The organism is Mesorhizobium sp. P160927 (assembly GCF_057766385.1).
The window spans coordinates 1983242-2098584 of the sequence record NZ_JBYMDW010000001.1; the positions used below are offsets into that span (position 1 = coordinate 1983242).

Here is a 115343-nt window from a genome sequence, read left to right on the forward strand (position 1 = left end):
TCCGCGATCTGGAGATGGACCTGGAGGAATTGACGACATCATCCGCTACCGACCCGACGCCTGTCGATCACCAGCGACTGATGCTGCTCGGTGCCGATCTGCAAAGGGCATGGACCAGCGCCGGCGTGACATCAGAGGCAAAGAAACGCATCGTGCGCACGCTGATCGACGAGATTGTCGTCCGCATCGAGGACAGCACGCTGGATCTCGTCATTCGCTGGCACGGCGGCGCCCATTCGGCCCTCAAGGTCGGGAAAAACCGCTCCGGCCAGCACCGCTGGAGCGCCGAAGGCGAGACCATCGATTTGGTGCGTGTGCCGGCTCGACAGATGCCGGACAGGGCGATCGCCTCCGTACTCAACCGGGCCGGCAAAACGACGGGACGCGGCAACGGCTGGACGCAATCACGGGTGTGCAGCCTGCGTAATCACAATGAGATTCCAGCCTATCGGGAAGGCGAGCGTCAGGAGCGCGGTGAGGTCACGCTCGACGAGGCTGCGACGGGCTCTGTCTGTCAGCCCATCGACCGTGCGCCGTCTGATCAAAGATGGTCAACTTTCGGCGAACCAGCTCTGTAAGGGAGCACCCTGGATCGTCCGCGCCCTCGATTTGGACCGAAGCGACGTGAAGGGTGCAGCGACTGCTCGTCATCTGAGACGGCCGCCGTCCAGCAATCCTCTGCAAAAAAACCTTGAACTTCAATGACATGGAAAGGTGAGCATTATGAAGCAGGCTCGGTCTGCCCGGTGATGATGAGGTTTTCATGCGCCTTCAGCCAGGCGCCCTGGGCCAGCGACAGCGTATTGCGCCGGTCGAGCCCGCGATGCGCGGCGAAGTCGATGTTCTCGATGCAGGCGTCGACAAAGCGCAGCCTGGCGACGGCGAGACGGTTGGTCAGACGCTTGTCGGCACGCATGGCGGCTTCACGATCGAGCATCAGGCCAAGTCACTCGTCGCGACCGAGATCGTCGGCGTTGCTCTGGTCGGCCAGGTCCGATAGGCGGAGGCCATTCCGCCAAGGCCGAGCCTGCATCTGGTCGAGGGTTGGATGAGTCAGCATGGTTGGTTTCCTTTCCTTCATTGATAATAGGAGCCGCTGCGGATGTTGGTGTGCGATGGCGTGGGCTTGACCGGCTCGGCCGCGGGCGGCACGCGGTCGAGGCCGGATTTGAGGATCGCGTTGACGGAGGAGTAGGTGATCGCATTGATGGTCAGTGCCCGCGCGCAGGCTGCCTTGAGCCGATCCCGCTCGTAGCGACGGGCCAGCGAGAGGATGCCGAAAGCGGAGCGGTATCCTGCTCGGGATGGGGACGGTCGCGCATCTGCGCTCGACCAGGATGGCGGTGTTGGCGCCGATCCTGGCTGCCTGCCGGATCAGGTTCGCCGGCGTGTTGGCATAGCGCTGGTGCGCCTTGGGCATGTGCTCGTTGACGGTGACATGGCCGCAGCGCTGCGAGCGGCGGACATGGCTGGCGACGCGCTTGTGATCATGGAAGAGCTCGACCACCCGGTGGGTGAGCCGCACATCCACGCGCCGCCCGATCAGCGCGTGCGGCACCGAGTAGAAGGTCCTGTCGATCTCGACATGGTAGTCGGGATGCACCTTCGCCGATTTCCACTCCGCATATTCGAACGGCGCCGGCGGCAATGGCGACAGGGCCGTTCGTTCGATCTCCTCGAACAGCTCCCGGCGGCTTTTGCCGACATGGCGCATGGGGCGATTGTTCAGATCCTTCAGCAACGCCACGATTGCGGCGTTGAGATCGCCGAGACTGAAGAAGCGCCGGTTGCGCAGCCGGGCCAGGACCCAGCGCTCGACGATCAGCAGTTGCGACGACCGCTTGAATCCACCGCTTGGGCCCATTGCATCCGGTTCGCAATGCTCAGAATCGGGGTTTGCCCTCAACAAGCAAAACCGTGGCACTTCGAAACCTACTAAGATTAATAGTTGAGAATCTGAGCGTATAGTTTACCACATTCACAATGCCTTGTCGTTGGAGAGGCTTCGCGCGGCATATGCATGTGAATGCCCGCGCACCTTCGCTTCTCTCGCGATAGTAGTTACCGTTTGTCATGTTCGTCTTGGAAAGGATATCAAAATGGTTGGAAATATGTTAGTGCCAACACGGACTTTCGATGATCGTCCTCTGTCCGCGCTGAAGGATTCAGGCTGGTCATTTGTTCAAGACGTAACTGAGTTGTCTGATAATAAGTTTGCTGATAGTTACCGAGATGCTATGCGGCCTGTAATATTACGTGGAGGCTGCTCCGCTTGGAAAGCCTGTAAGCTATGGTCTCCACACTATTTCGAAAAGGTAGCCGGATCGGTTACTGTGCCAGTCAAAACTCTTAAGAACAGCGAGATCAACGTTTCATCTTGGGAGCTGGCAGAATACGCACGTTTCGTCAAGGACTCACAGCCGTGCGAGGGTGGAGACTCCACAGCTACTCCGTATTGCCACGACATTCCCCTGCTAGGCCTAATCGAGGGTTTGGCGGAGGATTGCCAACCTTTTCCGGCCGACTTTCTTAGCCCATCATATCGTCGGCATTGGTGGCACTACTCGCAGTTTTTCATGGGCCCTGCGGGAGCCGTTACCCCACTCCACTTCGATACATTACTTAGTCATAACCTCTTCTTCCAGATTTTCGGCGCGAAGCAGTTCACCATCCTCCCGCCTAGCCAAACCATCCATTGTGGACGCCGCGGTTGGCGGTGGTTCGATGTGGATCCCGAGCAACCGGACTATGTACGTTTTCCAGAGTACAAGAGAACGACACCCACCGTAATCACCGTAAATGCTGGTGACATCCTGTACATGCCGCCCGGAACGCTTCACCACGTTCGTAGCTTATCGACCTCAATTTCCTTCGCTATCGATTTTCATACGAAACAGAGCGTACTGGACGCACTGGAGCAGTCAAACGAGGGCATGCCCAATGAAGTGATCTACTATAATGCGATTGCGGCATTGTCGGTAATCAGCGGAATATCTGAAAGCATCACTTTTCCGTTATACCGTCCATACTTGAGCTATGTCAGCTGATGGTGAGCAACTAATGATCATCTCCGATGCGAACTCGAGCTGACGTTTATGACGAACCATCGGTGATTATAAAGTAACGGTAGCGAAGTCGGCATTCTTTTTGGCCAAGCATTCATCGCACGTGGTTGAGCTGGAGCTGGGCGTTGGTGGACTGGCGTACATATCTGCTCAAACAGCATGCAGCCACTGCCGCTCGAGCGCATTCCGGCCTCAACAAGAAACGCATCTCGCCTCACGTGCTCAGGCACACATGCGCGATGATCATCCTGCAAGCAACGCAGGACATCCGCAAGGTGTCGCTGTGGTTGGGGCACGCCACGCTGACGATCACTGAAATCTACACGCGCGGGGATCCGACAGAGAAGCAGCTGGACGCCATGGAATCGATCATTCCACCGCATCTGCGGCGCGGCGCGTTCAAGCCGGCGTCGTAATGGTGAGCCGGGTTGGCGGCGGTGGACACAGGAGCGCGATCAAATCGCCGCCAGCTCCCCATTACTGGATCTGCCCAGAAGGCAGGAATTATAGGAGATGCGGGTCCTGCCGCAATCGTCGCAGGCATTGACGTGACCGCCGAGCCTGGGTGTCCGGCAAGCTTCGATCGCGCCCATGACGCGTCGCTCGCCGCGGCCCAGATGGCCGGCGTTCTCACGCCTGTAGGAGCTCCCATGTCGTCGAAAGATGTCGGCGACTTCGAAGGTGGGGCGCAACCGATTACGATTCCGGCGGCGTCACCTCCAGTCGTAATCGATCGAGCGGACTGGCCGTCGACCGGATCGTGTCAGTGGAGACCTGCGTATAGCGCACTGTTGTCGAGAGGTGGGCGTGGCCGAGCAAGTGCGGGTTTCACAAAGTACGGGACAAGGATTTCAGTAAGTCGCGGACACCGATTTCATAAAGTCCGGGACAGCGATTTCAGTAAGTCGCGAACAGACGTTGCGGCGGATTTAGAGGTAACCTTCGTGATGGTCGATGAGCAAGACCTCCCAGTCGGCGCGATCGCGCCTGATCCCACGCAAAATCCGTTTGCGTCCGGCCTCTATGGTGATTTTGCTGCAGGTTCGCCCGAACGCATAGGCGCCGGCGTAGATCGGGTTGGTGAGAATGTGGTGCACCGTATTGTAGACGGGCAGCTTCCAGACGATCGCCCTGTCCGCCGCGCGCGTGTAATTTACGGCAGGGAGCATAATGCCGTCGCGGCGCAAGCACAGATGCACCTGCCGGATGCTCTGCAGTTCGTCGAAACGCCGGAATACAAGATCGATCGCCTCGCGGATCCGCAGGTCCGGGTCTTTCTCGACCCGGTTCCGGCCCGACTTGACGTAACCGATCGCCACCGTCAGGAAAGTTCGCCCCGTCGTGCCTTCTGCTTCGGGGCTTCCATCGAGCGGGCCCGCAGGATCGAAAGCTCCAGTTCGCTCATCGTGCCCTTCATGCCGAGCAGCAGCCTGTCGTTGGGATGACGCGGTTCGTAGATGCCGTCCTCATCGATGATGAGCGTTCCGACAAGGCCGCAAAACTCGATGAGCGTATGCCAGTCCCGGCCATTGCGGGCCAGCCGGGAGGCTTCAATGGCGAGGACCGCACCAACCCGACCTTCGCAGATCGCCGCCAGAAGCTTCTCAAAGCCCGGACGGCTGATGCCAGACCCTGAACGACCGAGATCTTCATCGATGACGATGGCGTCTTTCCAGCCAAGGGACCGCGCTCGCTCGGCAAGGCCATATTGGCGTCCCCGGCTCTCGGGATTGTTGACGAGTTGATCGGCCGTCGACTGCCGGACATAGACATAGGCACCGCGCGCGAGATGTTCAGCGGTGATCTTCATGATCTGCCTCCCGTCCCGTCTGGCTCACAGGCGGGAGGGTGCGTTCCCGGACTTCGCCTGGAAGACTCGATGGCGGAGCCTTCTTGGAAAACAGGTCTGGCTGGTCGGTTCGGCATTGCCTGCGCTGCATGGTCGTCTCCTGGCTGGCGTGAGTCGCTCTGCAGAAAACGTAGACATGCATCGACCTCGCGGCGCAGGTCGCGCTGGCATGAAAGGGGAAAACGGGGCGCCTCGCGAACCGCCATCGTCAGGGCGATCTCTTCCGTCATCCAGATCGGAATCAGCGCCAGGCTGCCATCCGGTTGTCGCCCGACATAGGCCGGCTCACCGCAATAACGCTGACGGCCTGTGACGAAAATCTCCCCGCCCGAACGTGGATGAAAGGCGTAACGGACAATCTTCTTTGCCTCGCCATCCTGATAACGGGCATTGGACTAACCCGCTCCGCGAATGCGGAGCGGCAAGGAGGGTGAGTGCCGACAGCGTGATCTGATCGCGTCGTCTGTCGCGCTGGTCATGTGTCCACAACAAGCTCCGACTACGTCAGCATGGAGTGGCTGCTTGCAGCCTATTCCATCGGACAAAGGAGCTTGTCATGACCCAACTTCGCCAGCGCATGAGCGAGGACATGGAGGTGCGCAACCTCGCGCTCAACACCCAACTCTCCTATCTTCAGCAGGTGTCGCTGTTTGCGCGTCACTTCGGCAAGTCGCCGGACTTGCTCGGGCGCGAGGATATTCGGACCTATCAGGTCTATCTGACCAACGAGAAGAAGCTGTCGCCCGGCTCAATCCACATCGCCATTGCGGCGCTGCGCTTTCTCTACAGTGTGACGCTCGAAAGGGATTGGGCGCCTGAAGAGGTCCTGCCGCTTCCCAAGAAGCCGCAGAAGCTGCCGATCATCCTCAGTGCCGAGGAAGTTCAGCGGTTCCTCGGCTGCGTCCTCGACGTCAAACACCACGCCATCCTGACCACTTGCTATGCCGCCGGCTTGCGCATCTCGGAAGCGGTGCAGCTGAAGCCCACGGGCATCGACAGCCAGAGAATGGTCATCCGCGTGGAGCAGGGCAAAGGCCAGAAGGACCGCTATGTGATGCTGTCGCCCAAGCTCTTGGAGATCCTGCGCAGCTACTGGAAGGTGCGGCGGCCAAAGGAGTGGCTCTCCCCCGGCGATCGTGCCGGCCAGCCGATCACCAGGGATGCGGTGGGACACGCCTGCGCGAAAGCGCGCGACCGCTCCGGATTGTCCAAGCCGGTCACGCCCCATTCGCTTCGCCACGCCTTCGCCGTCCATCTGCTGGAGGCCGGCGCCGACGTGCGCACCATTCAACTGCTGCTCGGTCACCGCAGCCTCGCGACCACCGCCCATTACCTGCGGATCGCCACCAACAAGGTCTGCGCCACGTCGAGCCCCTTCGAGCTCTTGCCGAGGCCGGCGCCCACCCCGCCGCCGCCCGCCAAGCCGCAGTACTTCTGAGCTCGCGCCGATGGCCCGCTCGGGGCCGGGAGTGGCGGTCATCTTCCGCCGCTACGGCGAAGCCTATCGTGCGCAGCATGACGCGCAGCTGTCGATCGCCCAGCGCCGCGTCATGACCGCGATCGAACTGTGCCGGACCGCCGCGCTCGGCGGGCATGTCGAGCAGTGCGATCACTGCGGCCACCGGCGCATCGCCTTCAACAGCTGCCGCGACAGGCATTGCCCCCGCTGCCAATCGCTGGCCCGTGCGCAATGGCTGGAGGATCGTCGCGCCGAGCTCCTCGACACGCAATACTTTCACGTCGTCTTCACGCTGCCCGGCGACATTGCCGTCATCGCTTATCAGAACAAGGCGCTCGTCTACGGCCTGCTCTTCCGCGCCGCCGCCGAGACCCTGCGCACCATCGCCGCCGATCCCAAGCACCTGGGCGCCGAGATCGGCTTCTTCGCCGTGCTGCACAGCTGGGGCCAGAACCTGCTTCATCATCCGCATCTGCACTGCGTCGTTGCCGGCGGCGGCCTGTCTGCCGACGGTCGTCGGTGGATCGCCTGCAAGCCCGGCTTCTTCTTGCCGGTCCGGGTGCTCTCACGCCTGTTGCCTTCGACGCCGGCCAGTTGAAGTTCTTCTCTGGCCTGCAGCACCTGAGCGAGCGCGACGCCTTCCGGCGCTATTTGGCGCCGCTACGAAAGGCTGAGTGGGTCGTCTTTGCCAAACCGCCCTTCGCCGGACCTGCCCAGGTGCTCGACTATGTCGGGCGCTATACGCACCGCGTCGCCATCTCCAACAACCGCCTCATCGACATCGAGGACAACGCCGTTCGTTTCCGCTGGAAGGACTACCGGCACGGCAATCGGCAGAAGGTCATGACCGTCGCGTCCGACGAGTTCATTCGCCGCTTCTTGTTGCACGTCCTGCCCGAGGGCTTCCATCGCATCCGCTACTACGGCTTTCTCGGCAATCGCTACCGCGCGCAAAAGCTCGCCCACTGCCGCGACCTGCTCGGCATGCCGGTTCCCGAGCCGTCGCATGGCTCATCCGAAAGGGATTACCGCGACCGCTATGAGGATCTCACCGGTCATTCCCTCAGGCAATGCCCCGCCTGTCGTCAAGGCCAGATGATCATCGTCGAAATCTTCGACGGCGCGACTGGACCCCCGCCATACTGGGATACGTCATGAAAGAACCGCTCCGCTTTCGCCGTCACCGCATCGCACGACCCGTTCGGCCGGAAAACCGAGTCGGTCCCGCGAAGCTGCGCGCCGTCACCCCCGGCTGCCTTTGCCGGGCAAGGCCGACGCCGGTCCTCACTTTGCCGAACCTATATCCGTGCCGCTTTCGGCGCACGCGACCCCTGCAATCGCTGCGTCCACGACCGCATCCGCGCCCACGCCATGCCTGTTCATGGCACGGCGTTGAACGCCCATAGCGGCCACCCGTGCCGGCGGCTTAGTCCAACACGTTTTTAGCTCACCGTCGCGATCCACCTCAGCGCGCTCTCGCCACCCGCCTTTCTCCGCGACGCCAAGCTAAAAACGCTCTGCATTATGAGCCCAGTCCCGCCGGGCACCGGAAAGAGCCTGCGCCTTCGCACGACAGGCGGCCCGCCTCGACTACTCTGTCCTCTACGTTCGTATGCCGCGGCTGTTCGAGGACCTGCACTCGCCAGGCTTGATGGACGCTTTCCGCGCCTCGTCGACAAGCTTGCACGCGTTCAGTTGCTGGTGCTGGATGACTGGGGAACCCATACGCTGAACGACAGGCAGCGCCTCGATCTCCTGGAAATCTTCGAGGAACGATATCGGCGGAAATCGACACTGATCACGGCTCAGCTTCCCGTGGCCGCCTGGCACGAAATGATCGGAATTGTCCACAACGCACACCGCATAACGCTCGAAGGCGACAGCATGCGGAAACGAAAAATACCGACGCTCTTGACGGGCGGCGAAATAACCGAAATCAATCACCCGTAACAGCAACAAGGCAACCGGAACTCGATCGCATCCGTTGTCCACGACTTAGCGAAATGCTTGTCCGCGACTTGCTGAAACCGCTGTCCCAATTTAGTGAAATCCGCAAGCAGGACCTGGATGATGCGGATATCGGTCCCGTTCTCGAGCAGGTGAGTGGCAAAGGAATGCCGCAGCGTATGGACGGTGACGTGCTTGGAAAGACCCGCCGCCGTAACCGCCGAACGGCAGGCGGAATGCAGCACCCACGGCTCGATCGGCTTGTCAGGATCGCGCCCAGGAAACAGAATGTCCTTGGGCCGCGCCAAGCGCCAATAGCTGCGCAGGATACCGAGCAGTTCCGGCGACAGCATGACGTAGCGGGCTTTGCCGCCTTTGCTACGCGTGATGTGGATCACCATCCTTGAGCTGTCGATATCGTTGGCGCGAAGACCACAGACCTCCGAGACCCTGAGACCGGCGGCATAAGCTGTTGTCAGAGCCACCCGCGCCTTCAAGCTGGAGACAGCTTGAAGAAATTCGACGACCTCGTCGCTGGAAAGAACAACCGGCAACTGGCGAGGCTCGCGCGCATACGGAATATGCTCCGGGATTGTATCCTGGCCGAGCGTTACGCCATAGAGGAACCGGAGTGCGCAGACGATCTGGTTCAATCCCGACCAGGAGATGCCCGTCGACACGAGGTGAACCTGGAAGGCATGGAGTCGCAAAGGCCCAGCCGATCCGGCGATCGGCCAAAATAGCGGCTAAACTTTGCGACTGCATAAAGGTAGGATTGCCGCGTGGCCGGAGATAGATTGCGGACTGTCATGTCCTCCATCATCCGGCGACGCAGAGGGCTCATCTCGGCCATCTGGATCTCCTGTCTGAAGGATGGGTTTGCAACACCCAAATCCTCTCAGACAGGAGGCGTCTCTCAAAGCGGGCACCAATTGCCGCGACTAGAGCAGAATCTGATCACTCAGGCTCGTATCCTGCGGCGCAGAAGTAGTTTGAGCACTCCTCGGCGGTGAAGCGTGGCAAGGGGTCGCGGATTGCGTCCCAAAGCTCGGGGATGTTGCGTGCGGCGGCTTTCCTGAGGATCGACTTCAGCTTGGAGAAGGCATTCTCGATTGATGGTGTGGATGGCTCCTGCTCCCGGCGTCGCATTGCGCCATAGTTGGGATGTTGTCGTCCCGAGCAAAGGAGCCATCCATGTCAGAACTTGCCACAGTTGGCATCGACCTCGCAAAGAGTGTCTTCCAGATCCATGGTGTCGATGGGAACGGTCGGGTTCTCGTACGCCGTCAGCTTCGCCGCAGCCAGTTGCTGGTGTTTTTCCAGAAGCGTCCACGATGCCTGATCGGCATGGAGGCTTGCGCAGGTTCTCACGATTGGGGGCGCAGGCTTCTGAAGATGGGGCACGACGTCCGGCTGATGCCGCCCTCCTATGTGAAGCCTTACGTGAAGCGCGGGAAGACGGATGCTGCGGATGCGGCCGCCATCTGTGAAGCCGTGACACGCCCCTCCATGCGGTTTGTCGCCATCAAGAGCGAAGCCTGCTCGTCGGTTCTGGTTCTTCACCGCACGCGAGACTTTCTGGTTCGCCAGCGCACGCAGATCGGCAACGCGATCCGGGCCCACATGACGGAGTTCGGCGTCATCGCGGCGAAGGGCGCGCAGAACGTCAATCGACTGAAGGATCAACTGGATCAACTGCCGGAAGTAGCTCGAATGCCTGTGAGTTTGCTCTTCGATCAGTTGGCCGAGACGGACAAGCGGATCGAGCGGCTGACCGACGAGCTCGAAGAGACCTACGCGCAAAGCGAGACAAGCCAGCGTCTAGCCACAATCCCAGGTGTGGGGATGCTGTCGGCGACGATCATCGCGGCGACGACGCCGGATGTCGACAATTTCGGCAGCGCAAGGGACTATGCCGCCTGGCTCGGCCTCACTCCCAAGCCGCACTCCACCGGAGGCAAGCAGAGGGTGGGCCGGATCTCGAAGATGGGCAATCGTTATATCCGACGCTTGCTGTATCTGGGCGCCATGGCGCAGATCATGCTCAGATGCAGACTCAAGCGCGAGCCGAGCTCGGACTGGCTATCGGGCATGCTGATGCGAAAGAAGACGAAGATCGTCGCCGTCGCTTTGGCGCATCGCATGGCACGAACAATATTCGCCGTCCTGAGGGACGGATCGCGTTACGAGCCGCAGTCAGCCTGACAGGCTCTCGGAATGGTCAGGGCAAAGTGAGGTGATGGCGAACAAACGGAGACGAAGAACCAGGACACCCCGATTAATCCGAAGCGCCTCGAGCGCGCTCGATTGAGTGGGACCTGTTCTCCAAGCGGATATTCATCAGGGCGCGCAGCGATCCCGTTGCACATTCAGACGCCGTATACATGGCCGCAACCGACCTGTTCACCAAACCCGATCCGATACCCTTGACCCGCAGGAGCCATCCATACGGGTTAAAGTCGGGGCTGTAAGGCGGTAGGAAGAGCATTCGCGCGCCGGCCGCTTCGATCGCTTGGCGGGCGGCGGCGACTTTGTGAGCGGGCAGGTTGTCGAGGATGACGATGTCACCAACTCGAAGCGTAGGCGCCAATACATGCTCGGCATAAGCGGCGAACCATTCACCCGTCATCGGTCCGTCGAGGACCATCGGCGCAGTCATGCCCGTCAGGCGCAATGCGCCTGTAAAAGTAGTCGTTTTCCAGTGCCCGTGCGGGATCGGAGATCGGCACCGCATGCCCCGCTTTGCCCGTCCACGCAGGCGAGCCATCTTCGTCGATGCGCCGGTCTCGTCGATAAAGACCAACCGTTCGGGATCGAGATCAGGCTGGGCCTTGAACCAGGCGCGTCGCCGCGCGAGCACGTCGGGCCGATCCTGCTCGCTGGCGTGCGCTGTTTTTTTTGAAGGTCATCGAGTGACGGTCGAGAAAGCGCCAGATCGTGCTCGGCGCGAACACGACCGCATGCTCCGCCCTGAGAAATTCAGCCAACTCGACCAGTGTGATGTCGTCCTGACCTTCGATCACCGCCAGGATCGTATCCCGGTAGGCTTCGATCCGCTGGGAGCGCTTGTCTCCGCCTTGGGGCTTTGCCCGCGTCGCGCCGCTCTCTCGCCATTCGCGGACCCAGCGGACCGCGCTTGCCGCGGCAACACCGAAACGATCCGCCGCAGCCCGCCGCGACAGGCCACTCTCAACCGCTGCGATCACTCGCGAACGCAAATCCTCCGATATGGCTCTAACCATGCCTGCTGGCCTCCATACCCAGCCGACATGATGAATCAGATATTCTCCCCGATGGGAATCCCTCGCGATTCCATCAGGTCAGATTATGCTCTAGCGGCTTAGTTCAATCCGCAGTCATGATGTCCATCTGCTTGTCGCTCAGCCCAATTAGATCGAATACATATTGTGTCGCCCGTGGCCACGCATCTGTGGCGGCGCGAAGCGTGTGATGCGTGTCTTAAACCTGACAGCGGCAGAAAACATGTCAGGTTCAATACAAGCGGCCATCATGGGCTTGGAGGTTTTTCAAAGGGTAATCATGCGTTTACCGCGCCCTGAGTGCGCTGGCATGGCTTTTGCGACACGGCCTTGGCGAATTGAGATGCGGCAACACGGAGTGAAGGCTGCTGCACGCAGACGCGCGAGACGAACGATGCGTTCCTTGAATCCGTGTGTCCCGCTCTAGCGGGGAAACAAGCTCGCGCACAAAGTCGCGCAGCCTTTGGCAATAGCTTTGGAGAGCAACATGGTATTGCAGATCGAGTCGCCGGCACCTTCGATCAAAGTGGAGACTTGGCTGCGTGGCGATCCCCTGACGACCTTCCGGCCCGGCAAAGTCTACATCGTCGAATTTTGGGCAACCTGGTGCGGACCATGTGTGGCGGCGATGCCGCATCTGGTGGAGCTGCAGGAGAAATACAAGAATAGCGGACTTCAGGTCGTTGGGGTCGCGGCGAGTGAACGCGCTCCAACGGCCGTTGAGGCCCGAACCAAGTTGGACGCGTGGTTGACCGAAAAGTGCTCGAATCTGAACTATCGGATCGCGTTCGACCACACAGGCGAAATGAACAAGCTTTGGATGGAACCCAGTCTGTCGGTCGGGATTCCGACCTCCTTCGTGGTCGACCGAGACGGCCACATCGCCTTTATCAGTGATCCGATGAAACTCGATGAGGTGTTGCCGAAAGTGTTTAACGGCAGCTGGCGCACTAGCGATGAAGCGAAAGCGGCGGATATGGAGCGGATCGCCAGGAACGAACCCATAGCGCGCGAACAAGCGTTGAAGAAGCCGATCAATGACAGGTTCTTGGCGGCGGTGAAGTTAGAAGATTGGAACACGGCGCTCTGTGCGATCGAAGAGGGCATCGCTTTGCTGCCGGACGACATCATTTTCCGCTTGGCTCATGTGCATCTGGTGCTTCACAAAATGCAAGACATGTGGACCGGCTTGCCCCTCATGCGGCAATGGGTTCGCGACGCGATCGACAGAAACTCCGAGGATTGGATGATTATGGCGTTAGACCAACTCTTCCATCCGGCGAATGACCATTTGGACTTCCCCCCTGCTGAGCGCTTCGCGATGGGCAAAGAGCTGTCCGAACACATCCTGGCACTGAATCCCCCGCATGGCGACGGACCTAAGTTCCGGTCTTATCCGGCGGTCGCCCGTTACTATCATGAGAACGGCAACAAAAATTGCGCGATCGAGTTGGTCGAGCTGGCACTGAAGTCGCTGGACGGTCCGGAGCCTATCCCGGCCGAACTGAAAGAGTACCTTCTGCCGGATTTGCTGCAGACCTTGGCCAACTACAAGGGGAAGAAGGTTTGTCACGGCGCCCTCTGTGCGGCTCCGCAAGACAATTTCCGGAAGGTGCCAAAGTGTCAAACGGCCCTTTAATTGCGGGTAGTTGTCAATCCGGATCTCGCACTGCCATCGCCGGGGTCATGGTCCTTTCCGAGGTCGAGTGCCTCATGATGATGTTCGGGTCGGGCGCCTCAACGTTTCCAACGAGATGCAGATGAACTGCTGTCAGCCGTTTGACCGAGGTCGCCGCAACCACCGTCCCGGCGGGGACATCACTGGTTCCGGAAACCGGCCCGCGAATTAGAGCAGAATCTGATCACTCAGGCTCGTATCCTGCGGCGCAGAAGTAGTTTGAGCACTCCTCGGCGGTGAAGCGTGGCAAGGCGTCGCGGATTGCGTCCCAAAGCTCGGGATGTTGCGTGCGGCGGCTTTCCTGAGGATCGCGCGAACACGACCGCATGCTCCGCCCTGAGAAATTCAGCCAACTCGACCAGTGTGATGTCGTCCTGACCTTCGATCACCGCTAGGATCGTATCCCGGTAGGCTTCGATCCGCTGGGAGCGCTTGTCTCCGCCTTGGGGCTTTGCCCGCGTCGCGCCGCTCTCTCGCCATTCGCGGACCCAGCGGACCGCGCTTGCCGCGGCAACACCGAAACGATCCGCCGCAGCCCGCCGCGACAGGCCACTCTCAACCGCTGCGATCACTCGCGAACGCAAATCCTCCGATATGGCTCTAACCATGCCTGCTGGCCTCCATACCCAGCCGACATGATGAATCAGATATTCTCCCCGATGGGAATCCCTCGCGATTCCATCAGGTCAGATTATGCTCTAGGTCGAGTTCGGATCTGCTATCCCATCTTTTTGCTACCCCACTCAAAGCTTGTGCCGTCGACCCAGAGGCAATGAAGCAGAACCGCGATCTTCCGTGCGACCGCCACCTTTGCCTTCTTCAAGCCGATCCGCCTCGACAGACTCATCCCCCAGGCTTTCAGCGTGGACCATTTCTTCGTCCGGTGCAGGAGGACGCTGGCCGCCTCGTAGAGATAGGTTCGCAACAGTCGATCGCCCCAGCGTGAGACGCGGCCATGCACTGGCGACCCTCAACGAGGTCATCGCTGGCGGCAAGATCAGTTGGGTGCTGGAGGCGGATTTGAAGAATTTCTTCGGGAGTCTCTCACATGAGTGGGTGCTCCGGTTCGTTGAACATCGAGTCGGGGATCCGCGCCTGATCAGTCTGGTCAGGCGCTGGTTGAAGGCGGGCGTTCTGGAGGACGGTGTGGTCCAATCGAGCGAAGAGGGGACTCCGCAAGGGGGTTCGATCAGTGTGTTGCTCAGCAATGTGTATCTGCATTATGTGCTCGACCTGTGGTTCGAGCGCATCGTGAAAGACCGATTGCGGGGCGAAGCCAAACTGGTGCGCTACATCGATGACTTTGTGATCTGTTTCCAATATCGCGAAGATGCCCTCCGCGTTCAGGAAGCCTCCCGCATAGGGAACTGCAGGCACTCGCGGTGCTGTGAACCAACTGCCGAAGAGCGTGGTGCGGTAGCTCCGCACGCCACGTTCTGTGGGAACCGGGGGCGGGTGACCGCCTCCGGTGACCCGGTGCGATGCGAGACCTGCCGCCGCAATGCGGTATGGCGCGCATCGCCTACTCATCCCACATACCTGAAGGTGCGCCGCGGCGAGCACTTCTTCTCGGTCGCCGTTATCATCGCCGAGGTGCCGGCATATGGAGATCGACACCTCGGAGGCCGAGGTGACCTGGACGGAGTTTTTGCCCAAGCCGGACCCGCCACGGCCTCAAGGGCGTCAAGCTCGTCGTCTCTGACGCACCCGAGGCCTTATAGCTCTCGTCACCAAGGTGCTGTGCGCGACATGGCAGCGCTGCCGGGTTCATTTCACGAGGAACGTGCTGGAGCATGCCGGCTCTAGCGTCTCCTGAGCGAAGCCGATGATATTTGCCTATATCGGAAGCTACTCTAGAGGCACGAGTCAGCAATCAGTGACGTCATCAGTATAACATCTCGTGTGGGAGTGAATACTCCACCGCCTAAAGGCGGTGGCTTCAAGTTACGGCTTAAAGCCGGATCGGTCCGCCGTCCGGCGGACAGGGCGCGAACTCACGTCACGTTGAAGTTGTCGTCGGGCTCGGGCGGCTCCTGGTTCATGATGTATTCGGCCCACATCTCGTCGGTCACATTCCCGCTGCTCACCACCCAATAGCCTCTCGCCCACAGGTGCTGGCCCCAGTAGCGCTTGCGCAGTATTGCGAACTCGCTCAGCAGCTTGTGCGAGCTGCGCCCCTTCAGGTGCTGCACCGCGCGCGACACCGACAGCCGCGGCGGGATCGACACCAGCATATGCACATGGTCGCGGTTGATCGAGCCGGCATGCACAATCATCTCGTGCCCGCGCGCCGTCTCGCGCAGCTACTCCCGGCACCGGTTTCCAACGTCGCCGCCAAGCACCGCGTAACGGTACTTCGTCACCCAAACCAGGTGATACTTGCAGTCCCAAACCGTGTGGCTGCCACGCTTGTACGCTTCCATCCAGCCAGTCTACACGCCAGGCGCCGCGATCCCAGCCGCCTAAAGGCGTCGGGTTTCCTGATCCCCTATCGGGGACTCTAAAGGCACCTACGTCTATTGGTAGGTGCCACGAGCCTCAGGACCGGCTATATTCACTATCGAAACTCAATGTTTAAGGTCTGAATGAAGAGGTGAATTCTGTTCTGTAGAATAGGCGCCATACCGATCCCTGCAAGATGTTGACCCTTGCTGAAGGATCCTCCGCAGTCAGGTAAGGGGTGAGCGCATACCAGCGACGGTAATATTTGGAATGGCCAAAGCTCTCAACGGCAGTTCCGCAAAGGAGAAGGTTTGCGGCGAGAACGGCGAGCCTCGCAGGTGAGTGTGGATCGCCCCCCCGTCGACTTCTTTGAAGTCAGCATATTGGTGAAGCACGGTCGCGAATTCATAGCGACCTCTCCAATAGTGCATACAATTTAGGAAACGCTCCATGCTCAGCCCAAAGAAAACGCATACGAAGGTCGACAAAGTCTTTAACCGCATCAGCGCCGTATATGTCAAAAATGTTCCTAAAAAGGGACGCGGCGTATTTGCCAATGTACGATTCAAGGCAGGAGATACAATTGCGCGTTCTCCAACATGGGGGTTTGATGATGTAGCAAAAAGCATTTTAGATCGCACAGGTTTATTTGAGTACTATTTTGTACGTCATGATCAAGAACTAAACGATTTTGCAGCGGGCTACGTTGTTTTCGGCATAATCTCATTAGTGAATCATTCCTTTAACCCAAACGCGCAAATATTTTGGACTGATGAAGACTCCGGCGCATGGGCTCGCATTGTGGCGATAAAGGACATAAACGTGGACGAGGAAATAACACACCGATATACGAATATATCGGCTTATCCAGACACTATTATTTTCGTTGAATAAGTTTCAAACGGTGTGCGGCGATATAGAGCATTTTTGACTGCCTAGACTGAACGTCTCGTCCTATTGCGACAGTTTTCCGGTACTTAAAGCTCCTGCAGGTGTGGCGCAGTCTGAACGACGCAAGCGTCTGGAGTCCGTCCTATGCCGGCACTCACTGATCAGAACCATGGCCCCAGTTCCGATGCCGATGGTGAGAACTACCCACTTTTCGAGAACACCTACGTGAGGCCGCGCCGGCCAGTGCTGATCTCGGGCTTCCTCCGACAGATGGTGGAGCGGGTTTCTTAGGAAGCGCACCTAGTCTAGAGCAGAATCTGATCACTCAGGCTCGTATCCTGCGGCGCAGAAGTAGTTTGAGCACTCCTCGGCGGTGAAGCGTGGCAAGGGGTCGCGGATTGCGTCCCAAAGCTCGGGGATGTTGCGTGCGGCGGCTTTCCTGAGGATCGACTTCAGCTTGGAGAAGGCATTCTCGATTGATGGTGTGGATGGCTCCTGCTCCCGGCGTCGCATTGCGCCATAGTTGGGATGTTGTCGTCCCGAGCAAAGGAGCCATCCATGTCAGAACTTGCCACAGTTGGCATCGACCTCGCAAAGAGTGTCTTCCAGATCCATGGTGTCGATGGGAACGGTCGGGTTCTCGTACGCCGTCAGCTTCGCCGCAGCCAGTTGCTGGTGTTTTTCCAGAAGCGTCCACGATGCCTGATCGGCATGGAGGCTTGCGCAGGTTCTCACGATTGGGGGCGCAGGCTTCTGAAGATGGGGCACGACGTCCGGCTGATGCCGCCCTCCTATGTGAAGCCTTACGTGAAGCGCGGGAAGACGGATGCTGCGGATGCGGCCGCCATCTGTGAAGCCGTGACACGCCCCTCCATGCGGTTTGTCGCCATCAAGAGCGAAGCCTGCTCGTCGGTTCTGGTTCTTCACCGCACGCGAGACTTTCTGGTTCGCCAGCGCACGCAGATCGGCAACGCGATCCGGGCCCACATGACGGAGTTCGGCGTCATCGCGGCGAAGGGCGCGCAGAACGTCAATCGACTGAAGGATCAACTGGATCAACTGCCGGAAGTAGCTCGAATGCCTGTGAGTTTGCTCTTCGATCAGTTGGCCGAGACGGACAAGCGGATCGAGCGGCTGACCGACGAGCTCGAAGAGACCTACGCGCAAAGCGAGACAAGCCAGCGTCTAGCCACAATCCCAGGTGTGGGGATGCTGTCGGCGACGATCATCGCGGCGACGACGCCGGATGTCGACAATTTCGGCAGCGCAAGGGACTATGCCGCCTGGCTCGGCCTCACTCCCAAGCCGCACTCCACCGGAGGCAAGCAGAGGGTGGGCCGGATCTCGAAGATGGGCAATCGTTATATCCGACGCTTGCTGTATCTGGGCGCCATGGCGCAGATCATGCTCAGATGCAGACTCAAGCGCGAGCCGAGCTCGGACTGGCTATCGGGCATGCTGATGCGAAAGAAGACGAAGATCGTCGCCGTCGCTTTGGCGCATCGCATGGCACGAACAATATTCGCCGTCCTGAGGGACGGATCGCGTTACGAGCCGCAGTCAGCCTGACAGGCTCTCGGAATGGTCAGGGCAAAGTGAGGTGATGGCGAACAAACGGAGACGAAGAACCAGGACACCCCGATTAATCCGAAGCGCCTCGAGCGCGCTCGATTGAGTGGGACCTGTTCTCCAAGCGGATATTCATCAGGGCGCGCAGCGATCCCGTTGCACATTCAGACGCCGTATACATGGCCGCAACTGACCTGCTACTGAACTGTCATCCAGCTGCGATTAGAGCCTCGACCGTTTTTGTTACGCCTTGTGGCGCGGGTTGAGCAACCGGCGGAGGCGCGGAGCCTTCCATCAGCACAGCGTCGGAGCCGGTTGCGGTGATGACCTGGGCATAGGCTGCCGGGGTCTGGTAGCCGAGCGAGGAATGTGGCCTCGCGGTGTTGAAGTCCTCCCTCCATTCGGCGATGGCGCTTCGGGCGTGGTCGAGACCGAAGAACAGGCTCTCGTTCAACAGCTCATCGCGCATCCGGCCGTTGAAACTCTCGACATAGCCGTTCTGCATCGGCTTGCCCGGCGCGATGTAGTGCCATTCGATCCTGTAATCCTTCGACCAGGCGAGGATGGCGTTCGAGGTGAACTCGGTGCCGTGATCGGAGACGATCATGCGTGGCTTGCCGCGCTGGGTGATCAGTTCCGTCAGTTCACGGGCAACCCGACGGCCGGAGATCGAGGTGTCCGGGATCGCCGCCAGGCATTCGCGCGTCACGTCGTCGACGACGTTGAGCACGCGAAACCTGCGGCCGCAGGCGAACTGGTCATGCACGAAATCCAGCGACCAGCGCGCGTTCGGCTTTGCCTCGACCAGGATCGGCGCCCGCGTGCCGACCGCTCGCCGCCTTGCCCGGCGCTTGCGCACCGTCAGGCCCTCCTCGCGGTACAGACGATAGATGCGGTTGACCCCAGATGCCTCGCCCTCGCGCCTGAGCAGGATGAACAGCCGCCTGTAGCCAAAGCGTCGGCGCTCATTGGCGAGGTCGCGCAACCTGCCACGCAGCTCCGTCTCGGGCGGACGCCTTGACCGGTAGCGGATCATCTTGCGATCGGCGCCCACAAAGGAACAGGCCCGACGCTCCGACAGACCCATGACGGCCTGCAGATGCGCGACGGCTTCGCGCTTGGCGGCGGGCCCTACCATTTTTTTGACAGAAGCTCACGCAGCGCCGAGGCTTCCAGCATCTGATCGGCGAGCAGCTTCTTCAGCTTGGCGTTCTCGTCTTCCAGCGCCTTCAGCCGCTTGGCGTCGGACACGTCCATCCCGCCATACTTCGCCTTCCAATTATACAGCGTCGCCTCCGAGACCCCGTGCTTGCGGGCCAGATCGCCCGCCTTTACACCCGCCTCATGCTCGCGCAGAACCGCAATGATCTGCTCTTCTGTGAACCGCTTTCTCTTCATCAGTCCGTCCTTCGATCAAGGGCCGGACTCTAATCTCAGATGGAGGAAATTCTTAGGGGCAGGTCACAACCGACCTGTTCACCAAACCCGATCCGATACCCTTGACCCGCAGGAGCCATCCATACACGGGTTAAAGTCGGGGCTGTAAGGCGGTAGGAAGAGCATTCGCGCGCCGGCCGCTTCGATCGCTTGGCGGGCGGCGGCGACTTTGTGAGCGGGCAGGTTGTCGAGGATGACGATGTCACCAACTCGAAGCGTAGGCGCCAATACATGCTCGGCATAAGCGGCGAACCATTCACCCGTCATCGGTCCGTCGAGGACCATCGGCGCAGTCATGCCCGTCAGGCGCAATGCGCCTGTAAAAGTAGTCGTTTTCCAGTGCCCGTGCGGGATCGGAGATCGGCACCGCATGCCCCGCTTTGCCCGTCCACGCAGGCGAGCCATCTTCGTCGATGCGCCGGTCTCGTCGATAAAGACCAACCGTTCGGGATCGAGATCAGGCTGGGCCTTGAACCAGGCGCGTCGCCGCGCGAGCACGTCGGGCCGATCCTGCTCGCTGGCGTGCGCTGTTTTTTGAAGGTCATCGAGTGACGGTCGAGAAAGCGCCAGATCGTGCTCGGCGCGAACACGACCGCATGCTCCGCCCTGAGAAATTCAGCCAACTCGACCAGTGTGATGTCGTCCTGACATTCGATCACCGCTAGGATCGTATCCCGGTAGGCTTCGATCCGATGGGAGCGCTTGTCTCCGCCTTGGGGCTTTGCCCGCGTCGCGCCGCTCTCTCGCCATTCGCGGACCCAGCGGACCGCGCTTGCCGCGGCAACACCGAAACGATCCGCCGCAGCCCGCCGCGACAGGCCACTCTCAACCGCTGCGATCACTCGCGAACGCAAATCCTCCGATATGGCTCTAACCATGCCTGCTGGCCTCCATACCCAGCCGACATGATGAATCAGATATTCTCCCCGATGGGAATCCCTCGCGATTCCATCAGGTCAGGTTATGCTCTAGCGCATTGGTTCCAACACTTGGTGTCCACGTCTGACGGCTGCGATGATGTTGTCAGGGTCTGCCTTCCAAATGAACGGCCTTGGCTCTTCGTTGTGCTCTTTGATAAAGCGGTTGATGGCTGCCTGAAGATCAACGACGGAATGAAAGACACCATTTTTCAGTCGTCGCCGTGTGAGCTTTGCGAAGAAACCCTCGACGGCGTTCAACCAGGAACACGATGTCGGAACGAAGTGGAATGTCCAGCGTGGGTGCCGCGCCAACCAGGCCCGGACCTTCGGCTGTTTGTGCGTCGCATAGTTATCCAGGATGACGTGAACCGCCTTATCCTTCGGCAATTGAGCCTCGATTGCGTTGAGGAAGCGGATGAACTCCTGATGCCGGTGACGCTGCATGTTGCGGCCAATGACGGAGCCGTCGAGAACATTCAGGACAGCGAAGAGTGTCGTGGTGCCATGGCGCTTGTAATCATGGGCCATCGTGCCGCCGCGGCCCTTCTTCAAAGGAAGTCCTGGCTGCGTCCGATCGAGCGCCTGGATCTGGCTCACATGGGGATTTGCGGGTCAAGTTTCGTGCGCGACGGATCCGCTCCGCCGGGGCGTCGGCGCCAATCCGGCATAAGCGGCAACCTGCCGTCGGTTGGAAAAGGTTCGGAACAATCCCTCCGACCATAGGACACCAGCGAATTCCGGGCCAATCCCCTTCAAATTCTTTAGCATTGCTCCCGGCGCTGGCGTGCCTTCGTCCGACGGGCTGAGCATACGCCAGCAACGCGCGCACCAGAGCTTCCCCGTCGATCTTGTCAGTCTTCGCCCGTCGAAGCCGGCGCGACGTCGCGATTGAAGCGGGGTCAACGACGTGGCTTTCGATCCGTTCGTCCCGCAGCAGCAAGCGGTGGATCCAAAAGCCGTCGAGGCCCGCCTCTTGAATCACGATGATTGGAACGACCTGCCCCGTGCGGGCGGGAGTGCCTGGCCACCGTCGTCGACAACTCGATCTCGGGTGAGCGTGTAGCCCGGGAACTCGACATCATCGCCGAGCATCGCGGCTACCCCTGCATGATCGTGTCGGACAATGGCACCGAGATGACCTCGAATGCCATCCTGGCGTGGCAGGAGGATCGGCAGGTCGAATGGCACTACATCGCGCCGGGCAAGCCGATGCAGAATGGCTTCGTGGAAAGCTTCAACGGGAGGCTACGCGATGAGTGCCTCAACGAACGCCTCTTCACCTCTTCACCAGCTACCGGCATCCCCGCAACAGCATTGAAGAATGGAGGATCGACTACAATGTGAATCGCCCACACACGAGCCTCAATGGGCTCACCCCGCTTGAATATGCAACCCGATCCGTCAAGGATCACAACGTGAACAGGGCTAACTTATAGACGCGGACAAGACGGGGAGCACGTCACCTTTCTTGGGCTCGTTCCGTCAGAGAGCTCGACAGGTGAACATGTCAAACGTGGTGGGATCACTAAGGCCGGGAACTCTCGGGCCCGTCGCATGCTGATCGAAGGCGCATGGGCTTACCGCTTCCCTGCGCGGGTAAGTCGAACCAAGCAAGCGCAGTTGGAAGGCCTACCGAGAACCATTCGCGAAATAGCATGGAAAGGTCAGCTCCGCCTCTGCTCTCGCTATCGAAAAATGATCCTCGCGGGGAAGCACAAGGCCATCGCGATCACCGCGATCGCTAGAGAAATAGGGGCCTTCCTGTGGGCTATCGGTCAGGAAGTGCAACCAGCTCACCACGCTTAGCCAAGCACCGCATATCGCGCGCATTAGAAAGAGGAGACAAGATCGATCATCTGCTGATGCTCATTGGAGGCAGGGCCCCGGTCGTCTTCGATGGAACTGAGTGGCCGACTACGTCGATGCCCGTGCTAAGATAGAAGCAGCCCCAGGCGTACACACGGAAATGCGGTATCCAACCCGTGTATAAGAGTTTGCAAACCGGCGTCTTGAGGTCCTGTCTCCTATATTGCGTTTCCAGTGTCAGAGCGACCACCCGGTCGACAAGGTCAACCTCAAGCGGCGCAGTGCCGGGCGGCCGGCTCTTGTCGCGCAAAAGACCGTCTACACCTTCCGCCATGAAGCGTTCCTGCCAACGCCAGACGCAGGTCTTCGACTTGGCCGTCGCCTCCATGATCGCGACGGTTCCCAGACCCTCGTCGCTCATCAAGATGATCTTCGCCCGCCACACATGCTTTTGAGGCGAACTGCCCGCCGAAACGATTGCATTGAGACGAACTCGGTCAGCCGCGGAAACCTCAAATGTAATACCTTTGCGCATGCACCATAGTCGCATACTCCCGAAAAAATTAGAATCCAAAATCGGACTCTTTTGTCTCGATCAATCCACTAGCAAGTTGCGAGGGCTTCCGGGATCACCTCGCCGATCGCGGCGACCATGCCTACGTGGTTGTCCGACACGTCAGTTCGACGCCCGAGGCGCGCCGGTCATGAGCAAGCGCAGTTCCTGCAGTCTGTCGACTCCGTGCTCGCCGCTGGTCGCTATGGCGGACGACATCTATAGCTATGCGCGGGCGCATGAGATCGAACACCTCGTCGATTTATCTTCTTTCAGAGGAATTCTCGGCGATGACAAAAGGATCCGCCGAGGCGACGCGGTTTTCTCGCGGTCAGTCTGCGGCCGACTCCGCACTCATGACAACTCGTTTTGAGGCGGCCGCCACCGAGGGGTACCCCTGCTCCGCTCAGGCCTGCAAAATCGATGCGTGTCCTTCGAATGCAGCGGCGGGCCCAGGTCTGAATTGCGGAGAGTTACGGAGAGTTACTAGTGTTAGTAGGTTCATTCTGTCCCGTTGCCAGGTAGGTTGGTAAAGCCGTTCTGGGAAGCACAAGTCGCAACAGAAGGTCCACTGAGCTGCGGGGCACGTTCCGGTTGTTGCCATGTCTGGCAATTGTAACAAGCACGCTTGTTCCGTGAACTATTTACTTGCGAAGGAGACGATCATGGGTGGATCGATTAGCGGGTCGCGCAATATGCAGGCTTTCGAAGCCTTGGAATCAAACGTCCGGTTATACTCACGCTCCTTTCCGACTTTGTTCAGTCGAGCGCGCGGCTCTATTATGCTAACGGAGGACGGTCGAAAGATCATTGATTTCCTCTCTGGTGCTGGAGCGCTGAATTACGGTCACAACAATCATGAGATCAAAGGGGCCCTGACGGAGTACCTGGCGTCAGATGCTGTAGTCCACGGGCTTGACATGGCCACTCCTGCAAAACTCGACTTTATGGAGACATTCAACTCCGTCATACTTCGGGAAAGGGGGCTGAAATACCGGTTCCAATTCACGGGGCCGACAGGTGCCAATGCCATTGAGGCAGCCTTAAAGCTCTCACGCAAGGTTACGGGACGTCAAAATATAATCTCGTTCACGAACGGATATCATGGTCTGAGTTTGGGAGCAGTTGCTGTGACAGGCAACCGATTCCTTCGCGAGGCCAGCGGAGTTCCTCTGTCTAGCGCGACTTTTATGCCCTATGATGGCTACCTTGGCTCAACCATCGATACGGCTGACTACATGCGAAAGGTATTGCTGGACAAGAGCAGTGGTATTGATTCTCCGGCGGCCATTCTCGTCGAATCCGTGCAGGGCGAAGGGGGTATAAACGTAGCTCGCAAGGAATGGTTGCAATCAATTCAAGCCACGGCAAAAGATACTGGTGCACTTCTCATAGTAGATGATGTCCAAATGGGCTGTGGTCGCACGGGTGACTTCTTCAGCTTCGAATTCGCAGGGTTGTCGCCAGATATCGTCGTATTATCGAAATCGCTAAGTGGGTATGGTTTGCCGTTATCCGTGTTGTTGATCAAAGAAAATATCGACTCATGGCAGCCAGGAGAACACACGGGCACGTTCCGAGGAAATAACCTCGCTCTTGTATCTGCAACCGCAGCTATAAATATCTATTGGCGGGATCAGACTTTTTCACAGGGTGTTCAGCACCTTGGAGAACTTGTGCGACGCCGACTTGAGGCCATCTCACTCAAGCACGGAAACAGTTTTGCTGTTCGAGGGCGGGGCATGGCGCTGGGATTTGATTGTCAAATGGCCGAAGTCGCAGAGGCTACAACACGGAGGGCATTTGAGAGGGGATTGATCGTCGAACGATGCGGACCAGTTGATCAGGTCATAAAATTCTTACCTGCGCTTTCGATCGACTCTGAGACGCTAAGTCAAGGCCTTGACATATTCGAGGAGTCTCTGGCCGAAACCTTGAAGCAGACTCGCCCACTTTAAGGAGATCTTTATGCTAGCTTTCTTGACTAGAGCCGTGAGCCCCAGTGCCGCAATACCAATGGCCATAATGCGCGAGGACTGATCGATGAGTTCGCGTCATGCCTGTCGAAGGTATGATTTTTGTCGTCCTTGTTACGGCAACTCGAAATGGTCCCAATCTTCCCAAAGCTCAGGCTGAATCCTTTTTTCCATCGGGGGAGCGCTTGCCCCGATGCTCGACCCGCGCTTCAGTTACCGAGCCGAGGATGTGGTCAGGATGCTGGAACAGGTCTGCCCCAAGATCGGGTATCCAAAGACGATCCGGGTCGATCAAGGCTCGGAGTTCGTCTCCCGCGAGCTCGACCTGTGGGCCTACACCAGGGGCGTCACGCTCGACTTCTCGCGACCGGGAAAGCCAACGGACAACGCTTACATCGAAGCCTTCAACGGCCGCTTCAGGGCGGAATGTTTGAACGCCCACTGGTTCCTGACGCTTGCCGACGCGGCCGAAAAGTTGGAGGATTGGCGCAGATACTACAACGAGGTGCGCCCACATGGCGCAATCGGGCACAAGGTTCCGATCTCGTTGATCAATCCCGATGGCGCCGTCAGCCCGCCATCGTGAAACAGCCGGAAAACTCCACCTTCCGGCGGTCCAAAGAATGGTATCGGATCAATGAAACTCCGGACTCTCCATTGAATTGGAGGGAACAAGGGTCTCAGGTCAGCGAAAAGCGACACTGGCCGGACGATACCATGCTTGGCGTCGTGCGAGCGCAGGTTCTGCCGGCCCTTGAGCGTCAAGGGCCGATCCGCGCCTGGATCGTCGACGACACCGGCTTTCCCAAGAAGGGGAAGCATTCGGTGGGGGTTGCGCGGCAGTATTGCGACCAAATCGGCAAACAGGACAACTGCCAGGTCGCAGTCAGTCTGTCGGTTGCCACCGAACAGTGACGTTGCCCCCCGTTTCTAGAGCAGAATCTGATCATTCAGGCTCGTATCCTGCGGCGCAGAAGTAGTTTGAGCACTCCTCGGCGGTGAAGCGTGGCAAGGCGTCGCGGATTGCGTCCCAAAGCTCGGGGATGTTGCGTGCGGCGGCTTTCCTGAGGATCGACTTCAGCTTGGAGAAGGCATTCTCGATTGATGGTGTGGATGGCTCCTGCTCCCGGCGTCGCATTGCGCCATAGTTGGGATGTTGTCGTCCCGAGCAAAGGAGCCATCCATGTCAGAACTTGCCACAGTTGGCATCGACCTCGCAAAGAGTGTCTTCCAGATCCATGGTGTCGATGGGAACGGTCGGGTTCTCGTACGCCGTCAGCTTCGCCGCAGCCAGTTGCTGGTGTTTTTCCAGAAGCGTCCACGATGCCTGATCGGCATGGAGGCTTGCGCAGGTTCTCACGATTGGGGGCGCAGGCTTCTGGAGATGGGGCACGACGTCCGGCTGATGCCGCCCTCCTATGTGAAGCCTTACGTGAAGCGCGGGAAGACGGATGCTGCGGATGCGGCCGCCATCTGTGAAGCCGTGACACGCCCCTCCATGCGGTTTGTCGCCATCAAGAGCGAAGCCTGCTCGTCGGTTCTGGTTCTTCACCGCACGCGAGACTTTCTGGTTCGCCAGCGCACGCAGATCGGCAACGCGATCCGGGCCCACATGACGGAGTTCGGCGTCATCGCGGCGAAGGGCGCGCAGAACGTCAATCGACTGAAGGATCAACTGGATCAACTGCCGGAAGTAGCTCGAATGCCTGTGAGTTTGCTCTTCGATCAGTTGGCCGAGACGGACAAGCGGATCGAGCGGCTGACCGACGAGCTCGAAGAGACCTACGCGCAAAGCGAGACAAGCCAGCGTCTAGCCACAATCCCAGGTGTGGGGATGCTGTCGGCGACGATCATCGCGGCGACGACGCCGGATGTCGACAATTTCGGCAGCGCAAGGGACTATGCCGCCTGGCTCGGCCTCACTCCCAAGCCGAACTCCACCGGAGGCAAGCAGAGGGTGGGCCGGATCTCGAAGATGGGCAATCGTTATATCCGACGCTTGCTGTATCTGGGCGCCATGGCGCAGATCATGCTCAGATGCAGACTCAAGCGCGAGCCGAGCTCGGACTGGCTATCGGGCATGCTGATGCGAAAGAAGACGAAGATCGTCGCCGTCGCTTTGGCGCATCGCATGGCACGAACAATATTCGCCGTCCTGAGGGACGGATCGCGTTACGAGCCGCAGTCAGCCTGACAGGCTCTCGGAATGGTCAGGGCAAAGTGAGGTGATGGCGAACAAACGGAGACGAAGAACCAGGACACCCCGATTAATCCGAAGCGCCTCGAGCGCGCTCGATTGAGTGGGACCTGTTCTCCAAGCGGATATTCATCAGGGCGCGCAGCGATCCCGTTGCACATTCAGACGCCGTATACATGGCCGCAACCGACCTGTTCACCAAACCCGATCCGATACCCTTGACCCGCAGGAGCCATCCATACACGGGTTAAAGTCGGGGCTGTAAGGCGGTAGGAAGAGCATTCGCGCGCCGGCCGCTTCGATCGCTTGGCGGGCGGCGGCGACTTTGTGAGCGGGCAGGTTGTCGAGGATGACGATGTCACCAACTCGAAGCGTAGGCGCCAATACATGCTCGGCATAAGCGGCGAACCATTCACCCGTCATCGGTCCGTCGAGGACCATCGGCGCAGTCATGCCCGTCAGGCGCAATGCGCCTGTAAAAGTAGTCGTTTTCCAGTGCCCGTGCGGGATCGGAGATCGGCACCGCATGCCCCGCTTTGCCCGTCCACGCAGGCGAGCCATCTTCGTCGATGCGCCGGTCTCGTCGATAAAGACCAACCGTTCGGGATCGAGATCAGGCTGGGCCTTGAACCAGGCGCGTCGCCGCGCGAGCACGTCGGGCCGATCCTGCTCGCTGGCGTGCGCTGTTTTTTTTGAAGGTCATCGAGTGACGGTCGAGAAAGCGCCAGATCGTGCTCGGCGCGAACACGACCGCATGCTCCGCCCTGAGAAATTCAGCCAACTCGACCAGTGTGATGTCGTCCTGACCTTCGATCACCGCCAGGATCGTATCCCGGTAGGCTTCGATCCGCTGGGAGCGCTTGTCTCCGCCTTGGGGCTTTGCCCGCGTCGCGCCGCTCTCTCGCCATTCGCGGACCCAGCGGACCGCGCTTGCCGCGGCAACACCGAAACGATCCGCCGCAGCCCGCCGCGACAGGCCACTCTCAACCGCTGCGATCACTCGCGAACGCAAATCCTCCGATATGGCTCTAACCATGCCTGCTGGCCTCCATACCCAGCCGACATGATGAATCAGATATTCTCCCCGATGGGAATCCCTCGCGATTCCATCAGGTCAGATTATGCTCTAGCCAGTTTTGAGTTCGTTTCCGGCGTTGAATTTGTCCTTGTGGGCGGTGGGAGGACGGGCGCTACTGGTGCGGAGCCTTTCGCATTGCGCAGCGCGAGCGACCGTCGCGGATTGAAGGTCTGTGTAAACTCGTCCAACGCCTGCCACCGATCTGCGAATTAGGCCGCTGGCTGTTGTAGTTGGCGCGGGACGGAGTCAGGAGGGGCGGATCTGAGCGAGGTGAACAGCGTCTCATTCAACAGTTCGTCGCGCTGGCGCCAGCGAATTGGGTTTTTCACCTTCGGCTGCGCCAGCACCGCGCCCAAAGAACTTCGCCGCGATGTCACCTTCCGGCACCGGTAGCGGTTCTTGGAGAACACCGAATCGTCTCAGGCCGCGTCATCGACGCCGGATACCGAGAAGCAGTGGAACAGAAGGGCGTGTTCCAGCCGCTCCATCAAATGCCGCTCTGAGCGGATCGAGTAGAACGCCTGCAGCAGCTTCGCTCGCAGCAGCTTTTCCGGCGGGATCGAACGCCGCCCCATCGGCGGGTACAGCGTCGCCAAGTCCCGCTCCAACGTCGCCAACCCCCGTTCATAATCGCTCGAATGCGGCGCAACGGATGATCGCGCTGCATGGCGCCTCGAGATCAACATAACTGAACAGCCAGACCGTTCGTCGACGCTCGTCGCTTCCGATGCGATGGCGCGAGGGTTGAGGAGTTCGTGCTGTCGTCCATCAGCATTCTCATGGTTGAATGCAATGTGAAACCTCCCAAGGTTCGGCCCAGTGCTGATGAACCTCCATGCGGTATTGTCATGTCAACAGTGACATCCGACACGTGCAGGAAATAGCCGGCCATGTATTCTGTGATCAGACATCTCTTGTAGCCGCGCGAGGTGACGAAATCGTTGATGCCATAGCGCGAGTAAATTTTTAGGATGTGCCACAGATCAGCTTGCCGCCGATTTCGATCATGGGCTTGCGCCGAAGGTGGGTTCCTCGGAGATGCGCGTTTCAAGGCCACCCGCGAGGATTACAAGCTATCACTATTGGCTCCATTTCTGGCTCTCCGGCCCTTGTCGCCTGGTTTCACGGCAGGATTGCTCCGCCAGCGCGGCGGAGCGTACGGGCTTGAACAGAAACTGCCGATCAATCCGATAATCCCCGTCAACGACGAAGGGGTCGAGCGTAGCGGCGGTTGCGTAGTCCGCCTGCCTAGCTCCAAAGGAGGCCATGACACTGGCTTGATCAGGATGATACCGGCCCTCTGGCTCGATCAGTACCCACGCCTTGGCCAGATCGGCGCAGTTCTCAAGTCCGAGCGTTTCCACCGCCACCGCGCTACTGCCGGGAAACCATCCCATCAGCCATGGAAGACCGAGCGCTCGCGCCTCAAGCACATACAGCAGGCCCGGCGAGTCGCCAGTGAGATCGACCACCGGGGTACCAACTTCAAGGCCGGCCGCGCGAGCCTGGGCCCTGGCCGTGGCCAGATAACGGTGGAGGGATTCCGAGAGCACCAATTTTCCACCGCCCGGCATTGGCATGACAGCGGTATAAGAGCGCAGATCTTTCACCTGACGGAAGGGGTTGACGATGCTATCATTAATGACTGATGCGGTGAGCAACTGTGCCAACACCGTCAGGGGCAGTAGGGTGGCGAGGCTGCGTCCCTGTTGCGCAAAAGGGCTCAGGAAAGCAACGACCGCGAGCATCCAGAACAAGGCGTTGTATGCACCGAGGTACCAGTAATTGAGATTGGAGCCCAATGCGAACAAGTGCGGCAGGACCAGAAAGATTAGCGCTAGAGCGATGCTGGTGGCAGTCTGGGTGCGCAGAACCAATCGCTCACGATAGAGCATCGCGCCAAGGCATGTGAAGGCCGGCACCAGGAACAGCGTCGAGGGCTGGATGCTGATCGGATCGGTTCCCAGCAGCGCAATCGTTATTGTTACGATCAACACCGCAGCGAGAGCCAGCGATGGGAGCAACTTGTCCGTAGACCCCATGAGGACGCTGAGCAGAAGAGCTATCGCCAGGAACACAGCGATAGCGAGTTGCGAGCGGCTGGTGGCGAGCCAGTCGATCCGAATGCTGCGAAACACCTCGTGGCCGGCACCCAGCAGGATTTCCATCTCAGCGCTTCTAACCATACGGGTCACCAGCCCGGTGATGCCGCCGTCGATCAAGTAGGCGGTCATCATCAGTAGAGCGAGAGCGAGTAGCGCCGCGCCGAGCATGGGCAGCAGCGACTTTCGGCGCAAAACGACGACATAGAGCATAACGACGAGGGCAATGGCCGCAGCGGTGGTTGGCTTGGCCATGAAGCAACACCAGCCACCAACGCCGACCAGGGTCCACCCCGAGACTCGGCACATGCGCCCTGGCCTGTCGGCTAGTAGCAAGCCGATCATCACGATCAAGAGTGATTGAAAGGCCAGTACGTAGTAGTTGGGGGTGAACAGCCGGAGGCGAAAGACAAGTGATGCCATGCTGGCGATCCCTGCCGATAGCACCGCGGCCTGCACCCAGCCCACTGTCCAGAGGCGCCGGATCACAAAGAAGCTGAGAATCCAGCCCAGCGCCATGGTGAGCGTGACGTTCGCCATGCGAAGCACTGCAACATTGCCACCTACCCACTGATAGGGCCAATGATAGAGGAAGCCGAAAAGGGACGGCGGAGCATTGATCGCGTATGGGAATGGGTTCGCGATGGAGTTGAGGTAGAAACCCTCGTCCTCTAGATTGAGACCGTAACTGCTGTAGTATAGCAGCCAAGCGAAAAGGATTGCTGTGATTACGGCGGACAGAGCCAGCGAAATCCGCTCCAGCAAGACCGACAACGTCATTCCCTTGGCAAAGTCGTTCTCTCTTGGCATAGGCCGTTCCTGCCAGCCTCCTAGATGAGGCCCATTCAAATGGATATCAGCGTCAAGGAGTTTCTAACCGACCTGAGCCCCGCAATCGCCTACTAGAATTGGTAGGGTTGCTCACCTCGTGGTCCGATCCCAACCGCTGGACCGCTCGTGGACGAAGGCCTCAAATTCTCCGATGCCCAAAGGGGCTTATTTCGAAGTAAGGCCATGACGGAGTCGGTTGCGGACATCTGCTGGAAGACCGGGAGCAGTCGGGCGACCTATTTCAACAGAAAGAAGAATTATGGCCTGCTGCCGGTTTTTCGGACACGAGGTTAAGCTAACATAGCTTGTTCCTCGAACTCCACGGGGCTCAGATAGCCCAGCGTCGAGTGCCTCCGCCGGGGGTTATAGAAGCATTCGATGCAATCGAACACATCCGCTCTGGCGTCATCCCTCGTCCTGTAGACCTTGCGGGCTGTCCGCTCGGTCTTGAGCGACGAGAAGAAGCTCTCCATCGCAGCATTGTCCCATACGTTGCCCGACCGGCTCATCGAACACGTAATGCCGTGATCGGCCATCAGGCGCTGGAACTGCTCGCTCGTGTATTGGGCGGATTCAAGCGGTCGTCGCAACACTCTGAAGTTGGAGGTTGCGATGAGCATTCGAAAGCGGCGATCGGCACGGTCTGGACGAGCGCCCATTGCCTTCACCAGGACGGCCGCCTGTGGCGGGGCGCGATGAACAGATTAGATTCTGGCGGGCGATCGCCGCGGGGCTGGGCAGCGAAGATGCTGCGCTCGAAGCCGGAGTGTCGCAGCCTGTAGGAACCAGATGGTTCCGAAAGGCGGGCGGTATGCCACCAGCGATGTTCAGATCCTCGGCGAAGCCGCTCTCTGGGCGGTACCTGTCATTGGTGGAGCGCGAAGAGATCGCACTTCTCAGGGTACAGGGCCATTCCATGCAGGAGATTGGGCGCCGGCTCGGTCGGTCCGCCTCGACAATTTCCCGTGAACTGCGGCGCAACGCGGCCACCCGCAGCGGCGGGTTGGAGTATCGGGCGACGACTGCTCAGTGGCATGCGGATCGATCGGCCCGTCGGCCCAAGCCGACCAAGCTTGCGTTCAACGCAACCTTGCGCACTTATGTGGAGGAGAGACTTGCTGGCGTTGTCGTGGCCCCGAGCGGCGCTCTCGTTCATGGTCCCACCGTTACGTGGAAGGGCCGCCGGCATGGCCCGCGAAAGGATCGGCGATGGGCCAGGGCCTGGAGCCCGGAGCAGATTGCCCGACGCTTGCCGATCGACTTCCCGGACGACAAGACGATGCGCATCAGCCACGAAGCCATCTATCAGGCCCTCTTCGTTCAAGGCCGTGGAGTGCTGCGCCGCGAGCTGACGGCCTGCTTGCGAACAGGACGTGTATTACGGGTCCCCAGGGCGCGCGTACGTAGGCGAGGCAAGGGCTTTGTCTCACCGGAGATCATGATCAGTCAGCGTCCCGCCGAAGCGGCCGATCGAGCGGTGCCGGGACATTGGGAGGGAGACCTCATCCTCGGTCTTGGCAGCTCGGCGATCGGCACGTTGGTCGAGCGCACGACGCGCTTCACGATGCTACTGCATCTTCCCCGGCTCGTGGGGCATGGCGAAGCTCCGCGCACGAAGAACGGACCTGCGCTCGCGGGACATGGAGCTGAGGCCGTGCGTGACGCGATTACGCGCACCATCATCACCTTGCCCGAAGAGCTACGCCGTTCGCTGACCTGGGATCAGGGAGCCGAAATGGCCCAGCACGATCGTCTCACGATCGATGCGGGTGTGCGGGTCTACTTCTGCGATCCGCAAAGCCCATGGCAGCGCGGCACCAACGAGAACACCAATGGGCTGCTGCGTCAGTACTTCCCGAAAGGCACCGACCTGAGCATTCACAGCGCCGACGAGATCGCCGCCGTGGCAGCGGCCCTCAATGCACGGCCGAGAAAGACCCTGGGTTGGAAAACGCCGGCAGAAGCGCTTGACGAGTTGTTGCCATGAGTGAACACAATCGGTGTTGCGACGATCGCTTGAATCCGCCTTGCGATCCCTGGTCGGAATGATGCAGCAGGCTGTCGGGCTTGCCCCGGCGCCAGATCGCCATGATGAGGGCGTCGGTGACGAGCTGTGCTGTCATCTCGGCCTTCATCGCCCAGCCGACGACCCGCCGGGAGAACAGGTCGACCACGGCGGCAACGTAGAGCCATCCTTCGGCGGTCCAGATATAGGTGAAGTCGGCGACCCATTTCTGGTTCGGCGCCGAGGCCTCGAAGGCGCGGTCAAGGAGGTTGTCCGACACAACCGCTCGCTCGCCCATATCCTTCGGCAGTCCGCGGCGCCGAGGCCTGGCACGCAGACCGTTCTCCCGCATAAGCCTCTCGATGCGATGCAGGCCGCAGGACAGCCCCTCAGCCAGCACGTCGTGCCAGACGCGACGGGCGCCATAGGTGCGGTCGCTGCTCTTGAAGCTACGGTCGATCCTGGAAACGAGGATTTCGTCATCCCGGGAGCGAGCGCTGGGGCTGCGGTCGAGCCAGGCATGGAAGCCTGAGCGGGACACATCCAGCGCACTGCAAAGCCATGCCACCGGCCAGATGTTCCGGTGCCTCGCGATGAAAGCGAACTTCACGTCACTTCCCTCGCGAAGTAGGCTGCGGCCTTCCTAAGAAACAGCCGCCTCAGTGTCGCATGGAACAGCTTGCAAAACGAAGCCCAGCGATTTGGCGCGCCGCTTCAGATTGGCGAGGACACGGCTGCGATATTGTTCCTCATAGTGATCGGCGCCGGGATCCCTGTAGGTCATGCCGTGCCTGAGGGTGTTGTAGAACAGGACCGCAATTTTGCGGGCGGTCGCCGTCACGGCCTTCGCCTTGCCCGCACGAGAGGACAGCCGACGATAGAATGCTCCGAGCGCCGTATCGCTCCGCCCGATAGTCGTGGCCGCCAACCGCAACAGCGCTGCTGCCCGGCTGGATGATCTCCGCGTGCGTGAAGAGAGCACCTTGCCGCCGGAGATTTTGTTCCCCGGCGCGAGACACAGCCAGGAGGTAAAGTGCTTGGCGCTCGGCCAAGCTCTCAGATCCGTGCCGCACTCGCCGATAAGCTTCAACGCGAGTGACGGACCCAATCCATGGATCTCGGTCAGATCAACGCCAAGCACGCCGTATAGAGCGGTCCTCACATCGAACGATGGTGTATTGACCTGCTTGGTCTTCACCCGCGGCCTGGAGAGCTTGCCGACCGGCTTGGTCCCTTTGTCAGTCAGCGCCGCTATCAAGGATTCCAGCTTGCGATCGCAGTCGAGCATCTTGGCCTGATAGGTGTCGTAAAGCTCCAGCGACTGGGTCAGGGCGAAGACATGTTCGTCCCGGTCGTTGCCCACCAGGGCAGCGCGGATCGTCTCGATAGAGGAATGGCAGCGCACATCGCGGTAGGTCGCCAATACATCGGGATTGCGCTCGCCCGCTACAATCGCCCGGATGATCCGCATACCGGTCGCGCCGGTGATGTCGGAGACAACGTGGTGAAGTTGCAGATTCATCTCCATCAGGGCCTTCTGCATGTGCTGGATATGGGCGGCTGCGTATTCCACTAGCCGCTCTCGCTGACGCAGATAGGCGCGCAGAGTTGCGATCTCGGCATCAGGACGGAAACTCCCGCGTAACAATCCGTAGGAATGGAGCTGGCGGAGCCACGCGGCATCGCTGACATCTGTTTTGCGCCCAGGCACATTCTTGGCGTAACGCGCATTGACCAGAATGACCTCGAACCCGTGCTGCTCAAGAATCTCATAGGCCGGGATCCAATAGACCCCGGTGGATTCCATCGCGACACTGGTCACGCCGCACGCTTTGAACCAGTCCGCCAGATCATGCAGGTCTTGCGTGAATGTGCCAAACGCTCGCACTGGCGTATCAGTGCAGCCCGGGTCGACCGCTGCCATGTGCATTTTTGATCCGATGTCGATGCCAGCGGCACCAGCATTGACCGGCTTCAATTCCGGGCGGTCACCGGTCTTCCTTTTGGGCATAGCAAATCCTCCATACGATTGTCGGCAGGAGGGTCTGGGCTATGCTAAATCTTCATCTTCCTAATCGGGATCACCGCAGGAACGGCGTCACCACTCTCAAGTTCGCATGCACCCATGGACCACGTTTTTTAACGGGGACTGTGCCTCCAATAAGCTGACGGCCGCTACCCTCCGAGGTCCGAGAATAGCATGGGCTGTTTCTACCGCGCACAGGCGGGCCATGGCCCGTGACAGTTTTTTAGGATGTCGCGCTCCGCCTTCAGCTTCGCCACTTCCTTGCGTAGCCGGTCGATCTCCTGCTGCTCCGGCTTCATTTGCCCATGACCTGGAAACGCATGCTGCGGATCGGTCGACAGCTCGCGCACCCATTTGCGCAGCACATTCTCGTGGAGATCGAGGTCGCGGGCAGCCTGGGCCACCGCAATGCCCCGATCCTTGATCAATCTCACCGCCTCAAGCTTGAACTCGCGGCTGAACTTCCTTCTTTGCATTCCAACTCTCCAGTTCCGTTAAACACCTTATCTCGGTGTCCACGAAACCGGCAGCAGGCCATTACGACGGATTGCTGCCGACGGAGATGCGGCGGTTGAAGCAGAACGAGGAGGAGGGAGGAAAACGGTAAGCTGAAGAAACTGGTGAGTGACCTATCGCTCGACAGACGCGTAGCCAATCTATCATAGAGAGTGACGAGGTGCGGAAATCGCGGAAACCAGGCTGATCCTTGTCCGGTTTCTGACAACGGTACAACGCTGTCCGGTTTCAAAACACGGGCTGCTGTCTGTGGCGTACAAACTTTCAAAACGAATCAGAAGCTTAACGCGCGCGAACGGCCCTGGCACGACCGTTGCTATTGAGATGCAGCAACACCGAGGGACGGCTGAGTGCACGCGCAAAATGAGTGATGCTCTCCTTCCCTTGAAAACGGTGCGCCCCGTTTCGGAGAGAGAAGCGAGCTGGCGCACGAAGTCGTTCAGCGTTTGGTGATAGCTTTGGAGAGCAACATGGCGCTGCGTGTACAAATACGAAAACGGCGTCATCTACGTCCGGGAAGTCATGGACAGGTGAATTCGAGCCGAGACCATAGTGGTGCGAGACCCAAGCCCTTTGAGCTCATCGTGCCATGGGCCAGGCTTGGCCCGCTTCTTCGCTATGTTCTCGTTGGCTGTGTAAACACGTTTGTCGGCCTGTCGGTGATTTTTTTCTGCATAGGCTGGATGGCAATGCCATCCGTTGCCGCGAATGCTTGCGGATATGCAGTAGGCTTATTTGTGAGCTTTCTGCTGAACAGACGCTTCACCTTCCGGAGCAAGATTCCGATCGCATTGGGAGTTGGACGATTTTTGATAATAATGCTGCCCGCATATTGGGTAAATGTTTCTGTACTATTTGCGGCCACTGCCTGGCTCAGATGCGGTGATTATCTTAGCCAGAGTCTAGCCGTGACAAGCTATCTCATCGCGGGTTTCTCGGGGAATAGTCTATTCGTCTTCAACGAAGGCGAGTAGGAAGCGAGATAGTCGTGGATTGACGCTGATGAGTTCGCACAAAATATCTCAGCTGATTTCATTGGTAGTTCCGGTGCTGAACGAGCAGGAAGCGATCGCACCGTTCCTCCGGCGCGTCATCCCCTGCCTTGAAGAGGCTGCCCAGCGGATAGGCGAGTGGGGGGGTTATGAGATCGTCTTCGTCGACGATGGCAGCACGGACGCCACGCTTGCTGCGCTTTCCGCCGAACGGCGAAAGAACTCCGCCGTCAAGGTTGTCGTGCTTTCCCGCAATTTCGGCAAGGACGCGGCGTTGGCGGCGGGGATGAATTATGCCCTGGGCGACGCCGTCATTCCGATCGACGTGGACCTTCAGGACCCGCCGGAGGTAATCCCACTGCTGGTTGACAACTGGCTGCAAGGCGCGAAGATCGTGAACGCGCTCCGCGCCGACCGGAGGGCGGATACGGCATTGAAGCGGCTTACCGCCCGGGCCTTCTATTCCGCCTACAACCGGATGGCGGAACGACCAATACCCGCTGAGGCAGGCGATTTCCGCCTGATCGATCGCGAAGTGATTGACGTACTGAAACTCTTGCCAGAGCGCGCGCGCTTCATGAAGGGCCTGGTCTCCTGGGTCGGGTTCCCGACCCGGGACGTCCGCTATGTGAGGGAAAAGCGCGAAGCCGGCCTGACCAAATGGAACTACTGGAAACTGTGGAATTTCGCGCTCGACGGCGTTACCACCTCGACCACAGTCCCCATGCGGCTCTGGACCTATCTCGGCGCGGCGGTCTCCACATTCGGTTTTGGCTATGCGCTCTTCATCGTCCTGCTGACGTTGATATCCGGCCGCGATGCGCCGGGCTACGCATCTCTCATGGTCGCGATCCTGCTTCTCGGTGGCCTCAATCTTCTGTCGTTGGGCATTCTCGGTGAATATATCGGCCGCATTTATAACGAAGTGAAAGGAAGGCCGCTGTTCATCGTCCGCTCCACTATAGGGATCGATGCAGGGATTCCGACAAGGAAGCTGATACCGGAGGTGAGCGATGGACAGAATCATCTATGAGCGCTTGGCCGCCAACGAAGAAATTCATTGGTGGTTTACTGGCCGCCGTGCCATAATCGAACGTCTCCTTGTCCAGCTTGGTCTGCCGCCGAAGGGCGAGGCACGAATCCTTGAGGCAGGGTGCGGAACAGGCGGCAACCTAGGTCTTTTGCAAAAATTCGGCGCGGTCGACGCCGTCGAATTCGACGCTGCCGCGCGCGAGATCGCAAGCCGCAAGAGCGGCCTCAGGATCGGCTTCGCGGCGCTGCCGGACCAGCTTGAAGCCCAGGATGGCAGTTACGACCTGATCGCGCTGCTAGACGTGGTCGAGCACATCGAGCAGGATGTCGCCTCGCTTACGGCGCTGAAGCCCAAGCTGCGGCACGCAGGCGCGATCTTAATCACGGTGCCCGCGCATCCGTGGATGTGGTCGGCACATGACGAAGTGCATCACCACAAGCGGCGGTATACCCGCACCGCCCTGAGATCGGCGATCGAACACGCCGGCCTGGTGACGGCGGATATTGGCTACTTCAGCACGTTTCTGTTTCCGCTTGGCTTGCTGCGGCGGCTAACAAGCAAGCTGACCGGCGGACAAACCCATGACGACATGCCGCCGCCAGCCCCTCTAAACCAACTCTTTGCCGGGATGTTCGCCTTCGAGCGTCACCTAGTGGGGCGGGTTCATTTGCCGATAGGGCTATCCTTGTTCGCAGTGGCCCGGCGGCCTGAGGACAGTTTTCCGGCTTGATCACCACCCTATTTGCACTCGCGCGGAACCCTCACGAGACCCCTGGTGGACCAGCCCCACATTGTTATTGACGCACTTACTAGGCCGTAGATCTGTAATTTGCAGAGCTTGGCGGTGTATCCCTTGAGGGTTTCAAGGATCTGTCCGCACTGGCCGAGCCGGAGCTGGTCGTGCTGTATCGGGTCTCACAAGGCCGGACGTTGCATTGACTCGCAGCGGGCTCTCAGGCCCATCTGACTACCTTCGCATATCGTCCGTCCCTGCGTTCCCTCGCGGGACACCGCCCTCGGATCAGCGCTGGCGCTTCACCGCTGGAAAACTGTTTCTACCTCATCTCAAGCCTCGAACAAAGTGCCGTCGCGCAGCATGGCATGCATGATGACAGCGAGACGCCGCGCGAGTGCCACTCGGGCTTTCTTCAGACCGCGGCGCTTCGAGATTTTCAGCGCCCAAGTCTTGAGCGCGAAGCTCCCCCGGCTCCGAGTCAGGATTGAGTTGGCTGCTTCGTAGAGAAGCTTGCGGACCATGCTGTCACCTTGCTTGGTGATCCGGCCTGTCCAGTCGAGTTCACCGGATTGATGACGCCTGGGCACCAGCCCAAAGTAGGCACCCGCGTTTCGCGATTGTCGGAACCGGCCGGCCTCGTCGATGGCGGCGGAGAAGGCGGCTGAAGTCTGGATGCCAACACCAGGTATACTCATGAGGATCTGGCAGGCCTGCGACTGAGCGGCGAGCATACGCAGCTTGAGATCCAGTTCCTTGATCTGCTCGACCAGTTGCACGCGCACCGTCAGCAACGAAGTAATCGCTTCGCCAAGACCAGGGATGTGGGATGCTTCCATGATGCGTTCGATGAAGGCCTTTCCCTGCCCGACGCCCGGCCTATAGCCGAAGGTGGCGCACAACTCACGGATCATGTTGTCGAGCCGGACACGGGCCTCCACCAGATGACCGCGAGCGGTGATCATGCTGCGTACACCGTGCGCGGCCGGCGATTTGACATGAACTTCCTTGTAGAAGCCCGTTCTTGCCAGTTGCGCGAGCCCTGCAGCATCATGGGGATCGGTTTTGTTCGCCTTCATCGCCTTGAGGCTCTGGTGCGCCTGGCGGGCATCGATACACACCACGTTGACGCCCAGCTCCCGCAGGCCAAGGCAGATCGCGGGTGACATACGTCCGGTTTCGATCACCGCCCGCTCGATCGGGCCGTGTCGGCGTAATGCGTCGGCGATCGCATCCGGCGTGCTCTCAGCCTTCTCGGAACTCAGCTTGCGTCCATTTTCATCAATAATGCAGACCTGCGTGCTTTCCATCGACAGGTCCAGTCCGGCATAATGCTTCATGGCTGTTTCCTTCCTTCAGGATTCGACAACCAGAAGTGTGCGCCTCACCCGAGGCCTGAGGGAAGCAGCCACAAATTACACGATGACTCATAAGCGCGGAGCCAGATGCGCACTGAGGCGAGCTCGATGGCAGCGAGGAAGTTGGCGGCGAGCTTGTCGTAGCGGGTCGCGACGCGGCGGAAGTGCTTCAGCTTGGAGAAGAAGCGCTCAATAAGGTTGCGCTCGCGGTAGAGCCGCTTGCTGAAGCAGGGCTTCCAGCGCCGGTTGCTCTTCGGCGCGACGTTGGGCGTCGCGCCCTGCTCCTGGATCAGTTCGCGGATGCGATCGGCGTCATAGGCTTTGTCGGCCAGCACGATGGTGCGCGGGCCAAGATGATCGAGCAGCCGGTCAACGACCTGCCCATCGTGCGTCTGCCCGGCGGTCAGGCCGAGCCGGATCGGGAGGCCCTGCGCGTCGACGACAACGTGAATCTTGGTCGTGAGCCCTCCGCGTGATCGACCGAGACAGTGATCTGGCCCCCCTTTTTGCCGTCGCTGCCTGCTGGTGGGCGCGAACGGAGGTGCTGTCGATCATCTGGATGGCGCCGTCGTGGGCGGCGGTGATGGCGTCCATCAGCCGGTCCCAAACGCCTGCCTTCCGCCATCGCACGAAGCGGTGTAGCAGGTGGTGCGCGGGCCATAGCGCTCGGGCAGGTCCCGCCATGGTGCGCCCGATCGCAGTACCCAGAAGATGCCGTTCAGCACGCGCCGGTCATCCACGCGCGGTACGCCTCTGGACTTGTTGGGCAGCAGCGGCTCGATCACACGCCATTCGAAGTCGGTCAGGTCATATCGGCTCCTGCCGATGCTGAATCAGCTTCTCTCGGGTCAGGCAAGCCGTTCAATCGACAACGCTCATCGAAACCGGGGAGCCGTCCGGCAGGTCCTTGGTCCGCGCGTAGATCGAGGCCGTGTAGCTGATCCACTCACTCCACGAGCACATCCAGATATTGCCGGTCTCGTACTCTCCACCGAACAGAGGGAGCGTTGTGAAGGCGTAGCACTGGGAGGCGGTTGGGTTCATCCCCGCCGACCGGCACTGATCAACCAGCGGGCGCAACAGCCAACCATCTTCATCATCAATGCACCGCTGACGAAACTCCTCCTTAGAAGCCGCGATCTTTGTGATCGAAGCAGCAGACACTTCCAGCATGTGAATTGCGCCATTGGCATCAGCCAAAAATATGTCGGCGAATAGGTTGGCTCCCACGACATGGCATCGCGCTGGCAAAATGTCCGCCCACCCGCTCAGATCGGCGGCGGTCACCTCATCAGGAAGGATATCCGAGCGGGCATGGTCCATGGCGCAACCATGAGCCGTAAGCCGACCGACGACAAGCTGGGACAAGTCTGTATCGTTTATGAGTTTACGACCTAGTCTGCGGCCCAGTTAAGAGCGGCAGCGGAATATGCGAGCAATCCCGCCGCTTGATCGCTCGCGCGGTGCTCGAGGATCGCCTCTCTTCAATGGCCCAGTTCAGGCACGGCCATCAGCGACTCCGCCAGAAATTCTCAGGCGCACCTTCCGTTGCTCGAGCGCCTTGGCCCCGCTTGGCTTCGACACCTCGATGGGGCCATGTTCTCGCGCCGGGTGTAGACGGCCGTGTCCCTGGACCCCGAATTTTGCGGCACAGATCGGCCGCCCAAAGCCCGGCTTGGTGCCCCTTCAAATGCTGAGAATCTGTCAAAAAAGGGGGAATCGCTTCATTTGTGCTCTTCCTCTCAAAGAGCAGCAACAGCGAGAACAATACAGGGGAGCACATGGGCCGATCTGGACGTCTATTTGCGCATGCCATGCGAGGCCGGTGCGAGTTTCGACATCATTTTTGAAGCAGCTTGGTGGCATGCCGGCTGATTGACGTAATATGAAGAAAGCGCGGGGATATGATCCTCGAAGTCCACTGAGGGAATATTGTAGACATTACGCATTTGTTACGATGTTAAATTTTCAGACAATCTTCGCGCTAGCTACACTTAACCTAAAATAACATTATGCATTGGGGTCATGTGATAGAGATTTAATGAGGCCGGCCTGTCGACGACGGCCCGCAAAGCCGCAGGCTTACAGCCGGCAGCTCTGTGCACTTGTGCGCCAGCGACAACATCCAGCGCAAATGGCAGCGGAGAAAAAACCATGGAGCGCCCGCGGATAACTGCGATCTCTCAAATTCGAGGGCTGGCACCGAGCGTGTCCGACCAATTTTCTTTGATCTCGTCGATCCATTTCCCCAAGGCAGCCGAGCAGGCGTTTGCGGTCGAGCTCGGCCGATTTCTCGCCCTTGCTGATGGTGTTGCGCAAACCGAGCAGTTGTTCGACCTGTTAGCTACTTTTGCCATGAATTTTAATTGCCCTTGGATCGCCTATGGCTCTCTTACACCCGACCAAAGATTGTTAAAGTCGGTCCGACGCGATCCGCCGGTTTTGCTGAACTATCCTGATGAATGGCAGAAGCGCTGTTTCAAAATGGGCTACGAGAGGATAGACCCCATCATCAAGACGAGTCGAAAGCGGGCGGGCGCCTTTCGATGGAGTGACGTATACAAGGACGCAAGTACGACTGAAGACGAACGGCGCGTTTTCGATGAGGCTGCGACGTTCGGGTTAAGAACAGGCATTAGCGTTCCGTTGCACGGCCCCTATGGCAGCTTTGCGATTATGAGCTTTGCTCAACCCTGGGACCGCGAACTTCAAAATAGAACCGTCATTTACTTGCAGCTTGCGGCCTTTTATTTTCACCTAAAGGTCGCTAAGTTGGAGAATTCGAGCGGCGTTGGGGAGGTGCCTAGACTTTCGCTAAGAGAGATAGAGTGTATTTCATGGGCGGCGAGAGGTAAAACGTCGTGGGAAATAGGAAAAATTTTGGAAATATCATCTAATACTGTTAATTTCCATATAAAAAACGTCAAGAAAAAATTGAATGCTGCTAGCAGAACAGTCGCTGCGATAAAAGCCGTAGACGTAGGAATTATCGAATTGTAAATAGCGACATCAAAAAGACGTTATGCATGAATAACGAACTGCCTTTCTTGACGAGCAGCAAGCGCGCGCATTGTTACGAGAAATTCAGGCACTTTGACGCCATTAACCCCCGTTGAAGGTCACCCTTGTGCCAATCCTGACGACGAGTCATTCAAGGTCCGCATGCGGTCGCCCCAGCTGGGGCCCGAACACACCGAGCAGCTTAGCCGAGGCCAATAGCTCACCTTGGACTGTCTGGTGCAACGCCTCGACTCCCCGTCGAACTCATCGCCAAAAACGGCTTCGCAAGTCATATATAGCTCCTAGGCTATGTGGTCAAGATCACAAGCTGCCGAACGATAGTCTGCGGCCGAAACAAGGTACGCGCGATCGACGATAATCCGGCCGCCGTTGACACGACTGGCAATTCGCGACCTGTCTGCGCTATCGAGCGGCATCGTCACCGGCGTTCTGACGGGCATGGCCGGCGCGTAGCTGTCGCTAGCCCAGAATGCCGGCTTGTCGTGAAAGGTATGACCGCCAGCAAGGGTTCCATCGCGCCGGCAGCGCTCACCGTCGCCAAATGGAAACCGGTGCCGGCGAGGTTCGCGTGTCTGGCGGCGAAGGTCGCCATGGCCCGGAGGTGAAGCCGGCGAGGTAGCTGCGCTGGTCCATGCGTAATCGTGTGGAGAACCGCGCCGCGCCGTGCATCGCATCTCTCGTCCCGCTGCGCTGCTGAGGCCTTTTCTGTCAGGCGGTCTAGGTTTCGCGGTTCGGGCCGACCAGGAACACTATGAGGGCAGCGACGAACGTGGCAACAGCACTGTAGGCAATGGCGCTTGTAATCCCCGCATTCTCCACCAATAGTCCGCCGAAAATCGCGCCGGCTGCGATTGCCACTTGGAATACTGTGACCAGCAGCACACCGGCGCTTTGGGCCTGCTCGGGAACGGCCCTCCGTACCATCCACGTCTGCAATCCCACTGGCACGGCGCCGAAGGCAAACCCCCACGCGGCAACAGCAATCGCCGAGGCCAAGGCCGATGCTCCCGCCGTCAGCAGCGAAACAGCGGCTATCGCTATGAGCAGCGGTGCAAGGGCCGCGACTGCCTTGAGACTGTACTCGGCCAGAAGCCCGCCGGCCAGATTGCCGAAGAATCCGCTGATGCCAAAAGCCAGCAACACAAGCGAGATCGTCTCGACATCCAGCGCGGGAATCTTCTCGAGGAAGGCGCGGATATAGGTGATTCCGGCGAAGTGGCCGGAAGCGACCAGCAGGACGACCAAAAGCGCAATTTTGACCATCGGAATCTTGGCCACATCCAGCAGGCTTCGGAAGCTAGCCACTCCAATCGGAGGCAGTCTCGGAATGGTTATGAGTTGCACGAGCAGTGTAGCGGCGGCGCCGGCTGCGGCGAGCATAAAGGCGCTTCGCCATCCCCAGATATCGCCGACATAAGCGCCGATTGGAGCTGCGCAGACTGTAGCTACGGAAACGCCGGTAAGGATGATCGACATAGCGCGCGGCAGGAGGTGGCTTGGAACGAGCCGCATCGCCAGTGCTGCCGACATCGACCAGAAGCCTCCGAGCGCTATGCCGAGCACGACGCGTGCAGTCAGGAGAACCGCCAGCGACCACGCGCCGGCCGCCAGAACGTCCGACAGGATCAGCAGCAGCGTCATGGTCCACATGACGGTCCTGCGGTCCAGGCGCTTTGTGATGATCGCCACCGTCGGCGCCGAGATCGCCCCGACGATAGCTGTCGCCGTCATCGCCTGTCCAGCCGCTCCCTCGCTAATACCGAGATCATCCGCGAGGGGCGTGAGCAGGCTGACAGGCAGAAACTCTGCCGTGACCAGCCCGAATGTGCCCAAGGAAAGCGATATGACCGCACCCCATGCGGGACCAGACGGTGGGACGGGCTTTTCTGGGTCGTGCAGAACAGCGTCCATGACGCCTGCTGCGGATTGGGTCATGAACGAAGTCTCCACTTTGATGCATGCAACGTGATGTTGGCTGCCTTGACCCAAATCTAAAAACACAAGCGCATTTCCCGGCGGCGTTGCACGGAGGAGGGGATGTTCATTGCTTCGCGATATTTTGTGACGGTGCGGCGCGCAACATCGATGCCGGTTTCCTTCAGCCGGACAGCGATGTCCTCATCGGAAAGCACGTCGCCGGGAGATTCTGCGGCAATGATCGCTTTGATCCGATGCCGGACAGCTTCGGCGGAGTGCGCATCGCCGCCTTGGCAGGACGCGATCGCGACGGTGAAAAAATACTTCAGTTCAAAGACTCCGCGCGGGGTAAGCATGTACTTGTTCGAGGTCACCCGGCTTACTGTCGACTCGTGCACGCCGATCGCGTCAGCGACGGTTCTAAGATTGAGAGGCCGCAGGTGGGCGACGCCATGTTCCAAAAAGGCATCCTGCTGACGCACGATTTCAGCCGCAACCTTAACAATCGTCTTGGCGCGCTGATCGAGGCTGCGGATTAGCCAGTTCGCGTTTTGCAAGCATTCGTCGAGAAATGCTTGATCTTTCGAATTTTGGGCAGTTTGACGCGTGACTTCGGCATAGTAGGTTTGGTTGATCAGCAGCTTTGGCAGCGTGGCGGGATCAAGTTCGATCTGCCACCCGCCTTGCGGCGAGGGCGTGACCCAGACGTCGGGTATGATTGATTCAGACGCACCGGATTCGAATCTGTTCCCAGGCTTGGGATCGAGCGCCCGAATTTCATGCATCATGTCGAGAAGGTCTTCTTCATCGACGCCGCAATGCTGCTTCAGCGCCTCAAAATCGCGTCGCGCAAGCATTTCAAGATGGGCAACCAAAGCTGCCATTGCCGGGTCGAGCCGATTTCGCTGGCGCAACTGAATCTCGAGGCATTCTCTGAGACTTCGCGCAAAAACTCCCGATGGATCAAATTGCTGCAAGGTTCCGAGAACCCGTTCCACAACAGCCTCATGGACATTCAGGCTCTCGGCCAGCTCCAAAAGGTTTGCCCGAAGATAGCCAGTGTCTTCCAGATCGGCGGCAAGCTGGCCAGCGATCAGCCGCTCCTGTGGTGTGAACGCAGTGAGGGCGATCTGACGAGCGACATGGTCGTGCAATGTTTCGGCGAGGGTGGCAAACTCGTCGAGGGAAGGGCCATTGCCGGGCGGGTTGTTGGTCGTGTTGCGAAGTGATTTCCATTGCCCGAGCCGTTCAGGCGAACTTGCCCCGGTCGGTCCTTCAACGGCGTTTGCGCCAGGGCCGGGTTGATCCGCTCCCGAACTCGAAACATCGTCAAAAGGCCCGCCATCGTTTGATGCAGATTCCAAGAGCGGGTTCTTCTCGATTTCCCGCTCCACGAACTGATGCAGTTCAGTATGCGCCAGTTGCAGCAGGCGAATCGACTCAATGAGTTGAGGCGATGCGACCATGGATTGCTTCTGGCGCTGAAGCAGGCTTGCTGAGGATTGCATGGTGAGCGCGAAATCCTGTCGAGGAGCCTCTTGGGGCCGGCAATGGCACCAGTGAGACGTATTCTAGGTCAAGCGGCGGCTTTCAGCGTTTCGAGAACGTTTTGCGGGGACGAGACGCCATACGGGTCGGCCTCGCAGTTGTCGGACAAACCTTCCTCCTCGAACCAGTGCTCCACCACGCCATTGTTGATCAGGGCGGCGTAGCGCCAGGAGCGCATCCCGAAGCCGAGATTGTCCTTGGCGACCAGCATACCCATTTTGCGTGTGAACTCGCCTGAGCCATCGGGGATGAGCTCGACCTGCTTCAGGCCCAAGGACTTCCCCCACGCATTCATGACGAAGGCGTCGTTGACTGCGAGGCAGTAAATCGCGTCAATTCCCTCCTTCTCAAACTCATCATAGAGCTCTTCGAACTGGGGCAATTGGTAGGTCGAGCAGGTTGGTGTGAAGGCGCCAGGCAGCGAGAACAGGATGACCCGCTTGCCGGCAAAGTAGTCGTCAGATGTCTTTTCTTCCCAGCGATATGGATTTGGCCCCTGGACTGACTTATCGTGAACGCGCGTGAGAAAGGTGACGAAGGGAACTTTCTTTTGAACTGTCATCAAGTTGCTCCTAAAGAAGAAAACTGGCGCTGAATTCTGGCAGAGGCTGGCGCAATACCGAGCAGAGGCTCGTATGCCCGGCACGGGATGAGGACCTCGCGGCTCGCAACCTCCTTTTTCCCTCGCGACGTATGGGAACGTCTTGGCGGCTGGTCTTGGCCACCCGAACGCAATCGATCTGAGCGAGCTGGACACCGTCGAGCCGCTTGCTTTCCACGGCTATGGCGCCGGAAGCGGGATCGGTCACCCGCGATCGTGCCCGGGGAAAAGGGATAGCGGCCGGAAGTAGCCAATATCGCAAGCATGTGGGGGCCTGAAATGTCACTTCACGCAGACTCGGGTCACTGGACTGGTTCAGCGTGTTGTCGATATGTGGCAGTGACCCGCCGGCCTTGGGTTGGGTGACCCTTTGAGGGGGCCCTTGGGCACTCCCATGCTGAACAGAACCGGTAAACGGCATTTGCGCGAGCGGCCCGTGTTGGCGTGCCGGCATCGGACCAGCCATGCGCAAAGCGGCCACCGAGAACGGCCTTCCGGAGGAGACGATGTCCCGATGTTCAGCGGGACCGGGCACCGTCTCCTCAGGCCACTGTCTAGAGCTTCGCGCGTCGGGCATGTGCAAGTCGCTTTCATCGTGATTTGATGGTGCTCTAACCAGGAGCAGCAAGCGGCGTGCCATTTCAAATGGAGGTGCTGTTGGACCGCACCTTCTTCTCGGAGGCCGTGTCTTAGAAGATCGGGCGCGCGCTATGCCGCCTCGTCACACAGGCAACAACGATGCTGTATGGTGCGGATATTCGGCGCTTCAGCCCCGGCTGGGCAAAGAAGAACCGGAAGCCGAGCCGATGCACTACCTGAGGCTGCGGGCACTCCAGTCGTAGCGTGTGCCGCTAGCGTTCATGGGTGCGCAGGCACGGCTATCGCGAACACGCGCCTGTCGCAGCAACATGAGCGCGCGCTTTTGGGCAAGCGCCCTGGCGCCGTGAGGATCGAATTCCCCAATCGTGTCTGTTTGCCGCCCTCTTATGTTCAAAACTGGACCAGAATGTCGCAGGCCCGACCTAAAGGTCGCCCGAGGCGTTCTGTCCGACACTGTACCGTCGCCTTTGTTGCCCGCGACACCGGCTTATTTCGCCTAGCTCTTCTCTGGCCTCAGGCTAAGCCGCTGAGAAGCTGCCACGATTTTTTTCTGCTGCTGCCAAATTGGCACGAGATTTGAAGCACCTTCGTTGCGGCCGGGAGCCGCCGACCGACTTTCATTTCGTGGATGACACGAATGGAACGAAGAAAGAAAAGCAAAATGTCAAATCCGCGTCGGATAGCGTCTATGGGCAGGGGGTCCTCGGCGAAACCGCCCCTACCAAACAGCGCGCTGGCCTTGTCGACCCTTGCGCAGGAAATCTTGGCCGGCGGCGAGTCAAAGGCCCACCACACCGACTTTATCCTGACCTCGAAGGTACAGGATAACGTTCTGCATCTCGCCGCGCGTTTGCCTAGACAGTTAAGCGTTAGCCGATCCTGATAATCGGTCTGCCTTCCGACGACGTCGTCTACATGCCGTCTTAGGTCTTCTCTACCGCAGCGCCCGCCGGTCACCTTCCGCCCTTCCATCGCTATAGAGTGAAGTGCCACCCATGTCCGAACAACCTTTGCCGACGCTACCGATGTGGCGCGTCGATCACATTGAGCCCTCGCCTGACATGTTGGCGCTACGGGCCAACGGTCCGATCCACCGCGTGCGCTTCCCGTCCGGGCACGAAGGCTGGTGGGTGACAGGCTATGACGAGGCCAAGGCGGTGTTGTCCGACGCGGCGTTCCGGCCCGCGGGAATGCCGCCTGCGGCATTCACCCCAGATTCGGTGATTCTCGGTTCGCCAGGATGGCTGGTCTCGCACGAGGGGGGCGAGCATACGCGGTTACGCACGATCGTGGCGCCGGCCTTCAGCAACGGCAGGGTGAAGCTGCTGGCGCAGCAGGTCGAGTCGATCGCCGCGCAGTTGTTCGAGACGCTGGCGGCCCAGCCCCAGCCCGCCGATCTGCGGCGCCACCTCTCCTTTCCGCTTCCCGCCATGGTCATTGGCGCGCTGATGGGCGTGCTCTACGAGGATCACGCCTTTTTCGTCGGGCTGTCCGACGAGGTGATGACGCACCAGCATGAAAGCGGCCCGCGAAGCGCGTCGCGCTTGGCCTGGGAAGAACTCCGCGCCTACATTCGCGGCAAGATGCGGGACAAGCGCCAGGATCCGGGCGACAACGTGCTGACGGATCTGCTCGCGGCGGTCGACCAGGGCAAGGCGACCGAGGAAGAGGCGATCGGCCTGGCGGCGGGCATGCTGGTGGCGGGGCACGAGAGCACCGTGGCGCAGATCGAATTCGGCCTGCTGGCCATGTTCCGCCATCCGCAACAGCGCGAACGCCTGATCGGCGATCCATCCCTGGTGGACAAGGCGGTGGAGGAAATCCTGCGCATGTACCCGCCGGGCGCCGGCTGGGACGGCATCATGCGATATCCGAGGACCGACGTGACCATCGCGGGCGTGCATGTTCCCGCGGAGAGCAAGGTGCTCGTCGGCCTGCCGGCGACGTCATTCGATCCGCGCCATTTCGACGGCCCGGAAATCTTCGACATCGGACGTGACGAAAACCCGCACCTGGCGTTCTCCTACGGGCCCCACAACTGCGTCGGCTTGGCGCTGGCCAGGCTGGAACTCAAGGCGGTGTTCGGTTCGATCTTCCAGCGCTTTCCCGCGCTGCGCCTGGCCGTGGCGCCCGAAGAACTGAAGTTGCGCAAGGAGATCATCACTGGCGGGTTCGAGGAGTTCCCGGTGCTCTGGTGATGCGCGGACGCCACCAGGAATCGCGATGTTCTCCGAATTGCCGGCGCGCCTGCCGCGCCGATCAGATCAGCCAGCCAACAGGTCACCAAGATGGACGTGCAAGACACCATGGCATCATGCCGGGACGCCTTCGCCGAACTGGCGTCGCCAGCGTGCATTCAGGACCCGTACCCATTCATGCGGTGGTTGCGCGAGCACGATCCGGTACATCGCGCGGCGTCGGGCCTCTTTCTGTTGAGCCGCCACGCCGACATCTACTGGGCGCTCAAGGCCACGGGCGATGTGTTTCGGGGGCCGGCGCCGGGCGAACTGGCGCGCTATTTCCCGCGTGCGGCGACCAGCCTGTCGCTAAGTCTGCTGGCGTCCACTTTAGCGATGAAGGAACCACCAACCCATACGCGTCTGCGCCGGCTGATCTCGCGCGATTTCACCATGGGCCAGATCGACAAGCTGAGGCCGACCATCGCTCGCATCGTCGCAGCGCGCCTGGACGGCATGGCACCCGCGCTGGAGCGCGGGGAGGCGGTGGACCTGCATCGGGAATTCGCGCTTACCTTGCCCATGCTGGTTTTCGGCGAACTGTTCGGCATGCCCCAGGAAGACATGTTGGGGCTCGTCGCCGGCATCAGCGCCATTCTGGAAGGCCTGAGCCCGCACGCCAGCGATCCCCAGCTCGCCGCGGCGGACGCGGCCAGCGCCAGGGTGCAGGCCTACTTCGGCGACCTCATACAGCGCAAGCGGATCGATTCCCGCCACGACATCGTGTCAATGCTGGTCGGCGCACACGACGACGATGCCGAGACGCTGTCGGATGCGGAATTGATCAGCATGCTTTGGGGCATGCTGCTGGGCGGCTTCGCCACCACTGCCGCGGCCATCGGCCATGCGGTCCTGGCGATGCTGGCGTATCCCGAACAGCGGCACTGGCTGAAGGGAGATGCCGTGGCGGTGAAGGCTTTCGTCGAAGAAGCCCTGCGCTATGACGCGCCCGCCATGTTCAGCTCCATTCCGCGTATCGCCCAGCGCGACATCGAACTGGGCGGCGTGGTGATCCCGAAGAACGCGGACGTGCGCGTGCTGATCGCGGCCGGCAATCGCGACCCGGACGCCTTCGCCGATCCCGATCGCTTCGATCCCGTGCGGTTCTACGGCACCAGTCCTGGCATGTCGATCGACGGGAAGATCATGCTGACCTTCGGCCACGGCATCCACTTCTGCCTTGGTGCGCAACTGGCCCGGGTGCAGTTGGCCGAGAGCCTGCCGCGGATCCAGGCGCGCTTCCCCACGCTGGCATTGGCCGAGCAGCCGACCCGGGAGCCCTCCGCGTTCCTTAGGACATTCCGCGCGCTGCCGGTACGGCTGCATGGGAAGGAGGGCTGAGATGCGCGTCGTAGTCGATCAGGATCTGTGCGGAACGACCGGGCAGTGCGTGCTGACGCTGCCGGGCACCTTTCGCCAGCGCGAACCGGACGGCGTGGCCGAAGTGTGCGTGGTGGCGACGGTCCCGCAGGCGCTGCACGCCGCCGTGCGGCTTGCGGCCAAACAGTGCCCGGTCGCCGCCATTCGGGTCATCGAAAGCGACGCTGGCCATGACGAGCGCGCCAGCGCCGACCCTGCGCCTTCTCCGGTGGAGGCCGAGCGGCATGCTGCGAAAGACCAATGCAATTCAGGAGACACGATGGGACGGTTTGAAGGCAAGGTGGCCGTGGTGACCGGCGCCGGCGCCGGCATCGGCAAGGCATGCGCTCTCGCCATCGCGCGCGGGGGGGCCAGAGTGGTGGTGGCCGACATTGATGGCTCGGCGGCCATCGCCTGCACCGCGCAGATCTCGGCCGAAGCAGGCCACGCGCTGCCCATAGCCATGGATATCGCTGATGAGCAGGCGGTGGCAGCGCTGTTCGAGACGGCGGAGCGGCACTTCGGGGGGGTCGACCTGCTGGTGAACAATGCGAGCGCCATGCATCTGACCCCGCGCGACCGCGCCATCCTCGACCTAGACCTGGCGGTATGGGACCAGACCATGGCGACCAATCTGCGCGGCACGCTGCTCTGCTGCCGGCAGGCCATCCCACGGATGATCACCCGCGGCGGTGGCGCGATCGTCAACATGTCGTCGTGCCAGGGGCTCAGCGGTGACACGGCGCAGACGTCCTACGCCGCGTCGAAGGCGGCGATGAACATGCTGTCGGCCTCGCTCGCCACCCAGTACGGTCACTCTCAGATCCGCTGCAACGCGGTTGCGCCGGGTCTTATCATGACCGAGCGTCTCCTCGCCAAGCTGGACGAGTGCATGCAACGCCATCTGCGCCGGCACCAGCTCCTGCTGCGCGTCGGCCGTCCCGAGGACGTTGCCGCGCTGGTGGCGTTCCTGCTCTCCGACGATGCTGCGTTCATCACCGGCCAGGTCGTGTGCATCGACGGCGGCATGCTGGCGCATGTGCCGACATACGCCGACGGTGGCAACAGCTGCGCCGCGCGCCATGCCGGCGACACCGAATCGGCGGCGGCGGCGCGCTGCTGATGCACATGCTGCTCAACCCGCTCGACCGTCGGCACCGGCTGCGATGCGACATCCCGGTCATGCCTGGCGCTTTCCCCCTGGTCGGGCATCTTCCCGCCATTGTCTGCGACCTGCCGCGCCTGCTGCAGCGCGCAGAACGGACGCTGGGCAGCCACTTCTGGCTGGATTTCGGCCCTGCCGGACATCTGATGACCTGCGTGGATCCGGACGCATTCTCACTGCTCAAGCACAAGGACGTGTCCTCGGCGCTGATCGAAGAGATCGCGCCCGAATTGCTTGGCGGAACGTTGGTTGCGCTGGACGGCGGCGCGCACCGGCAGGCGCGCGATGCTATCAAGGCAGCGTTCTTGCCCAAGGGGCTGACCCAGGCCGGGATCGGCGACCTGTTCGCGCCCGTCATCCGGGCGCGGGTGCAGGCATGGCGCGCCCGCGGCGAGGTACCCATCCTGCGCGAAACCGGCGACCTGATGCTGAAGCTCATCTTCAGCCTCATGGGAATCCCCGCGCAGGACCTGCCGGGATGGCATCGCAAGTACCGGCAATTGCTGCAGTTGATCGTCGCGCCACCGGTCGACCTGCCCGGATTGCCTTTGCGGCGCGGCCGCGCCGCCCGCGACTGGATCGACGCGCAGTTGCGCCGGTTCGTCCGCGATGCTCGCGCGCATGCCGCGCGCACCGGGTTGATCAACGACATGGTGAGCGCCTTCGACCGCAGCGACGGTCCGCTCTCCGATGACGTCCTGGTCGCGAATATTCGCTTGCTGCTGCTTGCCGGTCACGACACCACTGCCTCGACGATGGCCTGGATTGTAATCGAGCTGGCGCGGCAGCCTGTGCTGTGGGACGCCCTGGTTGAGGAGGCGCAACGCGTAGGCGCGGTGCCGACCCGGCACGCGGACCTGGCGCAGTGTCCGGTCGCCGAGGCGCTGTTCCGCGAGACACTGCGCCTGCATCCGGCGACCACGCTCTTGCCGCGTCGCGCGCTGCAGGAATTGCAACTCGGCCAACGGCGCATTCCCGCAGGCACCCATCTATGCATCCCGCTGCTGCATTTCTCGACCTCGGCGCTGCTGCACGAGGCGCCTGATCAGTTCCGCCTGGCGCGGTGGCTCCTACGCACAGAGCCGATCCGGCCCGTGGACATGCTGCAGTTCGGTACCGGCCCACACGTCTGCATCGGCTACCACCTGGTATGGCTGGAAATGGTGCAGTTCTGCATCGCCTTGGCGCTGACCATGCACAAGGCCGGGGTGCGGCCGCAGTTGCTGAGCGACGTCGAAAAAGGCCGTCGCTATTACCCTACCGCACATCCGTCAATGAAAATTCGAATAGGCTTTTCATGAGCTGGCATCGCATGCCCTGTGTGGCAAGGCAGCGGCGCCGGCGGGGCGCGGCATTGCTGCACTCAGCGCACGCACTCGTGTGACACCGGCAACACCGTGACGACTTGCGCTCGCCGTGGCCGTCTCAGCTACAAGGACATCAACAACATGCAGACCGGTTCCACTCCACGCGACCGAATTGGCGTTTCCGCATTCGGCGGATCGGGCGCGCAGGCGCGCGGCGCATCTGGCGGGCTGCTCCCCGAGATCTGGATGCAGGACGGCGCAAAGCGGGTCGAACAGGCTCTGGGGCGTCTGCTCTGCGCTGAAGACGACGGTGAGACAGAGCTGATGGCGGCCATGCGCTACGCCACCTTGCATGGCGGGAAGCGCACCCGCGCCTTACTCTGTCTGGCTGCCGGCGCACTGGCGGGCACGCCGGCGCACATGCTCGACGACGTCGGTGCCGCCATCGAGATGATGCACGCCTGTACCCTGGTCCACGACGACCTGCCCGCGATGGATGACGACGTGCTTCGCCGCGGCCTTCCGACCGTGCACGTAAAGTTCGGCGAAGCCACTGCGATCCTGGTCGGCGATGCGCTGCAGGCCCACGCCTTCCTCACCCTGGCGAGCCTGGATGCGCCGGGCGACAACCGTATCGCGCTCGTGCGCGAACTGGCGCAGGCGGTGTCCGCCGAGGGTGCCGCAGGCGGGCAGGCCATCGATCTGTCGTTGGTCGGAAAGCACGCCGGGCTGGACAGGATCCTGGCGATGCACGGGATGAAAACCGGAGCGCTAGTGCGCGCGTCGGTTCGCATGGGCGCGCTATACTCCATCGCGGAGGATGCCGCGCACGCTGCGCTGTATGCTGCGCTCGATCGCTACACCGCCTGTTTTGGCCTGGCTTTGCAGGTGGCCGACGACATTCTCGACGCGACGGCGGATACCGCGACTCTTGGCAAGACCCCCGGCAAGGACGCGGCGGCGCAGAAGCCGACCTGCGCGTCGATCATGGGGCTGCAGGCAGCGCGCCAGTTCGCCCTGTATTTGTTGCACGATGCCGGGGAGGCCATCGCCACTCTGGGGCCGCGTGCGGAAGGGTTGGCGCAGATGCTGCAGCGGGCCAACGCCTATCTGTCCGCGCCATGCGCATGAGCGCGCCCATCCGTAAGGACTCGCCCCTGTGCTGGTGCGATCGGCCGGCGGGCGCTGCATGCTGCACTGTGTCCGTGTCGGCGGCGACGTGCGCGGCGTCTGCCCGTTTCTGTTCTCGTTAGCCCTCTGCAGAAGGAACATCCCGCGTGAACGCGCTGTCCGAACAGATCCTTTCCGAATTGCGTCACCTGCTGAGCGAGATGAGCGACGGCGGCAGCGTCGGTCCGTCCGTATACGACACGGCGCGAGCTCTGCAGTTCGACGGCAACGTCACCGGTCGGCACGACGCATACGCGTGGCTCATCGCGCAGCAACAGGCCGATGGCGGATGGGGAAGTGCGGACTTCCCGCTGTTTCGCCATGCGCCTACCTGGGCGGCGTTGCTGGCATTGCAGCGTGCCGATCCTCTTCCCGACGCTGCCGACGCTGCCGATGCAGCCCAGGCTGCAATCCGGTTCCTCGAGCGCCAGCCCGATCCCTACGCGCATTCGGTGCCGGAAGACGCGCCCATCGGCGCGGAGCTGATCCTGCCGCAGTTGTGCAACGAGGCCGCATCATTGCTGGGCGGCTTGGCGTTTCCGCGCCACCCGGCGCTGTTGCCGTTGCGGCAAGCACGCCTGGTCAAGCTGGGGGATGTGGCGACGTTGCCGAGCGGCCATCCGTTGCTGCACTCCTGGGAAGCCTGGGGGACGTTGCCGGCCACCGCATGCCCGGACGACGACGGCAGCATCGGCATCAGTCCAGCGGCCACCGCCGCGTGGCGTGCCCACGCCATGACACAGGGGAACACGCCGCAGGTCGGGCGCGCCGACGGGTATCTGCAGGCGGCATCGCGGGCGACGCGCAGCGGCATCGAAGGTGTCGTTCCCAACGTCTGGCCGATCAATGTGTTCGAGCCATGCTGGTCGCTGTACACCTTGCATCTGGCCGGTCTGTTCGCGCATCCCGCTTTCGCCGAGGCGGTGCAAGTGATCATCGCGCAGCTCGACGCCCGCCTCGGAGCGCGCGGTCTGGGCCCGGCCTTGCACTTCGCGGCCGATGCGGACGACACCGCCGTTGCGTTGTGCGTCCTTCGCCTTGCAGGCCGCGACCCGGCGGTCGACGCGTTGCGCCATTTCGCAACCGGCGAGCTCTTCGTCACCTTCCCCGGCGAGCGCAATGCCTCGGTGTCGACCAACATCCATGCCCTGCATGCGTTGCGAATTTTGGGAAAGCCCGCCGCCGGCACCAGCGCCTACGTCGAGGCCAATCGCAACCCGCACGGTCTATGGGACAACGAAAAATGGCACGTTTCGTGGCTGTATCCCACCGCGCATGCGATCGCTGCGCTCGCGCAAGGCAAGCCCCAGTGGCGCGACGAGCGCGCGCTGGCGGCGCTGCTGCAGGCGCAGCGCGACGACGGCGGCTGGGGCGCGGGTCGCGCGTCCACATTCGAGGAAACCGCCTATGCGCTGTTCGCGTTCCACGTGATAGACGGGACCGAAGAGCCGGCAGGGCGCCGGCGCATCGCGCAGGCGGTGGCGCGCGCGCTGAAGTGGATGCTCGCCCGCCACGCAGCCCATGCATCGCCCCAGACGCCGCTGTGGATCGGCAAGGAACTGTATTGCCCCACCCGGGTGGTGCACGTGGCCGAACTCGCCGGGTTGTGGCTGGCGCTTCGTTGGGGGCGGCACGTCTCGGCCGAGGGAGCAGGAGCGGGGCCATGATCCCGACCGATTGCGCCCTGCAGCAGGTACTAGAGTGGGGGCGTTCCCTGACCGGGTTCGCCGACGAGCATGCTGTGGAAGCAGTCAGGGGCGGCCAGTACATCCTGCAGCGCATCCACCCGAGCCTGCACGACGCCAGCGCTCGCAGCGGCCGCGATCCGCTGGACGAAACGCTGATCGTTGCCTTCTATCGCGAACTGGCGCTGCTGTTCTGGCTCGACGATTGCAACGACCTTGGCTTGATCGCGCCGGAGCAGCTCGCCGCGGTGGAGCAGGCGCTGGGGCAGGGCGTGCCGTGCGCGCTACCAGGATTCGAGGGCTGTGCTGTGCTGCGCGCTTCGCTCGCCGCGCTCGCCTACGATCGTCGCGACTATGCTCAGCTTCTCGACGATACCCGGTGCTACTGCGCGGCGCTGCGCGCCGGACACGCGCAGGCGGCAGGGGAGGAGCGCTGGTCCTACGCCGAGTACCTGCACAACGGCATCGATTCGATCGCCTACACGAACGTGTTCTGTTGCCTGTCGTTGCTGTGGGGGCTGGACATGGCGACCTTGCGCGCGCGTCCGGGGTTTCGCCAGGCCCTGCGGCTCATCTCCGCGATAGGGCGCTTGCAGAACGATCTCCATGGACGCGAAAAGGATAGGTCGGCCGGCGAGGGAGACAACGCGGCGATCCTGCTGCTGCAGCGCTATCCGGCTATGCCTGTGGTGGAGTTCCTCAAGGATGAGCTGGCCGGCCATACGCGCATGCTGCACCGGGTGATGGCGCAAGAACGCTTTCCCCCGCCGTGGGGACCGCTGATCGAAGCCATGGCGGCCATCCGCGTGCAGTACTACCAGACCTCAAACAGTCGCTACCGCAGCGACGCTGCAGGCGGAGGCCAGCGTGCGCCGGCCTGAACGCGGGGGAAACGGCGGCGTGCGCGCGCTGCCGTCGGTCCGACCCGACGCAACGCCGTCGCCCGATGCGGCGGAAGAAGCGAGCATCAGCGACACCAACATGAGCCGGCGCAAGGACGACCACCTGGACATCGTGCTGGATCGGCGAACGGCACGGGCCAAGGCCGCCGGCTGGGAGTACATCCGTTTCGAACACTGCGCATTGCCCGAGTTGGATCTGACGCAGATCGACCTCAGCGCCTCACTGCTGGGCAAGACCATGCGCGCGCCTCTGCTGATCAGCTCCATGACCGGCGGCATGCCACGCGCCGAGGCCATTAACCGCCATCTGAGCGAGGCAGCACAAGCCTTGGGGATCGCCATGTGCGTCGGTTCGCAGCGCGTAAGCCTGCAATCCCGCAATTCCCAGGGGCTAACGAGCGCGCTGCGCCGCCTGGCTCCAGACGTTCCCTTGCTGGCCAATATCGGCGCCGCGCAACTGCGCCAGCCCGACGGCCTGGACCTCGCGCGCCGGGCGGTGGATGCACTGGAGGCCGATGGACTCATCGTCCATCTCAATCCGCTGCAGGAAGCGGTACAGCCGGAGGGCGACCGTGACTGGCGCGGCGTCCTGGCGCAGATTGCTCGCGCCGCACGCAGCGTGGGCGTGCCGATCGTGGCCAAGGAAGTCGGGTCGGGCCTGTCCGCCTCGGTGGCCTGTGCGCTCGTCGAGGCGGGCGTGGCGGTGATCGATGTCGCCGGCGCCGGCGGCACCAGTTGGGCCGCGGTGGAGGGCGAGCGCGCCCCCGATGCCGCCGACCGCGCAGTGGCAATGGCATTCGCGGATTGGGGGATTGCGACCCCGGCCAGCGTGCAGGCGGTCCGTCGGGCGCTGCCAGCGGTGAAGCTGATCGCGTCGGGCGGGATCAGCGACGGCGTCGACGTGGCCAAGGCTATCCGCCTGGGCGCGGACATCGCCGGGCAGGCAGCCGGCGTGCTGCGCGCGGCTACGCAATCCACCGAGGCCGTTGTCGCGCATTTCGAGATCGTTATCCGCCAGTTGGCCGTCGCCTGCTTCTGCACCGGCTCGGCTGATCTGGCGGCTTTGCGTCAGGCGCGCTTGTTGCCCTCGCATCTGCGCGCCAGTTAATGCCCGGCGTCGCGCGCCCGTGGCGGCGGGCGCTAGTCTTACTGAGTGAGAAAGTCTCGGAAGCGGGGGATTGCCTGGTCGCGGGGTTGTTCGGGTGCTGCTTCGTGATCGGGGAGGCACCCCGCCATGCCCCTAACGGACAGCCGAGAGTAAAGCGGTATTCGACGGCTATGTCGATGCTTGGTCAGGGTGACCGGTCACGCAGAGCGAGAAGCCCCTAAAGGGTCGGAACACCAGGTGCGGCGGGAGACCGGCAGGAGCAGATGGTACAAAGCCATTGCCATCAAGGAGTGGCGATCACATTGACCCCCAGTCAGCGCGGCCGGCCGTATGAACGAGAAGAGACGAGCGATTTCAGCCGCCGGACCCCTTGATTTACATTCCGATGGTTTCGGAGCGCTGATCGGGCGTCAGCTTCGGACGGCGTCCACCGTCGGGGGCGCCAAAAGGCAGGGCGATTGATCTTTTTACGGATCATTTGTCTGATGCATGATACGCGAACAGATCCTAACACGTTGACCTCGATCGCTAGATAAGATACGCTGCCATATCATCTAGCATTGGAATGGATCGTTTCCGTATCACATGGACCCTCAATCGGAAACTCTACGCGAAATTGGTGGGCTTTTCAGGCAGGCGAGGCTGGCCGCTGCGATGACGCAGGAGCAGGTCGCTGATTTGGCGGGTATATCCCGTCCCCGGTATCGCGACATCGAAACGGGAGCCGCAGCCGCGCGTGCAACAACGCTCATGAATATCGCTCGCGCGCTCGGCCTGGAAATGATGCTGGTTCCGCAAGTCATGGTGCCGGCTGTCCAGGCTCTATTGCGTCCGCATGATGATGACGATCGACCGGCCTTTGTTTCTCAACCTGACGATGACGATCATGCCTCCAGTCTTTCGCGCACCTAAGACGATCCCGTCGCTGGACGTGCTCTTGAACGCAGTGAAGATCGGCACGATCGTCAGGACGCCGGGCGATTTCAATGCATTTAACTTCGATGAGGCCTACCGCGCGACGGGCGGCTTTCCGGTTCTCAGCCTGTCGTTCCGGGCAGCGACGGGAGGATTGCGGAAAGATCCGAAGCCTCTGGCAAGCGCCTTGCCCGCTTTCTTCGCGAACCTCCTGCCGGAGGAGAATTTGCGCGAGGCAATGGAAAGGCACCACGAAGGCTATGTGCGGCCAGGCAATGACTTCGATCTTTTAGCGGCACTAGGCGCCGATCTGCCGGGAGCCGTACGGGCGTTGCCCAGTGACGGCGCGATAGCGGTTTCGCAGGATGCTTCAAAGGATCAGCCCAAGGCACGGTTCTCGCTTGCCGGCGTGCAGATGAAGCTGTCGGTCATGAAGAACATTGGAAAAGGCGGCGGCCTTACCTTGCCGATGGACGACGAGCAGGGCCGGTACATTGCCAAGTTCCCTTCGACGGCCTTTCCGGGCGTTTCCGAGAACGAATTCGCCAACCTGGCGCTGGCAGCAGCAATCGGCATGGACGTTCCTGAATGCGAACTGGTCGAGAAGTCCGATTTTGAGGGCGTTCCCGAAGAATTCAACACGCTGTCTGACGGCAAGGTCCTTCTCGTCAAACGCTTCGATCGCGGCGCCGGTGGCGAGAGGATACACATCGAGGATTTCGCTCAGGTCTTCGGTGTATACCCCTCGCGCAAATATGAGGGGGCTGCTTATCACGACATAGCCTTGGCTCTTGGCGTGGCCGTCTCGCCTACGGCGGCTCTCGAGTTCGTCCGCCGCCTGGCACTGACCGTCGTCACCGGCAATGGCGACATGCACCTGAAGAACTGGTCTTTGATCTATCCCGGTAACGGCGACAAGCCGGCGCTTGCACCAATCTACGACCTCCTGTCCACCGTGCCATATATTCCCGCCGACGCCATGGCGCTGTCGCTTGGAGGAGAGCGCTCGTTCAAGGCGCTAGCAGCACCGCGATGGAAAGCATTTGCGAACCGTGCACGGCTTCCGGAGCCAGCAGTCCTGAAGGCAGTGGTCGAGACGGTCAAACTCGTCAACGAGTACTGGTGGCATCTGCCTGAGCGCGACGTTGTCGCAGCGAAAGTGCTCGAGCGGATCGACGGACATGTGAAGGCGATGACGCCGATACTGAACTCCTGCGCCGAGAAGTAAACCGAGTCCCTCGGGTTGATATAGCGGAACTATTCGCCCGTGCCCCGGATTAGTGGCCGTGGATCGGTGGTATGCTAGGATCGCGCGCAAAGTCGGCGGAGTGTCCACTTGGACACGCCTTGAGCAAGCACGTCAGCTCGCGGGCACAGAAGAGTTCGCAGCATCCCGCAGAGGGTCGAGATGCTGTTCGTCCACCTCAATACAACGATGCGGTTCAACCGAATGCGGTGACTGAGGATCGCGATCCGACGCTTTGTGTCGCCAATGTCGCGTCCGCTACACGGGCTGTTCCGACGATCTTTTCTTGGAACTCAAGCTAAACCCCTGAAAAGCAACCATGAAGTTATTCTTCGGTTGGATCAGCCAAATTGGCATGAGTCTTGAGATCCTTAGGTACGAGGCGGCTACAGCTGCCCGACCGGCATTCAAGTCGCGGCAGCCGCGATGAATGGGAACGAAGGAAGGAAAGCTACATGTCAGGTTTGCGTCAGATCGCCTTTTACGGCAAGGGCGGCATCGGCAAGTCCACCACCTCCCAAAATACGCTCGCAGCCCTGGTCGACCTCGGGCAGAGAATCCTCATCGTCGGCTGCGACCCCAAAGCCGACTCCACCCGCCTGATCCTGAACGCGAAGGCGCAGGATACGGTCCTGCATCTCGCGGCAGAGGAAGGTTCGGTGGAAGACCTGGAACTCGCGGACGTGCTCAAGGTCGGCTACAAAGGCATCAAATGCGTGGAGTCGGGCGGACCCGAGCCGGGTGTCGGCTGCGCCGGCCGCGGCGTGATCACCTCGATCAACTTCCTCGAGGAGAACGGCGCCTACGACGATGTCGACTATGTCTCCTACGACGTGCTCGGGGATGTGGTGTGTGGCGGTTTCGCGATGCCGATCCGCGAGAACAAGGCCCAGGAAATCTATATCGTCATGTCCGGCGAGATGATGGCGCTCTATGCCGCCAATAACATCGCCAAGGGCATCCTGAAATACGCCCATTCGGGCGGCGTGCGGCTCGGTGGCCTGATCTGCAACGAGCGCCAAACCGACCGCGAGCTCGACCTCGCCGAAGCGCTGGCTTCCAGGCTCAATTCCAAGCTTATCCACTTCGTGCCGCGCGACAACATCGTCCAGCACGCCGAGCTCAGGAAGATGTCTGTGATCCAGTATGCGCCGGACTCCAAGCAGGCCGGGGAATACAGGGCGCTGGCCGAGAAGATTTACGGGAATTCGGGCCAGGGCACCATCCCGACCCCGATCACCATGGAGGAGCTCGAGGACATGCTGCTCGACTTCGGCATCATGAAGACCGACGAGCAGATGCTTGCCGAGCTTCAGGTCAAGGAAGCGGCCAAAACTGCCGCACAGTAGCGACTGCTGCCGACATGAGGCGCCGCCTTACCTGGTGCGCCTTTCAAAGAACGGCGCCTCGTCGGTGAGGCGTCACCCTGAACCTTGAAAGGGGTCCCATGAGCCTGGAATACGAGAATGACGGTGGCCTCCATGCGAGGCTTATCGAGGAAGTGCTGTCGCAATATCCTGACAAGTCGGCGAAGCGCCGCAAAAAGCACCTCAGCGTCGCAAAGAGCGGCGACGAGGCTGGCGAGGAAAGCGAGGTCCTTTCCGAATGCGAGGTCAAATCGAACATCAAGTCCATCCCCGGCGTGATGACGATTCGCGGCTGCGCGTATGCCGGCTCGAAAGGCGTGGTGTGGGGTCCAGTCAAGGATATGGTCCATATCTCCCACGGCCCGGTCGGCTGCGGACAATATTCCTGGTCGCAACGCCGAAACTACTACGTCGGCACGACCGGCATCGACACATTCGTCACCATGCAGTTCACCTCCGATTTCCAGGAGAAGGACATTGTTTTCGGCGGCGACAAGAAGCTGGAACGGATCATCGACGAGATCGAGGAACTGTTTCCGCTGAACAAGGGCATGACTGTGCAATCCGAATGCCCGATCGGCCTGATTGGCGACGACACCGAAGCTGTGTCCCGCAACAAGGCCAAGGAGCACGAGAAGACAATCGTGCCGGTGCGCTGCGAGGGCTTCCGCGGCGTCTCGCAATCCCTCGGCCACCACATCGCCAACGACGCGATCCGCGACTGGGTGTTCGAGAAGAAAAAAGTGGAGTTCGAGTCCGGCCCGTACGATGTCAATGTGGTCGGCGACTACAATATCGGCGGCGACGCTTGGGCTTCGCGCATCCTGCTCGAGGAGATGGGCCTGCGCGTGGTCGGCAACTGGTCGGGCGACGCTACGCTGGCCGAAATAGAGCGGGCGCCAAAGGCGAAGCTCAATCTCATCCATTGCTACAGGTCGATGAACTACATCTGCCGGCACATGGAGGAAAAGTATGGCATGGCCTGGATGGAGTACAATTTCTTCGGCCCCTCCCAGACCGAAGCCTCTCTGCGCAAGATAGCCAAGCACTTCGGGCCGGAAATCGAGGCCAAGGCCGAGGCGGTCATCGCCAAATACCGGCCCTTGGTCGATGCCATAATCGCCAAGTACCGGCCGCGCCTCGAAGGCAGGACGGTGATGCTCTATGTCGGCGGGCTGCGCCCCCGTCACGTCGTCACGGCATATGAGGACCTGGGCATGGTGATCGTCGGCACTGGCTACGAATTTGGCCATAACGACGACTATCAGCGCACCGGCCACTACGTGAAGAAGGGCACCCTGATCTATGACGACGTGACTGGTTACGAGCTGGAGAAGTTCATCGAAGGGATCCGTCCTGATCTCGTTGGCTCCGGCATCAAAGAGAAGTACCCGGTCCAGAAGATGGGCATACCGTTCCGTCAAATGCATTCCTGGGATTATTCCGGCCCGTATCACGGCTACGACGGCTTCGCCATCTTCGCCCGAGACATGGACCTGGCCATCAACAACCCGGTCTGGAACCTTTACGACGCTCCCTGGAAGAAAAAAGCCGAGCCGTCGGCGGCGATCGCAGCCGAATGAAACCCTGGCCTCCCGGAAGCCGGGAGGCAGTGAACGCCTGTGGCCGCTTGTCCGCGGGAGACCTGAAACGTTTCAACGTCCCTGTGCTGCCCTATCGCGGGCCAGATGGAAAGAGGTAACCACCCATGCCGCAGTCGGCTGAAAAAGTTCTCGACCACGCGCCCCTGTTCCGCGAGCCGGAATACAGGCAGATGCTCGCCGAGAAGAGGCTGAATTTCGAATGTCCTCACCCGGACCAGATCGTTACCGACCAAGGCGAATTCACCAAGACGTGGGAATACCGCGAAAAGAACCTTGCTCGCGAAGCGCTTGTCGTGAACCCCGCCAAGGCCTGCCAGCCGCTCGGCGCGGTGTTCGCGGCCGCAGGCTTCGAGCGAACCATGTCCTTCGTCCATGGCAGCCAGGGCTGCGTCGCCTATTACCGCTCGCACCTGTCGCGCCATTTCAAGGAGCCTGCTTCGGCGGTTTCCTCCTCGATGACCGAGGACGCGGCAGTGTTCGGCGGCCTGAAGAACATGGTCGACGGGCTCGCCAATACGTACCAACTTTACGACCCAAAGATGATCGCCGTCTCGACCACTTGTATGGCGGAGGTCATTGGCGACGACCTGCACAGCTTCATCGAGAACGCCAAGGACGAAGGCTCGGTCCCGCGCGACTTCGACGTGCCCTTCGCCCACACGCCGGCCTTTGTCGGCAGCCATGTCGACGGCTATGACGTTGCGGTCAAGGGCATTTTGGAGCATTTCTGGAAGGGCGAGGAGCGAACTGAAGCCGAGGGAACCATCAACATCATTCCGGGCTTCGACGGGTTCTGTGTCGGCAACAACCGGGAACTCAAGCGCCTGCTCGATCTGATAGGCGTGTCCTATACCTTCATCCAAGACGCCTCTGACCAGTTCGACACGCCGTCCGACGGCGAATACCGCATGTACGACGGCGGCACGAAGATCGAAGAGGTGAGGAAGGCACTCAACGCCGAGGCGACGCTGTCGCTACAGCGTTACAACACCCGAAAAACACTGGAGTATTGCGAGGGGGTGGGGCAGGCGACTGCCTCGTTCCATTACCCTCTCGGAGTCCAGGCGACCGACGACTTCCTGATGGAGGTCTCCGCGATTTCCGGCAAGCAAATCCCCGAGGCAATCCGCCTGGAGCGCGGCCGACTTGTTGACGCCATGGCCGACAGCCAATCCTGGCTGCACGGTAAGAAATACGCCATTTACGGTGATCCGGACTTTGTCTACGCCATGGCCCGCTTCATCATGGAGACGGGCGGCGAGCCGACCCATTGCCTCGCCACCAACGGCACCTCGGCATGGGAAGCGGAGTTGAAGGCACTGCTTGCATTATCGCCCTTCGGCAACGGTGCTCAAGTCTGGGCGGGCAAGGACCTCTGGGCGATGCGCTCGCTGCTCTTCACCGAGCCGGTGGACCTGCTGATCGGCAACTCCTATGGCAAGTATCTGGAGCGCGACACGGGCACGCCGCTGATCCGGCTGACGTTTCCGATCTTCGACCGCCACCATCACCATCGGTTTGCGCTCATGGGCTATCAAGGCGGATTGCGCGTACTGACGACGATCCTCGACAAGATCTTCGACAAGCTCGATCGCGAGACAAGCGAGACGGGCGTGACGGACTATTCGTATGACCTTACCCGCTAAGCATGGCGGCCGGCTCTTCGGTTAGGCCGGTCGTCTTCTCGAGGGACTTTGGAGACTGACGCAATGTCCTCGCTCAGAGCGAAAATCCAGGATGTCTTCAACGAGCCTGCCTGCGAAAACAACCGCGGCAAGGATGCCAAGGCGCGCAAGGAGGGCTGTTCCAAGCCACTGACCCCCGGAGCGGCGGCCGGTGGCTGTGCCTTCGATGGCGCCAAGATCGTACTGCAGCCGATCACCGACGTCGCACACCTGGTCCATGGGCCGCTCGCCTGCGAGGGCAATTCCTGGGACAACCGCGGTGCGGCTTCGTCCGGGCCAACGCTGTGGCGCACAAGCTTCACGACCGACCTCACCGAACTCAATGTTGTGATGGGGCGGGGCGAGCGGAAGCTTTTCAAAGCGATCCGCGAGATCAAGGAAGCGTATGGGCCGCCGGCGATCTTTGTCTATCCGACCTGCGTGACGGCGCTGATCGGCGACGACATTGAGGCCGTGTGCAAACGCGCGGCGGAAAAGTTCGGCTTGGCCGTTGTGCCGGTCAATGCGCCGGGCTTCGTCGGCTCCAAGAATCTCGGCAACAAGCTTGCCGGCGAGGCGTTGCTCGAGCATGTCATCGGCACGGCCGAGCCCGACGATGCCGGCCCTTACGACATCAACATCCTTGGCGAATTCAACCTCTCGGGCGAATTCTGGCTGGTGAAGCCGCTCCTTGACCGGCTGGGCATCCGGGTGCGCGCCTGCATTCCGGGTGACGCGCGTTACGTCGACATTGCCTGCGCGCACCGTGCCCGGGCGGCTATGATCGTGTGCTCGACCGCGCTCATCAATCTGGCCCGCAAGATGGAGCAGCGCTGGGAGATCCCGTTTTTCGAGGGCTCCTTCTACGGCATCAGCGCCACGTCTGAAGCGCTCCGACAAATATCTCAGCTGCTCGTGAAGAAGGGTGCCGATCCGGAGATCCTCGGCCGTACCGAGGTATTGATTGCAGAGGAAGAGGCGATCGCTTGGAAGAGGCTAGCGGCCTACGAGCCGAGGCTCGCAGGCAAGCGCGTGCTGCTCAACACCGGCGGCGTGAAGTCCTGGTCGGTCGTCCATGCGCTGATGGAGATCGGGATCGAGATCGTCGGCACCTCTGTCAAGAAGTCGACCGTCGAAGACAAGGCGCGCATCAAGCAGATCCTCAAGGACGACAACCACATATTTGAGCAGATGGCGCCGCGCGAGCTCTACGCCATGCTCTCAGAACGCAAGGCGGATATCCTGCTGTCGGGCGGGCGCACGCAATTCATCGCGCTGAAGGCCAAGACACCCTGGCTCGATGTCAACCAGGAGCGCCAACACCCTTACGCCGGCTATGACGGCATGGTGGAACTCGTACGCCAGATCGACATCGCCATTCACAATCCGATCTGGGCGCAGGTGCGGGAGCCGGCACCATGGGATTGCCAGCCTACGGTGAGGGAGGAACGGCCGCGCACGAGAAGCGATACCGTGACCTTGCATGCTGTCCAGGAATTCTCCGGCACGACGGCCGGTGATTTCGGCGAGTGTTGAGGAAGCCAATGGGCCGGATCCTTCCCCAGACCAAAGCGGCGGCGGTCAATCCGCTGAAGTCATCGCAGCCATTGGGTGCCGCCTTGGCCTTTCTTGGCGTCGACGGCGCGATGCCGTTGTTCCACGGGAGCCAGGGGTGCACCAGCTTCGCGCTCGTGCTCTTGGTGCGACATTTCAAGGAAGCCATCCCCTTGCAGACGACGGCGATGGACGAGGTGGCGACGATCCTCGGCGGGGCAGACCATCTGGAAGAGGCGATCCTCAATCTCAAGGCCCGCACAAAGCCAACGCTGATCGGGGTCTGCACCACGGCGCTGGTGGAAACCCGGGGCGAAGACTGCGCAGGGGATGTCGCCAATATCAGGCTGAAGCGCAGGGAAGAACTAGCAGGTACGGAGGTGGTGCTGGCTAACACACCGGATTTCGACGGCGCGATCGAAGAGGGCTGGGCCAAGGCTGTCACCGCGATGATCGAAAGGATTACGCGGCCCGGCGAGCAGGCGCGGCAATCGAAGAAGATGGTGATCCTGCCTGGCTGGAACCTCACTGTGGCTGATATCGAGCATTTGCGTGAGATGATTGAAAGCTTTGGACTGCAGCCGGTGATTCTGCCGGACGTCTCCGGCTCGCTCGACGGTACGGTGCCCGACCGCTGGATCACGACCACCTACGGCGGCACCAGCGTCGAGGATATCCGCGAGCTTGGCACGGCCGAGCAATGCATCGTCATCGGTGAGCATATGCGCCGCCCGGCCGAGCTGCTGCAGAGGTTGACCGGCGTGCCTTACGTGCTGTTCCGGTCGCTGACTGGATTGAAGGACGCCGACCGGTTCATCTCGCTGCTATCCGCGGTTTCGGGCGCGGGGGCGCCGGCTGGGGTGCGCCGTCGCCGGGCGCAGTTGCAGGACGCGTTGCTCGACGGACATTTCCATTTTGGAGGCAAGAAAATTGCGATCGCTGCTGAACCAGACCAACTCTACCAACTCGCGAGCTTCTTCACCGGCATGGGCTCCGAAATCGCGGCGGCGGTCACCCCGACCGACATGTCGAAAATTCTGGAGGAAGTACCGGCGCAGTCGGTTCAAATCGGCGATCTCGGCGATTTGGAAGCTCTTGGCGCCGGCGCTGATCTTTTCGTCACCCATTCCCACGGCCGCCAGGCGGCGCAGCGCCTCGGCATTCCGCTCATGCGGGTCGGCTTCCCGATCTTCGACCGGCTCGGCAGCCAGCACAAGCTCACAATCCTCTACCAGGGGACCCGGGACCTGATCTTCGAGGTTGCCAACATTTTTGAAGCCAACCGGCACGCGCCCACACCTGAGGCGCTTGATCCCCTCCGTAAGCGAGAAATGCCAGATGCGCTCCGTTCGTCGCCTCTCGCTCGTCACTGACGAGGTTCACGCACCGACGCCGGAACGCCAAGCGGGCGCATTGCGCGTGGCCATCGCCACGCAGGACATGAAGAACCTCAACGCCCATTTCGGATCGGCCAGGCGCTTTGCTGTCTACGACGTGATGCGCGAGGAGTGGAATCTCGTGGAAGCCGTGGCCTTTGACGACGTTTCCGACGAGAGCGGGAAGCACCGAACCGAGGGCGATGACCGCATCACCCCGAAGGTGGAGGCGCTAAAGGGCTGTCATTTGCTGTTTTGTCTGGCAATCGGCGGACCTTCGGCAGCCAAACTTGTTTCCGCAAAGATCCATCCGATCAAAGTGCCGCAGCCCCAGACCATCCAAGAGGTGTTGTTGCGCACGCAGATGATGCTCAGGACGTGTCCTCCCCCTTGGCTGCGCAAGGTGCTGGCGCAGGCAGGTGCCGCCGGACAGAAACCCTCCTTCGAGGACGAAAGCTGAAATGAGGAGTGGGCGAAATGTTTGAAGCCGCTGTTAGCCCTGCCGCAACCGAGGACGAGGCGGCCCTTGCCACCCCGTTCGTCAAATGCCTCGTGCGGCTGATCCGTGCCAACGATTCCCACGGGTCATGGGAAGGCAAATCGGACGCCGAACTGCTGGGCGACTTCATCATCACCAGGGAACAGCGCCGTGCAATTCCAATCATCGGCGATCCCGATCCGGACGTGCTGTGGAGGCTCGATAAGTTCTACACCGCCGTCGGGCTTGCGATTGAGGAGCGCACGGGCCTGATGGCATCGCCGATGATGGAGATGAGCCATGAGGGCTTCGGGCGCGTGCTCTTGACAGCCGGGCGACTGGTCGTTCTGTCCAAGACCCTGCGCGACGTCCACCGGTTCGGTTTCGAGACGTTCTGGAAGCTCGCCGCGGCCGGTACCAAACTGGCCGGCGATGCCACCGCAGCCATTGAGGCTCATCCCGAGGTGGCGCGGGCGTGATGCAACCGACTTTCGATCGAGGGGATCATGTCAGGCCTTGAGGACATGCGGCGGCCAGCCCTCTCAATTGAGGCGGTCCAGGCCGATATGGTTCTTGGGGTAGCGCTGATGAAGCCAGTGGTACTGATCTGTTCGCAAGATGCGGAGTTGTATCTTTTCCTCAACCACATTCTGGGGGCGGACGGCTTCACCAGTGAGCCGGTAGGCGGCGTGAAGGAAGCACTTGCATTGGCCGATCAACGGGAGCTCCACGCAATAGTCCTGGATTGCGGGCCAGGAAGCGCGACAGGCTCCACAATTTGCGCCCGGTTCAAGGGGGAGCCCCGGACCGGCCGCCTGCCCGTCATTGCGTTGATCGCGCCCGGCGCCGAGAACCAGCACCTCGATCTCTTGAAGGCAGGTATTGACGAGAGCTTTGTGCGGCCCTTCGCGCCGGCCAAGCTGCTCGACTGTCTACGGACGAAGCTGGCGCTGCCGAAGCCGGATTCAAACGGGATCGAAAATGGCAGCTGGCTCTGCTGCGGCAGCCTTGAGATGAAGCTCGATGCCCACCGAGTTCGCGGCAATGGCCACGACATCCACCTCGGACCTCTCGAATTCAACCTGCTGCGGCAATTTCTTGAGGCCCCCGGCAAGGTCTTCAGCCGAGACGAGCTGATCGACGCGGCCTGGCCGGACAATATCCATATCGGTGAACGCACTGTCGACGTCCATATCAGCCGGATTAGAAAGGCGCTGAAGGCGGCCTCGCCAGGCAGCGTCATTCGTACCGTCAGGTCTGCCGGCTACTCGCTCGAGAAGCCGGACGAGTAGATGGGCAGGGGTGGTGCCACGCCCCATCTGTCGTCGTGGACTGGGCAGGTCTTGCAGCTTCGAAACGCGCTACGGGCGCGACATATTCAGGGGGAAGCAGTCAGATGGCCTTCAAAAGCCTACTCAGTGTAGCGGGAGCTGACCACTCCGATCGGGACGTCAGAACAGCTGCAAGCTTGTGCGCCGAAGTTGGCGCACATTTGTCCGTCCTGATCATGTCGCCTCCGCCGCTCGTTATGTCGCCTCCGTTGCTAGGCGATGGCATCCCCGCGTGGCCTACGCAACGCGCACACGCCATTGCCAGACTGGAAAAACGGTACAGGCAAATGGAGAGATTTTCACAGGACATAGCCAAGCTGGAAAAGATATCCAGGGAAATTCACAAACTGCTGAGAGCCACGTGGCGGTGCTATGATGTCGATATTGCGAACTGCGATCAGGCCAGCGTCGGTGACGCGGTGCGACAGCGGGCGCTCTGCAACGACCTGACAATCGTCGGCCCCGCACTTCTCAACGACATTAACCTCGGACCCCTTGTTGTCAACGGCAGCCTGTTCGATACCGGAAAGCCGGTGCTTGTCGTGCCGGAGGGCGCTGAGGCGACTCTATCGCCACGGCGCGTGCTGGTCGGCTGGGATTCGCGAGTCGAGGCGTCCCGTTCGGTTCGAGAAGCGCTGCATCTGCTATCCGCCGCTGAGGAAGTTCGTATTGCCCTCGTCGGTCATGAGGCGACCTGCACCGGAAGCGGCGCCGAGCCGGGGGCCGACATCGCTGCCTATCTCACTCGGCACGGTGCTCGGGTGTCGGTTGACCTGCTGCCGAGCGCCGGCAAACCGGTGGCCATGATACTCGCGCAGCACGCAATCGATACGTCTGCCAACATGATTGTCATGGGTGCCTATGGCAGTCGCCGACTGCGCGAGCTGCTCTTCGGTGGAGTGACGAGATGGATACTTGGGAAGCCGCCATTGCCGCTGTTTTTGGCTCGCTGACGGGTTTTGAACCAGCACCGATGCTGTTCGAAGCTCTACTCCCCCGGGTCACCTATTCTGATACCAAGTCGGAGAAAGGTGGCTGCAACGCGCAAGTCTCGCGAAGCTCCTCGGAGCCAATCGGCACGCCCCCCTCGCCGAGACATCCCGGACGTCTCTAGCGCTCTCTCCGGGTTCTGCTCGCCCGAGGTGATCCGTAATGCGGAGACCAACGGCCGGCAGAGGTACAGCCGCTCCTCAATGCAATCAAAACACCGATACTCGGGTCGACGTCAGGTGCAGAAAGAGAGTCGTTTCAGCGCGGCAGGCCGCGTTCGGACCGTAGCCTCATCGTATTAGGGTTATCACGATTTCCCTCACCACTGGCCGGGAACGGAACACGGCAACGACCGTGCAGCGGCCAAGGCACCGACCTTCGAGTCCGACGATCGGGCTCTTGCCGGCCCTCGGGGCGAACGATGGCATTATCACCGTGATCGCCTGGGATGGTAGCCGCGTCAGCGGGGAGGGCGGCCGCACCTTCGGCGTTTTCAGTCTGCCCGGCCCACCGCGTGGCGACCGAGCGAGCTTGAGGCCGGTCAATTCCGACAACGCTCACATTCGCACCAGGTGGTCCCTGTAGGGCTTGCGCACAGGGACACAGAACAACAAAAGTAGGATCCGGGAGAGTTCACCGGCCCGGCACATGCCGGCAGATCCCGGCTCTCTTCGGGCCGATCACCTCCTCGATCTGGCGTTATCCGCGACACGCAGCCGGACATGACCGGCTTCGTCGTAAAACTCTGGCGTTGCGAGCCAGGAATTCAAGCGCAAAGCGGAAGAGGTAGGGCAGAGGCGATGCTCGGATGGAGCGGCGCCTGCAATCGCAATGGCGTTGCGCTACCACTTGAGCGACCGAAACGACAAGAAGCTCAAGCAAGGCTTGAGGCGGACGATGATGACGAGGCTGGCCGTAGCCAACGCGGTCATGCATCTGTTCGTCCCTATGTGTCGAGACGTCGGTGGCCACGCTTCTGCGCCGACGGGAAGCGGGTGATGCGTGTCCAAGACCTGACAGTGGCGGAAAATATGTCGCGTCCAATACAAGCGGCGATCTTGGGCGCCACAGAAGTTTTTTAAAGGATTATCAAGCTTTTACCGCGCGCTGGCGCGTTGGCACGGCCTTTGCGAATTGAGATTCAGCAACACTGAGTGAAGGCTGACTGCACGCAGATGCGCAAGACGAACAATGCTCTCCCTTCGTTGAACCCTCGTGCCCGTCTCAAAGGGGAACAAGCTTGCGCATAAGGTCACGCAACCGTTGGCAATGGCTTTGGAGGGCAAGATGATGTTGCGGATGGGGTCACCGGCTCCTTCGATCAAAGTGGAGGACTGGCTGCGTGGCGAGCCTCTTGCGGACTTCCAGCCCGGCAAAGTCTATATCGTCGAATTTTGGGCAACTTGGTGCGAACTATCTGCGGCCGAGATGCTGGAGCTGATGCAGCTACAGGAGAAATACAAGGACAGCGGACTTGAGATCGTCGGGATCGCGGCTGATGAAGACGCTCCAACGGCCGTCGAGGCCCGGACCAAGTTGGACGCGTGGTTGGCGTGAGCGCAGCAAGGAGGTCCATGCAGCACTTGGTCGTCGTTTGCAGCAGGATCGAGGCTCGAATCTTCATGGCCTCCCGCATTGCGGCGGAAGCGATGTTCGATGCGAATTCGCGTGGAAGACTTCGCAGTCGAGGACGTGTTCAAGTCCGGCCCGAGGGACATCAATTGCGTGGAATCAGCGGCGCCGAGCTAGGCGTCGGCTGAGCAAGTGTGCCCGAAGTAGGCGTCCCAGAAAACAGATATCCTCCTTCGAGGAAGAGGACTGAAATGAGGAGAAGGCGAAATGTCTGATGCCGCGGTCAGCCCGGCTGTCAACGAGGACGAGGCGGCCCTTGCCACCCCGTTCGTCAAATGCCTGGTGCGGTTCTCCGTGCTCAGGAGTCCTACTGATTATGGGAAGGCAAATCGAACGCCACGCTGCTGGCCGACTTCCCACCAGAAAAAAGCGACCAGGCGATCCGTGGCATGGGATACCCCGATCCGGACGTGCTGTGGAGGCTCGATATGTTCTACACGGCCGTCGGGCTTAGGATCGAGGAGCGCTCCGGCCTGATGACATCGCCAATGATGGAGATGAAACCCATGGGGGCCTCGGACGATTGTTTCACGGCGAGCGGTTGGTCTCTCTGTCGTGACATCCACCGGTTCGGCTTCGAGACGTTCAGGAAACTCCCGGAGGTCGGTACGAAACTGGTCGACGATGCGCCCGCAGCCATTGAAGCCTATCGCGACGTGGCGCGGGCGTGAAGACACCGATTTCGAGGAACGATCTATGTCAAAGCTGGATGAGATGGGAACGAAAGTCCGAAAGCTTCAGCTGCGCGCGGTACTTGCCAAGATGAAATTGCGCGACCTTGCAGAGGATCTCCCGGGAAAATGGACGGAGATAGAGGAAGTTGCCTAAGAAACGTCGGCCGTTTTTGCCGAGTTGGATGGCGCCAGGAGAGAGCTCGCTTCAATGAAGAAATTACGATGACGAGCACATTCACCACCCGCGACGGCTCCGGATGGGTGCCGGAATATCTCACCGCTATAGACGGCGCGACCTGCATCGGCTGCGGCCGCTGTTTCAAAGTTTGCTCGCGCGAGGTTATGCATCTTTATGGCGTCGATGACGCGGGTGAAATCCTCGGCCCCTGCGACGGCGAGGACGACGATTTCGATGGCGAGCTCAATCGCATGATCATGGTCGTCAACCATCCCGGCCGCTGCATTGGCTGCGGAGCCTGCGCCCGCGTCTGCCCGAAGAACTGCCAGACCCATATTGCGGCCGACAATGTCGATGCGTGATCTGGTGGACAATCCAGGAGAACGGCATTGCCCTTTAGAATCTTCTGTCGCGTCCTGGGAATGGTCCTTTGCAGCACCGCTCTGACCGTCTACTTCGCTTCTCATTCCATCGGCACAGTAGTAGTCACGACGCTGGCTTGTTCGCTGCTCCTTCAGCTGGCGTATTTCGCAAGCGTGCTCTTTCTGATCCGGCGGTCTGGCTGCGTTAGCCGAGCTGGTCAAAGAGCTGAGCGTTTCGACAGTTGCAAGGAAGTTGGATCCGAGCCGCCAAACCTTGATGAGGTTACAAATGAATCCCCAGATTTGCTCCAACGCGATCAAATGCGAGCCATATCGCTGCTGCTGCCTTGAGTGCCGTGACAAAGTCAGAGCTGACGTGCTCCCCGTCTTTGGGTCGCCCCGCGCCGGGACTTCTGGGGGTACTGGCTCAGGCCGGCACGGCCGCCGATGAGCTTTTCATGAGCGATATGGCGATTGCTGCTATGGGGTCGGACTGTTGTATTCCACGTGCGATAAGGCAAGCTTATCGGACATAAAAAGATAGCGACAAGCGCGGCGGTTTTGGCCGTCATGCCTTGCAAAAAGCGCCGCGTCGATTCATCCTGTGGGCGATGATTCTCCGCCCCAGATCGTCCCTACGCCGTCACGTCACGCTGCCCGCGTCGCCCCGGCCGCTCCGACTGTCGCCGTGCCGAGCTGGCTGCGCAAGGCAGTCGAGACGGGGCAAACCGTTGAGGACGCTGCGATCGCATGCGGCGCCGCGATCGATGCGGTGGTGCGCCGGGACGAGCAATGGGGCGGCGCCTGGCGGCAGCGCCTGGCGCTCGCGGCGGCCGCAATGACGGCGCGGCAAGCGGGGCGCATCGAGGATGAAGCAGCGCTGCGCGATTCCTTGTTCCTCGCCCGCCCCGGCGATTTTTTGTCCGTTGGTCCGGCCGGTCTTTTGCTCCTCGGCTGGCGTCGGCTGGCGGCACCGGCCCGCAGAGGCGCTTCTGACGAAGAAAAGTCTCGCTGCGGTGTTGGAGGAATTCGGTTTTTTCGCCCGCCACGGCGCGGCGGTCAGCGATCTGGCGGAGGCGCTGCGGCGGCTCGCCACGACCGAAGGCGCGGTCGGGATGCTGACCGTCGCCTACGCGGCCGTCGAGGGCCACGGCCTGCCACGCGCCATGGGACCCTGGTTCGCCGACGCCTTGCTGGCGCAGCGGCTCGGCTGGAGCCATGCAGTCCCTTTGCTGGGTGGCGAGGCGGCCTTAGCTGTGGGCACGGGCCGGCCGCGTCGACCAGCGACTGCCGCTCTGGCTGCGGGTGCCGGATTGGAAGCCGATCGGGCCAAAGCCTGCTTGCCGCGACGGCGCGCGCTGCGCTCCGCGCCATCGTCGTCTCAGGAAGGCAAGCACGGCCTCGACGTCGCGGGCCCTGCCGCGAAGAGCATTGTGGAATTCGTCGAAGATCAAGATCCTTGGCTTCTAGCTGTCGAGCAGATGGTCGATCTGCTCGGCTTTGCGGCCGACATCCCGGCTACTGCCGGTCGGCGCGCGCAATGCCTGCAGGATGCTCCATAGAAATGGGCAAGGCCGACGCCCTCGCGCGTCTGGACCACCCAAACCCTCTGCCGCTCGGACGTTTTCAGGTGTTCGACGGCAAACGGTTGTGTTGCAAAGTTTTTTCTGCGTCATGAAGGTGGTCGAGATCGGCGCTGTCATGCCGCCAGTATGGCGAACTGCTCGGCCAGGGGAGGGATGTGGATTGAACGCGTACCTTGCCTGTCGCTTGCGCATCATGGGAAGGATTTCGATCCCGGGCAGGATGATGCTGGCGGTGGCCGGCGATTCCTTCAAGCCCAGCATCGGCCGCACACGGCGTTTGATGCGCCGGTGGTCCTGCTCGATCCTGTTGTTCAAGTATCGACTTTTCCTGATCGTGATCGGTCTCAGGCAGCGCCGGGAACGATCCTGCAATCGATTTGCCACATCGCAGGAAGTGATGGCTTCGTGATTGGTCTGGCTCCCGATGACGATGCGACCGAGCCGGTCCAGCGCTTTCCTGAAGAAGCGTTGAGCCGCCAGGAGGTCGCGATGCTCGCTGAACCAGAATCCGACCCGTGCCGCCGACACTGTCGATGGCGCGGTAGAGATACATCCACTCACCGCGACCCTTGATGTAGGTTTCGTCGGCATGCCATTTGCCGGTGCCGGCACGCTTGCGGCGGTTGAAGCGCTCCAGCAACCCCGGCGCGAAATGAATGACCCAGCGATGGATCGTCGAGTGATCGACGCCGATGCCGCGTCCGGCCATCATTTCTTTCAAGTCGGGCAGGCTCTGATTGTAGATTCCATGGGCGTGGAAAGCGATCGGCTCTCTGACAGAGTGAGGTTGCTGAACCAACCCTGTGGAGACGACCATGCATATTTCAACTGACCGATCCGAAACACCGACCGCCATCCGCACCAATCTCTGCGCGATTGTCACTCTTCTTGGATGAGTGGACTGGATGTCGTTGTTTTGGAACATTCATCGCTCATCCTAATTCAGTGGATTCGTCCCGGTTAGGTGGATTCTTACCCTGATTTGGTGGACGAAGGCGAGGGCGACGGTCATGGGTCGTAACCCCGACAAGCTTGCGGCCGATGATGCCGACTGGCGCAGGGCTGTGGCGCGCGAGGCTGTCATCCGCCCTTTGGCATCGAAGGATCGCTTGTCTCCCGCCGATATAGGCCTCGCGTGCCGCCAACTCGGTGTGAGGCGGGCACGCCTTTATGAACTTCTCGCTCAATACCGGGTCTCTCCTGTCACGAGTTCGCTGCTTGGGCACAACCCCGGCCCAGCGAAAGGGGCGGCGGCGCCTGTCGGAAGAGATGGAGGCGCTGATCGAGACCGCGATGCGCGACACCTACCGCAGGCGGGAGAGGCCTTCGATCACCGCCCTGCATGACCGCGTTCGAGAGTTGTGCCGAGCTTGTGGAGAGGTGGCGCCTTCCTGGAAGGCGGTAAGGGCCCGTGTGAAGCTTGCCGATCCGCGGCTCCTGATGCGTGATCGGGAAGGGGCAAAGGCGGCGCGTGAACGGTTTGAGCCTGTGGTGCAGGAATATCGCGCCGATCATGCGCGCTTCACATCGTCCAGATCGACCACACATTGGTCGATCTGTTTATCGTTGATGCCGTGCATCGCCGGCCCCTTCAGCGGCCTTGGCTGACGCTGGCCATCGACATCGCAAGCCGCATGGTGGCGGGGTTCTACCTTACTCTGGAAAGTCCGTCGTCGGCATCTGTAGCGCTTTGCGTCCAGCACATGGTGATGCCGAAGGAACTCTGGCTTGAGGCGCGCGATATCAAGGCGGCGTGGCCGGTTTACGGGTTGCCTGATGTGATCCACGTTGACAACGGCAGGGAATTCCATGGAAAGGCGCTGACCCGAGGAACCGCGGAGCACGGCATCGCCCTTGAATATCGGCCCGTCGCAAGGCCGCATTATGGGGGGCACAACGAGCGGCTGATCGGGACGATGATGGATGCGGTCCATCTGCTTCCGGGCACGACGTCCAGCAACATCGCCGCGCGCGGCTCCTACGATCCGCAAAACCATGCCGCCATGACGCTCGACGAACTGGAAGGGTGGCTCGCGCTGCAGATTGTCGGCCGCTATCATGCGGAAATCCACAGCAGCCTGCATCTGCCGCCCGCTAGCGCGTGGGACGACGCCTTTGCGGCACGTCGCCATCCCTTGCGGCTGCCCCATCACCGCGAACGATTTCTCCAGGATTTTCTGCCCTTCGAGGAGCGCAGCATCAGGCGCGACGGCGTGCATCTGTTCGGACTTCGCTATTGGGACGATTGTTAAGTCCCTGGGCAGGCCGGCATCCTCGCCGGATGCGCGTCGGATATGACCCGCGCGACCTGTCGTGCGTGTTTGTGGAAGGCCCCGATGGCACGAACTGGCCGGTCCGGTTTGCCGATCTCAGGCGGCCGCGCATTACGCTCGGCGAGCATCGTCTTGCCCGCACGGCGCTGAAGGAGCGCGGCGTCAAGGCGGTGGACGAGCAGCTGATTTTCGACAGGGTCGAAAAGCAGCGGCAGCTCGTCGACGCAGCCGGACATAGGACCAGGAGCGCGCGCCGGCATGCGAGCGCCGCGACCGATCGCTGATGGCGACCGAAAACAGGAGCTTTTCCGCCCCGGAGATCGACCACGACGAAGAATGGGATACCGATCTACCCTCGTTGGTCGTGGAAGAATGGTCTTGAGCGACTACCAGCATCTGCTGCCCGCCTATCGCCCGCATGGCGATGCCGACAGGATCGCCTGGATCCGAGCGGACCGCTGGCTGAAAACCGCCCAGGCGCGCGCGGCACTGGCGAGGCTGGAGGACCTGCTGTCCTGTCCTGTGCGCGACCGCATGCCCTGCCTGCTGCTTTATGGCGACACCGGCATGGGCAAGACCAAGATCATCCGCAAGTTCCTGCGTGACCATCCGGCCTGTTTCGATCGGGGCACAAGGTGCTAACCGGCGAACGGGTGAGCCACGTCAACCGTATCAAGGGATTGTTGTTTGCACAGGGCATCTTCGGATACGAACCGCTGCGCCGCGATCGGCGGGCACGGCTTGAGGAACTGCGGACCGGCGATGGCCGAGCGCTGCCAGCGCATCTCAAAGCGCAGATATGCCGGCGAACTCGATCGGCTGGAACTGATTCTCGAGCAAGTCAAGACCGTGGAGACGGAGCGAGCCGCGGCTTCTTGGGGTCAAGGGTTAAATTCAGCAACGCATGAGCAGAACTCCAGGACTGTTTCGGCATCCAAGGTCTGAGCCCGATTGCATGACCGGCCGTCTCCGAGCACGATCAACCTCACATGCGGTCGCCGTTCAGTACGGCTGCACCAATATCCCGCTTGCGGCGGGCAAGGGCTCAGGAGGATGAGACCATTCTACAAAACGGCATTCAGGCCATGCCAGGTACCGGTTCATCCACCTGGATCGGCCAGGACTGATCGGGTCCTGGCGGATTACGGGATTAGGGTCAAACAGCCTTCATCACGACGCCTTCGATCACGATGCCGGCGGTCACATACTTCCAGAGTGCGACTAGCAGCTTGCGGGCGAGCGCCACAATCATTGTCTTACGCATCCGCCCGCCGTTTTGCTCGACGCGTCCACGGAACCAGAGAGAGCAAGCGCCGATTGCGGTTGATGACGCAGCCATAGCCAGGCGAGTTGAACCATCGTCGTTCGCAGCCGCGGATTGCCGGATTTCGACACGCCTTGCTCACGATCGATCGATCCGCTTTGCCAAGGCGTCGGCGCAAGGCCAGCGTAGGCCGCCACTTGTCGTCGGTTGTCGAAATGGCGGAACAACCCTTCCGACCAAAGCATGGCAGCAAACTCCGGTCCGATGCCCTTCACGTCTAGCAACATCGCCGCCGAGGTGGGTGTTGCCGTGTCTTGCGCCTCGGCCAGCAACGCCCATGTGAGGCCAGATACCAGCGCACGCATAACAAGATGACGGACTGGTCGAACTGATGGCCTTTGACATCTCGAACCTCGCGAAAGTTGATGCAGGGTTCCTCCCACGCGGCCAGTTACCAAAAATTTGCAACACAACCCTGTCGGGCGACATGCACAATTGACCCCCTAACGACACCAAGAACTGATGGAGTGGATGCCCCCTCCCGACGGCATCGCAATGTGCCAGAGTGATGTTCGCTAGAACGTCACTAGAGGAGAGAGCATCCATGAGGAAAATTAGCATTGTTGGCTTGGATCTGGCAAAGCGGGTGTTTCAGGTGCATGCCGCTGGAAGCGACGGCGCGGTAGTTTTGCGTCGGAAACTGTCACGCGGGCAGGTCCTCGCCTTTTTTACCGAGCTGTCGAAGTGCATTGTTGCGATGGAAGCATGCGCGACAGCGCACTATTGGGCGCGTGAGATTGGCAAGCTCGGTCATGAAGTTCGCCTGCTCCCACCCGCTTACGTGAAGCCCTTCGTCAAACGACAGAAAAATGATGCGGCTGACGCCGAGGCCATTGTCGAGGCGGCCGCCCGTCGATCCGGTTCGTGGTTCCCAAGACAGAGAACCAGCAAGCCTGCTCTATGCTCTTCCGGACGCGCGACGCTCACCTGGCTGAACATGGCGTAAGGAAGGCGCTTTCCTGCGGTTTGGGGGCGTGCCGGCGGAAGTTCTGATCGACAATGCGAAGGCGCTGGTCGAATACCATGACGCGGTGACGCGCGACGTGAGGTTCAACGCACGACTGCACACCTTTGCCCGATATTGGGGCTTCACACCGCGGGCCTGTGCGCCTTACCGGGCCAGAACGAAGGGCAAGGACGAACGCGGAGTCGGCTATGTCAAGAAGAACGCGATCGCCGGTCGCCGGTTCGAGAGTTGGGCGGCGTTCGAGGCGCATCTGGATCGGTGGACGCGCGAGGTTGCCGACCCACGTGAACACGGCACGACCGGCGTGGCGCCGGCGGAGCGTTTTGCCGACGAAGCCAAGGCGCTCCGCCCGCTGGTTGGTCGCGCCCCGTTCGGGCAGCTGCGAGATCAAAGCACGGAGGCACGCGATGAGCAGCAGTGCGCAGAAGAGAGCCATCGAGAATTACCGGTCTCGCCTGACTGAGCGCGGCATCGCGCGGTTCGAGATCCAGGCGTTCGACACCGACCGCGATCTACTCCGAACCCTTGCCAGGAAATTGACTGAGACGGGACCGGAAGCTAGGCGGCTTCGCCGCACCATACAGCAGGCAATGACCGGTGAACCCCCGAAAGCGGGCGGCATTCTCGCCGCGTTGCGTCGCTCGCCTCTGGTTGGCGCCAATCTCGACCTCAGCCGGCCGCGCGAAGAAGGGCGCAAGATCGACCTGTGACGCGCTACCTCCTTGAAACCAATATCATCAGCAACGTCATAAAGCCGGAACCGTCGGGCTCGCTGCTGGACTGGATGGGCGCGCAGAAGGACGAAGACCTCTTCATTCGAAAGCGTGACGCGCTTGACGCTTGGTTCGCCGGACCTGAGGGACCACAGGCCCTGTTCGCTGGCCGCGTTCTATCGTTCGACAAGAAAGCTGGCCTCGTGTGGGCGCGGCTGATGGCCAACGGCAAAGCCAAAGGCCGTTCGCGGAGCGCGCTAGACACAATCATTGCCGCTGTAGCCGAATCCAACGAGTATGTCGTCGTGACCGATGATGAAAAGGACTTCGAGGACGTTCAGATCATCAACCCGCTCCATAGCTCCGGAAGCCAAGAACCTGGCAGGTGACGATAGCTCGAACGGTCCGGCCGATTCACTTTGAGGATTTCAGCGGCACCGAGTTCGAACGTCTCGGTGTTCGCCTATGGCTGGTGGTTCGGCTAGACGGGAAGCGATTAACGGCGTGACATCATCGGCACACATCCGTTCGACGACCGACCAGACGAGCGCACTGTCAATCAACGCGTCAATCGCGGCAGCCTGACCCAAGCGAAGGCTGAGAAGGACATGACGGCAGCGGTCAATGCAGTCATGGGCAAACCTGACGTGCGCGTTGCGATACCTTGAGAATGGCCGCGAGTTGGGCGCCACGTCGCTACAGCCACAAAACACGCCGCTCACCGCGAATGCAGACTGCGACATCGTCGCTGCCGACGGCGCAGCAATCACACACATGCCTTAAGCGCTCGGGCCCTATCTGGGTTGGTAGGTGTCCAAGCGACGTGGCCAGTGGTTTAGTTGGCATGAACCTGGGTGCCGATCGATCTGTGGCAAGATCCGTACGGCACTTTCGGTTCGGACCGATGTCGCCAAGCCGCGCTCTTCATCTGAGCGGTCGCGAGCGTATTTTGGGCAGATCAGAATGGAGAATGAGATGAAGCAGCGGGCCGCTCTCTCACATGGTATTCGCCCAACCGGACTCTTTCGGAACACCAGCTACGTGGTCAACAAGAGCATGGCGTATTTCGATGCGGCCCACGCAGCTGGTCTTATGGCCGTCTCTGGGCGTTCCACGACCGGACGCGCCTTTGCTTTGGGTACCGGTCCGCTTAACAATCGACCGCAGGCAATTGATTTCGTGCGATGCTCTTATCTGGGTCTCGACAATCATCCGGTGATCATCGCTGGCGCGATCGAGGCAATTGAGGCGCACCGGTCATTGCATTGGTCGTGCGCACGAACACGACTCAATTTCGATCTTCTCGCAGAGCTTGAAGCAACCCTTTCGGAAATGTTCTCCGCGCGTGTGCTCACCTTTTCCAGTGTCATGCTCGCCAATCTGGGCGCGCTGCCCCTCCTTGCTTCGGGCCAATTAACGGGCGGAAGGAAGCCGGTCGTCGTGTTCGATCGCGTTGCGCACATCTCGCTCGCCCATCACAAGCCGGTCTTGGCTGATGAAACGCGGGTGGAAACGATTGCGCACAACGACATCGACGCTCTCGAACGCTTGTGCCGCCAGGAGCCGGTGGTCGCCTATATATGCGATGGCGTTTACTCCATGGGGGGCCATGCGCCGCTCAAGGAACTGCGCCAACTCCAGGAACGCTATGGGCTCTTTCTCTATGTCGACGATGCTCACGGCATATCGCTGTTCGGACGCCAAGGCCAAGGATTTGCGCGCTCTCAGTTTCCGCAAGAGCTTGGTGACCGCACGATCATAGCAGCCTCGCTGGGCAAGGGATTCGGCGCATCGGGCGGAATGTTGATGCTCGGAACGGCTGACCAGGAGATTCTGTTTCGACGTTACTCCGTCCCCCATGCGTTCTCGGCGGCCGCCAATCTGGCGGCAGTTGGCGCGGCGCTTGGCTCGTGCAAGATTCATCGCTCGGCAGAACTCGGCCAGCGGCAAAGGCTGTTGGCGCAACGCATTGACCTCTTCGACCGTCATGTCGCAACCGCCCAGCAAGGCAGTTCGCTTCCGATCAGAATGATCGCTATCGGATCGGAGTCCAGGGCGATCGCAATCGCAAGAGAGCTTCTCGATGCCGGCTTCTATACCTCGGTGACGTTTTTCCCGACAGTTCCGCAAGGAAAGGCGGGGATCCGGGTGTGCGTTACTGCCGATCATGAGGTCCGAGACATAGAACGGTTGCGCGATCGCATTTTGGAAAAGGTAGCCGACACAACCGCCGAGCCCCATACGCGACCGAGTCTCCCCTGAGGTGATCATGACGATTCAACGGAGGAGTTTCATGGGACTGCCAGATGCCACGACGGCCTCGTTGCGAGGCGTTGCGATCGTCAACGCAACTCATTTCAACCCGGAAGCTGACCTCGGCATGCTGCTGGTTTACGACCACTCCGTGCGCGTCAGCACCCAAGGGCACATAAATCCTAAGAAAAGAAATCGCATGCTGGCGCCGGCAGAGCAGTCGCGAATACCGCTGATGTTGTATGCGGAAGGCGGCGGAGGTCGGCCGGCCGACACCGATCGGCTTGACATGACCTGCTCGAGCCGACTTGAATGCAACTCGCGAGGCGTTCCGGTCTGGTCGCTGACCGCCGAATTCGGCGGCATGGAATTGGAGGGTTGCGGACGGCTTGACTTCCGGAAGGACATGGAGGCGATCGCAGATTCCGAGCGCGAAGACTGTCGCCGCAAGAAAGTCGCGGAATTCTGTGCCAACGAGACGGTCGTATCAGTTGCCTCGGTATTCGAGATCGACATCGCAATCGATCCTGGGGAGACGCGACGGCGGATCAAAGCGGATCTGCGCTTGGTCCCAATGCCGCCAGCACGCACCAGTCTAAAATGCCGGTGTATCAATGTCTGGTGAGCAGCGCCACACCCGTGGAGGCGCAGATTCGCATCGCGTAGCCGATGGTTCCGGAGCATGGCCTGGAAAGGAGCCCCCGGGGGTGTTGTCGCATCTGCGGGTGGTCGAAATCGGTAGCTCGGCCGCAACCAGTTATTGCGCGCGGCTGTTTGCCGACTTCGGCGCCGACGTTCAGAAAATTGAGCCGCCAACAGGCGATCCTCTTCGCCGCACCGCGCCAGTCACGCCCAGTGGACAGAGCGCGTGGTTCGCATTCCTGAACTTCAACAAGTCTAGCAACGTCATCGATTCCAACGACCCGGATGCGGCCGCACGGCTGACGGCATTAATCGAGAATTGCGACATTCTGGTCGATGGCCGCGATGTCGGTTCCGCGGACTGCCCGTCCGTTGATATAGCTGCAATCCGGCAGCGGCGCCCCGGGTTGACCTACCTCGAAGCGAGTTGGTTCGGCCGCGAGGGTCCCTACGGGGGATTCGTAGCAACTGATTCGACCGTCCGCGCGCTCGCCGGCTTCGTCAAGCTGGCCGGACCGGTTCAGGGCCCGCCGTTGCACGCACCGGATTTCCAAACGGGTATCCTTGCTGGCCTGTGGGGCTTCATTGCAGTGGCTTCTTCGGCGGTTGCGCGAATGCAGGGTGGGGGAGGGCGGTCGTGGTCTCTGAGTATTTTCGAATCGAGCCTCGCTGTCAGCGAGTATCTTATGTTCGAGGCGTTTGCGCGCGGCGACGTGATGCACCGCATTGGTACTAACCGCTTCTGGCCGGGCTTTCCGGCCGGCATTTACGAAACCAAGAAGGGTTGGCTTGGCGTCACGACGTGGACCCCGGCACAATGGCACGCATTCTGCGACATGCTCCGCCTATCCGAATTGCGCGATGATCCGGCTCTGGTCCTCGCCGAAGATCGTTTGCAGCACATGGAACATATCGAACGACAGTTCATCCCAAAGTTGAGGGAGCGAACAGCGCAAGATTGGTTCGAGGAGGGATTGAAACGGAAGATCCCAATCGTGCCCGTACCGGAAATATCCGATCTGCTCCTCGATACCGAGAAAAAAGCGCGCGGCGCGATCGTGCCCGTATTGCTTGGAGACGAAGAGGGCTTGACCGCTGGCTCGATGCAGCGGTTGATATCGACGCCGCCGCGCCGGGGCGGGAAGGTTCCAGCTCCCGGCGAGCATCAGGCTTTCGCGAATCAGGGAACACATCCAACCGCATTGACGTCGTCCGGCTGCATCGATGCCGGCTGGCAGCCGTTGCACGAGGTTCGCGTGATCGACTTCTCGATGGGCTGGGCGGGCCCGTTGTGTACGCGCACCTTGGGTGACCTCGGCGCGGACGTCATCAAGATCGAGGCCATCCAATATCCGGACTGGTTCCGCGGCGTTGATCGAAGCCCTGCTTACGTCGACGACCATTTATACGAAAAGGCGATGTGCTACTGCATCATGAATCGCAACAAGCGCGGTATCACACTCGACCTGACGCGGCCGCAAGGCCTCATTCTCGCAAAACGGCTTGTAGTGGGAGCCGATATTGTCGTCAGCAATTATTCGGTCGACGTGCTGCCGAAGCTCGGGCTTGGGTACGACGTGCTCAGGACGCTGAACCGACGCCTCGTCATGATGTCGATGTCAGCCTTTGGCGCCGACAGCGTTCATCGCAATTGCCGGGCCTATGGCTCGACTCTCGAGCAAGCCTCAGGGTTACCAAGTGTGGTCGGAGATCCCGGCGGACCACCTGTCATGAGTCACGTCGCCTTCGGAGATGCCGTCGGTGGGTTGAACGGCTGCGTGGCAGTTTTGATTGCACTGATTCACGCCCGCAACACAGGGCAGGGACAGTTCATTGATCTTGCGCAGATCGAATGCATGATGCCGTTTGCGGCACCATGGATCACCGTTGGCTCGATGGGTGGTTTGCCGCCACCAAAGTTTGGAAATCGACATCCGGAGTTTGTCCCTCATGGCTGCTTCCGGAGTGCAGGTGAGGACAACTGGATCATGGTAGCCGCAACTGACGAGGATATGTGGCAGAGGCTTGCCGTTCTTATTGGTCGGCCAGATTGGGCTGCAGACGCGTTGCTAAAATCTGCAGAAGCTCGCCGGGCCATTGAGGATGTTATCGAGGAAGGCATCACAGTCTGGACGCAGAGCCGCGACGCGGATGAGGCCATGTCCGAGTTGCAAGCAGCAAGAGTCGCTGCCGGCGTAGCTCGGACGCCAAAGGACCTACTTACGGATCGGCATCTCGCCTCTCGCGCGTTTCTGCAAGACGTTGAACGTGCTTTCGTGGGCTTACATCCGCAGCCCTCGATGCCTATCCGCGAAGGTGCAGGCCCCTATGCAATTCGCACAGCAGCGCCGACACTCGGACAGCATAACAGAGACATCCTATCAGGGATTCTCGGCCTTTCCGATGCTGAGATCGCACAATTAGTCAGGGAGGGCATCATCGGTGTGGCGATGCTCTCCGAAGGAGAGCTGTCACAAGCAGAAAAGGTGTCGTCAGATAAATCGACGCTACAGCCCTGAACAAAAGGAGGTCAAGAGGGATGTTAGGGCGGCATCGTGCCTCACTTGGGCGGCGGGATTGAGAGCTGGGCCTGATTGTGTGACGCGGTTCAACTATTCGAGACTGGTCAAGCTCACATACGGTAGTCGCTTGGGACGGCTGCACCAATATCCCGCAACGCCCCTTCGGGTTTGATGCGGCCGGTCATAGGGCCGCTGGTCTGTATGGAGATCGCGGATCCGGTCCAATACGCTTGCACGCGCGCTCAAAGGCGCTTGGGATAATTACTGGCTTTTCCGATGCCGTCTTCTGACCCTTGCGCCATGCCTCTCGTCTGACTTTCCTGCCTCCCTGACCGCCTCGCGACCGCGATGAGCTTTATACCGCCGTAGCCGGAGTTCTGGAGGTCCCTCCGTGCGCCATCAGCGCCTAGAATCCTCGCGATCTTGTTCGCCAACGCGACCGTCACCAGCATGCGCGGCTTTCGAGCCAGCATGCTGGCCAGCCACAGGCTTGTCTTCCGTCCGTCGCGTGCGGCGACTTTGTGACCGAGATCGCTCCGAGGATCAGCAGCTTTCGCAGACTGCGCTCGCCCATCTTGGTTGTCCGGCCCAGCCGTTCCTTGCCCCCGCTGGAGTGCTGCCTGGGTGTAAGCCCCAGCCACGTGGCGAAGTCACGTCCTCGCCGGAAAGTCGAAGCTGCGGGCGCCAGAGCCTGCAAGGCGGTGGCGACGACCGGGCTGATCACGGTATTGTCATCAGGCGCTTGGCGACCGAGTCAGTCTTGGCCCTGATGGCGATCTCACGATCCAGCAGCAGGATCCTTGCCTGGATCGCCGTGAGATGACGTGGGAAAGGCCGGCGGCAGTCGCTCGCTCTGTGTTGTCCTGAACCGTGCTGAGGGCAATCCCGAGCATAGTGGCAATGTCGCGAACGCTTATGCCGTCCGCGCTCAGTCGAAGCAGTTGCGTTCGGCTTTTGTGATCGGAATGGCGTCCGGCAATCGTCGGAATCTGCATCCTCATAAGGGTTGGTCCTCTGAGATCAAAGCTTCCTATCAGGAGGCCAACTCTCTAAACACTCCCTCTCTTCGCGTCAGAAGTAAGCGCGAATTTCCCCGCACCTTTTGCTCTTGAGTGCTCTGATGCATGCAGGTGTCCACCGAAATACGTGGACACCAGGTGATGGAAGAAGATGAGCAGAAACTGCTGGTGAGGCTTGTCGGTCGGGACGGGCGACGCCGATACGACCGCGCATCGAAGGAGCGTCTTGTCTCGGCCTGCCTTGAGCCTGGCGTGTCGGTATCGAGGCTCGCGCTCGAACATGGGGTCAATGCGAACCTTCTTCAGAAGTGGATAAAGAAGCGCGCGGAGACCCAGTCCCTCCCGCCGTCCCCGCCACCTGCGTTCATCCCGGTTCAGATTGAAAGCACTTCCGATCGGGCCTTGCTGCGACAGAGCAGCATGGCTGCGGTGGATTCGCCGGGGACTTGCGATGGGGTGCGTAGGTCGGCATCGAAAAGGACAGCGCCTTTTTCCTCTCCAGCCAAGGTGAGCGCGTCGCTGCCGAACGGCGTGAAGTTGACGCTGGAATGCGGTGATGTGGATGCATTGCACGGCGACCATCGGAGGCACTGGGTCATGTTCAGACTGGGCGCTGACCTGAAAGTCTACCTGCACCGCGAGCCGATCGACTTCCGGGCCGGCATCAACAGCCTTGCGGTTCTGGTCCAAGAGACGATGGCGCTCGATCCGTTTGCTCCGGCGGTTTTTGCGTTCTGCAATCGCCGTCGCGACCGGATGAAGCTCCTGTTCTTCGATCGGTCGGGCTTTGTGCTGGTCCTGAAGCGGCTGACCGAGGACAGGTTCAGGTGGCCGCGCCGGGAGGCAGCGGTGGTCACGCTTACGACCGAGCAATTGCACTGGATCCTCGACGGCATCGATATCGATGCGATGGTCCGCCATCCGGCGCGGCAATATCAGGTTGCCGGCTGAGGGCTCTCGAATTGAGCGGTTGACGCCGCGGCATGCTTTCGATTCAAGAATCTGATGAATCGACCCGGCGAACCGACTGTTGAAGAGTTGATGGCGCGTATTGCTGCGCTGCAGGCGGTCAACTCGCCGAACGCGTCGTCAAACTCGAGGAAGAGCTGGCGCTTGCACGACTGCATCGTTTTGCGCCGAAGAGCGAAAAGCATATTGACCGCCTCTTCAATGAAGCCGAACAGGCCGCGGATGAGGACGCCGCCGACAACAAAGATGGCGGCGGCGTTGTCCTGCCGGACACGGGCTTGCCGGCGGCCGAAGGGGAGACGGGAAAGAAGCGCGGCCGCAAGGCCTTGCCGGAAAACCTGCCGCGCGAGCGTGTCGAGTATGACCTTCCCGACGATCAGAAGGTCTGTCCTTGCTGCCGTCACCAGATGCATCGCATGGGCGAGACCATTACCGAGCAGCTTCATATCGAGGTGAAGGCGAAGGTCCTGCAGAATGTGCGGTTCAAATATGCTTGCCGCCATTGTGAGCGTACCGGCATCAACACGCCGGTCGTGACCGCGCCGATGCCCGCGCAACCCTTGCCGGGCAGCATCGCTACGGCCTCGACGCTGGCCTTCGCGCTCGTTCACAAATACGTCGACGGCACACCGCTCTACCGCCTGGCGCAGGCCTTCGAGCGCGCGGGTGTTCCTGTCAGCCGTGGCGCTCTGGGCCACTGGGTGATCGGCTCGAGCGAAAAGCATCTCTCCCGCATCTATGACGCCCTGAAGCTGCGGCTCAGATCGCAGCCCCTCATCCATGGCGACGAGACGACTGTTCAGGTCCTGAAGGAAAAGGATCGAGAGGCCGCCAGCACCTCGTACATGTGGGCATACCGGAGCGGCCAGGACAGTGACGAGCCTATCGTGCTGCTCGATTATCAACCGGGTCGCGGCCAGATACACCCGCAGACCTTCTTGGGCGATTACCGCGGCATAGTCATGAGTGATGGCTATTCCGCTTGGCGCACGCTGGAAGGGGCAACGCATCTTGGCTGCATGGCCCATTCGAGGCGGCGCTTCGTCGATGCCCTAAAGGCGAGGAAGAAAGGCGGCGGCCCGCCGGAACAGGCACTCCGCTTCTTCGAACAGCTCTATCGGATTGAAAGTCAGGCGCGGAACGAAATCCCCGATGACGGCGAAACGCGAGATGACTGCATTCGCCGCTTCCGCCAGCAACATAGAGCAGAATCTGATCACTCAGGCTCGTATCCTGCGGCGCAGAAGTAGTTTGAGCACTCCTCGGCGGTGAAGCGTGGCAAGGGGTCGCGGATTGCGTCCCAAAGCTCGGGGATGTTGCGTGCGGCGGCTTTCCTGAGGATCGACTTCAGCTTGGAGAAGGCATTCTCGATTGATGGTGTGGATGGCTCCTGCTCCCGGCGTCGCATTGCGCCATAGTTGGGATGTTGTCGTCCCGAGCAAAGGAGCCATCCATGTCAGAACTTGCCACAGTTGGCATCGACCTCGCAAAGAGTGTCTTCCAGATCCATGGTGTCGATGGGAACGGTCGGGTTCTCGTACGCCGTCAGCTTCGCCGCAGCCAGTTGCTGGTGTTTTTCCAGAAGCGTCCACGATGCCTGATCGGCATGGAGGCTTGCGCAGGTTCTCACGATTGGGGGCGCAGGCTTCTGAAGATGGGGCACGACGTCCGGCTGATGCCGCCCTCCTATGTGAAGCCTTACGTGAAGCGCGGGAAGACGGATGCTGCGGATGCGGCCGCCATCTGTGAAGCCGTGACACGCCCCTCCATGCGGTTTGTCGCCATCAAGAGCGAAGCCTGCTCGTCGGTTCTGGTTCTTCACCGCACGCGAGACTTTCTGGTTCGCCAGCGCACGCAGATCGGCAACGCGATCCGGGCCCACATGACGGAGTTCGGCGTCATCGCGGCGAAGGGCGCGCAGAACGTCAATCGACTGAAGGATCAACTGGATCAACTGCCGGAAGTAGCTCGAATGCCTGTGAGTTTGCTCTTCGATCAGTTGGCCGAGACGGACAAGCGGATCGAGCGGCTGACCGACGAGCTCGAAGAGACCTACGCGCAAAGCGAGACAAGCCAGCGTCTAGCCACAATCCCAGGTGTGGGGATGCTGTCGGCGACGATCATCGCGGCGACGACGCCGGATGTCGACAATTTCGGCAGCGCAAGGGACTATGCCGCCTGGCTCGGCCTCACTCCCAAGCCGCACTCCACCGGAGGCAAGCAGAGGGTGGGCCGGATCTCGAAGATGGGCAATCGTTATATCCGACGCTTGCTGTATCTGGGCGCCATGGCGCAGATCATGCTCAGATGCAGACTCAAGCGCGAGCCGAGCTCGGACTGGCTATCGGGCATGCTGATGCGAAAGAAGACGAAGATCGTCGCCGTCGCTTTGGCGCATCGCATGGCACGAACAATATTCGCCGTCCTGAGGGACGGATCGCGTTACGAGCCGCAGTCAGCCTGACAGGCTCTCGGAATGGTCAGGGCAAAGTGAGGTGATGGCGAACAAACGGAGACGAAGAACCAGGACACCCCGATTAATCCGAAGCGCCTCGAGCGCGCTCGATTGAGTGGGACCTGTTCTCCAAGCGGATATTCATCAGGGCGCGCAGCGATCCCGTTGCACATTCAGACGCCGTATACATGGCCGCAACCGACCTGTTCACCAAACCCGATCCGATACCCTTGACCCGCAGGAGCCATCCATACACGGGTTAAAGTCGGGGCTGTAAGGCGGTAGGAAGAGCATTCGCGCGCCGGCCGCTTCGATCGCTTGGCGGGCGGCGGCGACTTTGTGAGCGGGCAGGTTGTCGAGGATGACGATGTCACCAACTCGAAGCGTAGGCGCCAATACATGCTCGGCATAAGCGGCGAACCATTCACCCGTCATCGGTCCGTCGAGGACCATCGGCGCAGTCATGCCCGTCAGGCGCAATGCGCCTGTAAAAGTAGTCGTTTTCCAGTGCCCGTGCGGGATCGGAGATCGGCACCGCATGCCCCGCTTTGCCCGTCCACGCAGGCGAGCCATCTTCGTCGATGCGCCGGTCTCGTCGATAAAGACCAACCGTTCGGGATCGAGATCAGGCTGGGCCTTGAACCAGGCGCGTCGCCGCGCGAGCACGTCGGGCCGATCCTGCTCGCTGGCGTGCGCTGTTTTTTGAAGGTCATCGAGTGACGGTCGAGAAAGCGCCAGATCGTGCTCGGCGCGAACACGACCGCATGCTCCGCCCTGAGAAATTCAGCCAACTCGACCAGTGTGATGTCGTCCTGACCTTCGATCACCGCTAGGATCGTATCCCGGTAGGCTTCGATCCGCTGGGAGCGCTTGTCTCCGCCTTGGGGCTTTGCCCGCGTCGCGCCGCTCTCTCGCCATTCGCGGACCCAGCGGACCGCGCTTGCCGCGGCAACACCGAAACGATCCGCCGCAGCCCGCCGCGACAGGCCACTCTCAACCGCTGCGATCACTCGCGAACGCAAATCCTCCGATATGGCTCTAACCATGCCTGCTGGCCTCCATACCCAGCCGACATGATGAATCAGATATTCTCCCCGATGGGAATCCCTCGCGATTCCATCAGGTCAGGTTATGCTCTAGTGTCCCCATCCTCCATGCTCTCAAGGCATGGCTCGACGACATCGCCCCAAAAGTCTTGCCGGACAGCAAGCTCGGCGACGCCGTCTCCTACACCCTGAAGCAATGGGGATATCTGACGCGTTACACCGAGGACGGCAGCATGCCGATCGACAACAATCTTCTCGAGCGTGACATCAGGATTTTTGCAACTGGCAGGAAGAGTTGGTTTTTCAGCGATACTGTCGACGGAGCCAAGGCCAGCGCCGTCATCTACAGCCTGACGTTGACCTGCCGCGCCTGTGGCGTCGAGCCGTTAGCGTGGTTGCGCCACGTCCTCACTGAACTGCCTCAGCGCCCCGAGAAAGTGGTTATCGACGATCTCCTGCCCTTCAACTTCCTCAAAGCCGCCGCAGCCTGACCCGACGCGTCCGTCTGAAAGCGATCAGCTGTTGCAAGGGCCGTCCACGTGCGGGGAAATGAGCGCTTACCGTCAGAAGGCTAGTCGCAAACTCATAAACTGGGTATCGTGCTAACTCAAGGCTTCTTTTGGAGGCTTTGATGCGTAGGTATGAATTGAGCGATTTTGAATGGGGCATCATCGCGCCTCATCTCCCCAACAAGGTCCGCGGTGTGGCACGCGTTGACGACCGCAAGGTGCTCAACGGCATCCTGTGGCGTTTCCGCACCGGCTCACCCTGGGCCGATGTGCCGGAACGCTATGGCCCCTACACCCTACACCACCTGCTACAACCGGTTCGTGCGATGGCGCCAAGCCGGGGGCTGGGATCGGCATCTGGCGGCGGTTTCCAAGGCCTTTGACGGCGAGATCATCATGATCGACAGCTCCTGTGACCGCGTTCACCAGCACGCTGCCACGGCAAAAAAGGGGGCGCTGACGATGGCTGCATGGGACGTTCCCGCGGCGGCCTCACGACCAAGATCCACGCGCTCGCCGATGCCGAAGGCCGGCCGATCGACCTTGTCCTGACGGCTGGACAGGCACATGACGGCAAGCCCGCCGCCGCCATGCTCGACGCCCTGCAACCCGATGCAATCCTGCTTGCCGACCGCGCCTACGACAGCGATGTTATCCGGACGCTCGCGGCGGAGCGAAAAGCGTGGGCGAACATCCCCCCGAAGAAGAACCGGACCGGAAGTTTTCCTTTCAGCGCATGGGTCTACAGGCAGCGCAATCTCGTCGAGCGATACTTCAACAAACTTAAGCACTTCAGAGGTATCGCAACTCGATATGACCGCGATCCGCTCAATTTCCTCGCTGCCATCGAGCTCGCCTCAGTGCGCATCTGGCTCCGCGCTTATGAGTCATCGTGTAATTTGTGGCTGCTTCCCTCAGGCCTCGGGTGAGGCGCACACTTCTGGTTGTCGAATCCTGAAGGAAGGAAACAGCCATGAAGCATTATGCCGGACTGGACCTGTCGATGGAAAGCACGCAGGTCTGCATTATTGATGAAAATGGACGCAAGCTGAGTTCCGAGAAGGCTGAGAGCACGCCGGATGCGATCGCCGACGCATTACGCCGACACGGCCCGATCGAGCGGGCGGTGATCGAAACCGGACGTATGTCACCCGCGATCTGCCTTGGCCTGCGGGAGCTGGGCGTCAACGTGGTGTGTATCGATGCCCGCCAGGCGCACCAGAGCCTCAAGGCGATGAAGGCGAACAAAACCGATCCCCATGATGCTGCAGGGCTCGCGCAACTGGCAAGAACGGGCTTCTACAAGGAGGTTCATGTCAAATCGCCGGCCGCGCACGGTGTACGCAGCATGATCACCGCTCGCGGTCATCTGGTGGAGGCCCGTGTCCGGCTCGACAACATGATCCGTGAGTTGTGCGCCACCTTCGGCTATAGGCCGGGCGTCGGGCAGGGAGAGGCCTTCATCGAACGCATCATGGAAGCATCCCACATCCCTGGTCTTGGCGAAGCGATTACTTCGTTGCTGACGGTGCGCGTGCAACTGGTCGAGCAGATCAAGGAACTGGATCTCAAGCTGCGTATGCTCGCCGCTCAGTCGCAGGCCTGCCAGATCCTCATGAGTATACCTGGTGTTGGCATCCAGACTTCAGCCGCCTTCTCCGCCGCCATCGACGAGGCCGGCCGGTTCCGACAATCGCGAAACGCGGGTGCCTACTTTGGGCTGGTGCCCAGGCGTCATCAATCCGGTGAACTCGACTGGACAGGCCGGATCACCAAGCAAGGTGACAGCATGGTCCGCAAGCTTCTCTACGAAGCAGCCAACTCAATCCTGACTCGGAGCCGGGGGAGCTTCGCGCTCAAGACTTGGGCGCTGAAAATCTCGAAGCGCCGCGGTCTGAAGAAAGCCCGAGTGGCACTCGCGCGGCGTCTCGCTGTCATCATGCATGCCATGCTGCGCGACGGCACTTTGTTCGAGGCTTGAGATGAGGTAGAAACAGTTTTCCAGCGGTGAAGCGCCAGCGCTGATCCGAGGGCGGTGTCCCGCGAGGGAACGCAGGGACGGACGATATGCGAAGGTAGTCAGATGGGCCTGAGAGCCCGCTGCGAGTCAATGCAACGTCCGGCCTTGTGAGACCCGATACAGCACGACCAGCTCCGGCTCGGCCAGTGCGGACAGATCCTTGAAACCCTCAAGGGATACACCGCCAAGCTCTGCAAATTACAGATCTACGAAGTTCAATCTGCATAGTGCGGTCGTGCCAGCGAAAATGACGCATCTACAATTGGCTCGCTTTGTGATGAGAATCAATTCGGCTCCTCAACTCCTCGCCGGTGAGCCAAATAAGCCACTCGTCGTCTAGGATCTTCTCTTCTACTAGCCGTAATATTGAACCACCCGGTTCATGATGTGGCATCCCGTATTGTGCAACAATACCCTTATCTAATGACCAACGCTCTACAAGCCCACACACGAAGTCTGGAGACCACAAGGCAAAAGACACGCCGCATGCTATTCCAGCCGCGATTCTGGGCAGGCCCTGGCCTCTGTAGTCTTTGCGCACCCATATATCCCCAAGGAAGGCTACTTTCCCGGTAAGGTTCTTTGCGCTCGGTGCTGTACACGTACAACTGTCGTTAGGATGTGCGTGTATGGCCGGGTCAGCATAGAACGCCTTCAGGGATTGCCAATGTTCTGCAAAATTGCTGTGCGAAAGGTCGTACAATCGAGCAGCATCGAGAAGGGCAACATCATCATTATGGTCGACGCCGACAATCCAAAATCCCTCACCTGCTTTAATTGGCGAACGATCTGGTCGAAAATTTGGGTATGTTGGACTCTTTGTTGGAGTGGCCCGCGTGATCGAGACGTATTTATGAAAATCGAATCCTATCGAGATTTTAATTCCCTTTTGGGCGGCATCGTCGTCATATCCTTTGAGAAAGCGTGAGATGGCCAATGGATTAACTATTCTTTTGTTCATGGCAGTGTCCCTATGGTAATGATCTGGGGCATGGGTGGACGGCGCGCCTCTGATAGATGGATACACCATCAACACGGATCGAGATGCTATCTACTTTGGTGGGTTCCCGGGAGCTGAATTGCGGCGCATGGAGAACCGGCGCTCCAATTCAGCTCTCTGCAACAAGCCAGCCTGATGATGTCATTCTATCCGGACTCCCCGATGCTTTCGCGCCCAGGATCGTCGACGCGTCATGCGCCAGCATGGCGACGATGGCGGTCGGCAACACTACGAGTCGGATATGTCAATCCAATCCTGATGGCCGGCCGCGCCGAACTGCTGGCGCTGGGGCGGCCGCGTCTCGCCGATTCCCACTGGACGGCTGCACGCCGCGGTCGCGCTCGGCGACCGTGTGTGAAGTGGCCGGATCCTATCTGCCAGGACGAGCTCTATCCGCTGGTAGAGCGCGACCTTGGCGGCGGCTCCGCCGACGGTCGGGCCATCGCGCTGGCGCTGGCCGGTGCCGGCATCGACGTGACCATTTGCGGCCGACGCGACACCGAGCTTGCCAAAGTGGCTGGCGAAAGCGACTGCATCTTCGACATCGCCGCCGACGTCACTTTGGACGGCGGGAGCCGCGCGCGGGGCCTTCGACATCGTCGTCGTCAATGCCGGAATGGCCGGCAGCATGCCAGCAGCGCATAAGACCACGCTCGTTGATTGGCAGCGCACGCTCGACGTCAACCTGACCGGCGCCTTCCTGAAGGTGAAGCGGCGCTGGCCGGCATGGCCGCGCGTAAGGCGGGCCGGATCGTCTTCATCGCCTCAACGGCCGGGCTGAAAGGCTACGCCTATGTCGCGCTTTATGTGGCGGCCAAGCATGGCGTCGTCGGCCTGATGCGGGCGCCGAGACGGCGAAATCCGGCGTCACCATCAACGCCGTGTGCCCGAGCTTCGTCGAGACTGACATGCTGGAGGGGTCCATCCATCGCATCGTCGAAAAGACCGGTAGCTCGTGACCTGCCCCTAAGAATTTCCTCCATCTGAGATTAGAGTCCGGCCCTTGATCGAAGGACGGACTGATGAAGAGAAAGCGGTTCACAGAAGAGCAGATCATTGCGGTTCTGCGCGAGCATGAGGCGGGTGTAAAGGCGGGCGATCTGGCCCGCAAGCACGGGGTCTCGGAGGCGACGCTGTATAATTGGAAGGCGAAGTATGGCGGGATGGACGTGTCCGACGCCAAGCGGCTGAAGGCGCTGGAAGACGAGAACGCCAAGCTGAAGAAGCTGCTCGCCGATCAGATGCTGGAAGCCTCGGCGCTGCGTGAGCTTCTGTCAAAAAAATGGTAGGGCCCGCCGCCAAGCGCGAAGCCGTCGCGCATCTGCAGGCCGTCATGGGTCTGTCGGAGCGTCGGGCCTGTTCCTTTGTGGGCGCCGATCGCAAGATGATCCGCTACCGGTCAAGGCGTCCGCCCGAGACGGAGCTGCGTGGCAGGTTGCGCGACCTCGCCAATGAGCGCCGACGCTTTGGCTACAGGCGGCTGTTCATCCTGCTCAGGCGCGAGGGCGAGGCATCTGGGGTCAACCGCATCTATCGTCTGTACCGCGAGGAGGGCCTGACGGTGCGCAAGCGCCGGGCAAGGCGGCGAGCGGTCGGCACGCGGGCGCCGATCCTGGTCGAGGCAAAGCCGAACGCGCGCTGGTCGCTGGATTTCGTGCATGACCAGTTCGCCTGCGGCCGCAGGTTTCGCGTGCTCAACGTCGTCGACGACGTGACGCGCGAATGCCTGGCGGCGATCCCGGACACCTCGATCTCCGGCCGTCGGGTTGCCCGTGAACTGACGGAACTGATCACCCAGCGCGGCAAGCCACGCATGATCGTCTCCGATCACGGCACCGAGTTCACCTCGAACGCCATCCTCGCCTGGTCGAAGGATTACAGGATCGAATGGCACTACATCGCGCCGGGCAAGCCGATGCAGAACGGCTATGTCGAGAGTTTCAACGGCCGGATGCGCGATGAGCTGTTGAACGAGAGCCTGTTCTTCGGTCTCGACCACGCCCGAAGCGCCATCGCCGAATGGAGGGAGGACTTCAACACCGCGAGGCCACATTCCTCGCTCGGCTACCAGACCCCGGCAGCCTATGCCCAGGTCATCACCGCAACCGGCTCCGACGCTGTGCTGATGGAAGGCTCCGCGCCTCCGCCGGTTGCTCAACCCGCGCCACAAGGCGTAACAAAAACGGTCGAGGCTCTAATCGCAGCTGGATGACAGTTCAGTAGCAGGTCACTCGGCCGGCGAGGCGCGGGCGAGCCTCGTTTTAGACCAACCCGCAAGGCCGCTTGATCCAGCGGCAAGAGATTGCCGCCGTGCTGTGGCTGTGCAGCGACGCGGCAGCATCAATCACCGGGTAAGAAATCTCGATCTCAGGAGGCGAAACATGGCCGGCCCCCTACCCCCACCGTCGGGACCCGGCAAGGACCGCCTGCGCCTGGATCAGGCTGCCGCGTGCCTCGCGCACGATCGAGGCCGAGTTGCTCCGCGACTGGTGATTAGCGGTGCGATCTCGCCGACCAGGCGGCTGAAGATCGAGGCGTCGGGATCGCCGCCACGTATTCCCCGCGTCACACCATCGACTATGTTGAGCACGCGGAAACGCCGGTCGCAGGCTGGTCATGACGCAAATCCAAGACCAGCGGGCATTCGCCCGTGCTTCGACCAGGATCGGTACCCCCGTGCCGATAAACGTGGCCGGGCGGCGGCTTCCGCACCGCCAGCCCTTCTTCGGGGTACAGCCGACAGCTCCGAATGATCCCCGACGGCTCGCCCTCCCGGGGGAGCAGGATGAAGATCCGCCGATAGCCGAGGGGCCGCCGCTCCTTGGCTAGGTCGCGCAGCCTCGCACGCAACTCTATCTCCAGCAGCCGGCGGGACCGATAGCGGGTCATCTGCGGTCGGCGCTGACGATGAGTAGGCGCCACTCCGGCAAGCCCAAGGTGGTTTTCAGATGCGCCAGCGCCTTCGGCCGGGCATCCGCTTGCTCCCGCGTTAGCGCGGGGCCACGGCTGCCAGAACATGCCTACGAAGACCAAGCGACAGGGCTTTCGACACGTCGGCCGGTCCCGGCAGGCAGTTTGAATCATCAAATTGCGGAACCGCCGAACGACGGCTCCTGCGCAGCAAGCTCAGGCTTGAAGTGCGAGAATGCATGATCATCAGTCGCGTCTGCAGCTGGGCGATCGTCTTCTACAGGACAGCGCGGCACGGCGACGCCATTTCCTTGCCCGCGCTGGCGTCAAACGTCACCGGCTCAAAACGAAACCTCTTGGCGCGCGCTATTCCGTGAAGAAGCTTATGCCGTGCCGTACGGACTGACCGCCATCGATCGGTAGGATCGCTCCGGTGACGTAGCAGCCGGCTCGGCTGCATAGAAACAGCGTCGCGCCGGCTATATCATCGGGCCTGCCGATCCTGGCCAGCGGGACGCGACTACCCATCCGTTGTGTCTGTTCGTCGGTGGCGGTGGCGAAAGCAGTCATCCGACTCCGGAACGTACCGGGCGCGAAGGCATTGACGGTGATCCGGCGTGGCGCGAATTCGTGCGCAAGCGTGCGCGTCAGGTGATGAACGGCGGCCTTCGAGGCGGTGTAGGAGTATGCGCCTTCGGCGATCGGTTGGGTTCCCATCACCGAGCCAAGATTGATGATCCTCGCAGGGTGTTCGTCGCTTGCCGCCTTTTCAAGCAGTGGCAGAAGCTCGCGCGTCAGATGGAAAAGCCCGGTAACGTTGACGGTGAGCACGCGTGCCCATGCCTCATAGGGGAAGGTGTCAAGTCGCTCACCCCAAGTGGCGCCGGCATTGTTGACGAGGATGTGCAGCCTGTCCGTCCGCTTTTTCACTTCATTGACCAGTTCGGTGATGCCCTCTAGCGAACTGATATCTCCGGCAAATCCTTCCGCTTTGCCCGGTGCGTCCAGCGTGTTGAGGTCTTCTGCCGTGCGCTCGCAATCGGCGCCCTTGCGGGAGGCGATCATGACTTCTGCGCCGCCCTGCACTAGGGCGGTCGCTACCATTCGTCCGATGCCGGTCGAGCCGCCTGTCACAAGTGCCTTATTGCCCGTCATCGAAAAAAGTTCGTCGAGGTAGCCCATTGGATCTCCTGCTGTTCGTTTCTCACGACTTCGTTGACAATCCCGCCGGCACGCCCCGTGCATGCGCCATGTCGGCGTCTGGCAACAGGCTTTCCGCCACAATCCGCGCCTTCTCCGCTTCCGAGCGTTACTGAGGCCTGTTCTCGATCACCTCCAGCCGACCCGCATAGCCTTGGTTTAAGACGTCCTGAACGCCAATTTTGCCTTTTCGCTCCGTGAAAACAAACACCTCGCCAGATTTGGAGGATCCTTCGCTCGATTAGGTCAGACTGCCGAAGAGGGGCTACATGCAACGATTGGAGCAATTCCAGGAATTGTCTCGAGGTGCTGGCTCGAACGGTGCTAGAAAATGGGTCTGCGCGAGAGCGGAGGCCGACTACCACATCAGGCCAAACTCCAAAAAGGAGGCCGCACATAGGACCCGCCCTTGGCTTCAGACAACAGTCTGCGCTGGTTTTCTGGTTTCAACACGATGGTCAAACGGTCGCCAGCGGCGTAACCGGCGAGCCCACAGCGCCAGGAAGGCAGAGCGGTGCCGCAGTCAGGAGAAAATATCGTCGTTGCTGTCGCCGCATCCACTTGGCGAGCTCCGAAAGATACCAGAGCTCCCCCAGTGCGATCCCGACCTTGAAAAGACAGAACTCGTGGAGCGGCAATGAGGCATGTTTTTCACCATCGACCGCCCGTGCGGGAATTGCCTCTATCCCGAAATTGTCCGAGATGAGCGCGGAAAGCCCAGTTCCATCAATCCACTTGAGTAGGCGTTGATCGCGTCCATCCAATTCGGGGCAGTCGGCAGGTTGTACGTCAGAGCGATCGAGCGTGCCAGCAGATGAAATGATAAGATCACCAAAACCTGAGTAAAAGCACACTAGGTCTCCCGGCTCGACTTCGATAGCATCCGCCTCGATAATTCGCATAATATCGTCATAACTAACGACGCGTCGGCTGCGGCCGAGATGGTAACATAGATCAATCATTACGCCGCGCCCCTGCAGGCCTGCTCGCGCCATTGTCTCTACACCCAGACGGGATGTCCGTGCGCTGCCCGTCGCGGGATCTGGCGCAATCACATCAATGCCGGCGCGCCAACCGTTATAGTAGACTGGTTCAGCGACGCCATCCGCATCGGCATCGAAACTCTGCCCCACATGGGCAAAAGTATCCCAATGCGAAGAGTATTGTGTCGCCAATGTTACATAGTCGTCACTGACGATATCGGTCGCCCAGACCTTTTCCTTAGCCAGCGGATAGTTGTAGTTGAGGGCATCCTCTTGGTCGCGTGGTAGAGCGAACAATCGGGGCGGATGTCTCAGACGATGCACGACGTTGCCTCCCGGCAAATTCAGTGGAAGGCTAAGGCAGAATGTCAGTCCTTCCTCAACATAGCCGGCCGCGCGCTTGCGGGCGCTTGGCGTAAGAAAATTCAGGCGCCCCAATTCATCATCGTCACCAAAATCGCCCCAGTTGGATCCGTCGGGTCTTCGTTTCCAGCGGCTAGGCATAGCAGGCTCCAGATTTTTCCATGGATCGTGAGGCCGCTCGGTCTTTCCACAGATCGATCGGCACCCAGGGCTTCAGCCAACTAAACCACCGGCCACGTCGCTTGGATACCTACCAACCCAGATAGGGCTCGAGCGTGGAAGCGAGCGGGTACTTAATCGGGAGGGAATCCAGCGCTCAACAATCCGCAGAGCCGCCTCGATCTTCGCTTTACAAAGCTTTCAGTTCCAGCCGTGCGGGTCCACCAGGGCTGATGGCCCGCGCTACGCATCCATTCCACCTCTGAAGCGTAGTTAGTGGCATTGATCGCCGTGCTCTCGGGTCTGTGCCCGGATGATCAGCGCGCCACGGCTGGCAGGCTGATCCGGAGATCATCGCTCATCGGCGCGGAACAGCTTGATCAATCGATGGAGGTAAGCCCGGGGCGAAATCGTCATGCATGCACGCGCCGGGCGCGCTCCATTTTAAAATACAGAAATGTCGAGCGGCTTGATCTTCACGTGACGGCCTTTGAGCGCCGCGCGGGTTCGGCCAGATATTCTCCCGTTTCGCGGATCTCCAGCTCATTGCGCTGGATGCGCGCTAGTGCATCTGAGCCTAGTCTTGAGACCGTGAGGGCGACAAGAATGTTCGCGATAACATAAGCGCCTGCAACAGAGTCCGGAAAGGCGTAGCTTCGCGCCGTCATGAGGAAAAGATGGTCCGAAAACCGCGCAATTGGCGCGTTCTCACTGTCGGTGACGGCAATAACCGTCCCTCCTTGGGCCTTCGCATTTTTCGCCACGTCAAACGTGACCCTGCTATAGGGGTGGGAAGTAAACCCGATGACCACGTCATTTTGCGTGAGGTCATCGAGTTCCAATCCTGATCCTCCACCGGTGTCGAGCAGGTGAGTGTTTGGTTTGGCCTTCCTCAACGAATAGGAAAGCGAATAGGCGGGGGCAAAGAAGGGACGGCGTCCAATCACATAGACCCGTGAGGCTTCGACCAACGCCTGTACCGCTGCTTCAAGCTGCTTCTCGCTCAGCGCAGTAACCGCTGCTCTTTGCGCCTCAATTTCACGCTCAGCGAACTGTGCAGCAAAACCAAGTGCACCTTCCTTCTGGCCAAGGGATATAAGCTCAGCAGCGCGGCCCCTGTTGCTGCCCTTACTGTTGATCAATTCAGCAATATGAACCTCGCGGAATTCATCGAAACCCTTGAATCCAAGATTCTGCGCCAACCGCACCAGCGTTACTGAAGGCACCCGAGCGCGCTTAGCAAGCTCGCGCATGGAGCGAAAGGGTATCTCGTCGCGGTGGGCAATAAGGAACTGGATCGCAGCAGCCGCAGGCCCACGAGCCTCCGGCATGAGTTGCCGCAACTTCGCGTCTATGTCGGACGGTTTGGGATTCATGAATACGATCCGCATTGCTGATCATACGCTGCCACGATTCTCAGTTAGAAGCAATTGATCCATATTGACGAACGATGAACTGTATGATCCAATGATCCTGACTGCAGACCGGGAGGGTCTTCGAAGGATATGTCACCACCAACGCACAAAGATAAATCCGAAGGAGAAAAGGAATGGCGAAAGAATCTTGGCGAGTTGGGATAGATGTCGGCGGCACCTTCACCGATGTCGTCGCCGTCGGATCCCGTTCCGGTATTCGCATTCATAAGACCGCATCTACGCCAGACGATCCTTCCGTGGGTGTTCTTGCCGGGGTTTCCGCGCTGGCGGAGAGCCAGGGTCTTACGATCCGGGAATTCCTGTCGGCATGCACCCATTTCGTCCATGGCACCACCGTTGCCACCAACACTCTTCTCGAAGGAAAGGGTGCCAAGACGGGTATGCTCGTTACTCGAGGCTTTCGCGATGCAATCGAGATCCGCCGCGGCTTTCGCGAGAACGTATGGGACTATCGGACGCCTTGGCCCAATGTGCTGGTGCCACGCTGGCTGCGCAGGCCGGTAACCGAACGGGTGCTGAAGGACGGACGCATCGAAGCTGAAGTCGATCGGGCAGATCTCGATGACGCCATCGCACGGTTCAAGGCGGCCGGCGTTCAGGCGGTCGCCGTCTGCTTCATCAACAGCTACCTTAATGATGCCAATGAAGAACTTTGCGTTCGTTACCTTCGAGAGGCAATGCCGGATTGCTTTGTTTGCGGATCGGCAAAGCTCGCGGCGGTCATGGGCGAGTACGAACGTTCCTCGACGGCTGTCGTCAACGCCTATATTGGTCCAAGGGTCGTTCCCTATCTCCGACAGCTCGACGAGCGCCTTAGTGAACTCGGGATGTCGAATAGGCTCCTTCTCGTTCAAAGCAACGGAGGCGCGGCCTTTATTGATGATATAGAACGGCGTCCGGTTTCCCTGCTCCTCTCAGGACCGGCCGCTGGTGTCGGCGCGCTTGACTATTTCTCTGGGAAAGATGGTCTTGGCGGTCTCATCACTATGGAGATTGGCGGGACGAGTTGCGATGTCATGCTTTATGACCGGGGAAAGGTTGGTGAGACCACCCGGCTTGACATCGCCGGGTACCCGGCGATCACGGCGAGCGTTGAAATCAATACAGTCGGCACCGGGGGCGGCACGATCGCCTATGTCGATGCTGGCGGCATGCTCCAGGTCGGACCGCAGGGCGCCGGCTCGCGCCCGGGCCCGGCCTGCTACGGGCTTGGGGGAACGATGGCCACGGTCACCGATGCCCACGTGGTGTTGGGGCGGCTGCGGCCCGGCGCCTACGCGGACGGATCGGTCAACATCCGCTCGGAATTCGCGCATGAAGCGATCGCCAAGCACGTGGCGCAACCGCTGGGTCTGACGGTGGAGGGGGCAGCGATCGGCATCATCCGCCTCGCCGAACAGAACATGCTGCACGCAATGGAGCGGATGTCTAGCGAGCGCGGCGTCAACCCTCAAGCCCTGACGCTGGTTGCTTGCGGAGGCGCCGGAGCGCTCCACGGTGTGGCAGTCGCTCGGCTTCTGGGATGCCGGTCGGTGTTCGTACCCCGGCTTGCCGGCGTCTTCTGCGCGTTTGGAATGTGCAATTCCAATATTCGTCACGACCTCATTAAATCCTGCATGGTCGAGCTTTCGGATGACACGCTTGCGCGGATCTCAGAACAGGTTGCTAAGCGTGAGGACGAACAACGCGGTCGGCTTCTTGAAAGCTTCTCCAGCGAGGCAATCGGCATCGATTGCTTCTTGGAGCTGCGATATCGCGGCCAACAATGGACAGTGCGCGTGCCGTTCTTCGGCGGTACGGACAGCAAGCAGACGCTGCGGCATCGCTTCGAGGAAGAGTTCTCGAGCATCTACGGCTACGTGCAGGAACGCAACGAGGTACAAATCGTCGCCTTTCATCTTATCGGCAAGGGCCGGTTCCCCGCGCTCGCGCTGGAAGCCGCCGGCGCGACGGATGAAAGCCCGCAGGCAAGTAGCACCCGCAGCATATGGATCGACACTCGCACTGGCTTCGTCGATGCGCCCGTGTTCTCTCCCTCAACGCTAAGTCCCGGGGCGAGGATAACGGGCCCCGCCGTCATCGAGGAACTGACGACGACCATTCTCCTCGGAGCGGCGGACATGCTGTTGGTCGATGAGGGCGGGAACTATTCTATTCAACTTTTTATTTCGGAGTGATGACCATGGCCGTCGACCCGATCATGATGACGCTGGTGCAGAAGCGTTTGGATCACATCTCTCGCTACATGGGCTGGGCGATGACGCGGACCGCGCAGAGCCCGATCTTCAGCGAGAGCCACGACTTCTCCTGCTTCCTGAGCAATGCCCGAGGCGATGCGCTTTCCGTCAGTGACGGCCTTCCGATCCATACGGGGGGAGGCGATTTTGCCGTTCGCGCCGTACTTCGCGACTATGGCGGTGATCTTCACGATGGCGACGTCTTCCTCCTGAGCGATCCCTACGAAGCGGGAGGAAACCATCTTCCGGACTGGACGATAATCCGCCCGATCATCGTCGATAACAGGTTTCTTGGGTTTGCGAGCAACAGGGCGCATCAATCCGACATCGGTGGGGGTGCAGCGGGAACCTACAATGCTGCGGCGACAGAGATTTTTCATGAAGGCATCCGGCTTCCCGTCCTCCGCCTCTTCGAGCGCGGCCGTGTGCGCGAAGACCTTTGGCGCCTCCTACTGCTTAACAGCCGCACCTCGGATCTTCTTGACGGTGATCTTGCCGCCATGGTTGGCTCGACGCGCACCGGGCGCGACAGGGTTGTCGCGCTCGCTCGCGAGTATGGTCTGTCTGAAACTGAGGGGGTTTTCAGCGCGATCCTTGATCATGCACAGACACTGATGAAGGAGATGATCCGCACAATTCCCGAGGGTGTCTACTATGGCGAGGATGTTTCCGACACTGACTGCTTTGAGCCGATGGACGTGCCCGTTCGCGTCACCCTCACGGTAAAGAATGAGCATCTGCATGTCGACTTCTCTGGCAGCGCGCCGCAAATCCGCGGCTTCAAGAACAGCTCGATTGCCAATACGAGTTCGGCGGTCTTCCTCGCGGTGATGTCGTTCTTCAACGGGCGCGTACCGCAGAACCAGGGCGCCATGAGGCAGATGACGATCGAGGCACCGCCCGGCACTGTCGTAAATGCCCTTCCGCCCGCGCCAATGACGATGAACACCGTGCATCCGACGAGCGAGATTGTCCACGCCGTCTGGCGCGCCCTTGCGACCGCCATGCCTTTGGAAGGCTATGCCGGCTGGGGAAAGACTTGCTACTGCATTTCGTCAGGACGGAAAGACGATGGCAGAACGTACGTGATGTATCACTGGAACGGCTCGTCCGGGGCAGGAGCCGTCCGGGGCCGCGATGGCTTCCCTGCGGCCGGACAGCTCTGCACCCTCGGCGGGATGAATCTCCCCAATGTCGAGACCTACGAGCAGATCTATCCCGTAAAGATTCATCGCTCCGAGATGCGAACGGACAGCGGTGGGGCAGGCGAGTTTCGCGGCGGAACCGGCCTTGAATACTCCGCCTCGACATATCAGCCCGCAGAGTACTCGTTTCGCAGTGAAGGCAGCCGCAAACCAACCGGCTATGGCATCGTGGGTGGCGAGCCGGGAATGAAAGGCACAATCGCCGTGACGCTGTTGGACGGCGGCGAAGCGATTGCCGTTCCACAATATGGAATCATGCAATTGGGATCCGCAAGGGTGGACGTCAGCTCCCCGGGCGGTGGCGGCTTCGGTGATCCGCTCAGGCGGGATCCGATCGCAGTTCAGCGCGACGTGGTAGACGAGATTGTGAGCCCTGAAATGGCCAGGGACGTCTACGGCGTCGTGCTCAGCTCCAATTTGCTTGCAGTCGATGTTTTGGCCACCGAAGCGCGAAGGCAAGAGCTTTTGTGGGTACGCTGTCCCACGCCTTAAGGCCCGGCCGCGCCACTCGAAAAGTCGCGCTGTTCGGCCCTTTAGTTTCCCGGGCAGCGGGGGGGCTAGTCCCGTACGAAACCTCGGACTCTGGGTAGGAGAATATGCGTGAGTGGGAATGAAGCATTTGATCCCAATTGACTTTAATTGGTTCATGTGATCCAATCGTCATCTCAACAAAGGTGGTCAAGGAGTTCGGACGTGCAGAGCATTTCAAGCCTAGGCCATAAACGGGGAGAGGTCGTTGGGCCGAAGTCTCGCGACGAGTTTCAAAGAGCGCTGAGGATCACGCCAGGCGGAAGCATGCGTGCTGCCCCTTTTTTCGCTCCCCAGCCGCCTTATGCTATGTCTGCAGCCGGCTGTTGGATCACCGACGCGGACGGCAGGGAGGTCTTCGACTGCGCAAACAACTTCTTCTCGCTCGTTCATGGCCATGCCTTTCCGCCGGTAATTGAGGCGCTGCACAAGGTGCTGGACGACGGCACCGCATTCGGGCTTCCGACCGCAAGTGAGACCAGCCTTGCGGAAGCGATCAGCGCGCGCTCGCCGGCGCTTGAGCAGGTCCGCTTCACGAGCTCCGGTACCGAGGCTGTCATGTACGCCGTCAAGGCCGCGCGCGCGATTACAGGGCGCCCGATGATCGCGAAGTTTGAGGGCGCATATCACGGCGCTTACGACCATGTGGAAGTCAGCCTTGATTCTACTCCAATGAACTGGGGCGATTCATCGCCCAAGAGTGTACTCTACGCCAAGGGAACTCCCGTCTCCACCGCCGCGGAGGTTCTGGTCCTCCCCTACAACGAGCCCGAGACGTGCAGAGAGCTCATCCGTGCACACCATGAGCGTCTCGCCGCGATACTTGTCGATCCGCTCGCCTCTCGCGTCGGCATGGTTCCGATGGGCGCGGATGTACGCGAGGTCATCCAGGATTGCTGTAACCGCTACGGCATCCTGCTCGTGATCGACGAGGTCGTTTCATACCGCATCGGTTATCATGGCGCCCATGCCACGTTCGGCTTTGAGCCGGATTTGGTAGCTTTGGGAAAGATCATCGGCGGAGGCTTGCCTGTCGGGGCCGTCGCAGGACCTGCGTCACACATGGCGGTCTTCGATCACACCAGGGGCAAGCCAGCCGTCTCCCACGGCGGCACGTTCAGCGCCAACCCGCTAAGCATGACAGCTGGGCTAGCTGCACTGCGATCATACACAAAGGAGGCCGTGGCCCGTCTCAATCGTATGGGCGACGCGCTTCGATCTGAAATCACTGAGCAGCTCAGAAGGCGCGAACTCCCCGCGCAAGTTACGGGCATGAGCTCCCTCTTTCGGCTCCACCTGAAGACTGAAGGTATCCGAAACTACCGGACCTCGTTCCCGAGCGCCTTGCAGAAGACTGCGCTGGCAAAGGTTCACCTCGCAATGTTGGAACGGGGTTTTCTGATGACGCCGAATTGCTCCGGCGCGCTCTCGACACCGATGAGCAACACCGATGTCCAAGATTTAGCCGCCGCCCTCGTGGATGCCATTCATGAAACTTGGAAACAATCTCCATGGGCGTGATCGAGCAAACGGTGGAAAGCGCAGTCGCATCGGCGGCCTTGCAGATATGTCACGAGGTGCGAGGGGGATATCAATGACCACGCAATCAAACGCAGAAGTTCGGCACGAAACGCCGGCCTTGACCCACTCGGAGGAAGCGTTCGCACGCGCGTTGTCGGTATTTCCTGACGGTACAAGCCGGGTAACGATCGAACGCGATCCAATTCCGAAGTACATGGAGCGCGGCGAGGGCGCTTATCTCTTCGATGTCGACGGAAACCGCTATCTTGATTTGAACGGCAATTTTACGACCCTCATCCACGGACATGCGTTCAAACCTGTCGTCGAGGCGGTCTATCAGCAGCTGGCGAGCGGCAGCTGCTTTGCCAATCCGACGAAGATGGAAATCGAGCTGGCGAGTATCCTTTGCGAGCGGATCCCGAATGTCGATCGCGTTCGATTTGTAAACACCGGCACTGAAGCCGTAATGTTCGCTATCAAGGCGGCGCGAGCCTTCACCGGCAAGGCGGGGATCGCCAAGTTCGAGGGAGCCTACCACGGCGCCTATGACTGGGTTGAAGTCAGCCAGTCGGCAAGCCCAGAGAACTGGGGACCTGCCGACGCCCCGATCTCGGTGCCGTTGTACAAGGGTATGCCGGAAAGCGTTCTCCAAGAGACGCTTGTGCTGCGCTTCAATGACACCGAGCAGCTTGAGAAGAAGATCCAGGCCCATGCACACCGGATCGCGGCGGTCGTAATCGACCCGATGCCGAGCCGGGCTGGCCTGATAGCGCCGAACCCCGACTTCCTGGAGGCGCTGCATCGGCTCTGCCGCCATCACGGCGTGCTCATCATCGCGGACGAAGTGCTGAACCTGCGCCAAGGCTACCACGGCGCATCGGCGCGCTATGGGCTGAACCCCGACCTGATCACCATGGGCAAGATAATCGGCGGTGGATTGCCCATCGGCGCGATCGGCGGACGCGAGGAGGTCATGCAGGTCTTCAGCGCCAACTCCGGTCGACCTCTCCTGCCCCAGGGTGGAACGTTCTCGGCCAATCCACTATCGATTGTAGCCGGCATCGCGGCAATGCGCGCTTTGGACAAGGCAGCGTTCGCTCGCCTCGATAGGCTGGGCGACCGGCTGCGCGCCAACCTCACCGAGATCATTGCCCAACACGACGCTCCGTTTGCAGTGACCGGAGCGGGCTCCCTGTTTCGAATTCATCCGACTCGGCGGAAACCGCGTGAGTTCAGGGACACGGCAACCAATCCAGCCCAAAACGCCGTCCTAAGGACGCTCTCCCGCTTCTTTTCCCGACACGGTGTCATTTTGCCGAATGGGGCTGCCGCGTGCCTGTCAACACCGATGGGAGAGACCGAGGTCGACACAATATCCGACCTGTTTCGTCTCTTCCTCCAAGAACACGCAGCAGACATCAACAATATGGAGAAACCGGAGTAATGTCCGTAGAAACTGTAGCAGAACGGATTGCAGCAGCACTGCAACGCAACAGCGTCGAGATGATTTTCGCCCAGAGTCTGCCCTCGGCGGTGGTTCTGGCATGCGAAACGATCGGAATCCGGCAGATCGCCTACCGCCAGGAAAATATGGGTGGGGCCATGGCCGATGGTTACTCCCGCATATCGGGCAAAGTCGGCGTGGTGTGTGCCCAAAATGGGCCTGCCGCAACGTTGCTCGTACCGCCGCTATCCGAAGCGCTCAAGGCGAGTATTCCAGTGCTGGCCTTGGTGCAGGAGGTCGAGCGCGACCAGCTCGACCGGAACGCATTCCAAGAACTGGACCACATAGCGCTTTTCTCGGCCTGTTCCAAATGGACGCGACGGGTGATAACGGCTGATCGCATCGAGGACCATGTCGACTCCGCGTTTATCGCGGCCACCAGTGGCCGCCCTGGTCCAGCCGTGCTCATCCTTCCGGCCGACCTGCTCCGCGAGAATGTTCCGGCTGGCGTACGCAGTCGGACAGGGAAGTACGGCACTTGGCCCCTTGATCCCATCCGCCCGAGCGACGAGGCGCTCGCGGCAGTGGCCAAGTTGCTCGCTCGCGCCGAGTCGCCCGTGGTACTGGCCGGAGGCGGCGCGGTTTCGCCGGCCGCGAGCAAAGCGCTCGCGGAGCTGCAGAGCACGGCCCATTTGCCCGTGTTCACAACGAACATGGGCAAAGGCGCTGTCGATGAGCGCGCGCCCCTGACTTGCGGCGTGAGTGGGGGGCTGAACGGCCCAAGATCTCTCGGCTATCGCACGCGCGCCTTAATGGATGAGGCAGATCTTGTCTTTCTCGTCGGCACCAGGACCAACCAGAACGGAACCGATAGCTGGCGTTCGATTCCTTGTACGGCGACGGTCATTCACCTCGACATCGATCCTTGCGAAATCGGCAGGAACTACGAGTCTGTCCGCCTCGTCGGAGACATAGCCACTACAATTCAAGCCCTGACTGCAGCGCTTCGATCGGAGGATCTCTCAAATCGCTCCGCCAAGAAGGGATCGCTTGAACGTCGCATCGCCGAAGCCTGGGAGCAATTTGAGCAGGATCGCAGCGTCTTCAGCGGAAGCAACCAGACGCCGTTGAGGCCGGAACGCATCATGCGCGACCTGCAATCGCGTATGACACCGGAAACCATCGTCGTGGCAGATGCGAGTTATTCTTCAATGTGGATCGTCGGCCAGCTACGCACACTTCGGGCAGGGCAGCGGTTCATCGCTCCGCGCGGCCTCGCAGGTCTGGGATGGGGCTTGCCACTCGGCATAGGCGCCAAGCTGGCAAGACCCGACAGTCCTGTTGTCGTACTGGTCGGAGACGGCGGGTTTGCCCATAGCTGGGGAGAACTCGAAACGCTCGTGCGGTCCGAAATCAACCTCACGGTGATCGTGCTCAACAACGGCGTGCTCGGCTTCCAAAAAGATGCCGAGACCGTAAAATTCGGCGGCTATACGACGGCCTGTCACTTCGCCCCCGTCGACCATGCTGCGCTGGCCAAGGCCTGCGGCTGCCAAGCGATCACAGTCAAAAATCCGGGCGACATTGGGTCTGCCCTTGACCGCGCTCTGTCCTCGAAGACGCCGGTGCTCATCGAAGTCATCACCGATCCTGATGCGCACCCACCGATCTCCCTTTTTACGGGCACCCTTGGCGAACCATCGGAACTGGTATGACGACGGCGCCTTTCGAAGGTTGCCGTTGTCTCAGGAGGGTCGTCGGGAATCGGTTTGGCTTGTGTCTGCCAACTGCGCGTCTCCGGTGCGGAAGTGGCCTTTTCAGCCAGAACGCGGGTTCCACACGAGCCCGCTGAGCAGAGGAAATACCTTCCGGGGGCCGCCTGCTAGCCGGCCCCACTGACCTCCGGGATCATGCTTCCGCTCGTGACTTCTTCATGCGGGTCCATTCGTTGGAGCGATCATCAACGTGAACGGAGCGAGTTCGCTCCCCGCATGAGCCCAGTCACCATCACCCCGACCAAGGTTGGAATTACATGATTATGCCTGACATTGAACTGGCGAAGCGCGCAGCTGGCGAAATCACTGAACGCACCAAGACAACCAAGAGGTCGGAGATGAGAGAGCGCTGGCCGGCGCAATGCCTTGTGGATGGCGAATGGGTTGGGGAGCCTGAATTGTCGGTGCTCAATCCCTCCACCAACGAAGAAATTGCAAAGGTTCCCGATTTCGGCGCGGCCGAGACTGCCAAGGCCATCGCAGCGGCCAAGCGGGCGTTCCCGGCTTGGGCAGGGCTCCTTGCCAAGGAGCGATCGACGACTTTGCGCCGATGGCACGATGTCGTGGTGGAGTATGCCGACGAGTTGGCTCGGATACTAACCAGCGAACAGGGCAAGCCGTTGTCAGAAGCCAAGGCCGAGATCCTTTACGCGGCCTCCTTCTTGGAGTTCTACGCCGAAGAAGCAAAGCGGAACTATGGCGAGACAATTCCAAGCCCATCCAGGACGGCCGCCTTGTGGTGATCCGTCAACCAGCGGGCGTCGTTGCCGCAATCACGCCCTGGAACTTTCCGACGGCGATGATAACGCGCAAAGTTGGCCCGGCCTTAGCGGCTGGCTGCACGGCCATCGTCAAACCTGCGCTGGAAACACCGCTCACGGCATTCGCCATTGCTGCCCTCGGTCAGGAGGCGGGTCTGCCGCCCGGCATGTCGTCACGGGAAACGCTTACGCGATCGGAAAGGCACTCTGCGACAGCCCGGATGTCCGCGTGCTGAGTTTCACCGGTTCCACGGCGGTCGGGAAGCTCCTAATGGCGCAGTGCGCGCCTACTGTGAAGAAACTCGCGCTCGAATTGGGTGGCAACGCTCCCTTCATCGTGTTCGACGACGCCGACATCGATGCGGCTGTCGCTGGGGTCATGGCGTCGAAATTCCGCAACATGGGCCAGACCTGTGTTTCCGCGAACCGCATCTATGTCCAAGATTCCATTTACGATGAGTTTGCCAATAAGCTCGCGACTGAAGTTGCGCGGCTCAAGGTCGGCGATGGCATGGCCGAAGGCATTGCCCAAGGACCGCTGATAAACGAAGCCGCGGTTGCGAAGGTGGAGCAGCATATTGCCGACGCAGTGGCGAAGGGTGCGCGCATACTGACAGGGGGTACTCGTCATGAGCTAGGTGGCACCTTCTACAAGCCGACCGTGCTTTCCAACGTCACCCAGTCGATGATGGTCGCCCGAGAAGAGACCTTCGGACCGCTTGCCCCGCTATTCCGGTTCTGCGAGGACGAGGAAGTGACCGCGATGGCGAACGACACCGAGGTGGGCCTCGCCGCTTACTTCTATGCACGTGACATCGGCCGCATCTGGCGCGTCGCCGAGGCCCTTGAGTACGGCATTGTCGCTATCAACAGCGGGCGTCTCTCAACAGAGGTGGCTCCTTTCGGAGGCATCAAGCAGTCGGGTATCGGTCGCGAAGGATCCCGCCACGGCATCGAAGAGTATACGGAACTGAAGTTCATGCTTATGGCCGGCATCTAGTTTTCTAAGGTCGTAGGTACCGTCTGCGGTGGTTCTTCCACGTCCCCGTTCGAGATCTCCTTCGCGGAGCGCGCCGCGGACTGACGCGGGTCGCTCACTTGATGGAGAAGTGCGGACAACTGTGATGTGCCTTAATCGACGGGGACACCGCCCTTTTGGTGGCAGAATTGGCTGCTTGGTGTGCGTCTCCGCTGAGTGAGCAAGCGAGGGTTGACCATCGCGGAACGGCATCATCCTGTTGGCGAAGCTTCGTAGCTCGGGTCACTTTCCCCGTCCCCGGCCGGTTGAGCGCAGCTTCTTACGGGAAGGCACTCTGTCGGTACGGCAACTTTCGGCAAGACAAAAAGCCGGCGACCAAAGGACTGTCAGGATTTCCGTGTGCGGGCGGGCGGTTGAACATTATGCCGCCATGGCCCTGATGAAGCGCTCACCGAAGATTACGGCGAACTGAGCCTTTGCCATGGACCATTCGCGTGGCGGCATTTTCCACTCTTTCTCGGATCGGTTCAAGATCAGATAGAGCAGCTTGGTGGCAGCGTCATCGCTGGGGAAGTGGCCCCTGGCCCTGATTGCCCGCCTGAGCTTGGAGTTCAGCGCCTCGATCGCGTTTGTAACCGGTATGAATATCTCGGTGCCGATGTCCGGCTGCGGTTTCCAGGATCGCGGTGTATGGTGCGACCAACTGGGCCAATGCCGTCCCGAGACGATGGAACGACCAGCGCTCGCCACGCTGCCGGCCGAGGAATACGAGTTCGCCGACTGGCGGCTGGCTCGTGTATCGACCGACTATCATGTCGAGTTCGAGCGCTATTTCTACTCCGTGCCACACGGCCTCATCCGAGAGCAGGTGGATGTCCGGGCAACGAGCCGAACGATCGAGGTCTTCTTCAAGGGCAAACGCGTCGCTGTGAAGACCGCAGGTAGCTCAAGCCTGTTCCTAAAAGTTTGATCGGAGCGCCACGACTAGTTCTGCGGCTCTGTCGCACAGCTTCGCCATCTTGCGATCGGACAGCCCCATGTCCTCTGGGCGATTTCGAAGAGTTAGCCGGCGATGTCTTTTGCCGTCGCGTTTTCGTGGATCAGCATCCCGAGCACGACGTCGGCATAGTCGTCATATTCGTCCTTAGCTTCGGGAATGCCAGATATGCCGATCGGATCCCAATCGCGAAGCAATACATCGCGAACAAGAGCTCGGTTTTTGTCAGGCTGATCTCTGTCGGTTTTGTGAGCCATCAGAGCCTACGCAGCAACGGCTTTCACTGACGATGTCACCCAATTCCAGGGGAGCAATTGCTCCAGCCTGGAGATCGGCATGTCGGCGATGTGGGCGAGAATATCGGCCAGCCAGGCCTGCGGATCGACGTCGTTGAGCTTTGCGGTTTATGCCGACCGCCGAACTATGCCGAGCGCCTCTTCCGATCATGGCGGTATGAAGCGCTTTGCCCGCCATTTCGACCGAGAGCCGGTCGTTGACACTCGGCATAGTTCTCATGCTCAAAGGGCGTTCAGGAATTCAAGAAGTCGGTCGTTTGGCCGAAATCGTTCGGCCTTTGCGCGTTCGTATGGCTTCAGCTTGGCAAGTGCGGATTCCTTCAGCTCAAGATGTGCGTGAAGATAGGTCAGCGTCGTTTCCATCGCCTCAAGGCCCAGCCATAGGGCGATGACCGAACAAACGACGCCCGCCTGCAGCAGCTCCATGGCAGCGCTATGCCTCAAAACATGGGGCGACACCCGCTTCGAGCGAAGAGTGACGCAGTGTTCGCGAGCCTTGGCGACATGTTTGTTCAGCAGCGCCTGCACGCCGTCGGCGCTCAGCCTGCCGCCGTGCATGTTCGGAAAGAGAGCCGTTGCGCCCCGTTTCCTGGGCTCGTTGAGCCAGCCCCGAAGGGCTTGCTGTGCAACCTTGGTGAGCGGCGTACTTCGCTCCTTGCGGCCCTTGCCAACGCATCGCACGTGGGCACCGTGCCCCAGCATCACCGAGTCCCGGTCGAGATCGATGATCTCCGAGACCCGCAACCCCGTTTGCGCGGCCAGCAACAGCAGAGTGTGATCACGCCGTCCCAAGCCATGTGCTGCGATCCGGACAGGCCAGGATCGCTTCAATCTCGGGCCTGGTGAGAAACTGAAGCTGTCGCTTGTCGCATCGCTTGCTCGGGATCGCGAGCACGCGTTGAATCTGAGCGCTATGGGCCGGCTCCTCGAACCACGCATATCTGAAGAAAGACCGAATGGCTGTGAGGCGGAGGTTCCGGGTGCTCACTGAGGCGGACCGCAGTGTCTCGAGGTCCTCCAGGAATGCGCCGATGAAAGGCGCGTCCAAATCCCGCAGTGTCAACTGCGACGGAGACCTTCCAAGGCGCGTCTGCGCGAATGCAAACAGGAGCCGGAGGGTGTCGCGATAGGAGGCGATGGTGTTGGAGCTTACGCCTCGATGTCGCATGAGCCGATCGGTGAACCACCGCTCGATCAGCACGGCCAGATCGTTCGAGGCACTCATGAGCGAACCTCCCACCGCTCATCCAGCAGTCGCGCGGCATGGGTCATTAGCTCCGGCGCGGCGGATAGATACCAGTAGGTGTCGCGAACATTGGCGTGGCCGAGAAAGGTCGAGAGGACCGGCAGTTCCCGCTCGACATCTTCGCCCGCACGATACCAGTTGGTCAGGGCCTGGACGGCGAAACGGTGACGAAGATCGTGAACCCGCGGACCATTGCGCTGCCCCCGCTGCCGCAGACCGATCTGTCGCGACAGCTGCCAGAACACCCGGTGCACGTATTGGTGCAGCAATCTGCCGCCCTGCTCGGCGACA

75 protein-coding genes and 51 pseudogenes (1 of these 126 cut by a window edge) are annotated in these 115343 nt (G+C 60.5%); 78 read left to right on the plus strand and 48 right to left on the minus strand.

Going from position 1 to position 115343, the window contains the following annotated elements; genetic code table 11:
* The first annotated feature begins 14 nt into the window (after positions 1–14).
* Positions 15–578, plus strand: coding sequence for a hypothetical protein (locus AC3CB8_RS09615; RefSeq protein WP_352727415.1), 564 nt, complete (start codon positions 15–17; stop codon positions 576–578).
* A 143-nt stretch (positions 579–721) separates the two neighbouring features.
* Here AC3CB8_RS09615 and AC3CB8_RS09620 read toward each other — a convergent pair whose 3' ends face one another.
* Entirely contained in the window at positions 722–937 is a 216-nt protein-coding gene (locus tag AC3CB8_RS09620; protein ID WP_352727413.1) for an ATP-binding protein, read from the minus strand.
* Positions 938–1077: 140 nt separating this feature from the next.
* Positions 1078–1828, minus strand: a pseudogene (locus AC3CB8_RS09625) (Mu transposase domain-containing protein); the annotation flags it as partial.
* Between the two features lie 271 nt (positions 1829–2099).
* On the opposite strand from AC3CB8_RS09625, the gene AC3CB8_RS09630 reads away from it, so the two are divergent.
* Together AC3CB8_RS09630 and AC3CB8_RS09635 are read left to right on the plus strand one after the other, a co-directional pair.
* Positions 2100–3047, plus strand: a complete 948-nt coding sequence (locus AC3CB8_RS09630; RefSeq protein ID WP_352727411.1) for a cupin-like domain-containing protein — start codon at positions 2100–2102, stop codon at positions 3045–3047.
* 146 nt (positions 3048–3193) lie between these two features.
* Complete coding sequence (locus AC3CB8_RS09635) at positions 3194–3481, plus strand: tyrosine-type recombinase/integrase (protein ID WP_352727409.1); 288 nt, start codon at positions 3194–3196, stop codon at positions 3479–3481.
* Positions 3482–3562: 81 nt separating this feature from the next.
* Here the strand turns inward: AC3CB8_RS09635 and AC3CB8_RS09640 are convergent.
* The 3 genes and pseudogenes from AC3CB8_RS09640 to AC3CB8_RS09650 form a co-directional block, all read right to left on the minus strand.
* A pseudogene (locus AC3CB8_RS09640) lies at positions 3563–3757 on the minus strand (transposase zinc-binding domain-containing protein); the annotation flags it as partial.
* Positions 3758–3994: 237 nt separating this feature from the next.
* Positions 3995–4384 (minus strand): recombinase family protein, encoded by a 390-nt coding sequence (locus AC3CB8_RS09645; RefSeq protein WP_352727405.1) that lies wholly within the window; start codon positions 4382–4384, stop codon positions 3995–3997.
* Positions 4385–4386: 2 nt separating this feature from the next.
* Entirely contained in the window at positions 4387–4875 is a 489-nt protein-coding gene (locus tag AC3CB8_RS09650) for a recombinase family protein (protein WP_352727403.1), read from the minus strand.
* A 595-nt stretch (positions 4876–5470) separates the two neighbouring features.
* Between AC3CB8_RS09650 and AC3CB8_RS09655 the strand changes: the two genes are divergently transcribed.
* From AC3CB8_RS09655 to AC3CB8_RS09665, 3 genes and pseudogenes are all read left to right on the plus strand, one after another.
* Positions 5471–6352 carry a tyrosine-type recombinase/integrase gene (locus AC3CB8_RS09655; RefSeq protein ID WP_352727463.1) on the plus strand — a complete coding sequence of 294 codons (882 nt, stop codon included), beginning with the start codon at positions 5471–5473 and terminating at the stop codon, positions 6350–6352.
* Between the two features lie 10 nt (positions 6353–6362).
* A pseudogene (locus tag AC3CB8_RS09660) lies at positions 6363–7531 on the plus strand (IS91 family transposase).
* Positions 7532–7928: 397 nt separating this feature from the next.
* Positions 7929–8323 (plus strand): annotated as a pseudogene (locus AC3CB8_RS09665) (ATP-binding protein); the annotation flags it as partial.
* Here AC3CB8_RS09665 and AC3CB8_RS09670 read toward each other — a convergent pair.
* Positions 8314–9173: pseudogene (locus tag AC3CB8_RS09670) on the minus strand (site-specific integrase). The pseudogenes AC3CB8_RS09665 and AC3CB8_RS09670 overlap by 10 nt on opposite strands.
* A gap of 341 nt (positions 9174–9514) precedes the next feature.
* Here AC3CB8_RS09670 and AC3CB8_RS09675 point away from each other — a divergent pair.
* Positions 9515–10525: an IS110 family RNA-guided transposase gene (locus tag AC3CB8_RS09675; RefSeq protein WP_488377290.1), complete on the plus strand. Its 1011-nt coding sequence runs from the start codon at positions 9515–9517 to the stop codon at positions 10523–10525.
* A gap of 73 nt (positions 10526–10598) precedes the next feature.
* On the opposite strand, the gene AC3CB8_RS09680 is transcribed toward AC3CB8_RS09675, so the two are convergent.
* Positions 10599–11562 (minus strand): IS630 family transposase gene (locus tag AC3CB8_RS09680; protein WP_488377291.1). Its coding sequence is split into 2 segments (ribosomal slippage): positions 10599–11223 and positions 11222–11562, totalling 966 coding nucleotides; the frame shifts between segments, so codons are not numbered across the junction.
* A gap of 505 nt (positions 11563–12067) precedes the next feature.
* On the opposite strand from AC3CB8_RS09680, the gene AC3CB8_RS09685 reads away from it, so the two are divergent.
* Entirely contained in the window at positions 12068–13219 is a 1152-nt protein-coding gene (locus AC3CB8_RS09685; RefSeq protein ID WP_352727448.1) for a TlpA disulfide reductase family protein, read from the plus strand.
* 227 nt (positions 13220–13446) lie between these two features.
* On the opposite strand, the gene AC3CB8_RS09690 is transcribed toward AC3CB8_RS09685, so the two are convergent.
* Both AC3CB8_RS09690 and AC3CB8_RS09695 read right to left on the minus strand, forming a co-directional pair.
* Complete coding sequence (locus AC3CB8_RS09690) at positions 13447–13866, minus strand: helix-turn-helix domain-containing protein (RefSeq protein WP_488377292.1); 420 nt, start codon at positions 13864–13866, stop codon at positions 13447–13449.
* Positions 13867–13976: 110 nt separating this feature from the next.
* Positions 13977–14219: pseudogene (locus AC3CB8_RS09695) on the minus strand (IS110 family RNA-guided transposase); the annotation flags it as partial.
* Here AC3CB8_RS09695 and AC3CB8_RS09700 point away from each other — a divergent pair.
* Positions 14201–14545: pseudogene (locus tag AC3CB8_RS09700) on the plus strand (reverse transcriptase domain-containing protein); the annotation flags it as partial. The pseudogenes AC3CB8_RS09695 and AC3CB8_RS09700 overlap by 19 nt on opposite strands.
* 246 nt (positions 14546–14791) lie before the next feature.
* Positions 14792–15065 (plus strand): annotated as a pseudogene (locus tag AC3CB8_RS09705) (transposase); the annotation flags it as partial.
* A gap of 187 nt (positions 15066–15252) precedes the next feature.
* On the opposite strand, the pseudogene tnpA (AC3CB8_RS09710) reads toward AC3CB8_RS09705, so the two are convergent.
* Positions 15253–15681 (minus strand): annotated as a pseudogene (tnpA, locus tag AC3CB8_RS09710) (IS200/IS605 family transposase).
* Between the two features lie 469 nt (positions 15682–16150).
* Between tnpA (AC3CB8_RS09710) and AC3CB8_RS09715 the strand changes: the two are divergent.
* Complete coding sequence (locus tag AC3CB8_RS09715) at positions 16151–16594, plus strand: SET domain-containing protein-lysine N-methyltransferase (RefSeq protein ID WP_352727446.1); 444 nt, start codon at positions 16151–16153, stop codon at positions 16592–16594.
* A gap of 555 nt (positions 16595–17149) precedes the next feature.
* Positions 17150–18160, plus strand: a complete 1011-nt coding sequence (locus tag AC3CB8_RS09720; protein ID WP_488377290.1) for an IS110 family RNA-guided transposase — start codon at positions 17150–17152, stop codon at positions 18158–18160.
* A gap of 208 nt (positions 18161–18368) precedes the next feature.
* Here AC3CB8_RS09720 and AC3CB8_RS09725 read toward each other — a convergent pair.
* The 5 genes and pseudogenes from AC3CB8_RS09725 to AC3CB8_RS09745 form a co-directional block, all read right to left on the minus strand.
* A protein-coding gene (locus tag AC3CB8_RS09725) for an IS3 family transposase (protein ID WP_156939434.1) occupies positions 18369–19558 on the minus strand; the annotation gives its coding sequence in 2 pieces (ribosomal slippage) (positions 18369–19306 and positions 19306–19558; 1191 coding nt in all).
* 126 nt (positions 19559–19684) lie between these two features.
* A pseudogene (locus tag AC3CB8_RS09730) lies at positions 19685–20163 on the minus strand (IS630 family transposase); the annotation flags it as partial.
* A 48-nt stretch (positions 20164–20211) separates the two neighbouring features.
* Positions 20212–20475: pseudogene (locus AC3CB8_RS09735) on the minus strand (helix-turn-helix domain-containing protein); the annotation flags it as partial.
* A gap of 90 nt (positions 20476–20565) precedes the next feature.
* Positions 20566–21111, minus strand: a pseudogene (locus AC3CB8_RS09740) (IS630 family transposase); the annotation flags it as partial.
* 24 nt (positions 21112–21135) lie between these two features.
* Positions 21136–21526, minus strand: a pseudogene (locus AC3CB8_RS09745) (transposase); the annotation flags it as partial.
* 2 nt (positions 21527–21528) lie between these two features.
* On the opposite strand from AC3CB8_RS09745, the pseudogene AC3CB8_RS09750 reads away from it, so the two are divergent.
* Both AC3CB8_RS09750 and AC3CB8_RS09755 read left to right on the plus strand, forming a co-directional pair.
* Positions 21529–21953, plus strand: a pseudogene (locus tag AC3CB8_RS09750) (integrase core domain-containing protein); the annotation flags it as partial.
* 22 nt (positions 21954–21975) lie between these two features.
* A pseudogene (locus AC3CB8_RS09755) lies at positions 21976–22323 on the plus strand (transposase); the annotation flags it as partial.
* Positions 22324–22549: 226 nt separating this feature from the next.
* On the opposite strand, the pseudogene AC3CB8_RS09760 reads toward AC3CB8_RS09755, so the two are convergent.
* Positions 22550–22858, minus strand: a pseudogene (locus AC3CB8_RS09760) (helix-turn-helix domain-containing protein); the annotation flags it as partial.
* A 713-nt stretch (positions 22859–23571) separates the two neighbouring features.
* Here AC3CB8_RS09760 and ectB point away from each other — a divergent pair.
* The 4 genes and pseudogenes from ectB to AC3CB8_RS09780 all read left to right on the plus strand — a co-directional run bounded on the left by ectB (position 23572) and on the right by AC3CB8_RS09780 (position 27046).
* A complete protein-coding gene (gene ectB / locus AC3CB8_RS09765) occupies positions 23572–24834 on the plus strand; it encodes a diaminobutyrate--2-oxoglutarate transaminase (protein ID WP_352727419.1) in 1263 nt (420 codons plus the stop codon).
* Between the two features lie 208 nt (positions 24835–25042).
* A pseudogene (locus tag AC3CB8_RS09770) lies at positions 25043–25438 on the plus strand (integrase core domain-containing protein); the annotation flags it as partial.
* Between the two features lie 107 nt (positions 25439–25545).
* A pseudogene (locus AC3CB8_RS09775) lies at positions 25546–25761 on the plus strand (transposase); the annotation flags it as partial.
* A gap of 274 nt (positions 25762–26035) precedes the next feature.
* Positions 26036–27046, plus strand: coding sequence for an IS110 family RNA-guided transposase (locus AC3CB8_RS09780; protein WP_488377293.1), 1011 nt, complete (start codon positions 26036–26038; stop codon positions 27044–27046).
* A gap of 246 nt (positions 27047–27292) precedes the next feature.
* Here AC3CB8_RS09780 and AC3CB8_RS09785 read toward each other — a convergent pair.
* From AC3CB8_RS09785 to AC3CB8_RS09810, 6 genes and pseudogenes are all read right to left on the minus strand, one after another.
* Positions 27293–27742: pseudogene (locus tag AC3CB8_RS09785) on the minus strand (IS630 family transposase); the annotation flags it as partial.
* Positions 27663–28085, minus strand: coding sequence for an IS630 transposase-related protein (locus tag AC3CB8_RS09790; RefSeq protein WP_023690367.1), 423 nt, complete (start codon positions 28083–28085; stop codon positions 27663–27665). The gene AC3CB8_RS09790 and the pseudogene AC3CB8_RS09785, both read right to left, overlap by 80 nt.
* Positions 28086–28450: 365 nt before the next feature.
* Positions 28451–28856, minus strand: a pseudogene (locus AC3CB8_RS09795) (transposase); the annotation flags it as partial.
* Between the two features lie 66 nt (positions 28857–28922).
* Positions 28923–29194, minus strand: a pseudogene (locus tag AC3CB8_RS09800) (glycosyltransferase family protein); the annotation flags it as partial.
* A 12-nt stretch (positions 29195–29206) separates the two neighbouring features.
* On the minus strand, positions 29207–31039 hold the full coding sequence (locus AC3CB8_RS09805) for a hypothetical protein (protein ID WP_352727436.1): 1833 nt from the start codon (positions 31037–31039) through the stop codon (positions 29207–29209).
* 311 nt (positions 31040–31350) lie between these two features.
* Positions 31351–31635 (minus strand): annotated as a pseudogene (locus tag AC3CB8_RS09810) (IS3 family transposase); the annotation flags it as partial.
* 68 nt (positions 31636–31703) lie between these two features.
* Between AC3CB8_RS09810 and AC3CB8_RS09815 the strand changes: the two are divergent.
* A complete protein-coding gene (locus AC3CB8_RS09815) occupies positions 31704–33047 on the plus strand; it encodes an IS30 family transposase (protein ID WP_488377370.1) in 1344 nt (447 codons plus the stop codon).
* A gap of 40 nt (positions 33048–33087) precedes the next feature.
* Here the strand turns inward: AC3CB8_RS09815 and AC3CB8_RS09820 are convergent.
* The 3 genes and pseudogenes from AC3CB8_RS09820 to AC3CB8_RS09830 all read right to left on the minus strand — a co-directional run.
* Positions 33088–33708, minus strand: a pseudogene (locus AC3CB8_RS09820) (IS3 family transposase); the annotation flags it as partial.
* Positions 33709–35076, minus strand: coding sequence for an IS110 family RNA-guided transposase (locus AC3CB8_RS09825; RefSeq protein ID WP_352662903.1), 1368 nt, complete (start codon positions 35074–35076; stop codon positions 33709–33711).
* Between the two features lie 236 nt (positions 35077–35312).
* Positions 35313–35567, minus strand: a pseudogene (locus tag AC3CB8_RS09830) (transposase); the annotation flags it as partial.
* A gap of 510 nt (positions 35568–36077) precedes the next feature.
* Between AC3CB8_RS09830 and AC3CB8_RS09835 the strand changes: the two are divergent.
* From AC3CB8_RS09835 to AC3CB8_RS09845, 3 genes are read left to right on the plus strand one after another with little or no spacing between them, the layout of a single operon-like run.
* Positions 36078–36581, plus strand: a complete 504-nt coding sequence (locus tag AC3CB8_RS09835; RefSeq protein WP_352727426.1) for a GtrA family protein — start codon at positions 36078–36080, stop codon at positions 36579–36581.
* Positions 36582–36609: 28 nt separating this feature from the next.
* Positions 36610–37632 (plus strand): glycosyltransferase family 2 protein, encoded by a 1023-nt coding sequence (locus AC3CB8_RS09840; RefSeq protein WP_352727428.1) that lies wholly within the window; start codon positions 36610–36612, stop codon positions 37630–37632.
* Positions 37613–38362: a class I SAM-dependent methyltransferase gene (locus AC3CB8_RS09845; protein WP_352727430.1), complete on the plus strand. Its 750-nt coding sequence runs from the start codon at positions 37613–37615 to the stop codon at positions 38360–38362. Before AC3CB8_RS09840 ends, AC3CB8_RS09845 begins: the two co-directional genes overlap by 20 nt.
* A gap of 335 nt (positions 38363–38697) precedes the next feature.
* On the opposite strand, the gene AC3CB8_RS09850 is transcribed toward AC3CB8_RS09845, so the two are convergent.
* The 3 genes and pseudogenes from AC3CB8_RS09850 to AC3CB8_RS09860 all read right to left on the minus strand — a co-directional run bounded on the left by AC3CB8_RS09850 (position 38698) and on the right by AC3CB8_RS09860 (position 41046).
* Entirely contained in the window at positions 38698–39705 is a 1008-nt protein-coding gene (locus tag AC3CB8_RS09850) for an IS110 family RNA-guided transposase (protein WP_488377294.1), read from the minus strand.
* Between the two features lie 44 nt (positions 39706–39749).
* Positions 39750–40550: pseudogene (locus AC3CB8_RS09855) on the minus strand (IS5 family transposase).
* Positions 40551–40584: 34 nt separating this feature from the next.
* Positions 40585–41046 (minus strand): T6SS immunity protein Tdi1 domain-containing protein, encoded by a 462-nt coding sequence (locus tag AC3CB8_RS09860; RefSeq protein ID WP_352726940.1) that lies wholly within the window; start codon positions 41044–41046, stop codon positions 40585–40587.
* A gap of 831 nt (positions 41047–41877) precedes the next feature.
* Here AC3CB8_RS09860 and AC3CB8_RS09865 point away from each other — a divergent pair.
* The gene (locus tag AC3CB8_RS09865; RefSeq protein ID WP_352726942.1) at positions 41878–42723 is read left to right on the plus strand and encodes a LuxR family transcriptional regulator; all 846 of its coding nucleotides are present in this window, start codon (positions 41878–41880) and stop codon (positions 42721–42723) included.
* A gap of 738 nt (positions 42724–43461) precedes the next feature.
* Here AC3CB8_RS09865 and AC3CB8_RS09870 read toward each other — a convergent pair.
* The 3 genes from AC3CB8_RS09870 to AC3CB8_RS09880 form a co-directional block, all read right to left on the minus strand.
* Positions 43462–44679 (minus strand): MFS transporter, encoded by a 1218-nt coding sequence (locus AC3CB8_RS09870; RefSeq protein WP_352726944.1) that lies wholly within the window; start codon positions 44677–44679, stop codon positions 43462–43464.
* Positions 44680–44735: 56 nt separating this feature from the next.
* The gene (gene rpoN / locus AC3CB8_RS09875) at positions 44736–46169 is read right to left on the minus strand and encodes an RNA polymerase factor sigma-54 (RefSeq protein ID WP_352726946.1); all 1434 of its coding nucleotides are present in this window, start codon (positions 46167–46169) and stop codon (positions 44736–44738) included.
* A 68-nt stretch (positions 46170–46237) separates the two neighbouring features.
* Positions 46238–46771 (minus strand): peroxiredoxin, encoded by a 534-nt coding sequence (locus AC3CB8_RS09880; protein ID WP_352726948.1) that lies wholly within the window; start codon positions 46769–46771, stop codon positions 46238–46240.
* Positions 46772–48405: 1634 nt separating this feature from the next.
* On the opposite strand from AC3CB8_RS09880, the gene AC3CB8_RS09885 reads away from it, so the two are divergent.
* The 26 genes and pseudogenes from AC3CB8_RS09885 to AC3CB8_RS10010 form a co-directional block, all read left to right on the plus strand.
* Complete coding sequence (locus tag AC3CB8_RS09885) at positions 48406–49608, plus strand: cytochrome P450 (protein WP_352726950.1); 1203 nt, start codon at positions 48406–48408, stop codon at positions 49606–49608.
* Between the two features lie 90 nt (positions 49609–49698).
* Positions 49699–50988 (plus strand): cytochrome P450, encoded by a 1290-nt coding sequence (locus tag AC3CB8_RS09890; RefSeq protein WP_352726951.1) that lies wholly within the window; start codon positions 49699–49701, stop codon positions 50986–50988.
* 1 nt (position 50989) lies between these two features.
* A pseudogene (locus AC3CB8_RS09895) lies at positions 50990–51118 on the plus strand (ferredoxin); the annotation flags it as partial.
* Between the two features lie 168 nt (positions 51119–51286).
* Positions 51287–52129 carry an SDR family oxidoreductase gene (locus AC3CB8_RS09900; RefSeq protein WP_352727000.1) on the plus strand — a complete coding sequence of 281 codons (843 nt, stop codon included), beginning with the start codon at positions 51287–51289 and terminating at the stop codon, positions 52127–52129.
* Positions 52129–53472, plus strand: a complete 1344-nt coding sequence (locus tag AC3CB8_RS09905) for a cytochrome P450 (RefSeq protein WP_352726953.1) — start codon at positions 52129–52131, stop codon at positions 53470–53472. The genes AC3CB8_RS09900 and AC3CB8_RS09905 overlap by 1 nt, the downstream gene beginning before the upstream one ends.
* Before the next feature lie 147 nt (positions 53473–53619).
* Positions 53620–54609, plus strand: coding sequence for a polyprenyl synthetase family protein (locus tag AC3CB8_RS09910; protein ID WP_352726955.1), 990 nt, complete (start codon positions 53620–53622; stop codon positions 54607–54609).
* 146 nt (positions 54610–54755) lie between these two features.
* On the plus strand, positions 54756–56315 hold the full coding sequence (locus AC3CB8_RS09915; RefSeq protein ID WP_352726957.1) for a hypothetical protein: 1560 nt from the start codon (positions 54756–54758) through the stop codon (positions 56313–56315).
* Positions 56312–57214 carry a terpene synthase family protein gene (locus AC3CB8_RS09920; RefSeq protein ID WP_352726959.1) on the plus strand — a complete coding sequence of 301 codons (903 nt, stop codon included), beginning with the start codon at positions 56312–56314 and terminating at the stop codon, positions 57212–57214. The genes AC3CB8_RS09915 and AC3CB8_RS09920 overlap by 4 nt, the downstream gene beginning before the upstream one ends.
* A 100-nt stretch (positions 57215–57314) precedes the next feature.
* Complete coding sequence (gene fni, locus AC3CB8_RS09925; RefSeq protein ID WP_352727002.1) at positions 57315–58343, plus strand: type 2 isopentenyl-diphosphate Delta-isomerase; 1029 nt, start codon at positions 57315–57317, stop codon at positions 58341–58343.
* 585 nt (positions 58344–58928) lie between these two features.
* Positions 58929–59255 carry a helix-turn-helix domain-containing protein gene (locus AC3CB8_RS09930; protein ID WP_352726961.1) on the plus strand — a complete coding sequence of 109 codons (327 nt, stop codon included), beginning with the start codon at positions 58929–58931 and terminating at the stop codon, positions 59253–59255.
* Entirely contained in the window at positions 59230–60486 is a 1257-nt protein-coding gene (locus AC3CB8_RS09935) for a type II toxin-antitoxin system HipA family toxin (protein ID WP_352726963.1), read from the plus strand. Before AC3CB8_RS09930 ends, AC3CB8_RS09935 begins: the two co-directional genes overlap by 26 nt.
* Positions 60487–60959: 473 nt before the next feature.
* Positions 60960–61853 carry a nitrogenase iron protein gene (gene nifH, locus AC3CB8_RS09940; RefSeq protein ID WP_488377295.1) on the plus strand — a complete coding sequence of 298 codons (894 nt, stop codon included), beginning with the start codon at positions 60960–60962 and terminating at the stop codon, positions 61851–61853.
* 98 nt (positions 61854–61951) lie between these two features.
* Positions 61952–63454, plus strand: a complete 1503-nt coding sequence (gene nifD, locus AC3CB8_RS09945; RefSeq protein WP_352726965.1) for a nitrogenase molybdenum-iron protein alpha chain — start codon at positions 61952–61954, stop codon at positions 63452–63454.
* A 125-nt stretch (positions 63455–63579) separates the two neighbouring features.
* The gene (nifK, locus tag AC3CB8_RS09950; protein ID WP_352726967.1) at positions 63580–65121 is read left to right on the plus strand and encodes a nitrogenase molybdenum-iron protein subunit beta; all 1542 of its coding nucleotides are present in this window, start codon (positions 63580–63582) and stop codon (positions 65119–65121) included.
* A 63-nt stretch (positions 65122–65184) separates the two neighbouring features.
* A complete protein-coding gene (nifE, locus tag AC3CB8_RS09955; protein WP_352726969.1) occupies positions 65185–66675 on the plus strand; it encodes a nitrogenase iron-molybdenum cofactor biosynthesis protein NifE in 1491 nt (496 codons plus the stop codon).
* Between the two features lie 8 nt (positions 66676–66683).
* Positions 66684–68066 (plus strand): nitrogenase iron-molybdenum cofactor biosynthesis protein NifN, encoded by a 1383-nt coding sequence (gene nifN / locus AC3CB8_RS09960; protein ID WP_352726971.1) that lies wholly within the window; start codon positions 66684–66686, stop codon positions 68064–68066.
* Entirely contained in the window at positions 68032–68529 is a 498-nt protein-coding gene (gene nifX, locus AC3CB8_RS09965) for a nitrogen fixation protein NifX (RefSeq protein WP_352726973.1), read from the plus strand. Before nifN ends, nifX begins: the two co-directional genes overlap by 35 nt.
* 17 nt (positions 68530–68546) lie before the next feature.
* Positions 68547–69026: a NifX-associated nitrogen fixation protein gene (locus AC3CB8_RS09970; RefSeq protein WP_352726975.1), complete on the plus strand. Its 480-nt coding sequence runs from the start codon at positions 68547–68549 to the stop codon at positions 69024–69026.
* Between the two features lie 27 nt (positions 69027–69053).
* Positions 69054–69839 carry a response regulator transcription factor gene (locus AC3CB8_RS09975; protein WP_352726977.1) on the plus strand — a complete coding sequence of 262 codons (786 nt, stop codon included), beginning with the start codon at positions 69054–69056 and terminating at the stop codon, positions 69837–69839.
* Between the two features lie 326 nt (positions 69840–70165).
* Positions 70166–70831 (plus strand): universal stress protein, encoded by a 666-nt coding sequence (locus tag AC3CB8_RS09980; protein WP_352726979.1) that lies wholly within the window; start codon positions 70166–70168, stop codon positions 70829–70831.
* A 1324-nt stretch (positions 70832–72155) separates the two neighbouring features.
* Positions 72156–72419 (plus strand): annotated as a pseudogene (locus tag AC3CB8_RS09985) (TlpA disulfide reductase family protein); the annotation flags it as partial.
* Positions 72420–72707: 288 nt separating this feature from the next.
* Positions 72708–73171: pseudogene (locus tag AC3CB8_RS09990) on the plus strand (DUF269 domain-containing protein).
* Positions 73172–73196: 25 nt separating this feature from the next.
* A pseudogene (locus AC3CB8_RS09995) lies at positions 73197–73400 on the plus strand (CCE_0567 family metalloprotein).
* Positions 73397–73714: a ferredoxin III, nif-specific gene (gene fdxB / locus AC3CB8_RS10000; RefSeq protein ID WP_352726981.1), complete on the plus strand. Its 318-nt coding sequence runs from the start codon at positions 73397–73399 to the stop codon at positions 73712–73714. Before AC3CB8_RS09995 ends, fdxB begins: the two are co-directional and overlap by 4 nt.
* A gap of 60 nt (positions 73715–73774) precedes the next feature.
* Positions 73775–74065 (plus strand): exopolysaccharide production repressor protein, encoded by a 291-nt coding sequence (locus AC3CB8_RS10005; RefSeq protein WP_352727004.1) that lies wholly within the window; start codon positions 73775–73777, stop codon positions 74063–74065.
* Positions 74066–74402: 337 nt separating this feature from the next.
* Positions 74403–74633: pseudogene (locus AC3CB8_RS10010) on the plus strand (DUF1403 family protein); the annotation flags it as partial.
* Between the two features lie 430 nt (positions 74634–75063).
* Here AC3CB8_RS10010 and AC3CB8_RS10015 read toward each other — a convergent pair.
* Both AC3CB8_RS10015 and AC3CB8_RS10020 read right to left on the minus strand, forming a co-directional pair.
* Positions 75064–75362 (minus strand): annotated as a pseudogene (locus AC3CB8_RS10015) (TniB family NTP-binding protein); the annotation flags it as partial.
* Between the two features lie 51 nt (positions 75363–75413).
* Positions 75414–76042 (minus strand): annotated as a pseudogene (locus AC3CB8_RS10020) (IS6 family transposase); the annotation flags it as partial.
* A gap of 527 nt (positions 76043–76569) precedes the next feature.
* Here AC3CB8_RS10020 and AC3CB8_RS10025 point away from each other — a divergent pair.
* The 5 genes and pseudogenes from AC3CB8_RS10025 to AC3CB8_RS10045 form a co-directional block, all read left to right on the plus strand.
* A complete protein-coding gene (locus AC3CB8_RS10025) occupies positions 76570–76908 on the plus strand; it encodes a DNA-binding domain-containing protein (RefSeq protein WP_352726983.1) in 339 nt (112 codons plus the stop codon).
* On the plus strand, positions 76848–77552 hold the full coding sequence (locus tag AC3CB8_RS10030; protein ID WP_352726985.1) for a Mu transposase C-terminal domain-containing protein: 705 nt from the start codon (positions 76848–76850) through the stop codon (positions 77550–77552). Before AC3CB8_RS10025 ends, AC3CB8_RS10030 begins: the two co-directional genes overlap by 61 nt.
* Before the next feature lie 29 nt (positions 77553–77581).
* The gene (locus tag AC3CB8_RS10035; RefSeq protein WP_352726987.1) at positions 77582–77857 is read left to right on the plus strand and encodes a hypothetical protein; all 276 of its coding nucleotides are present in this window, start codon (positions 77582–77584) and stop codon (positions 77855–77857) included.
* Positions 77858–77945: 88 nt separating this feature from the next.
* The gene (locus AC3CB8_RS10040; protein WP_352726989.1) at positions 77946–78215 is read left to right on the plus strand and encodes a TniB family NTP-binding protein; all 270 of its coding nucleotides are present in this window, start codon (positions 77946–77948) and stop codon (positions 78213–78215) included.
* Positions 78206–78437 (plus strand): annotated as a pseudogene (locus tag AC3CB8_RS10045) (IS110 family transposase); the annotation flags it as partial. The gene AC3CB8_RS10040 and the pseudogene AC3CB8_RS10045, both read left to right, overlap by 10 nt.
* Positions 78438–78729: 292 nt before the next feature.
* Here AC3CB8_RS10045 and AC3CB8_RS10050 read toward each other — a convergent pair.
* A pseudogene (locus AC3CB8_RS10050) lies at positions 78730–79136 on the minus strand (transposase); the annotation flags it as partial.
* Between the two features lie 305 nt (positions 79137–79441).
* Between AC3CB8_RS10050 and AC3CB8_RS10055 the strand changes: the two are divergent.
* The 7 genes and pseudogenes from AC3CB8_RS10055 to AC3CB8_RS10085 all read left to right on the plus strand — a co-directional run.
* Positions 79442–79818 (plus strand): annotated as a pseudogene (locus tag AC3CB8_RS10055) (IS110 family transposase); the annotation flags it as partial.
* A gap of 26 nt (positions 79819–79844) precedes the next feature.
* Positions 79845–80252 (plus strand): annotated as a pseudogene (locus tag AC3CB8_RS10060) (IS21 family transposase); the annotation flags it as partial.
* 19 nt (positions 80253–80271) lie between these two features.
* Positions 80272–80574 (plus strand): hypothetical protein, encoded by a 303-nt coding sequence (locus AC3CB8_RS10065; RefSeq protein WP_352726991.1) that lies wholly within the window; start codon positions 80272–80274, stop codon positions 80572–80574.
* On the plus strand, positions 80571–80966 hold the full coding sequence (locus AC3CB8_RS10070; protein WP_352726992.1) for a PIN domain-containing protein: 396 nt from the start codon (positions 80571–80573) through the stop codon (positions 80964–80966). The genes AC3CB8_RS10065 and AC3CB8_RS10070 overlap by 4 nt, the downstream gene beginning before the upstream one ends.
* Positions 80967–81552: 586 nt before the next feature.
* The gene (locus AC3CB8_RS10075; RefSeq protein ID WP_352726994.1) at positions 81553–82839 is read left to right on the plus strand and encodes an aminotransferase class I/II-fold pyridoxal phosphate-dependent enzyme; all 1287 of its coding nucleotides are present in this window, start codon (positions 81553–81555) and stop codon (positions 82837–82839) included.
* Positions 82840–82870: 31 nt separating this feature from the next.
* Positions 82871–83455, plus strand: a complete 585-nt coding sequence (locus AC3CB8_RS10080) for a hypothetical protein (protein WP_435053108.1) — start codon at positions 82871–82873, stop codon at positions 83453–83455.
* A gap of 82 nt (positions 83456–83537) precedes the next feature.
* Entirely contained in the window at positions 83538–85991 is a 2454-nt protein-coding gene (locus AC3CB8_RS10085) for a CaiB/BaiF CoA-transferase family protein (protein WP_352726996.1), read from the plus strand.
* Positions 85992–86349: 358 nt separating this feature from the next.
* Here AC3CB8_RS10085 and AC3CB8_RS10090 read toward each other — a convergent pair.
* A pseudogene (locus tag AC3CB8_RS10090) lies at positions 86350–86813 on the minus strand (transposase); the annotation flags it as partial.
* On the minus strand, positions 86729–86995 hold the full coding sequence (locus AC3CB8_RS10095; RefSeq protein WP_352726998.1) for a helix-turn-helix domain-containing protein: 267 nt from the start codon (positions 86993–86995) through the stop codon (positions 86729–86731). The pseudogene AC3CB8_RS10090 and the gene AC3CB8_RS10095, both read right to left, overlap by 85 nt.
* A 159-nt stretch (positions 86996–87154) precedes the next feature.
* Between AC3CB8_RS10095 and tnpA (AC3CB8_RS10100) the strand changes: the two are divergent.
* From tnpA (AC3CB8_RS10100) to AC3CB8_RS10115, 4 genes and pseudogenes are all read left to right on the plus strand, one after another.
* A pseudogene (gene tnpA / locus AC3CB8_RS10100) lies at positions 87155–87630 on the plus strand (IS66-like element accessory protein TnpA).
* Positions 87631–87646: 16 nt separating this feature from the next.
* Positions 87647–87964, plus strand: a pseudogene (gene tnpB / locus AC3CB8_RS10105) (IS66 family insertion sequence element accessory protein TnpB); the annotation flags it as partial.
* A 54-nt stretch (positions 87965–88018) separates the two neighbouring features.
* Positions 88019–89184, plus strand: a pseudogene (gene tnpC / locus AC3CB8_RS10110) (IS66 family transposase); the annotation flags it as partial.
* 251 nt (positions 89185–89435) lie between these two features.
* Complete coding sequence (locus AC3CB8_RS10115) at positions 89436–90446, plus strand: IS110 family RNA-guided transposase (protein ID WP_488377290.1); 1011 nt, start codon at positions 89436–89438, stop codon at positions 90444–90446.
* A gap of 246 nt (positions 90447–90692) precedes the next feature.
* On the opposite strand, the pseudogene AC3CB8_RS10120 reads toward AC3CB8_RS10115, so the two are convergent.
* Both AC3CB8_RS10120 and AC3CB8_RS10125 read right to left on the minus strand, forming a co-directional pair.
* Positions 90693–91142 (minus strand): annotated as a pseudogene (locus AC3CB8_RS10120) (IS630 family transposase); the annotation flags it as partial.
* Positions 91143–91219: 77 nt separating this feature from the next.
* A pseudogene (locus AC3CB8_RS10125) lies at positions 91220–91483 on the minus strand (helix-turn-helix domain-containing protein); the annotation flags it as partial.
* 38 nt (positions 91484–91521) lie between these two features.
* On the opposite strand from AC3CB8_RS10125, the pseudogene AC3CB8_RS10130 reads away from it, so the two are divergent.
* The 3 genes and pseudogenes from AC3CB8_RS10130 to AC3CB8_RS10140 all read left to right on the plus strand — a co-directional run.
* A pseudogene (locus AC3CB8_RS10130) lies at positions 91522–91974 on the plus strand (IS66 family transposase); the annotation flags it as partial.
* A gap of 140 nt (positions 91975–92114) precedes the next feature.
* Positions 92115–92921 (plus strand): annotated as a pseudogene (locus tag AC3CB8_RS10135) (IS5 family transposase).
* Between the two features lie 44 nt (positions 92922–92965).
* On the plus strand, positions 92966–93973 hold the full coding sequence (locus AC3CB8_RS10140; RefSeq protein WP_488377296.1) for an IS110 family RNA-guided transposase: 1008 nt from the start codon (positions 92966–92968) through the stop codon (positions 93971–93973).
* 295 nt (positions 93974–94268) lie between these two features.
* On the opposite strand, the gene AC3CB8_RS10145 is transcribed toward AC3CB8_RS10140, so the two are convergent.
* Positions 94269–94973, minus strand: a complete 705-nt coding sequence (locus AC3CB8_RS10145) for a hypothetical protein (RefSeq protein WP_352727450.1) — start codon at positions 94971–94973, stop codon at positions 94269–94271.
* A 411-nt stretch (positions 94974–95384) separates the two neighbouring features.
* Between AC3CB8_RS10145 and AC3CB8_RS10150 the strand changes: the two are divergent.
* The 3 genes and pseudogenes from AC3CB8_RS10150 to AC3CB8_RS10160 all read left to right on the plus strand — a co-directional run.
* A pseudogene (locus AC3CB8_RS10150) lies at positions 95385–95968 on the plus strand (SDR family NAD(P)-dependent oxidoreductase); the annotation flags it as partial.
* Between the two features lie 66 nt (positions 95969–96034).
* A protein-coding gene (locus tag AC3CB8_RS10155) for an IS3 family transposase (RefSeq protein WP_156939434.1) occupies positions 96035–97224 on the plus strand; the annotation gives its coding sequence in 2 pieces (ribosomal slippage) (positions 96035–96287 and positions 96287–97224; 1191 coding nt in all).
* Positions 97225–97237: 13 nt separating this feature from the next.
* Positions 97238–97367, plus strand: a pseudogene (locus tag AC3CB8_RS10160) (3-hydroxyacyl-CoA dehydrogenase); the annotation flags it as partial.
* Positions 97368–97642: 275 nt separating this feature from the next.
* Here AC3CB8_RS10160 and AC3CB8_RS10165 read toward each other — a convergent pair.
* The 4 genes and pseudogenes from AC3CB8_RS10165 to AC3CB8_RS10180 form a co-directional block, all read right to left on the minus strand.
* A pseudogene (locus AC3CB8_RS10165) lies at positions 97643–98014 on the minus strand (IS3 family transposase); the annotation flags it as partial.
* Positions 98015–98288: 274 nt separating this feature from the next.
* The gene (locus AC3CB8_RS10170) at positions 98289–99104 is read right to left on the minus strand and encodes an SDR family oxidoreductase (RefSeq protein ID WP_352727140.1); all 816 of its coding nucleotides are present in this window, start codon (positions 99102–99104) and stop codon (positions 98289–98291) included.
* A gap of 476 nt (positions 99105–99580) precedes the next feature.
* Entirely contained in the window at positions 99581–100609 is a 1029-nt protein-coding gene (locus AC3CB8_RS10175) for a cyclase family protein (protein WP_352727142.1), read from the minus strand.
* 494 nt (positions 100610–101103) lie between these two features.
* Positions 101104–102018, minus strand: coding sequence for a MurR/RpiR family transcriptional regulator (locus AC3CB8_RS10180; protein WP_352727144.1), 915 nt, complete (start codon positions 102016–102018; stop codon positions 101104–101106).
* A 158-nt stretch (positions 102019–102176) separates the two neighbouring features.
* Between AC3CB8_RS10180 and AC3CB8_RS10185 the strand changes: the two genes are divergently transcribed.
* The 6 genes and pseudogenes from AC3CB8_RS10185 (at position 102177) to AC3CB8_RS10210 (ending at position 112534) form a co-directional block, all read left to right on the plus strand.
* Positions 102177–104240 (plus strand): hydantoinase/oxoprolinase family protein, encoded by a 2064-nt coding sequence (locus AC3CB8_RS10185; protein WP_352727146.1) that lies wholly within the window; start codon positions 102177–102179, stop codon positions 104238–104240.
* A gap of 5 nt (positions 104241–104245) precedes the next feature.
* On the plus strand, positions 104246–105997 hold the full coding sequence (locus tag AC3CB8_RS10190) for a hydantoinase B/oxoprolinase family protein (RefSeq protein WP_352727147.1): 1752 nt from the start codon (positions 104246–104248) through the stop codon (positions 105995–105997).
* A 303-nt stretch (positions 105998–106300) separates the two neighbouring features.
* Complete coding sequence (locus AC3CB8_RS10195) at positions 106301–107554, plus strand: aspartate aminotransferase family protein (RefSeq protein ID WP_352727150.1); 1254 nt, start codon at positions 106301–106303, stop codon at positions 107552–107554.
* A gap of 73 nt (positions 107555–107627) precedes the next feature.
* Positions 107628–108998, plus strand: a complete 1371-nt coding sequence (locus AC3CB8_RS10200; RefSeq protein WP_352727152.1) for an aspartate aminotransferase family protein — start codon at positions 107628–107630, stop codon at positions 108996–108998.
* Complete coding sequence (locus AC3CB8_RS10205; RefSeq protein WP_352727154.1) at positions 108998–110713, plus strand: acetolactate synthase catalytic subunit; 1716 nt, start codon at positions 108998–109000, stop codon at positions 110711–110713. The genes AC3CB8_RS10200 and AC3CB8_RS10205 overlap by 1 nt, the downstream gene beginning before the upstream one ends.
* 398 nt (positions 110714–111111) lie before the next feature.
* A pseudogene (locus AC3CB8_RS10210) lies at positions 111112–112534 on the plus strand (NAD-dependent succinate-semialdehyde dehydrogenase).
* A gap of 399 nt (positions 112535–112933) precedes the next feature.
* Here AC3CB8_RS10210 and AC3CB8_RS10215 read toward each other — a convergent pair.
* Positions 112934–113146: pseudogene (locus AC3CB8_RS10215) on the minus strand (transposase); the annotation flags it as partial.
* Between the two features lie 94 nt (positions 113147–113240).
* On the opposite strand from AC3CB8_RS10215, the gene AC3CB8_RS10220 reads away from it, so the two are divergent.
* Positions 113241–113483 (plus strand): Mu transposase domain-containing protein, encoded by a 243-nt coding sequence (locus tag AC3CB8_RS10220; protein ID WP_435053111.1) that lies wholly within the window; start codon positions 113241–113243, stop codon positions 113481–113483.
* A 92-nt stretch (positions 113484–113575) separates the two neighbouring features.
* On the opposite strand, the gene AC3CB8_RS10225 is transcribed toward AC3CB8_RS10220, so the two are convergent.
* The 4 genes and pseudogenes from AC3CB8_RS10225 to AC3CB8_RS10240 form a co-directional block, all read right to left on the minus strand.
* Entirely contained in the window at positions 113576–113767 is a 192-nt protein-coding gene (locus AC3CB8_RS10225) for a hypothetical protein (RefSeq protein ID WP_488377297.1), read from the minus strand.
* A 6-nt stretch (positions 113768–113773) separates the two neighbouring features.
* A pseudogene (locus AC3CB8_RS10230) lies at positions 113774–113914 on the minus strand (transposase domain-containing protein); the annotation flags it as partial.
* 114 nt (positions 113915–114028) lie between these two features.
* Positions 114029–115031: pseudogene (locus AC3CB8_RS10235) on the minus strand (tyrosine-type recombinase/integrase).
* Positions 115028–115343, minus strand: the 3' end of a protein-coding gene (locus AC3CB8_RS10240; protein ID WP_435053112.1) for a tyrosine-type recombinase/integrase. The gene runs 365 nt beyond the window's last position; the window shows 316 of its 681 coding nt (coding positions 366–681); the start codon falls outside the window, past its right edge; the stop codon is at positions 115028–115030. The pseudogene AC3CB8_RS10235 and the gene AC3CB8_RS10240 overlap by 4 nt, the downstream one beginning before the upstream one ends.

Coding starts and splice junctions, on each gene's coding strand:
- AC3CB8_RS10190 (WP_352727147.1), top strand. CDS start 104,246: ATGGCCGTCGACCCGATCATGATGACGCTGGTGCAGAAGCGTTTGGAT.
- AC3CB8_RS10170 (WP_352727140.1), bottom strand. CDS start 99,104: ATGGGCTACCTCGACGAACTTTTTTCGATGACGGGCAATAAGGCACTT.
- AC3CB8_RS09900 (WP_352727000.1), top strand. CDS start 51,287: ATGGGACGGTTTGAAGGCAAGGTGGCCGTGGTGACCGGCGCCGGCGCC.
- AC3CB8_RS09905 (WP_352726953.1), top strand. CDS start 52,129: ATGCACATGCTGCTCAACCCGCTCGACCGTCGGCACCGGCTGCGATGC.
- AC3CB8_RS09935 (WP_352726963.1), top strand. CDS start 59,230: ATGCCTCCAGTCTTTCGCGCACCTAAGACGATCCCGTCGCTGGACGTG.
- AC3CB8_RS09865 (WP_352726942.1), top strand. CDS start 41,878: ATGGAGCGCCCGCGGATAACTGCGATCTCTCAAATTCGAGGGCTGGCA.
- fdxB (WP_352726981.1), top strand. CDS start 73,397: ATGACGAGCACATTCACCACCCGCGACGGCTCCGGATGGGTGCCGGAA.
- AC3CB8_RS09630 (WP_352727411.1), top strand. CDS start 2,100: ATGGTTGGAAATATGTTAGTGCCAACACGGACTTTCGATGATCGTCCT.
- AC3CB8_RS10095 (WP_352726998.1), bottom strand. CDS start 86,995: ATGAGGATGCAGATTCCGACGATTGCCGGACGCCATTCCGATCACAAA.
- AC3CB8_RS09715 (WP_352727446.1), top strand. CDS start 16,151: ATGCTCAGCCCAAAGAAAACGCATACGAAGGTCGACAAAGTCTTTAAC.
- AC3CB8_RS09835 (WP_352727426.1), top strand. CDS start 36,078: ATGGCGCTGCGTGTACAAATACGAAAACGGCGTCATCTACGTCCGGGA.
- AC3CB8_RS09880 (WP_352726948.1), bottom strand. CDS start 46,771: ATGACAGTTCAAAAGAAAGTTCCCTTCGTCACCTTTCTCACGCGCGTT.
- AC3CB8_RS09885 (WP_352726950.1), top strand. CDS start 48,406: ATGTCCGAACAACCTTTGCCGACGCTACCGATGTGGCGCGTCGATCAC.
- AC3CB8_RS09685 (WP_352727448.1), top strand. CDS start 12,068: ATGGTATTGCAGATCGAGTCGCCGGCACCTTCGATCAAAGTGGAGACT.
- AC3CB8_RS10075 (WP_352726994.1), top strand. CDS start 81,553: ATGAAGCAGCGGGCCGCTCTCTCACATGGTATTCGCCCAACCGGACTC.
- rpoN (WP_352726946.1), bottom strand. CDS start 46,169: ATGCAATCCTCAGCAAGCCTGCTTCAGCGCCAGAAGCAATCCATGGTC.
- AC3CB8_RS09845 (WP_352727430.1), top strand. CDS start 37,613: ATGGACAGAATCATCTATGAGCGCTTGGCCGCCAACGAAGAAATTCAT.
- AC3CB8_RS10205 (WP_352727154.1), top strand. CDS start 108,998: ATGTCCGTAGAAACTGTAGCAGAACGGATTGCAGCAGCACTGCAACGC.
- AC3CB8_RS09690 (WP_488377292.1), bottom strand. CDS start 13,866: ATGGTTAGAGCCATATCGGAGGATTTGCGTTCGCGAGTGATCGCAGCG.
- AC3CB8_RS09720 (WP_488377290.1), top strand. CDS start 17,150: ATGTCAGAACTTGCCACAGTTGGCATCGACCTCGCAAAGAGTGTCTTC.
- AC3CB8_RS09650 (WP_352727403.1), bottom strand. CDS start 4,875: ATGAAGATCACCGCTGAACATCTCGCGCGCGGTGCCTATGTCTATGTC.
- ectB (WP_352727419.1), top strand. CDS start 23,572: ATGCAGGCTTTCGAAGCCTTGGAATCAAACGTCCGGTTATACTCACGC.
- AC3CB8_RS09675 (WP_488377290.1), top strand. CDS start 9,515: ATGTCAGAACTTGCCACAGTTGGCATCGACCTCGCAAAGAGTGTCTTC.
- AC3CB8_RS10115 (WP_488377290.1), top strand. CDS start 89,436: ATGTCAGAACTTGCCACAGTTGGCATCGACCTCGCAAAGAGTGTCTTC.
- AC3CB8_RS09975 (WP_352726977.1), top strand. CDS start 69,054: ATGTCAGGCCTTGAGGACATGCGGCGGCCAGCCCTCTCAATTGAGGCG.
- AC3CB8_RS09790 (WP_023690367.1), bottom strand. CDS start 28,085: ATGGTTAGAGCCATATCGGAGGATTTGCGTTCGCGAGTGATCGCAGCG.
- AC3CB8_RS09840 (WP_352727428.1), top strand. CDS start 36,610: ATGAGTTCGCACAAAATATCTCAGCTGATTTCATTGGTAGTTCCGGTG.
- AC3CB8_RS10025 (WP_352726983.1), top strand. CDS start 76,570: ATGGAGGCGCTGATCGAGACCGCGATGCGCGACACCTACCGCAGGCGG.
- AC3CB8_RS09920 (WP_352726959.1), top strand. CDS start 56,312: ATGATCCCGACCGATTGCGCCCTGCAGCAGGTACTAGAGTGGGGGCGT.
- AC3CB8_RS09805 (WP_352727436.1), bottom strand. CDS start 31,039: ATGCCAAGAGAGAACGACTTTGCCAAGGGAATGACGTTGTCGGTCTTG.
- AC3CB8_RS10145 (WP_352727450.1), bottom strand. CDS start 94,973: ATGAACAAAAGAATAGTTAATCCATTGGCCATCTCACGCTTTCTCAAA.
- AC3CB8_RS09850 (WP_488377294.1), bottom strand. CDS start 39,705: ATGAAGCATTATGCCGGACTGGACCTGTCGATGGAAAGCACGCAGGTC.
- AC3CB8_RS09930 (WP_352726961.1), top strand. CDS start 58,929: ATGGACCCTCAATCGGAAACTCTACGCGAAATTGGTGGGCTTTTCAGG.
- AC3CB8_RS09615 (WP_352727415.1), top strand. CDS start 15: ATGGACCTGGAGGAATTGACGACATCATCCGCTACCGACCCGACGCCT.
- AC3CB8_RS09780 (WP_488377293.1), top strand. CDS start 26,036: ATGTCAGAACTTGCCACAGTTGGCATCGACCTCGCAAAGAGTGTCTTC.
- AC3CB8_RS10220 (WP_435053111.1), top strand. CDS start 113,241: ATGGAACGACCAGCGCTCGCCACGCTGCCGGCCGAGGAATACGAGTTC.
- AC3CB8_RS09870 (WP_352726944.1), bottom strand. CDS start 44,679: ATGACCCAATCCGCAGCAGGCGTCATGGACGCTGTTCTGCACGACCCA.
- AC3CB8_RS10180 (WP_352727144.1), bottom strand. CDS start 102,018: ATGCGGATCGTATTCATGAATCCCAAACCGTCCGACATAGACGCGAAG.
- nifK (WP_352726967.1), top strand. CDS start 63,580: ATGCCGCAGTCGGCTGAAAAAGTTCTCGACCACGCGCCCCTGTTCCGC.
- AC3CB8_RS10175 (WP_352727142.1), bottom strand. CDS start 100,609: ATGCCTAGCCGCTGGAAACGAAGACCCGACGGATCCAACTGGGGCGAT.
- AC3CB8_RS10225 (WP_488377297.1), bottom strand. CDS start 113,767: ATGGCTCACAAAACCGACAGAGATCAGCCTGACAAAAACCGAGCTCTT.
- nifN (WP_352726971.1), top strand. CDS start 66,684: ATGGGCCGGATCCTTCCCCAGACCAAAGCGGCGGCGGTCAATCCGCTG.
- nifH (WP_488377295.1), top strand. CDS start 60,960: ATGTCAGGTTTGCGTCAGATCGCCTTTTACGGCAAGGGCGGCATCGGC.
- AC3CB8_RS10080 (WP_435053108.1), top strand. CDS start 82,871: ATGGGACTGCCAGATGCCACGACGGCCTCGTTGCGAGGCGTTGCGATC.
- nifE (WP_352726969.1), top strand. CDS start 65,185: ATGTCCTCGCTCAGAGCGAAAATCCAGGATGTCTTCAACGAGCCTGCC.
- fni (WP_352727002.1), top strand. CDS start 57,315: ATGAGCCGGCGCAAGGACGACCACCTGGACATCGTGCTGGATCGGCGA.
- AC3CB8_RS09970 (WP_352726975.1), top strand. CDS start 68,547: ATGTTTGAAGCCGCTGTTAGCCCTGCCGCAACCGAGGACGAGGCGGCC.
- AC3CB8_RS09825 (WP_352662903.1), bottom strand. CDS start 35,076: ATGCCCAAAAGGAAGACCGGTGACCGCCCGGAATTGAAGCCGGTCAAT.
- AC3CB8_RS10195 (WP_352727150.1), top strand. CDS start 106,301: ATGCGTGCTGCCCCTTTTTTCGCTCCCCAGCCGCCTTATGCTATGTCT.
- AC3CB8_RS10040 (WP_352726989.1), top strand. CDS start 77,946: ATGGTCTTGAGCGACTACCAGCATCTGCTGCCCGCCTATCGCCCGCAT.
- AC3CB8_RS10005 (WP_352727004.1), top strand. CDS start 73,775: ATGGTCCTTTGCAGCACCGCTCTGACCGTCTACTTCGCTTCTCATTCC.
- AC3CB8_RS09890 (WP_352726951.1), top strand. CDS start 49,699: ATGGACGTGCAAGACACCATGGCATCATGCCGGGACGCCTTCGCCGAA.
- nifD (WP_352726965.1), top strand. CDS start 61,952: ATGAGCCTGGAATACGAGAATGACGGTGGCCTCCATGCGAGGCTTATC.
- AC3CB8_RS09655 (WP_352727463.1), top strand. CDS start 5,471: ATGACCCAACTTCGCCAGCGCATGAGCGAGGACATGGAGGTGCGCAAC.
- AC3CB8_RS09620 (WP_352727413.1), bottom strand. CDS start 937: ATGCTCGATCGTGAAGCCGCCATGCGTGCCGACAAGCGTCTGACCAAC.
- AC3CB8_RS10185 (WP_352727146.1), top strand. CDS start 102,177: ATGGCGAAAGAATCTTGGCGAGTTGGGATAGATGTCGGCGGCACCTTC.
- AC3CB8_RS10035 (WP_352726987.1), top strand. CDS start 77,582: ATGCGCGTCGGATATGACCCGCGCGACCTGTCGTGCGTGTTTGTGGAA.
- AC3CB8_RS10200 (WP_352727152.1), top strand. CDS start 107,628: ATGACCACGCAATCAAACGCAGAAGTTCGGCACGAAACGCCGGCCTTG.
- AC3CB8_RS10065 (WP_352726991.1), top strand. CDS start 80,272: ATGAGCAGCAGTGCGCAGAAGAGAGCCATCGAGAATTACCGGTCTCGC.
- nifX (WP_352726973.1), top strand. CDS start 68,032: ATGCGCTCCGTTCGTCGCCTCTCGCTCGTCACTGACGAGGTTCACGCA.
- AC3CB8_RS09860 (WP_352726940.1), bottom strand. CDS start 41,046: ATGGACCATGCCCGCTCGGATATCCTTCCTGATGAGGTGACCGCCGCC.
- AC3CB8_RS09910 (WP_352726955.1), top strand. CDS start 53,620: ATGCAGACCGGTTCCACTCCACGCGACCGAATTGGCGTTTCCGCATTC.
- AC3CB8_RS09980 (WP_352726979.1), top strand. CDS start 70,166: ATGGAGAGATTTTCACAGGACATAGCCAAGCTGGAAAAGATATCCAGG.
- AC3CB8_RS10140 (WP_488377296.1), top strand. CDS start 92,966: ATGAAGCATTATGCCGGACTGGACCTGTCGATGGAAAGCACGCAGGTC.